The organism is Blastococcus mobilis, from assembly GCF_900188025.1.
In the GTDB taxonomy this organism is placed as follows: domain Bacteria; phylum Actinomycetota; class Actinomycetes; order Mycobacteriales; family Geodermatophilaceae; genus Blastococcus_B; species Blastococcus_B mobilis.
In genome coordinates, this window is the sequence record NZ_FZNO01000006.1 from 1 (window position 1) to 115,343 (window position 115,343).

107 protein-coding genes, 3 tRNA genes and 3 pseudogenes are annotated in these 115,343 nt (G+C 73.0%); 74 read left to right on the forward strand and 39 right to left on the reverse strand.

What is annotated here, in order from left to right; translation table 11 throughout:
- Positions 1–41: 41 nt before the first annotated feature.
- Positions 42–332: an ATP-binding cassette domain-containing protein gene (locus CHB94_RS06760; RefSeq protein ID WP_254920451.1), complete on the reverse strand. Its 291-nt coding sequence runs from the start codon at positions 330–332 to the stop codon at positions 42–44.
- Positions 333–531: 199 nt separating this feature from the next.
- On the opposite strand from CHB94_RS06760, the gene CHB94_RS06765 reads away from it, so the two are divergent.
- Positions 532–1,338 (forward strand): TrmH family RNA methyltransferase, encoded by an 807-nt coding sequence (locus CHB94_RS06765; RefSeq protein WP_254920452.1) that lies wholly within the window; start codon positions 532–534, stop codon positions 1,336–1,338.
- 88 nt (positions 1,339–1,426) lie between these two features.
- On the opposite strand, the gene CHB94_RS06770 is transcribed toward CHB94_RS06765, so the two are convergent.
- Positions 1,427–1,900 (reverse strand): YflT domain-containing protein, encoded by a 474-nt coding sequence (locus CHB94_RS06770; protein ID WP_089335834.1) that lies wholly within the window; start codon positions 1,898–1,900, stop codon positions 1,427–1,429.
- A 103-nt stretch (positions 1,901–2,003) separates the two neighbouring features.
- Positions 2,004–2,945, reverse strand: coding sequence for a septation protein SepH (gene sepH, locus CHB94_RS06775; protein ID WP_089335835.1), 942 nt, complete (start codon positions 2,943–2,945; stop codon positions 2,004–2,006).
- A 250-nt stretch (positions 2,946–3,195) separates the two neighbouring features.
- Between sepH and CHB94_RS06780 the strand changes: the two genes are divergently transcribed.
- Positions 3,196–5,094: a S9 family peptidase gene (locus CHB94_RS06780; protein ID WP_089335836.1), complete on the forward strand. Its 1,899-nt coding sequence runs from the start codon at positions 3,196–3,198 to the stop codon at positions 5,092–5,094.
- Positions 5,091–6,578, forward strand: a complete 1,488-nt coding sequence (locus CHB94_RS06785) for a circularly permuted type 2 ATP-grasp protein (RefSeq protein WP_089335837.1) — start codon at positions 5,091–5,093, stop codon at positions 6,576–6,578. The genes CHB94_RS06780 and CHB94_RS06785 overlap by 4 nt, the downstream gene beginning before the upstream one ends.
- Positions 6,579–6,599: 21 nt before the next feature.
- Here the strand turns inward: CHB94_RS06785 and CHB94_RS06790 are convergent, their stop codons facing one another.
- The 3 genes from CHB94_RS06790 to CHB94_RS06800 form a co-directional block, all read right to left on the reverse strand.
- The gene (locus CHB94_RS06790) at positions 6,600–9,332 is read right to left on the reverse strand and encodes an ATP-binding protein (protein ID WP_254920453.1); all 2,733 of its coding nucleotides are present in this window, start codon (positions 9,330–9,332) and stop codon (positions 6,600–6,602) included.
- A gap of 178 nt (positions 9,333–9,510) precedes the next feature.
- Positions 9,511–10,626, reverse strand: a complete 1,116-nt coding sequence (gene serC, locus CHB94_RS06795) for a phosphoserine transaminase (protein ID WP_089335838.1) — start codon at positions 10,624–10,626, stop codon at positions 9,511–9,513.
- Positions 10,627–10,708: 82 nt separating this feature from the next.
- Positions 10,709–11,839, reverse strand: a complete 1,131-nt coding sequence (locus CHB94_RS06800; protein WP_089335839.1) for a citrate synthase 2 — start codon at positions 11,837–11,839, stop codon at positions 10,709–10,711.
- A 294-nt stretch (positions 11,840–12,133) separates the two neighbouring features.
- On the opposite strand from CHB94_RS06800, the gene pdxH reads away from it, so the two are divergent.
- Together pdxH and CHB94_RS06810 are read left to right on the forward strand one after the other, a co-directional pair.
- Positions 12,134–12,781 carry a pyridoxamine 5'-phosphate oxidase gene (pdxH, locus tag CHB94_RS06805; RefSeq protein ID WP_217899198.1) on the forward strand — a complete coding sequence of 216 codons (648 nt, stop codon included), beginning with the start codon at positions 12,134–12,136 and terminating at the stop codon, positions 12,779–12,781.
- Between the two features lie 103 nt (positions 12,782–12,884).
- The gene (locus CHB94_RS06810; RefSeq protein WP_254920454.1) at positions 12,885–14,225 is read left to right on the forward strand and encodes an MFS transporter; all 1,341 of its coding nucleotides are present in this window, start codon (positions 12,885–12,887) and stop codon (positions 14,223–14,225) included.
- Between the two features lie 105 nt (positions 14,226–14,330).
- On the opposite strand, the gene CHB94_RS06815 is transcribed toward CHB94_RS06810, so the two are convergent.
- The gene (locus CHB94_RS06815; RefSeq protein WP_089335842.1) at positions 14,331–15,017 is read right to left on the reverse strand and encodes a UdgX family uracil-DNA binding protein; all 687 of its coding nucleotides are present in this window, start codon (positions 15,015–15,017) and stop codon (positions 14,331–14,333) included.
- 90 nt (positions 15,018–15,107) lie between these two features.
- On the opposite strand from CHB94_RS06815, the gene CHB94_RS06820 reads away from it, so the two are divergent.
- From CHB94_RS06820 to ppc, 11 genes and pseudogenes are all read left to right on the forward strand, one after another.
- Positions 15,108–15,506 (forward strand): ABC transporter ATP-binding protein, encoded by a 399-nt coding sequence (locus tag CHB94_RS06820; protein ID WP_254920455.1) that lies wholly within the window; start codon positions 15,108–15,110, stop codon positions 15,504–15,506.
- Positions 15,485–15,949: an ABC transporter permease gene (locus CHB94_RS06825; protein WP_176445446.1), complete on the forward strand. Its 465-nt coding sequence runs from the start codon at positions 15,485–15,487 to the stop codon at positions 15,947–15,949. Before CHB94_RS06820 ends, CHB94_RS06825 begins: the two co-directional genes overlap by 22 nt.
- Positions 15,950–16,054: 105 nt before the next feature.
- The gene (locus CHB94_RS24445) at positions 16,055–16,192 is read left to right on the forward strand and encodes a hypothetical protein (protein WP_217899199.1); all 138 of its coding nucleotides are present in this window, start codon (positions 16,055–16,057) and stop codon (positions 16,190–16,192) included.
- 335 nt (positions 16,193–16,527) lie between these two features.
- Positions 16,528–17,009, forward strand: a pseudogene (locus CHB94_RS26045) (DUF6308 family protein).
- A 506-nt stretch (positions 17,010–17,515) separates the two neighbouring features.
- Positions 17,516–18,784: a glycosyltransferase family 2 protein gene (locus tag CHB94_RS06840; protein ID WP_089335845.1), complete on the forward strand. Its 1,269-nt coding sequence runs from the start codon at positions 17,516–17,518 to the stop codon at positions 18,782–18,784.
- Between the two features lie 73 nt (positions 18,785–18,857).
- A complete protein-coding gene (locus CHB94_RS06845) occupies positions 18,858–19,436 on the forward strand; it encodes a hypothetical protein (RefSeq protein WP_089335846.1) in 579 nt (192 codons plus the stop codon).
- Positions 19,433–20,596, forward strand: coding sequence for a glycosyl hydrolase (locus tag CHB94_RS06850; protein WP_089335847.1), 1,164 nt, complete (start codon positions 19,433–19,435; stop codon positions 20,594–20,596). Before CHB94_RS06845 ends, CHB94_RS06850 begins: the two co-directional genes overlap by 4 nt.
- A gap of 445 nt (positions 20,597–21,041) precedes the next feature.
- On the forward strand, positions 21,042–21,404 hold the full coding sequence (locus tag CHB94_RS26690; protein ID WP_368073852.1) for a GNAT family N-acetyltransferase: 363 nt from the start codon (positions 21,042–21,044) through the stop codon (positions 21,402–21,404).
- 51 nt (positions 21,405–21,455) lie between these two features.
- A complete protein-coding gene (locus CHB94_RS06860; RefSeq protein WP_217899200.1) occupies positions 21,456–21,638 on the forward strand; it encodes a hypothetical protein in 183 nt (60 codons plus the stop codon).
- Between the two features lie 77 nt (positions 21,639–21,715).
- Positions 21,716–22,576, forward strand: a complete 861-nt coding sequence (locus CHB94_RS06865; RefSeq protein WP_089335849.1) for a tetratricopeptide repeat protein — start codon at positions 21,716–21,718, stop codon at positions 22,574–22,576.
- Positions 22,577–22,654: 78 nt separating this feature from the next.
- Positions 22,655–25,474 (forward strand): phosphoenolpyruvate carboxylase, encoded by a 2,820-nt coding sequence (gene ppc / locus CHB94_RS06870; RefSeq protein ID WP_089335850.1) that lies wholly within the window; start codon positions 22,655–22,657, stop codon positions 25,472–25,474.
- 82 nt (positions 25,475–25,556) lie between these two features.
- Here the strand turns inward: ppc and CHB94_RS06875 are convergent, their stop codons facing one another.
- The 5 genes from CHB94_RS06875 to CHB94_RS06895 all read right to left on the reverse strand — a co-directional run bounded on the left by CHB94_RS06875 (position 25,557) and on the right by CHB94_RS06895 (position 30,580).
- Complete coding sequence (locus CHB94_RS06875) at positions 25,557–26,963, reverse strand: FAD-dependent oxidoreductase (protein WP_254920456.1); 1,407 nt, start codon at positions 26,961–26,963, stop codon at positions 25,557–25,559.
- A gap of 131 nt (positions 26,964–27,094) precedes the next feature.
- A complete protein-coding gene (locus CHB94_RS06880; protein ID WP_089335852.1) occupies positions 27,095–27,907 on the reverse strand; it encodes a glycoside hydrolase family 25 domain-containing protein in 813 nt (270 codons plus the stop codon).
- Between the two features lie 108 nt (positions 27,908–28,015).
- Positions 28,016–28,825 (reverse strand): Fpg/Nei family DNA glycosylase, encoded by an 810-nt coding sequence (locus CHB94_RS06885; protein ID WP_089335853.1) that lies wholly within the window; start codon positions 28,823–28,825, stop codon positions 28,016–28,018.
- A gap of 27 nt (positions 28,826–28,852) precedes the next feature.
- A complete protein-coding gene (locus tag CHB94_RS06890) occupies positions 28,853–30,223 on the reverse strand; it encodes a cryptochrome/photolyase family protein (RefSeq protein ID WP_089335854.1) in 1,371 nt (456 codons plus the stop codon).
- A gap of 36 nt (positions 30,224–30,259) precedes the next feature.
- A complete protein-coding gene (locus tag CHB94_RS06895; RefSeq protein WP_089335855.1) occupies positions 30,260–30,580 on the reverse strand; it encodes a GNAT family N-acetyltransferase in 321 nt (106 codons plus the stop codon).
- A 177-nt stretch (positions 30,581–30,757) separates the two neighbouring features.
- Here CHB94_RS06895 and CHB94_RS06900 point away from each other — a divergent pair.
- Together CHB94_RS06900 and CHB94_RS24450 are read left to right on the forward strand one after the other, a co-directional pair.
- Positions 30,758–30,833: transfer RNA gene (locus tag CHB94_RS06900), tRNA-Arg, on the forward strand.
- A 132-nt stretch (positions 30,834–30,965) separates the two neighbouring features.
- Positions 30,966–31,139 (forward strand): annotated as a pseudogene (locus CHB94_RS24450) (IS5/IS1182 family transposase); the annotation flags it as partial.
- A gap of 173 nt (positions 31,140–31,312) precedes the next feature.
- Here the strand turns inward: CHB94_RS24450 and CHB94_RS06910 are convergent.
- On the reverse strand, positions 31,313–32,308 hold the full coding sequence (locus CHB94_RS06910; protein WP_089335857.1) for a DsbA family protein: 996 nt from the start codon (positions 32,306–32,308) through the stop codon (positions 31,313–31,315).
- A gap of 107 nt (positions 32,309–32,415) precedes the next feature.
- Positions 32,416–33,186, reverse strand: coding sequence for a DsbA family protein (locus tag CHB94_RS06915; protein ID WP_089335994.1), 771 nt, complete (start codon positions 33,184–33,186; stop codon positions 32,416–32,418).
- 110 nt (positions 33,187–33,296) lie between these two features.
- Between CHB94_RS06915 and CHB94_RS06920 the strand changes: the two genes are divergently transcribed.
- From CHB94_RS06920 to CHB94_RS06950, 8 genes and pseudogenes are all read left to right on the forward strand, one after another.
- On the forward strand, positions 33,297–33,944 hold the full coding sequence (locus CHB94_RS06920) for a GntR family transcriptional regulator (protein WP_141137445.1): 648 nt from the start codon (positions 33,297–33,299) through the stop codon (positions 33,942–33,944).
- Positions 33,945–34,008: 64 nt separating this feature from the next.
- Positions 34,009–34,316 (forward strand): annotated as a pseudogene (locus CHB94_RS25620) (alcohol dehydrogenase catalytic domain-containing protein); the annotation flags it as partial.
- 9 nt (positions 34,317–34,325) lie between these two features.
- Positions 34,326–35,015, forward strand: a complete 690-nt coding sequence (locus CHB94_RS06925; protein WP_217899201.1) for a zinc-binding dehydrogenase — start codon at positions 34,326–34,328, stop codon at positions 35,013–35,015.
- A complete protein-coding gene (locus CHB94_RS06930; RefSeq protein WP_089335859.1) occupies positions 35,012–36,166 on the forward strand; it encodes a flavin monoamine oxidase family protein in 1,155 nt (384 codons plus the stop codon). Before CHB94_RS06925 ends, CHB94_RS06930 begins: the two co-directional genes overlap by 4 nt.
- Entirely contained in the window at positions 36,154–36,690 is a 537-nt protein-coding gene (locus tag CHB94_RS06935; RefSeq protein ID WP_089335860.1) for a DinB family protein, read from the forward strand. Before CHB94_RS06930 ends, CHB94_RS06935 begins: the two co-directional genes overlap by 13 nt.
- A 40-nt stretch (positions 36,691–36,730) precedes the next feature.
- Complete coding sequence (locus CHB94_RS06940; protein WP_089335861.1) at positions 36,731–37,429, forward strand: GNAT family N-acetyltransferase; 699 nt, start codon at positions 36,731–36,733, stop codon at positions 37,427–37,429.
- A gap of 1,126 nt (positions 37,430–38,555) precedes the next feature.
- Positions 38,556–38,768 carry a hypothetical protein gene (locus CHB94_RS06945; RefSeq protein WP_089335862.1) on the forward strand — a complete coding sequence of 71 codons (213 nt, stop codon included), beginning with the start codon at positions 38,556–38,558 and terminating at the stop codon, positions 38,766–38,768.
- Between the two features lie 48 nt (positions 38,769–38,816).
- A complete protein-coding gene (locus CHB94_RS06950; RefSeq protein ID WP_254920457.1) occupies positions 38,817–39,251 on the forward strand; it encodes a VOC family protein in 435 nt (144 codons plus the stop codon).
- Between the two features lie 367 nt (positions 39,252–39,618).
- Here CHB94_RS06950 and CHB94_RS26050 read toward each other — a convergent pair whose 3' ends face one another.
- Both CHB94_RS26050 and CHB94_RS06955 read right to left on the reverse strand, forming a co-directional pair.
- A complete protein-coding gene (locus CHB94_RS26050; protein WP_254920458.1) occupies positions 39,619–39,747 on the reverse strand; it encodes a hypothetical protein in 129 nt (42 codons plus the stop codon).
- Between the two features lie 89 nt (positions 39,748–39,836).
- Entirely contained in the window at positions 39,837–40,628 is a 792-nt protein-coding gene (locus tag CHB94_RS06955; RefSeq protein WP_089335864.1) for a hypothetical protein, read from the reverse strand.
- A 212-nt stretch (positions 40,629–40,840) separates the two neighbouring features.
- Here CHB94_RS06955 and CHB94_RS06960 point away from each other — a divergent pair, with 212 nt between their 5' ends.
- The 4 genes from CHB94_RS06960 to CHB94_RS06975 all read left to right on the forward strand — a co-directional run bounded on the left by CHB94_RS06960 (position 40,841) and on the right by CHB94_RS06975 (position 43,360).
- Positions 40,841–41,233 (forward strand): ArsR/SmtB family transcription factor, encoded by a 393-nt coding sequence (locus CHB94_RS06960; protein ID WP_089335865.1) that lies wholly within the window; start codon positions 40,841–40,843, stop codon positions 41,231–41,233.
- Positions 41,230–41,997 (forward strand): cation diffusion facilitator family transporter, encoded by a 768-nt coding sequence (locus tag CHB94_RS06965; RefSeq protein ID WP_089335866.1) that lies wholly within the window; start codon positions 41,230–41,232, stop codon positions 41,995–41,997. The genes CHB94_RS06960 and CHB94_RS06965 overlap by 4 nt, the downstream gene beginning before the upstream one ends.
- A gap of 259 nt (positions 41,998–42,256) precedes the next feature.
- On the forward strand, positions 42,257–42,775 hold the full coding sequence (locus CHB94_RS06970) for a MarR family winged helix-turn-helix transcriptional regulator (protein WP_217899202.1): 519 nt from the start codon (positions 42,257–42,259) through the stop codon (positions 42,773–42,775).
- A 129-nt stretch (positions 42,776–42,904) separates the two neighbouring features.
- Positions 42,905–43,360, forward strand: coding sequence for a DUF5313 family protein (locus CHB94_RS06975; protein ID WP_089335867.1), 456 nt, complete (start codon positions 42,905–42,907; stop codon positions 43,358–43,360).
- A gap of 184 nt (positions 43,361–43,544) precedes the next feature.
- On the opposite strand, the gene CHB94_RS06980 is transcribed toward CHB94_RS06975, so the two are convergent.
- On the reverse strand, positions 43,545–43,979 hold the full coding sequence (locus CHB94_RS06980) for a DoxX family protein (RefSeq protein WP_089335868.1): 435 nt from the start codon (positions 43,977–43,979) through the stop codon (positions 43,545–43,547).
- A 218-nt stretch (positions 43,980–44,197) separates the two neighbouring features.
- On the opposite strand from CHB94_RS06980, the gene CHB94_RS06985 reads away from it, so the two are divergent.
- Positions 44,198–44,779, forward strand: coding sequence for a mycothiol transferase (locus CHB94_RS06985; protein WP_089335869.1), 582 nt, complete (start codon positions 44,198–44,200; stop codon positions 44,777–44,779).
- A 75-nt stretch (positions 44,780–44,854) separates the two neighbouring features.
- Entirely contained in the window at positions 44,855–45,226 is a 372-nt protein-coding gene (locus CHB94_RS06990; RefSeq protein WP_089335870.1) for a hypothetical protein, read from the forward strand.
- Here CHB94_RS06990 and CHB94_RS06995 read toward each other — a convergent pair whose 3' ends face one another.
- Positions 45,227–46,090 carry an alpha/beta fold hydrolase gene (locus CHB94_RS06995; protein WP_176445447.1) on the reverse strand — a complete coding sequence of 288 codons (864 nt, stop codon included), beginning with the start codon at positions 46,088–46,090 and terminating at the stop codon, positions 45,227–45,229.
- Between the two features lie 102 nt (positions 46,091–46,192).
- Between CHB94_RS06995 and CHB94_RS07000 the strand changes: the two genes are divergently transcribed.
- The 3 genes from CHB94_RS07000 to CHB94_RS07010 are packed head-to-tail and all read left to right on the forward strand — an operon-like array spanning position 46,193 to position 48,508.
- Positions 46,193–46,639: an SRPBCC family protein gene (locus tag CHB94_RS07000; RefSeq protein ID WP_089335871.1), complete on the forward strand. Its 447-nt coding sequence runs from the start codon at positions 46,193–46,195 to the stop codon at positions 46,637–46,639.
- Positions 46,640–46,694: 55 nt separating this feature from the next.
- A complete protein-coding gene (locus CHB94_RS07005) occupies positions 46,695–47,546 on the forward strand; it encodes an NAD-dependent protein deacetylase (protein WP_254920459.1) in 852 nt (283 codons plus the stop codon).
- A 44-nt stretch (positions 47,547–47,590) separates the two neighbouring features.
- Entirely contained in the window at positions 47,591–48,508 is a 918-nt protein-coding gene (locus CHB94_RS07010) for an MSMEG_6728 family protein (RefSeq protein ID WP_089335872.1), read from the forward strand.
- A gap of 74 nt (positions 48,509–48,582) precedes the next feature.
- Here CHB94_RS07010 and CHB94_RS07015 read toward each other — a convergent pair whose 3' ends face one another.
- Together CHB94_RS07015 and CHB94_RS07020 are read right to left on the reverse strand one after the other, a co-directional pair.
- Positions 48,583–49,002, reverse strand: coding sequence for a PaaI family thioesterase (locus tag CHB94_RS07015; RefSeq protein WP_089335873.1), 420 nt, complete (start codon positions 49,000–49,002; stop codon positions 48,583–48,585).
- Complete coding sequence (locus CHB94_RS07020) at positions 48,999–49,355, reverse strand: VOC family protein (protein WP_089335874.1); 357 nt, start codon at positions 49,353–49,355, stop codon at positions 48,999–49,001. The genes CHB94_RS07015 and CHB94_RS07020 overlap by 4 nt, the downstream gene beginning before the upstream one ends.
- Before the next feature lie 117 nt (positions 49,356–49,472).
- Between CHB94_RS07020 and CHB94_RS07025 the strand changes: the two genes are divergently transcribed.
- Positions 49,473–50,174: a YbaK/EbsC family protein gene (locus CHB94_RS07025; RefSeq protein WP_089335998.1), complete on the forward strand. Its 702-nt coding sequence runs from the start codon at positions 49,473–49,475 to the stop codon at positions 50,172–50,174.
- Positions 50,175–50,178: 4 nt separating this feature from the next.
- On the opposite strand, the gene mscL is transcribed toward CHB94_RS07025, so the two are convergent.
- From mscL to CHB94_RS07050, 5 genes are all read right to left on the reverse strand, one after another.
- The gene (gene mscL, locus CHB94_RS07030) at positions 50,179–50,652 is read right to left on the reverse strand and encodes a large conductance mechanosensitive channel protein MscL (protein ID WP_254920460.1); all 474 of its coding nucleotides are present in this window, start codon (positions 50,650–50,652) and stop codon (positions 50,179–50,181) included.
- A 15-nt stretch (positions 50,653–50,667) separates the two neighbouring features.
- Entirely contained in the window at positions 50,668–51,255 is a 588-nt protein-coding gene (cpaB, locus tag CHB94_RS07035) for a Flp pilus assembly protein CpaB (protein ID WP_254920461.1), read from the reverse strand.
- Positions 51,256–51,391: 136 nt separating this feature from the next.
- On the reverse strand, positions 51,392–51,721 hold the full coding sequence (locus tag CHB94_RS07040; protein WP_089335876.1) for an FmdB family zinc ribbon protein: 330 nt from the start codon (positions 51,719–51,721) through the stop codon (positions 51,392–51,394).
- A 294-nt stretch (positions 51,722–52,015) separates the two neighbouring features.
- Entirely contained in the window at positions 52,016–53,689 is a 1,674-nt protein-coding gene (locus CHB94_RS07045; protein WP_089335877.1) for an acyl-CoA dehydrogenase family protein, read from the reverse strand.
- A gap of 73 nt (positions 53,690–53,762) precedes the next feature.
- Positions 53,763–54,416: a TetR/AcrR family transcriptional regulator gene (locus CHB94_RS07050; RefSeq protein WP_176445448.1), complete on the reverse strand. Its 654-nt coding sequence runs from the start codon at positions 54,414–54,416 to the stop codon at positions 53,763–53,765.
- A gap of 384 nt (positions 54,417–54,800) precedes the next feature.
- Here CHB94_RS07050 and CHB94_RS07055 point away from each other — a divergent pair, with 384 nt between their 5' ends.
- The gene (locus CHB94_RS07055; protein ID WP_176445449.1) at positions 54,801–57,194 is read left to right on the forward strand and encodes an ATP-binding cassette domain-containing protein; all 2,394 of its coding nucleotides are present in this window, start codon (positions 54,801–54,803) and stop codon (positions 57,192–57,194) included.
- Positions 57,195–57,214: 20 nt separating this feature from the next.
- Complete coding sequence (locus CHB94_RS26055; protein WP_254920462.1) at positions 57,215–58,069, forward strand: MarR family transcriptional regulator; 855 nt, start codon at positions 57,215–57,217, stop codon at positions 58,067–58,069.
- 157 nt (positions 58,070–58,226) lie between these two features.
- Here CHB94_RS26055 and CHB94_RS07065 read toward each other — a convergent pair whose 3' ends face one another.
- From CHB94_RS07065 to CHB94_RS07080, 4 genes are all read right to left on the reverse strand, one after another.
- A complete protein-coding gene (locus tag CHB94_RS07065) occupies positions 58,227–59,756 on the reverse strand; it encodes a carboxyl transferase domain-containing protein (RefSeq protein WP_089335879.1) in 1,530 nt (509 codons plus the stop codon).
- Entirely contained in the window at positions 59,753–60,997 is a 1,245-nt protein-coding gene (locus tag CHB94_RS07070; RefSeq protein ID WP_089335880.1) for a CaiB/BaiF CoA transferase family protein, read from the reverse strand. The genes CHB94_RS07065 and CHB94_RS07070 overlap by 4 nt, the downstream gene beginning before the upstream one ends.
- Positions 60,998–61,027: 30 nt before the next feature.
- Positions 61,028–62,383, reverse strand: coding sequence for an SLC13 family permease (locus CHB94_RS07075; RefSeq protein ID WP_089336002.1), 1,356 nt, complete (start codon positions 62,381–62,383; stop codon positions 61,028–61,030).
- A gap of 78 nt (positions 62,384–62,461) precedes the next feature.
- The gene (locus CHB94_RS07080; protein WP_089335881.1) at positions 62,462–63,052 is read right to left on the reverse strand and encodes a 5-formyltetrahydrofolate cyclo-ligase; all 591 of its coding nucleotides are present in this window, start codon (positions 63,050–63,052) and stop codon (positions 62,462–62,464) included.
- 26 nt (positions 63,053–63,078) lie between these two features.
- On the opposite strand from CHB94_RS07080, the gene CHB94_RS07085 reads away from it, so the two are divergent.
- The 6 genes from CHB94_RS07085 (at position 63,079) to CHB94_RS07110 (ending at position 67,575) form a co-directional block, all read left to right on the forward strand.
- Positions 63,079–64,011 (forward strand): UTP--glucose-1-phosphate uridylyltransferase, encoded by a 933-nt coding sequence (locus CHB94_RS07085; RefSeq protein WP_089335882.1) that lies wholly within the window; start codon positions 63,079–63,081, stop codon positions 64,009–64,011.
- 120 nt (positions 64,012–64,131) lie between these two features.
- Complete coding sequence (gene glp, locus CHB94_RS07090; protein ID WP_176445450.1) at positions 64,132–65,601, forward strand: molybdotransferase-like divisome protein Glp; 1,470 nt, start codon at positions 64,132–64,134, stop codon at positions 65,599–65,601.
- Between the two features lie 52 nt (positions 65,602–65,653).
- Positions 65,654–66,220 carry a GNAT family N-acetyltransferase gene (locus tag CHB94_RS07095; protein ID WP_254920463.1) on the forward strand — a complete coding sequence of 189 codons (567 nt, stop codon included), beginning with the start codon at positions 65,654–65,656 and terminating at the stop codon, positions 66,218–66,220.
- Positions 66,221–66,386: 166 nt separating this feature from the next.
- Positions 66,387–67,067 carry a SepX/GlpR family protein gene (locus tag CHB94_RS07100; RefSeq protein WP_254920464.1) on the forward strand — a complete coding sequence of 227 codons (681 nt, stop codon included), beginning with the start codon at positions 66,387–66,389 and terminating at the stop codon, positions 67,065–67,067.
- Positions 67,068–67,174: 107 nt separating this feature from the next.
- A tRNA-Ala gene (locus CHB94_RS07105) sits at positions 67,175–67,248 on the forward strand.
- Between the two features lie 81 nt (positions 67,249–67,329).
- Positions 67,330–67,575 (forward strand): hypothetical protein, encoded by a 246-nt coding sequence (locus CHB94_RS07110; protein WP_089335885.1) that lies wholly within the window; start codon positions 67,330–67,332, stop codon positions 67,573–67,575.
- 3 nt (positions 67,576–67,578) lie between these two features.
- On the opposite strand, the gene CHB94_RS07115 is transcribed toward CHB94_RS07110, so the two are convergent.
- Positions 67,579–68,376: an enoyl-CoA hydratase/isomerase family protein gene (locus tag CHB94_RS07115; protein WP_089335886.1), complete on the reverse strand. Its 798-nt coding sequence runs from the start codon at positions 68,374–68,376 to the stop codon at positions 67,579–67,581.
- Positions 68,377–68,435: 59 nt separating this feature from the next.
- Complete coding sequence (locus tag CHB94_RS07120; RefSeq protein ID WP_089335887.1) at positions 68,436–69,956, reverse strand: dolichyl-phosphate-mannose--protein mannosyltransferase; 1,521 nt, start codon at positions 69,954–69,956, stop codon at positions 68,436–68,438.
- 182 nt (positions 69,957–70,138) lie between these two features.
- On the opposite strand from CHB94_RS07120, the gene rsmI reads away from it, so the two are divergent.
- Positions 70,139–70,978: a 16S rRNA (cytidine(1402)-2'-O)-methyltransferase gene (gene rsmI / locus CHB94_RS07125; RefSeq protein ID WP_089335888.1), complete on the forward strand. Its 840-nt coding sequence runs from the start codon at positions 70,139–70,141 to the stop codon at positions 70,976–70,978.
- Between the two features lie 93 nt (positions 70,979–71,071).
- Here rsmI and corA read toward each other — a convergent pair whose 3' ends face one another.
- Positions 71,072–72,184: a magnesium/cobalt transporter CorA gene (gene corA, locus CHB94_RS07130; RefSeq protein ID WP_089335889.1), complete on the reverse strand. Its 1,113-nt coding sequence runs from the start codon at positions 72,182–72,184 to the stop codon at positions 71,072–71,074.
- Positions 72,185–72,318: 134 nt separating this feature from the next.
- Between corA and CHB94_RS07135 the strand changes: the two genes are divergently transcribed.
- The 8 genes from CHB94_RS07135 to CHB94_RS07170 all read left to right on the forward strand — a co-directional run bounded on the left by CHB94_RS07135 (position 72,319) and on the right by CHB94_RS07170 (position 81,638).
- Positions 72,319–73,827: an amino acid permease gene (locus CHB94_RS07135; RefSeq protein ID WP_089335890.1), complete on the forward strand. Its 1,509-nt coding sequence runs from the start codon at positions 72,319–72,321 to the stop codon at positions 73,825–73,827.
- Between the two features lie 103 nt (positions 73,828–73,930).
- Positions 73,931–74,599, forward strand: a complete 669-nt coding sequence (locus tag CHB94_RS07140) for a hypothetical protein (protein ID WP_089335891.1) — start codon at positions 73,931–73,933, stop codon at positions 74,597–74,599.
- A gap of 162 nt (positions 74,600–74,761) precedes the next feature.
- Positions 74,762–76,561 carry a methionine--tRNA ligase gene (metG, locus tag CHB94_RS07145; protein ID WP_089335892.1) on the forward strand — a complete coding sequence of 600 codons (1,800 nt, stop codon included), beginning with the start codon at positions 74,762–74,764 and terminating at the stop codon, positions 76,559–76,561.
- Positions 76,558–77,451, forward strand: coding sequence for a TatD family hydrolase (locus tag CHB94_RS07150; protein WP_089335893.1), 894 nt, complete (start codon positions 76,558–76,560; stop codon positions 77,449–77,451). Before metG ends, CHB94_RS07150 begins: the two co-directional genes overlap by 4 nt.
- 105 nt (positions 77,452–77,556) lie before the next feature.
- On the forward strand, positions 77,557–78,393 hold the full coding sequence (locus CHB94_RS07155) for a hypothetical protein (RefSeq protein ID WP_089335894.1): 837 nt from the start codon (positions 77,557–77,559) through the stop codon (positions 78,391–78,393).
- A gap of 359 nt (positions 78,394–78,752) precedes the next feature.
- Entirely contained in the window at positions 78,753–79,838 is a 1,086-nt protein-coding gene (locus CHB94_RS07160; protein WP_089335895.1) for a resuscitation-promoting factor, read from the forward strand.
- On the forward strand, positions 79,822–80,715 hold the full coding sequence (gene rsmA / locus CHB94_RS07165; RefSeq protein ID WP_217899203.1) for a 16S rRNA (adenine(1518)-N(6)/adenine(1519)-N(6))-dimethyltransferase RsmA: 894 nt from the start codon (positions 79,822–79,824) through the stop codon (positions 80,713–80,715). Before CHB94_RS07160 ends, rsmA begins: the two co-directional genes overlap by 17 nt.
- Entirely contained in the window at positions 80,712–81,638 is a 927-nt protein-coding gene (locus CHB94_RS07170; RefSeq protein WP_089335896.1) for a 4-(cytidine 5'-diphospho)-2-C-methyl-D-erythritol kinase, read from the forward strand. Before rsmA ends, CHB94_RS07170 begins: the two co-directional genes overlap by 4 nt.
- Before the next feature lie 16 nt (positions 81,639–81,654).
- Here the strand turns inward: CHB94_RS07170 and CHB94_RS07175 are convergent, their stop codons facing one another.
- Together CHB94_RS07175 and CHB94_RS07180 are read right to left on the reverse strand one after the other, a co-directional pair.
- The gene (locus CHB94_RS07175) at positions 81,655–82,308 is read right to left on the reverse strand and encodes a TetR/AcrR family transcriptional regulator (protein ID WP_254920465.1); all 654 of its coding nucleotides are present in this window, start codon (positions 82,306–82,308) and stop codon (positions 81,655–81,657) included.
- 107 nt (positions 82,309–82,415) lie between these two features.
- A complete protein-coding gene (locus CHB94_RS07180) occupies positions 82,416–83,402 on the reverse strand; it encodes an acyl-CoA desaturase (RefSeq protein WP_089335898.1) in 987 nt (328 codons plus the stop codon).
- Positions 83,403–83,612: 210 nt separating this feature from the next.
- Here CHB94_RS07180 and CHB94_RS07185 point away from each other — a divergent pair.
- The 13 genes from CHB94_RS07185 (at position 83,613) to CHB94_RS07245 (ending at position 100,856) form a co-directional block, all read left to right on the forward strand.
- Positions 83,613–83,685, forward strand: a tRNA-Gln gene (locus tag CHB94_RS07185).
- A gap of 31 nt (positions 83,686–83,716) precedes the next feature.
- Positions 83,717–85,234 carry a bifunctional UDP-N-acetylglucosamine diphosphorylase/glucosamine-1-phosphate N-acetyltransferase GlmU gene (gene glmU, locus CHB94_RS07190; protein WP_141137446.1) on the forward strand — a complete coding sequence of 506 codons (1,518 nt, stop codon included), beginning with the start codon at positions 83,717–83,719 and terminating at the stop codon, positions 85,232–85,234.
- A gap of 14 nt (positions 85,235–85,248) precedes the next feature.
- Entirely contained in the window at positions 85,249–86,229 is a 981-nt protein-coding gene (locus CHB94_RS07195; RefSeq protein ID WP_089335899.1) for a ribose-phosphate diphosphokinase, read from the forward strand.
- Between the two features lie 310 nt (positions 86,230–86,539).
- Complete coding sequence (locus tag CHB94_RS07200) at positions 86,540–87,256, forward strand: 50S ribosomal protein L25/general stress protein Ctc (RefSeq protein ID WP_089335900.1); 717 nt, start codon at positions 86,540–86,542, stop codon at positions 87,254–87,256.
- A 65-nt stretch (positions 87,257–87,321) separates the two neighbouring features.
- Positions 87,322–87,909, forward strand: coding sequence for an aminoacyl-tRNA hydrolase (gene pth / locus CHB94_RS07205; protein ID WP_089335901.1), 588 nt, complete (start codon positions 87,322–87,324; stop codon positions 87,907–87,909).
- Between the two features lie 320 nt (positions 87,910–88,229).
- A complete protein-coding gene (locus CHB94_RS07210; RefSeq protein WP_217899204.1) occupies positions 88,230–89,612 on the forward strand; it encodes a sugar transferase in 1,383 nt (460 codons plus the stop codon).
- A gap of 165 nt (positions 89,613–89,777) precedes the next feature.
- Positions 89,778–91,016, forward strand: a complete 1,239-nt coding sequence (locus tag CHB94_RS07215; protein WP_089335903.1) for a DUF1972 domain-containing protein — start codon at positions 89,778–89,780, stop codon at positions 91,014–91,016.
- Positions 91,013–91,777, forward strand: coding sequence for a CDP-alcohol phosphatidyltransferase family protein (locus CHB94_RS07220; RefSeq protein ID WP_089335904.1), 765 nt, complete (start codon positions 91,013–91,015; stop codon positions 91,775–91,777). The genes CHB94_RS07215 and CHB94_RS07220 overlap by 4 nt, the downstream gene beginning before the upstream one ends.
- Positions 91,774–92,436: a hypothetical protein gene (locus CHB94_RS07225; RefSeq protein ID WP_089335905.1), complete on the forward strand. Its 663-nt coding sequence runs from the start codon at positions 91,774–91,776 to the stop codon at positions 92,434–92,436. The genes CHB94_RS07220 and CHB94_RS07225 overlap by 4 nt, the downstream gene beginning before the upstream one ends.
- 236 nt (positions 92,437–92,672) lie before the next feature.
- Entirely contained in the window at positions 92,673–96,251 is a 3,579-nt protein-coding gene (locus CHB94_RS07230; protein ID WP_089335906.1) for a PKD domain-containing protein, read from the forward strand.
- A 161-nt stretch (positions 96,252–96,412) separates the two neighbouring features.
- Positions 96,413–97,771 (forward strand): lipopolysaccharide biosynthesis protein, encoded by a 1,359-nt coding sequence (locus CHB94_RS07235; protein WP_089335907.1) that lies wholly within the window; start codon positions 96,413–96,415, stop codon positions 97,769–97,771.
- Positions 97,768–99,888 carry a glycosyltransferase gene (locus CHB94_RS07240; RefSeq protein WP_089335908.1) on the forward strand — a complete coding sequence of 707 codons (2,121 nt, stop codon included), beginning with the start codon at positions 97,768–97,770 and terminating at the stop codon, positions 99,886–99,888. The genes CHB94_RS07235 and CHB94_RS07240 overlap by 4 nt, the downstream gene beginning before the upstream one ends.
- Positions 99,885–100,856, forward strand: a complete 972-nt coding sequence (locus tag CHB94_RS07245; RefSeq protein WP_089335909.1) for a glycosyltransferase family 2 protein — start codon at positions 99,885–99,887, stop codon at positions 100,854–100,856. The genes CHB94_RS07240 and CHB94_RS07245 overlap by 4 nt, the downstream gene beginning before the upstream one ends.
- 31 nt (positions 100,857–100,887) lie before the next feature.
- Here the strand turns inward: CHB94_RS07245 and CHB94_RS07250 are convergent, their stop codons facing one another.
- Entirely contained in the window at positions 100,888–101,919 is a 1,032-nt protein-coding gene (locus CHB94_RS07250; RefSeq protein WP_089335910.1) for a glycosyltransferase, read from the reverse strand.
- Positions 101,916–103,220, reverse strand: a complete 1,305-nt coding sequence (locus tag CHB94_RS07255) for an O-antigen ligase family protein (protein WP_141137447.1) — start codon at positions 103,218–103,220, stop codon at positions 101,916–101,918. Before CHB94_RS07255 ends, CHB94_RS07250 begins: the two co-directional genes overlap by 4 nt.
- Positions 103,221–103,471: 251 nt before the next feature.
- On the opposite strand from CHB94_RS07255, the gene CHB94_RS07260 reads away from it, so the two are divergent.
- From CHB94_RS07260 to CHB94_RS07270, 3 genes are all read left to right on the forward strand, one after another.
- The gene (locus CHB94_RS07260) at positions 103,472–104,920 is read left to right on the forward strand and encodes a tyrosine-protein kinase domain-containing protein (RefSeq protein WP_089335912.1); all 1,449 of its coding nucleotides are present in this window, start codon (positions 103,472–103,474) and stop codon (positions 104,918–104,920) included.
- A complete protein-coding gene (locus tag CHB94_RS07265; RefSeq protein WP_217899205.1) occupies positions 104,917–105,513 on the forward strand; it encodes an arsenate reductase/protein-tyrosine-phosphatase family protein in 597 nt (198 codons plus the stop codon). Before CHB94_RS07260 ends, CHB94_RS07265 begins: the two co-directional genes overlap by 4 nt.
- A 170-nt stretch (positions 105,514–105,683) precedes the next feature.
- On the forward strand, positions 105,684–106,160 hold the full coding sequence (locus tag CHB94_RS07270) for an FAD synthase family protein (protein WP_089335913.1): 477 nt from the start codon (positions 105,684–105,686) through the stop codon (positions 106,158–106,160).
- Between the two features lie 13 nt (positions 106,161–106,173).
- Here the strand turns inward: CHB94_RS07270 and CHB94_RS07275 are convergent, their stop codons facing one another.
- A complete protein-coding gene (locus CHB94_RS07275; RefSeq protein WP_089335914.1) occupies positions 106,174–107,322 on the reverse strand; it encodes a glycosyltransferase in 1,149 nt (382 codons plus the stop codon).
- 220 nt (positions 107,323–107,542) lie between these two features.
- Here CHB94_RS07275 and CHB94_RS07280 point away from each other — a divergent pair, with 220 nt between their 5' ends.
- The 5 genes from CHB94_RS07280 to CHB94_RS07300 all read left to right on the forward strand — a co-directional run bounded on the left by CHB94_RS07280 (position 107,543) and on the right by CHB94_RS07300 (position 114,993).
- Positions 107,543–108,526, forward strand: a complete 984-nt coding sequence (locus tag CHB94_RS07280) for a glycosyltransferase family 4 protein (RefSeq protein ID WP_176445451.1) — start codon at positions 107,543–107,545, stop codon at positions 108,524–108,526.
- A 114-nt stretch (positions 108,527–108,640) separates the two neighbouring features.
- The gene (gene mfd / locus CHB94_RS07285) at positions 108,641–112,183 is read left to right on the forward strand and encodes a transcription-repair coupling factor (protein WP_089335916.1); all 3,543 of its coding nucleotides are present in this window, start codon (positions 108,641–108,643) and stop codon (positions 112,181–112,183) included.
- 79 nt (positions 112,184–112,262) lie between these two features.
- Positions 112,263–112,949, forward strand: coding sequence for a class I SAM-dependent methyltransferase (locus CHB94_RS07290; protein ID WP_089335917.1), 687 nt, complete (start codon positions 112,263–112,265; stop codon positions 112,947–112,949).
- A 92-nt stretch (positions 112,950–113,041) separates the two neighbouring features.
- Complete coding sequence (locus CHB94_RS07295) at positions 113,042–114,037, forward strand: SurA N-terminal domain-containing protein (protein ID WP_141137448.1); 996 nt, start codon at positions 113,042–113,044, stop codon at positions 114,035–114,037.
- A gap of 32 nt (positions 114,038–114,069) precedes the next feature.
- Positions 114,070–114,993 carry a nucleoside triphosphate pyrophosphohydrolase gene (locus CHB94_RS07300; protein WP_089335919.1) on the forward strand — a complete coding sequence of 308 codons (924 nt, stop codon included), beginning with the start codon at positions 114,070–114,072 and terminating at the stop codon, positions 114,991–114,993.
- A gap of 24 nt (positions 114,994–115,017) precedes the next feature.
- Here CHB94_RS07300 and CHB94_RS25630 read toward each other — a convergent pair whose 3' ends face one another.
- Positions 115,018–115,176: a GNAT family N-acetyltransferase gene (locus CHB94_RS25630; RefSeq protein ID WP_217899206.1), complete on the reverse strand. Its 159-nt coding sequence runs from the start codon at positions 115,174–115,176 to the stop codon at positions 115,018–115,020.
- A complete protein-coding gene (locus CHB94_RS25635) occupies positions 115,161–115,304 on the reverse strand; it encodes a hypothetical protein (protein WP_217899207.1) in 144 nt (47 codons plus the stop codon). The genes CHB94_RS25630 and CHB94_RS25635 overlap by 16 nt, the downstream gene beginning before the upstream one ends.
- Between the last annotated feature and the right edge of the window lie 39 nt (positions 115,305–115,343).

Consider the following 115,343-nt stretch of genomic DNA (forward strand, 5'->3'; position numbering starts at 1 on the left):
TCGTCTGGATCAGATGACAAGAGCCGTGTGACGGGAGACTGTCACGCACGGTTCTGTGGGAGCCCGGGGGTGCAATTCCCCCGGGCTACCCGACTGACGTAGCCGACCCGGCTGCGCAGGGCGGGAGAGCCGGCCCGTTCCCCGAGTACGGTCACCTCGCCGGACCGGACCTGCTGGACGCCGACCAGGGCCCGCATCAGGGTGGTCTTCCCGCTGCCGCTGGGGCCGAGCAGGCCGGTCACCTGCCCCGCGGGGACGGCGAAGCTCAGACCGGGCAGCACACGACGGCGTCCGCGGTCGACGACGAGATCGGTGACGGTGACGGCATCCATGGCCGGCCTCCGAGAACTCAACGGCTGATGAACTCAACGCCTGATGAATTCAACGCTAGATGAATTCCTCGGCGCTCGTCAACGGAGTCGAAGGTCCTCGCCCCACGCGGTGCCGCGGTGTGGCAGGCGGTACCGCGCTACCGGGCGGTCCCCGCCACCGCAGCGCGGTACGCGCCCGGGCGGCTGGAAGGATCGGAGCGTGTCAGCGCCCGTTGTGATCACCGATCCGCAGGACCCGCGGGTAGCCGACTTCCGCGACCTGAAAGCCGGTGACCGCCCGGCCGGAACGCCGCGTGGTTCGGGCCCGGTGATCGTCGAGGGTGTGCCCGCCGTCGAGCGGCTGCTCGCCTCCCCCTACCGGGTGCGCGCGGTCTTCGGGGTCCCGGGGCGAGTGGCGGCCCTCGACCTGCCCGACGGGATCTCGGCGTTCGAGGCCGACAAGTGGGTGCTGTCGGAGGTCATCGGGTTCCGGCTCACGCGCGGGGTGCTCGCCTCGGCCGACCGCCGCCCACCGGCGGACCTCGGCGAGCTGCTCGCCGGCCCCGACCTCGCGGCGCCGCGCCGGCTCGCCGTCCTCGAGGCGCTCAACGACGCCGAGAACCTGGGCTCGATCGCGAGGTCGGCGGTCGCCCTCGGCGTCGACGGGCTGCTGCTGGACCCGAGGTGCGCCGACCCGCTCTACCGGCGCTCGGTGCGGGTCTCGATGGGCCACGTGCTCGGGTTGCCGTTCGCCGTGCTGCCGGAGTGGCCGGCCGGTCTCGACCGGCTGCACGAGGCCGGCTACACGACGGTGGCGCTGACTCCTGCCGCGGACGCCGTCGACCTCGACGACCTGGACCCGGTCCGGCACCCGCGGACGGCGGTGCTGCTCGGGGCGGAGGGCCCCGGACTCACGCCGGAGGCGCAGGCGGCGGCCACCGTGCGAGCGCGGATCCGGATGCGCCCGGGGGTGGACTCCCTGGGGGTCGCGGCCGCGGCGGCGATCGCCTTCGCCACTCTTCGGTAGAAAGAGGACCCCGTCCTCCCCACCCTTCGCACGCTCAGGGCGGGACCCGGGACGGGGCCGCGGTGGGTCTCCTTGCAGCGGGGCCGTTTCAGTTTCGGAGGGAGAAGCGCGCCAGGTGGGCGCGGGCCTCCTCGGCGCGCGCCGGGTTGCACATGACGTCGTAGCGACCGGCGACGATCTTGTTCGTGCTGGTGAAGTCACGCCGTCCCTGCGTGGCGGCGTAGCCGATCGCGCCGAAGATGGCCCCGAAGACGACGCCGGCCAGCAGACCGCTGAGCACCGAGCCGATCCACAGGCTGCCGTCGGTGGAGAAGATCCCGAGCAGCAGCCCCACGAACAGACCCCACCAGGCGCCACCCGCGGCGCCCGCCGCGACGGCGCGGCCCACGGTCAGCCGGCCGGTCACCGTCTCCACCATCCTCAGGTCGGAGCCGATGATCGTGACGTTCTCGACCGGGAACTTCTGGTCCGACAGGAAGTCGACCGCGGCCTGGGCCTGCTCGTAACTGTCGTAGGAGCCGACCTGGACCCCGCCCATGGGCATGGACACCGACGCTGACATGCTCGCTCCTGATCCTCGAGGACGAGGGGGATCTACCCGGTCGGGTAGGGGGGACACGTCGGCCCGCCCCGGAGCATCGGCGTGGTGGGCCGAGACCGGTGGGTCAGCGGTGGCGGCGGACCCCGAAGACGATGTCCTCCCAGGCCGGGATGCGGGCCCGCGGGTCTTCGTCGTCCTCGCTGCCGCTGCGGCCCAGGACGACGGTGTCGTGCTCGGCGATCTCGTCCAGGAGGGCGTCGTAGGAGCGCTCGTCGGCCGGTGAGCCGCTGGCCGGGTGGACGTCCCGGACCTGCTCGTCGTCCGTGGGCGCCGGGGAGTCGCGGACCTCCTGCGCGAGCAGCTCGTGGGTCAGGTCGTCGTCGGCCCGCTCGGGGGTCTCGGTCCGGACGACGCTGACCGTGCGCGGGCGGTGCGCGGTCACCGGAACGCCGGCGGGGACGTCGGGGACGACGCGCACCAGTCGCGTGCCCTCGGCGAAGTCCATCGTCGCCGCGTCGAACGGCGTGACGGTCCGCGAGGGAAGGTCGAAGGTCCAGCGGGTCAGGCCGGACTTCGCGCCGGCCCGCCAGGCGCCGGTGACCTGCCAGGTGCCGTCGTCGGTGCGGTGGGCGTCCCAGGCCACGGCCTCGATGTCGGAGTCGATCAGCCGCAGGCGGTCGGTCACGAACTGCTGCAGGGCCCCGCCGGGGGAGCCCTCGCTGAGCCGCACGCGCGCATCACGGGCCTGCTCGGCGATGCGGGCCCGCTCCTGGATCACCGGGTGGGCGAACCGCATGATCCGCTCGACACGGGTGCCGGACGCGGCGGCCACCTGCTCGGGGGTCTCCCCGGCACGGATGCGGGCCTGGATGACCCGCGGGGGCAGCTCGACCCCGGCGTCGACGTCGATCTGGGTGAGTCGGCGGGCATCCCCGCGGGCCGCGGCACGCACCCGGTCGTCCACGGGGAGCTCGAACCGCTCGCCCTCGGTGCCGTCGCTGCCTTCGGCGGCCAGGATGAAGCTCTTCCCGTCGTCGGAGAGCGCCACGAGGCGCAGCGTGCGCATGGGCGGACCTCCTGACAGCGTGACCGGGCCATCGGAGAGACGGACCGGAGCCCGAGGCTATCCGCGCACCGGGGACGGCGCCCGTAGGCGGCGCGGCGTGGCGCGTCCGGAGCCGTTCGGGTCGTCCCCCCGGCCGGGGGGTGCGGAAGAGGCCGCCGTCCGCCGATACGAGCGATGTCACGTGTTCGCAACATGCGGTGTGCACAGTGGCCGCGTGGCGTGAATCCAGAGCGAGAAGGAGCAGGTGTCCATGGTCAGTCCCCTGACCGACCGGAGGGATGTCACGCCCGTCGGCATGCCGGCCACCCCCGCCACCACGGCGCCGGACCTCCTGCCCCCCGAGGTCCACCGCGCCATCACCGAGATCGCCGCGGCGTCGAGTGCCTGGTGTCCGGCGCTGTCGCCGGACGGAGACCTCGTCGCCTACGTCTGCGACCGCTCCGGGCTCCCGCGGCTGGAGGTGGTCGGCCTCCACGGGGAGCGGCTGCCGGCGGTGGTCTCGGGACCGAGCGAGGAGGTCGTCTCCGTCGCCTGGTCGCCGGACGGCGCCTGGCTGGCCTATCTGGTCAGCCCCGGTGGCTCCATCTGCGCCGAACTGCACGTGGTCCGTCCCGACGGGAGCGATCACCGGGTGGTCGCGGGTGAGGACCCGCGCGCCACCGTCTTCGCCGGAGGCTGGACGGGACCCGGCCACTACGCCTGCTCGATCGCGCCCGGCGACGGTCCCGACGCGGACGTCGTCCTGATCGACGTCGTCACCGGGGATCACCGGACACTGGCCCGCGGCGGCTTCCTGTCGGTCACCTCCGTGTCGGCCGACGGGCGCCTGGTGCTGGCCCGCCGTGGTCCCCGCGCCTACCGCCACATCGTGGTGATCGACGTCGCCACGGGGGCGCAGCGCCGGCTGATCAGGCTGGACGCGCCGGGCGGCATCGCCTCGGAGGACGGGCGGTTCGCGCCCGACGGCCGGTCGATGTTCGTGCGGGCGTCCCTGCCCGGGGAACCGTTCACCGACCGGGCCGGCCTCGTGCAGGTCCGGCTGTCCGAGGACGGCGTCCCGGGGGAGGGGCGGATCGTCCTCTCCCGCCCGGACGCCGACCTCGACGGCTATGCCCTGCGAACCGACGGCACCGTCCTCGCCGTCTGGAGCCGGGACGGAGTGACCCAGCTGCAGGTGCACGCGCTGTCCGACGGCGCCCTCCTACGGGAGATCCCGCTGCCCGAGCCGGTGATGCCGGGGTGGTCGCTGTCGGCCGACGGGGCCACGATGATCGCCGAGCTCACCGGCCCCCGGGCCCCGCGCGGGCTGTTCCGGATCCCCCTCGACGACGGCACGCCGACGCCCCTGCCGTCGGCACCCCGTCGTCCCGGTCCCGGGACGCTCGTGACGCCGGTCCGGTACGACTACGCCGCCGCGGACGGTCTGCCGCTCTCCGGCTGGCTCTACACCCCGCGCGGCGCGCGGGGGCCGAACCGGACGGTCGTGAGCTTCCACGGCGGCCCCGAGGGCCAGGAGCGACCGGACTGGTCGCCGGTCGCCCAGGCGCTGGTCGCCGCCGGCTTCACCGTGTTCGCGCCCAACGTGCGCGGTTCCGGCGGCTTCGGCCGGGCCTTCCTGACCGCCGACGACGGCCCCGCTCGGGAGGCATCCTTCGAGGACGTCCGCTCGACGGTCGACCAGCTCGTGATGGCCGGGATCGCCGAACCCGGCCGCATCGGCGCGCACGGCTGGTCCTACGGCGGCTACCTCGCGCTGGTGGCGCTGACCCGCTGGCCGGACCTGTTCGCCGCCGGGGTCACCGGCGCCGGGATGAGCGATCTGCGCACGTTCTTCGCCGGCACCGAGCCGTGGATGGCGTCGGCGTCGGTCACGGAGTACGGCGACCCGGTCGCCGACCGGGACATGCTCGCGGCGATCTCCCCGATGACGGCCCTGGAACGGCTGACCTCGCCGGTGCTGTTCGTGCACGGGGACCGGGACACCAACGTCCCGGCTGCCGAGTCGGTGCAGGCGCACCAGGCGCTGCAGGCCATGGGGGTGCCCAGCGACCTGCTGCTGCTCCCCGGTGAGGGCCACACGATCGTGGGACGCGACCACCTGGTGGAACTCGGCGAGCGGGTCGCCGCCTGGTTCGCTTGCTGGCTGTGAGCAGCGAGTCCAGGAACGCCGACCCTCTCGCCGGCTACCCCGCATCGCTCGCCGACGAGGCGGTCGGCCCGGACGGCCGGCTGCAGGAGTGCTACGCCCTCCTCCGGCCGGCGCTGAGCCGGCTGGGGACCGCAGGGCTGACCGCCGCGGCCGCCGCGCTGGCCGCGGACCGGGCGGCCCGAGGGATCGCGGTGGCGGCGTGGGCGGACGGCCGGCAGATCGTCCGGCCGTTCCCCCTCGACCCGGTTCCGCGGACCGTCGCCGTGGGGGAGTGGACAAGGATCGCGGCCGGGGTGGAGCAGCGTCACCGGGCGCTCAACGCCTTCCTCGCCGACGCCTACCGCGCGGCGGGACGGCGGCGCGGCGACGTCGACCGGGCGCCCGAGGTCGTGCGGGCCGGCGTCCTGCCGGAGTGGGCGGTCACCCACAGCCCGGGCCGGGACCCCGACGCCGTCGGGCAGGCGTGGCCGGGGCAGCCGCGCGCCATCGTCGCCGGAGCGGACGTGCTGCGCACGAGCTCGGGGAAGTGGGTGGTGACCGCGGACCATCTGAGGGTGCCGGCCGGCCTCGGGTACGCGCTGGCCGCGCGGGACACCGTCGGGGCAGCTGTTCCGGGACTGGGCCCCGCCGCCGTGGGCGTCGCGGACCCGTACGCGGCCGTGCCGCTGCTGCGCAGCGGGCTGACGACCGCCGCGCCGCCGGCGTGCACGGGGCCGCCGCAGATCGCCGTCCTCACGGCCGGCGCGAGCGACGACGCCTGGTTCGAGCACCGCCTGCTCGCGGACGCGCTCGACGTTCCGCTGGTGCGGGCGGAAGACCTCTGGCCACGGGTGGACGGCGGTGTGGAGGCCGCGGTCGACGGTGACCGGACGCCGGTCGACATCCTCTACCGGCGCTTCGACGACGGGCTGCTGGCTGCGTTCCGCACCCCGATGGGGCAGTCGCTGGATGCGCTGCTCACCCAGGCCGTCCGGGCCGGCCGGCTCGGGCTGGCCAACGTCCCGGGCAACGAGCTGGCCGACGCCGCGGCCACCTACGCCTGGGTGCCGGCCCTGATCCGCTTCTACCTCGGGGAGGAGCCGCTGCTGGGCACGGTGCCCACCTGGGTGCTGGCGGACGAGACCCAGTGGGCGCAGGTGCGCGACCGGCTGCACGAGCTCGTCGTCATCCCGGTCGCCGGGTACGGCGGGCGGGGGGCGGTCGTGGGGCCGTCCTGCTCGGCCGCGGAGCTCGCCTTCCTCCAGGCCGAGGTCTCGGCGGCGCCCTACCGGTTCATCGCCCGGGAACCCGTCGTGCCGACGACTGTGCCGACCCTCGTGGAGAACCGCCTGCAGCCGCGGCACGTCGACCTGCGCGTGCTGTCGGTGGCAGCTCCCGGCGGCGGGGCGACGGCGCTGCCGGCTCCGCTGACCCGGGTGGCGGACGAGCCGGAGCCCACCAGCTGGTGGGCGGGCAGCAGCAAGGACACCTGGATCGTCGGCTAGCCGCTCCGCTGCGCCGGGCGGTCAGCCGGCGGACGTCGCCGATCGGCGGCCGGTCCGCGGGCTCGTGATGATCACGGTCGTGCCCTCGGCGCTGGGCGTGGCGGTGATCTCGCCGGTGACGCTCATCAGCGTGGAGCCGCGGCCGCGGTCCATGCTCGGGATGCGCTCGCGCCACTGCCCGTAGTCCCGCACCGAGATGCAGACCTGGTGTTCGTCGATGGACGCGGTGACGTCGAAGTAGGGCTGGGTGGGGTCCTGAGCGTGCTCGAACGCGTTGGTGGCCGCCTCGCACGCGGCCAGCAGCACGTCGTAGGTGTGCTCCTCGTCGAGGCCGGCCGCCTCGAGCCAGGCGCGCAGCCGTCGTCGCAACGCCGGGATCGAGGAGGCCGTCGACGGCAGCCGCCACTTCGTGGTCGGCCCGGGGCGACTGCGCTGGGGCACGCGCGGTTCCGGCGGCCGGGGGCGAGTTCCGGGAGCCGCCGGGACGGGAACGCCCGCCGGTGCCGCGGCCGGGGACCCCTCGACGACGGGATGACCGACCGCGCGAGCGGCAGCGGGCGAGGCCCCGTTCGCCGGGGCCGCCGAGCGGCCCGTCGCGCGCTCCAGCGCCACCCGGACGCGGGCGATCAGCTCGTCGGCCCCGAAGGGCTTGGCCAGGTAGTCGTCGGCACCGGCCTCGAGGCCCTCGACGGACGCCTCCTGACCGGCCCGCGCGGTCAGCATGATCACCGGGATGTGCCGGGTCTCGGCCCGGCCGCGCAGCCGGCGCAGGAGCTCGAACCCGTCGGTCCGCGGCATCATCACGTCGGTCAGGACGACGTCGGGCGCGCGCTCGGCGACCGCCTCCAGGGCCTCGCCGCCGTTCGCCGTTGTCCGGACGGTCCAGTGCCGTCCGAGCAGCCGCGTCAGGTAGGCGCGCATGTCGGCGTTGTCGTCCACGACGAGGACCTCGGCGTTCCGCGCCCCGGGAGCGGGCTCCGCGGGCCGTGAGGTGTCCTCCTCCCAGATGGCGGCCTCACCCCGAGCGGCCTCCGACGGGGCGATCGCACCGCGCTCGCCCGCTACGTCCGCCGCGCCGAAGGGCAGCGCCACGGTGAAGGTGCTTCCCGTGCCCGGCTCGCTCGCCACCGAGACGGTCCCGCCGTGCAGCCCGGCCAGCTCGTGCACCAGGGCCAGGCCGATGCCGGTGCCCTCCCGCGTGCGGGCGGTGGCACCCGGAACGCGGTGGAAGCGCTGGAACAGCCGCGGCAGTTCCTCGGGGACGATCCCGACGCCGGTGTCGGTCACGGTGAGCACGAAACGCTCCCCGTCGGCGCGCAGCGCCACGTCGATGCCGCCGACGAACGTGTACTTCACCGCGTTGGCGAGCAGGTTGACGACCACCTTCTCCCACATCTGCGGGTCCACGTAGGCCGGCCGCCCCAGCGGCGGGCAGTCGACGGTCAGCCGCAGTCCCGCGCGCTCGGCCGCCGCCCGGAAGATGCCGGCGAGGTCTGCGGTGAACGTGGCGATGTCGGTCTCCACCCGCACGGGTTGGGACCGGCCCGCCTCGATGCTGGCGAAGTCGAGCAGGTCGTTGACCAGCCGCTGGAGGCGCTGCCCGTTGCGGAGGGCCAGGCTGAGCTGTTCGTGGACACCGTCGGGCAGCGGCGCGGCCGGATCGTCGAGCACGTCGCGGATCGGGCCGAGCAGCAGTGTCAGGGGGGTCCGCAGCTCGTGGCTGACGTCGGAGAAGAACGTCGTCTTCGCGCGGTCCAGCTCGGCGAGTGACTCGGCCCGCCGCCGCTCGGCCTCGAAGGCGCGGGCCGTGGCCACCGCACCGGCGAACTGCGCACCCATGAGCTCGTGGAAGGCACGGTGCTCCTCGTCGAGCGCCAGGTTCGGGCTCTTGCCCACCACGAGCACGCCGAGGGGCCCCCCATCCCGGCCGATGCCCAGCGGGAGGACGACCGCCTCGGTGACGGGGTCGTCCCACGGGCCGCCGGTCACGCCCAGCCGGTCGATCCCGGCGAGAACCTCTGCAGCGCCGGTACCGGTGACCTCCGGCAGCAGACCGAGGTCGCACCCGACAGCGGCGACCCGGCGCAGCTGCGCGTCCTCACCCGCGAGGTAGACGGCCGCGAAGGGCACGTCGAGCCGGTCGTCGTCCAGCGCCCGGCACATCGAGGCGACGGTCTCCGCCTCGTCGCTGACACGGCCACCTGCGGCGGCGAGCTCGTGCAGCAGACGCTGCCGTCGGGCGCCGATGATCTGCCCGGTGACCTCGTGACAGACGGCGTTCATGCCGGCCACGGTGCCGTCGTCGCCGAAGGCGGGGGCGTGGGTGACGGTGAAGTAGGTCTCCTCGCGGTAGCCGGCGCGCTCGAGCAGCAGCTGCAGCGCCGGGAACCACGACGACTCGAGCGTGGTCATCGCATGCGCGATGGGCGGCCCGAGGGCGTCCCAGGCCGCGGAGAGGGTCGTACGGATGTCCTCGCCGATCGCGGGGTGCTGCGCGCCGATCATGGGGGCGTAGCCGTCGTTGTAGAACTGGGTGAACTCCGGGCCCCAGGTCAGCACCATGGGGAACCGCGACACGAGCACGGTGCGAACGGCGTAGCGCAGGCTGGCCGGCCACGACTCCACCGGCCCGATCGGGCTGCTCGACCAGTCGTACGCGGCCATCAGCCGGCCGGCCTCGCCGCCCGCCGCGAAGATCCCGCCGTCGCCGGCGTCCGGGCGTTCGGCGGGTCCGGAGGAGGCAGAGGAGACCACGCTCACCTCCAGCGGAGACACCGGGCAGAACTGCGGGTCCCGACGACGTGTCCGGTCGGCAGCCGATCCAGCCCCGACGCCCCGCCCCGGCAACCTACCCCGCCGTTCCTGGGAGCCGCTGGCCCCGTCCCGGGTCCCGCCCTGAGCTCGCGAAGGGTGGGGAGGACGGGGTCCTTCCTCACAACCGCTCGACCACGTGGTCGATGCAGGCGGTCAGCGCGCTGACGTCGTCGGGGTCGACGGCGGGGAACATGCCCACGCGCAACTGGTTGCGGCCCAGCTTGCGGTAGGGCTCGGTGTCCACGACGCCGTTCTCCCGCAGGACCGAGGCGATCCGCGCGGCGTCCACCGACTCGTCGAAGTCGATCGTGCCGACGACGAGGGAGCGCTGGTCGGGGTCGGACACGAACGGCGTGGCGAACGAGGACTTCTCGGCCCAGCGGTAGAGCCGGTCGGAGGACTCGGTCGTCCGGGCGACCGCGCCGGACAGCCCGCCCAGCGACAGCAGCCACTGGATCTGGTCGGCCAGGAGGAAGAGGGTCGCGACGGCCGGGGTGTTGTAGGTCTGGTCCTTCGTGGAGTTGTCGACGGCGATCGACAGGTCCAGGAACCCGGGGATCCAGCGGCCCGACGCCTTGATCTCGGCCACCCGGGCGAGCGCGTCGCCGGACATGAGGGCCACCCACAGCCCGCCGTCGGCGGCAAAGGCCTTCTGCGGGGCGAAGTAGTAGACGTCGGTCTGCCCGATGTCCACCGGGAGGCCGCCGGCGCCGCTGGTCGCGTCGATGAGCACCAGCGCGTCGTCGTCACCGCCGGAGGGGCGGACGACCGGGGCCATGACGCCGGTGGAGGTCTCGTTGTGCGCCCAGGCGTACGCGTCGATCCCCGGCTGGCCCTTCGGCAGGGCCAGCGAGCCGGGCTCACCCTTGGCGATCACGGGCTCGTCCAGGAACGGCGCCTCGGCCACGCCGGAGGCGAACTTGGCGGAGAACTCGCCGTAGGTGCCGTGCGCGCTGCGCGAGCGGATGAGGCCGATCAGCGCGGCATCCCAGAAGGCCGTCGTCCCCCCGTTGCCCAGCACCACCTCGTAGCCGTCGGGCAGGTCGAACAGCTGGGCCAGACCCTCGCGGATCTGCCGCACCAGGCCCTTGACCGGTGCCTGGCGGTGCGAGGTGCCCATGATCGCGGCTCCGTCACCGGCCAGGGCCTGCAGCGCCTCGGGGCGGACCTTGGACGGCCCGCAGCCGAACCGGCCGTCGGCGGGCAGGAGCTCTGCGGGGATGGTGATGCTCATCCGGGCGTGCCTCTCAATGAGTAAGGACCCCGTCCTCCCCGCCCTTCGCACGCTCAGGGCGGGACCCGCGACGGGGCCGGGTTCAGGCCGGCGCGACCTGGGTCGTGGTCTTGGTGGTGATGGTGTCGAACCCCTCGACCTCTTCCGGCCTGCGCGGCTCCGGCCCGATGTAGCGGGCCGACGGGCGCACGAGCCGGCCGGTGTTCTTCTGCTCGAGGATGTGCGCGCACCAGCCGGCGGTGCGGGCGCAGGTGAACATCGAGGTGAACATGTGGCTGGGCACCTCGGCGAAGTCCAGCACGATCGCCGCCCAGAACTCCACGTTGGTCTCGATCGGCCGGTCGGGGCGGCGCTCGCGCAGCTCCTTGAGGGCGGCGTTCTCCAGGGCCAGCGCGGCCTCGAACCGCGGGGCACCGAGCTCCTCGGCGGCCCGGCGGAGCACGCGGGCGCGCGGGTCCTCGGCGCGGTAGACGCGGTGGCCGAAGCCCATCAGCCGGTCACCGCGGTCGAGCAGGTCCTTGACGTACTTCTCGGCGTTCCCGCTCTGCTCGACGCCGTCGAGCATGTGCAGCACGCGGGAGGGGGCGCCGCCGTGCAGCGGACCCGACATGGCCCCGATCGCACCGGACAGCGAGGCCGCGACGTCGGCGCCGGTGGAGGCGATGACGCGTGCGGTGAAGGTGGAGGCGTTCATGCCGTGCTCGGCGGCCGACGTCCAGTAGGCGTCGACGGCGGCGACGTGGCGGGGGTCGGGCTCGCCGCGCCAGCGGACCATGAAGCGCTCGACGATCGTGGCGGCCTCGTCGATCCGCCGCTGCGGAATGGCGGGGATGCCGATGCCGCGGGCGGACTGCGCCACGTAGGACAGCGCCATGACGGCGGCCCGCGCGAGCTCCTCGCGGGCCTCCTCGGCGTCGATGTCCAGGAGAGGGCGGTAGCCCCAGATCGGGGTCAGCATCGCGAGGGCGGCCTGGACGTCGACGCGCACGTCACCGGTGTGCACCGGGATGGGGAACGGCTCGGCCGGGGGCAGTCCGGGGCCGAACTTGCCGTCGACCAGGAGGGCCCAGACATTGCCGAAGGTGACCTTGCCGACCAGGTCCTCGATGTCGACACCGCGATAGCGGAGAGCACCGCCGTCCTTGTCGGGTTCAGCGATCTCGGTCTCGAAGGCGATGACGCCTTCCAGGCCGGGTACGAAGTCGTCGGCCATCTCGCATGCTCCTCTGCGCGCGGACCCGTGCGCGCCGGGGACATGGCACGCACGATTGCCCTGCGACCCTAGGCGGTGCGAACACGCACGCAGACATGGGGGGCGCAGGGAGCCGCCGTCCGCTTCGTGCGGCGGTCCACCCGCTCGTCGGCCGGCGGGGTCGGGCGATACCCGCGCCGATGCGCACGAGGGCCGTCGCCGCGGGCCGGCAGATCGCGCGCATGCGCGGGAGAGCGGTTCCGTGGCGGGGAGCCTGTGCGAGCCGGCGTCCCCGTCCGGTGTCAGCATGACGGCGTGCCAGACCTCTCCCGCATGCGCAGGGACTACACCTCCGGCCGGCTCACCGAGGAGGACCTCGCACCCACCTGGGTGGAGCAGTTCGACCGCTGGTTCGCCGACGTCGTCGCCGCGGAGCTCCCCGAGCCCAACGCCGTCGTCGTCGCCACGGCCGACGCCGACGGGGCGCCCGACGCCCGCATCGTCCTCATGAAGGGCTACGACGAGGCCGGCTTCATCTTCGGCACCAGCTACGCCTCGGCGAAGGGTGCCCAGCTCGCGGCCAACCCCCGGGCGGCGCTGGTCTTCCCCTGGCACGCGATCCAGCGCCAAGTGCGGGTGACCGGCTCCGTGGAGCGGATCGGGGACGCGGCCTCCGACGGGCTGTGGGACCCCCGGCCGCGGGGCGCCCAGCTGGCGGCCGTGGCGTCGGTGCAGTCGACCGTCGTCGACTCGCGCGAGGAGCTGACCGACCGGCTGCGGCTGCTCGACGAGCAGACCCCCGACGGCCCGGTGCCGCGGCCGGCGGTCTGGGGCGGGTACCGGGTCGTCCCCGAGCGCGTGGAGTTCTGGCAGGGCGGCAAGGACCGGCTGCACGACCGGCTGCGCTTCGTGCGTGATGACGCGGAAGGTGGCGGCTGGATCGTGCAGCGCCTGGCCCCGTGACCGACCACGCCGTCCTGCCGGCTCTGCCGGGCGAGAGTCACTCGGTGGCACCGTGACCTCGCCGGTCGATCCTGTGGAGGGGGGCCGGGCGGTCGAGGAACCCGTGCCGGTCGACCGTCGCCGCGGCTGGGCGATCGACACGACGCCGCTGCGCAACCCGCACTACCGCCGGCTGTTCTGGGGCGTGGCCGCCACGATGCTGGGCCAGCAGATGACGCTGGTCGCCGTCCCATTCCAGGTCTACGCGCTGACCGGCTCGTCGCTGCTCGTCGGCGTCACCTCGATCGTGGCGCTGGTTCCCCTGATCGTCTTCGGCCTGCTGGGCGGGGCCATCGCCGATGCCATGGACCGGCGGAAGCTGATGCTCATCACCTCGGCCGGGGCGGCGGTGACCAGCGCGCTGCTGGCTCTCCAGGCGCTGCTGCCCGGCGGCGGCAACCTGGCCCTCCTGTGGGTCCTGACGGCATTCGTCTCCGGTTTCGCGGCGGTCAACCAGCCCACCCGCAGTGCGGTGATCCCTGCGATCGTCGGCCCGGCCGGGGTGCCGGCCGCCAACGCGCTGGCGATGACGGTGCGGCAGGCCGGAGTGATCGTCGGGCCGCTGCTCGCCGGCGTCCTCATCGGGATGGGGGAGCTGTTCCTCGCCTACGCCGTCGACGCGCTGGGCTTCCTGGTCGCCGCGCTGCTGCTGCGCGGGCTGCCGCCGCTGCCGCCGGCCGGCGTCACCGGCCCGCTGCGGCTGGGCGCCGCCGTCCGCGGGGTGGGAGAGGGCTTCGCGTTCCTGCGCACCCAGCCGGTGCTGCTGATGACGTTCGTCGTCGACGTCATCGCGATGATGTTCGCCTGGCCGCAGGCGGTCTTCCCCGAGCTCTCCGAGACGCGGTACGCGGAGTCGCCCAACAGCCTCGGGTGGCTGTTCGCCGGCATTTCGATCGGCGCACTGGTCATGGGACTGACGTCGGGATGGGTCTCGCGGGTCGACCGGCAGGGCGCGGTGGTGCTCGCCGCGATCGCCGTCTGGGGGGTGGCGATCATCGGGTTCGGGGTGGCGCCGACCCTGTGGCTCGCTGTTCTGTGCCTGGCGGTGGCCGGCGCGGGCGACATGGTCAGCGCGGTGCTGCGCTCGTCGATGCTGCAGCTGGCGGCCCCCGACGACATGCGCGGGCGGATGCAGGGCGTGTTCATCGTCGTGGTCGCGGGTGGCCCCCGGTTGGGGGACCTGCGCGCCGGGGCGATCGCCAGCACCGCGTCGGTGAGCGTGGCGATGGTGTCCGGCGGGGTGGTCGTCGTGGTGGCGATGGCGGTCGTGGCTCTGCTCGTGCCCTCGTTCTGGCTGTTCCGCGCCTCCCGGTCGGCAGCGGGGAGCGTCACCGCGGGGGAGGCCCGGCCGGGCTCGCCCGCCCCCGAGAGTGGCGAGGACCGGCCGGGCTCCGTGACAGCCTGACATATCTTCGGTACGTAGCGGTACCGGTATGCGACCTGTGCACGTGTGAGCGTGTGGCCCCGCTGCGGGGATCTCCCGCGAGCTCGCGAGCGGGTGGGGGCTCTTTCACGCCAGGGCGCGGGCGACCACCCTCAGGTCGGTGACCAGTGCGTCGTAGGCGGTGGTGCGGGCCTCGTCCGGTGTCCGCAGGATGGCCGACGGGTGGGTCGTCGCGAGCATCCACGTCTGCGCCGGCGCACCCTCGTCCGGTTCGTCGTCGTCCGCCTCGTCGCCCACCACGGCGGCCGGGCCCGGCGGCGTCCACGGGATGAGCTGCCCGCGGTCCTTCGTGATCCGGAAGGAAGGCGAGATCAGCGCCTTGGCCGCCGTCGCCCCGAGGCAGACCACGACCTCCGGCTGGAGGACGGCGAACTCCGATTCCAGCCAAGGGCGGCATGCACGCAGGTGCTCGGGGCCGGGCGTCTGGTGGATCCGCCGTTTGCCCTTCGGGGTGAACCGGAAGTGCTTGACGGCGTTGGTGATGTAGGCGTCGCGGCGGTCGATCCCCGCGTCGTCCAGGGCCTTGTCGAGCAGCCGCCCCGCCGGTCCGACGAACGGCTCGCCCTTCCGGTCCTCCTGGTCTCCGGGCTGCTCCCCGACGAACACGATCCGGGCGGTCTCCGGGCCCTCCCCGAACACTGTCTGCGTCGCCGGCTCCCACAGCTCGCACGCCCGGCAGCCGGCGGCCGCCGACCGCAGTCCGTCGAGCCCCACGCCGGTGGGTGGCTGGGCCAGCCCGTTGCGATCGCTCATGTGTCGATGACACCGCAGTGGTGGCCCGGCCGCGAGACGAGCGGCCGATACGGTCCGGGGCAGGAAAGCCACCGACGGTCTGGGGGACAGGTGCTCGAGTTCGACGGGCTCCACAAGAGCTTCGGTGACAACCGCGTGCTCGACGGGGTTGGTTTCACCGTCGCCCCCGGATCGATGTTCGGCTTCTGTGGGTCCAACGGCGCGGGTAAGACGACGACGATGCGCATCGCGATGGGTCTGGTGCGACCCGACGCCGGTGAGGTCCGCTGGCGGGGCAGGGCGCTGGACCAGGGCCTCCGCCGGGGGATCGGCTACATGCCGGAGGAGCGGGGTCTCTACCCGAAGATGAAGGTGGGGGAGCAGGTCACCTACTTCCCCCGCCTGCACGGACTCGACGCCGCCGCCGCGACGAGAGAAGCAGCAGTCTGGGTCGAGCGGCTGGGCCTCGGCGCCCGGCGTGGGGATGGGTGGGCGTCGTCGGCGCACTGACCTTCGACCTCGTGGACATCCCCGGGGAACTGATCGGGAGCGCGGTCTCGGTCGTGCTCTGGTTCGTCCTCGGCTACGCCCTACGCGGCGATCTCCGCCGTGGCGGCGTCGCTGGTCAGCCGGCAGGAGGACCTCAACACCGTCGTGATGCCCACGATGCTGGTCTCATCGCCGCCTTCGTCGTCGGCTTCCAGGCCGCGGCGGCTCCCCAGGGCACCCTCGCGGTCGTCACCTCGTACGTGCCGGGCCTCTCCCCGCTGGTGATGCCGGTGCGGCAGGCCGCGGGTGAGGTGGCGGCGTGGGAGGTGGGGCTCGCCGTGGTGATCATGCTCGTCGCGATCGCCGCTGTCGTACGCATCGGCGGCCGGGTGTACGCGGGAGCCCTCCTGCGCACGGGGAGCAGGACGAAGATCCGCGAGGCGCTGAGGGCCGAGCGCGCCTGAGAAACGACCCCCTGTCCCCCGCCACTCGCACGCTCGCGGCGGGACCCTGCAGGGGGCCGTGGCCGGTGCCGGTTGCCTCGCGATGACGACGGGTAGCGCAGCCGCATGGCGATGCAGTTGAGCTACACGATGATGACCGAACAGGCCGGTCCCAAGGACCTCGTGTCCTACGTCGACGGCGCCGAGGAGGCCGGCATCGACTTCGCCGTCAGCAGCTTCGTTTGTGCGAAGCGGCATATGTAGCTGCGCGGATCCACGTCCGAGGCAGCAGGACCATGTTGGAGACCGCGCGACGTGACATGTCTGGGCGGCGGCTAGGCGTCCCACCCCGGCTCCGTCAGCCGGGCCCACCGTCGTCGTAACGTCCGGGACCATGGACGGGGGATCAGCGACCCTGCGCGTCGGGGACCGGGATGTTGCCATCGAGCAGGCCGAGGCCTGGGTACGCGAGTACACCAAGGATGACAGGACCCTGCAGAGACCGTACGCATTCCCGGCCTACGATCACTACCAGCGAGGTTCGGATGAGGCCAACTGTCGGACGCCGACTGCTAGCGCCCCTGCTGCTCAACGTCAGCATGTCCGTCCGCGCGTTCTACGACCTGCAGGCCATCACTGACCGGCTTGAGGCTGGTCTGGCCGCGATCGACCACGACCCCACCCTCGATGCAGCAACCGAAGACAAGATTCAGGACAGGGTGGCGGATCTGTACGGGGTGATTGACAACCATCGCGAGAAGCCCCGAGACGTTGGAGTGACGCGGCTGTCGAAGGTCCTTCACGGAAGAGGCCGCACTTCCTTGTTCTGCACGACCGTCGAGTGCGGACCTGCTACCAGGAGCGGATCGAATACCCGAAGAAGGACCGCACATGGGCGCAGTACATGGTCGACCTATCCCTGGCGATCCGGCACGACCTGCGCTCGCAGCGAGCGGCCTTGGACCGACTGGCCGCCGTCGTGAGTACGGAAGGGTCGATCAGCCAAGTTCGCTTCCTGGACATCGTCGCCTGGCACCGGGGAAAAGAGGACGAGGCCGCACCTGCGCCCGCAGACAAGTGACGAGCAGCCAGCTACTGGTCACCCGACCCTGCCAGCGCTAGCTTCCCTATCCGTCCCCGGCCCTATAGGCCATCCCTCGGCCTACTTCAAGTAGGGCCGTCACCATGGCGGCGCGTGCAGTCCCTGCCGTGGCCTGCCGAACACCCAACGCCACCAGGGGCCCCAGGCGTATTGTGACTTACGCCACAGTTGTGTGACACCCGTTGCATGGCCCTCGGGCGGGGGCCACCGTTGTGTACACCGACGCGGCGCAATGATCCCCCGGCAGTATCTGGTCGCCTTGCCGGGCGAGGAGCGAGTGGCGAACCCAACGCAGAGCCTCTTCACCCTCCGGACCCTTGCCGAGGTTGCCCGTGTACGAGGATGCGTTTCGCTTTGCAGGGCCATTCCTTGTAGTCGCGATCAGCTTGATCGCCTTGCGTCTGCTCGCGTACTGGTGGAGTTTCACCTTTCACTGGGGCCGGTACCGGCGCCGCGACGAGGTGAGCACCGCTCGACTGCGTGACATGGCTGTGCCCCACGCCAAGATTCAGGTCACGACCCGGGGATCTGCGGGCAGTACGGAGGTCATCCTGCGCGGCATCCGCCAGGTCGTGACGCTTGCGGAGGAGGACCCCGAGTTCTACGGCCACGTTCTCTCGGTCGAGGTCGTCACCGAGTCGGAGGTGCAGGCGCGCCTGCTCGAGCGGACGTTCGCCGCAGCGCCGATCCCGGTCCACGGGCTAGTCGTTCCAGGCGATTACGTCACCGAGAACGGGACCGAACTCAAGGCCCGTGGCCTGCACTACGCCGTGGAGCGACGGCGTGCCGGGTGGAACAGCAAGCCGGGACGCACCTTCGTCGTCCACTACGACGAGGAGAGCGTCATGGTCCCCGGGGAGCTGCGCAAGCTGCTCGCCGTGCTGGCCACCACGGAGAAGAAGATCCTCGAAGGGCCGATCTACTACCCCTTGGAGTACACGAACGCATCGGCGCTGTGTCGCGCCATGGAAGCCAACCGCCCGGTCGGTTGCTTCGAGTGCCGCCACGTGATGGAGAAGGGCGTCCCCCTGCACCTGCACGGGTCCAACCTCGTCATCGAGGAGAAGTTCGAGAACACCCTCGGTTGGGACATCGGCAACCACGACGGCCGGCCGTTCATCGCCGAGGACTACGTGTTCGGGATGAACGCCTTCCTGCTCGGCGGTAGCCAGGTCTTCGGGTGGCACGGGTGCGTGATGCTCGAGCAGCCGCCATTCTCGGTGAAGAGCGCCTTCAAGCAGCGGCACCGGTGGATCTTCGGGGTGCTGCAGGGCTTGGCCATGGCCCGTCGCAGTGACCAGTTCGGTCGACTCCCTGCCGGCCTCCGCCGCAACCTGGTCTGGGGAACCCGGTTCCGCATCGCCACCTTCGCCATGGGCGTGGTGGCCGGTGGTTTCGCGCTCCTGTTCCTTCCGCTGGTGCTGGTGCGGGGCGTCGGCGCGCTGGCTACCGGCGGGAGCCCGCCCACTCATCCCGGACTGGTGCTGTGGATGGCGGGTGTGGGCGCCTTGTGGCTCGGCTCGGTACTGATCGGTGCCTGGTGCAACGTGGCGGACGCCGGGTTGTCGTCGCTGGGACGTTGGACGGAGATCGCCCGAGCCGTCGCCATCGCGCCGATCGCAGGGCTGATCGAGAGCAGTGCCGCGCTCCGAGCGGTCGTCCAGTGGGGGATGGGCCGCCGCGAGGTCCTCTGGCAGCCCACCCCGAAGACCAAGGCCGCCGACGCTTCCGTCGACTGGCGGAACGTCGCGTAAGAGAGCAGGACCCCACCTCCGAGTCGATCGATTCGCCCCGAGCCTCTTCCCCTGAGCCCAAGGGAACTCCCTGATGATCAAGCCTGCGCGGATTCCCACGGCCGGCGCCACGGCAAGCGTCGGCGGCTGGCCGACCACTCGCCCCGTGAACGGCTTCTCCCCGCCCACGCCCCTGGAACACAATAGCGGCACCGATCTCCTCGACCGGGCGGCGGGACGGAGGCAAGCGGATGACCACGCCAACGCCCTGGCAGCGGACGAGGGGCTGACGGCGATCGAGGCGCGGATGCCCTCGGCATCGCCCGCGTCGACCATGCGTAACGCTGCGGTGGGCAGTGCCCTCGTGGTTGCAGCGTCGATGGTGGTAGGGGCCTACATCGCTCTGCCACTCGTCCTGGCGGCGCGTGAGCTTCTCAGCGCGGTCCCGAACGCGATAGCGCTGTCCGTGGCGCTGATCGTGCTGGCTGTGCTCGGTGTGCTGTCGGTGCTGCAGCAGACGGCCACCGCGCCGAACGTCAAGCCTCCTGGCGTCAAGCGCCGCTCCCGGCGGCGCGGTCGTCACGCCACCACGGACCGCTCGACTGCGGTTCTCGCCCTTCCTGTGCGCCGGTCGCCTGACAGCGGACGTCGGACGGGGCAGCACCGGGCGTGATCAGGAAGCAGTTCAGATCGATACTGGCCACCATCTGCCTCGTGGTCGCGGGCTGCGCGGTGGGGACGGCTCCGCGCCTCGCCGACCCGCTGGACCGGGCCCGGGATCAGCTCGCCGCGCTGGAGCAGCACGAGGGCGGGCACCGGCAGGTCGGGTTCGGTGTGCAGCTGCAGTGGGACCAGGACAGCCCCGCCGGCTACGAGGAGCGCACCGGACGACAGCCGGTTCTCTACGGCGAGTTCGTGGAGTTCCCCTTTGGCTATGAGGTCGCGACCTGGCTCGGTGAGAAAGTCGCACAGGTGGAGGCGGAGGACGCGATCCTCATGCTGACCCTCGAACCGCGCGACGGGCTGCACTCGATCACCGATGCCGTCCTCGCCGATCTCACCCAGCAGCTCACCGACTGGAACGAGGCAGGCACTCCCGTGCTGGTGCGGTTCGCTCATGAGATGAACGGATCCTGGTACCCGTGGGGGCAGCAACCGAGCCAGTACATCGCAACCTTCCGGGCCGTTGCGGACGCGGTGCGGGCGGCGCCCGCCAGCCGCATCCTCTGGTCACCCAACGAGGGCGGCGGCTATCCGTTCGATGGTCCCTATGCCGCCCGACCCGGCACGCTCGACTACTCCATGCTGGACACCAACGAGGACGGGGAGATCACGCCGGCCGACGACCCCTACGCGCCCTACTACCCGGGGGATGCCCACGTCAACTGGGTCGGCCTCTCGCTCTATCACTTCGGCGAGGCTTATCCGTGGGGGGAGAACGCCGTCCCCGAGCCGGACAAGTTCGTCGGGAAACTGACCGGAACTTTCCACAGTGCAGCGGTCGACGAGACCTCCGTCCCCGACTTCTACGCCGAGTACGCGGATAGCAGCGGCAAGCCGTTGGCCATCTCGGAGACCTCCGCGCTGTACAACACGGGTCGGGACGACGGCGCCAGCAACCTCGAGATCAAGTCAACCTGGTGGGACCAGGTGTTCGCTCCGGATCTTCCAAAGCGCTTCCCACAGCTACGACTGATCAACTGGTTCGAGCAGGACAAGTCGGAGAACGACGTCCATGACGGCGAGGTCCGCTGGGCTGCCACCCGAGAGCCAGCGCTGCGCGACGCCCTCCTCGCGCGTGTGCCCGAGTGGCTGGTCTTCGCGCCCGAGTGAGCACCTGGGCGGCGACGGACCGGCCGGAGTTGTGGATGCAGGCGAACAGGACGCTGGGCGTGCGGCTCATCGGGCCTCTCCCGTCGTGGTGTTCTCGTGCGGGACGACGGCCGGCGTCCGTGTGCGGTGATCTGCGGGTGGAGCAGGACCTGATCGCGCCGACCGCTTGGCTGAGCGGCAGCGCTCTACGTATACCGCTCGGCTGGCGAGGCTGGCCGAGTGCTCCCAGCCCAGCACCTGAACACGGATCGCACGCCGCGCCAACGAGCTGGTCGCCCGGCACCGTTCCCTCCTCAGCCGAGGCCGCCTCGACACCACGCCATGTTGCGCGCCGGCATGACCTCCACTCGACCCGAGGTTCCGCCGGTGTCGTCCGAGACGCAGCACCGGCGGCCCCCCCGCCGTCCGCGACCTGGACGCCACCGCCGGCCTACCGCTGGACGGGCTGGCCGACGCCGCGGCCGTCGTCGTCGCCGACAACGCGGGCACCATGGTGGGCACTATCGCACTGGAGCGGCATGGCACCAGTTCAGACACCGTGTCCTTGCTGCGGTCGGCCGCCATCGACCCCGCTCGGCGGGGTCACGGCGTCGGAGCCGTCCTCACGGCAGCCGTCCTTCGGCGCGTGGACGCGGCCGACGCCTTGGTCGCGCTACTGACCGAGACTGCCACGGAGTGCTTCTCACGGTCCGACTTCACCCTCGTCGACCGGGCCCAGCTACCCCCGGCGCAGGAGGAGTCGCAGGAGCTCCGCGGTGCCTGCCCATCGTCGGCACGAGCGCTGCTGCGCCCGCCAACCGAAGCCTGACCCCGGCCTGCGGCCTTCGATGCGGCGAGCCAGTTCGTGCGCGAGGAGGACGTGGCCGAGAGCATCCCGTGCGGTGACGACGTCGGCGCCGTCATCGAGGCCGCAAAGGCCTACGCCGACGCGGGTTTCACGCACCTGGCGCTGGTGCAGATCGGCGGCGACCGGCAGACGCCGTTCATCGAGTGGAGCCGCCAGGAGCTGATGCCGGCCTGGCGGGAGGCCTTCGGGGACTGACCGGCACGCACACCTTGGGGTGAGGTCACCCCGCCGGGAGGCGCGAGGACACGTCAGCGCCCGCGATCATCAGCGGCATGACCGAGGACCTGGACGCCCGCCTCCGGCGGCTGCAGGCCTCCGACGACGTCTACGCGCTGATCGACCTCGGCTGCGACCTGGCCGACGTCGGGAGGCAGACCGACGCCGAGTGGTGCTTCCGCCGCGCCGCCGACCTGGGCGACACGGTCGGCTCGTTCAACCTCGGCAACGCCCTGGCCGCCCAGCATCGCTGGGCGGAGGCGGTCGATGCCTACGAGGTCGCGCTGGCCGGCGGCGAGGCCGACGCCTGGCGCAACCTCGGCAAGGTCCTCGAGGACCTCGGTGACCTGGCCGGGGCCATGCGCGCCTACCGCGGCGCGGTGGAGGCCGGTGACCTCGAGGGCGGACTGCAGCTGGCGTTCCTCCTGCGGGAGCAGGGCGAGCGGCACGCGGCCATGGACGTCGCGATGGAGATCGCGGCCATGGGGGACCAGGAGGCCGCCGCGGTCGTCGCCTGCTGGCGGTGGTGCGCCACCCTCGACCCGGCGCTGGAACCCGACCTGCGCATGGGCGCCGACTACTTCCCGGCGGCCCGCGCCGACCTCGCACACCTGCTGCGCGAGACCGGGCGGATGGACGAGGCCCGGTTCGTGCTGGAGAAGGGCGCCAAGCTGGGCGAGGCGGTGGCCTGGCTGCCGCTGGGCAACTTCTACGCCGACGAGATGGGCGACGACGAGGCGGCCGAGGAGGCCTACCGCGGTGGCATCGCCGCGGGCGAGGCCTACTGCCACCACAACCTGGCCGTGCTGCTGGCCGAGCGCGGCGACTTCGACGGCGCCGTCGAGCAGTTCCGCCTCGGTGCCGCGGCCGGCGACCAGCTGGCCGCCGACGCGTTGCGGGAGCTCGAGCGCGGCTGACGGGCGCGTCGGGGGCCCAGCCGGGACCCCACTCACGTGCGACATGAGCCCGACACATGCGAGCCGGATACTCGACTCGTGTCCGAAGCAACTGTCGACGTCGCCGATCTCCGCCACTCTCGAACGCCCGGACCCGGCGATCGTGCCGACGACGCCCCGCTCCGCGACGACATCCGGCTACTGGGTCGGGTCCTCGGCGAGGTGATCGGCTCGCAGGCGGGGCAGGACGTCCTCGACCTGGTCGAGTCCACCCGCGTGGAGGCGTTCAAGATCCGCCGGTCCGAGATGGACCGGGCCGAGCTGGCGCAGCGGTTGTCCAGCCTCGACATCCGGTCGTCCAACCACGTGATCCGGGCCTTCAGCCACTTCTCGGTGCTGGCCAACCTCGCCGAGGACATCCACCACGAGCGTCGCCGCCGGTTCCACCGCCGCGAGGGCTCGCCGCCGCAGGCCGGCAGCCTGGCCGCCACCATGGCCCTGCTGGACCAGGCCGACCTCGAGGCCGACGTCGTGGCCCGCGAGCTGACCGGCGCCCTGGTCTGCCCGGTCGTGACCGCGCACCCCACGGAGGTGCGCCGCCGGACGATCTCGCAGGTCCAGGGGCACATCACCGACCTGATCCGGCAGCGGGACCGCGCGGCCCGCGGGGAGATCGACGAGTCGCAGTGGTCCGCGCAGCTGTGGCGCTCGGTGCTCACCCTCTGGCAGACGGCGCTGCTGCGACTGTCCCGGCTGCGGCTGACCGACGAGATCGACGAGGCGCTGCGCTACTACGACCTGTCCCTCTTCGAGGTCGTCCCGGCGATCAACGCCGAGCTGCGGCGCGCGCTGGACGAGCGCTGGCCCGACGCCGGCCTGCTGCCCCGGCCCATGCTGCTGACCGGCTCATGGATCGGCGGCGACCGCGACGGCAACCCGTTCGTCGACGCCGACGCGCTGCGGCGGGCGACCAGCCGGCAGGCCGAGACCGCGCTGGCCCACCACCTCGACGAGCTCGAGGCCCTGCGCGGCGAGCTGTCGATGTCCGACCGGCTGGTCACCCCGACGCCGGAGCTCTACCACCTGGCCGAGGCCTCCCGGGACGACTCACCGTTCCGGGCGGACGAGCCGTACCGACGGGCACTGAACGGCATCTCCGCCCGACTGGCCGCCACCGCGCGCTCGGTGCTCGGACGGGTGCCGGGTCCGGCGCCCGAGACGCCGCTCCCGGCCTACGGGTCGCCCGACGAGCTGCGCGCCGACCTCGACGTCATCGACGTCTCGCTGCGCAGGCACGGCGCCGGCGCGCTGGCCGACGACCGGCTGCTGCGCCTGCGGGAGGCCGTCGAGGTGTTCGGGTTCCACCTGTGCGGCCTGGACATGCGGCAGAACTCCGCCGTCCACGAGGAGGTCGTTGCGGAACTGCTGGCCTGGGCCGGCGTGTGCGAGGACTACGCCTCCCTCGACGAGCCGGCCAGGGTGGAGCTCCTGACCGGTGAGCTGACGCTGCGCCGTCCCCTGGTGCGGCCGGACGCCGAGCTGTCCGACACCGCCAGGGGGGAGCTCGACGTCCTCCTCGCCGCCGCCGACCAGGTCGCGCTGCTGGGCCCGCGGGCGATCCCGAACTACGTCATCAGCATGTGCGAGTCGGTCAGCGACGTCCTCGAGGTCGCCGTCCTGCTGAAGGAGGTCGGCCTCCTCGACCCGGGCGCTCCGTCGCCGACCCACCAGCCCATGCCCTCCTGCTCGGTCGGCATCTCACCGCTGTTCGAGACCATCGACGACCTCCAGGCCGCGGGCAGCACGCTCAGCGCCGTCCTCGCCCAGCCGCTGTACCGCTCGCTGCTGGCCTTCCGGGGCGACGTGCAGGAGGTCATGCTCGGCTACTCCGACAGCAACAAGGACGGCGGCTACCTGGCCGCCAACTGGGCGCTGTACCGGGCCGAGCTGGACCTGGTCGAGGTGGCACGTGCCGAGGGGATCCGGCTGCGCCTCTTCCACGGCCGAGGGGGCACCGTCGGCCGGGGTGGCGGGCCCAGCTACGAGGCGATCCGCGCGCAGCCGCCCGGTGCGGTCGCCGGGGCGCTGCGGATCACCGAACAGGGCGAGGTCATCGCCGCCAAGTACGGCGACCCCGACCGCGCCCGACGCAATCTCGAGGCCCTCGTCGCCGCCACCCTGGAGTCCACGCTGCTCGACATCGAGGGGCTGGGGACCGATGCGGAGCCGGTGTACGCGCTGCTGGACGACCTCGCCGCCCGAGCGCAGCGGGCCTATCGAACGCTCGTGCACGAGACGCCGGGATTCGTCGAATGGTTCCGCGCCGCGACGCCGATCAGCGAGCTGGGCGAGCTGAACATCGGCAGCCGCCCGCCGTCGCGCAAGGCCGGGAACTCCATCGCCGACCTGCGCGCGATCCCGTGGGTCTTCAGCTGGTCGCAGGCGCGGATCATGCTGCCCGGGTGGTACGGCACCGGCTCTGCCCTCGAGAGCTGGGTGGGCGGGGACGACCGGAAGCTGGCCCGTCTCCAGGAGCTGCACCGCACCTGGCCGTTCTTCCGCACGGTGCTGTCCAACATGGGCATGGTGCTGGCCAAGACCGACCTCGGGCTCGCCGCCCGCTACGCCGGACTCGTCCCCGACGAGGACCTGCGCGCCCGGGTGTTCGACCAGATCACCGCCGAGCACGAGCGGACCTGCCGGATGCTGCTGGCCATCACCGGCGACGACGAGCTGCTCGCCGACAACCCGTCCCTGGCCCGCTCGATCCGCAACCGGTTCCCCTACCTGGAGCCGCTGCACCACCTGCAGGTGGAGATGCTGCGCCGCCGCCGCGGGGGTGACGACGACGAGCTGACCCGCCGCAACATCCAGCTGACCATCAACGGCATCGCCACCGCCCTGCGCAACAGCGGCTGAAGAAGGACCCCGAGAAGGACCCCGAGAAGGACCCCGTCCTCCCCACCACTCGCAGGCTCGCGGCGGTGCCCAGGACGGGGCCTCAGCGGGGCCGGGTCGCCGCGGCCCGGACGGCCGCCATGAGGGACTCCCGCTCGTGCAGCGTCGTCCGTACCCGCCCGCGGGTGGCGCCGAGCGCGGCCTCCGCGGCGTCGATGGCCCGCCAGTCGTCGAGCAGCACCGGCTCCGCGCCGCGGGCGACCAGCTCGTCGACCAGGTCGTCCACGGGGCCGGACGGGGCGAGCACGCCGGCGGCGGCGTCGGCGAGGAGTGCGGCGACGGTCTCCCGGGCGTCGTGCTTGTTGTGTCCGACGACGCCGCTGGGCCCGCGCTTGATCCACCCGGCCACGTACTCGCCGGGTGCGGGCCGCCCCTCCCGCAGCACCCGTCCGGCGTCGTTGGGCACCGTGCCCGAGCGTTCGTCGACCGGCAGCCCCGGCAGCGGGATGCCGCGGTAGCCCACCGAGCGCACCACGAGGTCGGCCGGCAGCACCTCCAGCTCGCCCGTGCCCATGGCGCGGCCGTCGCCGTCCACGGCGGTGCGCTCCACCTCCACGCCGGTCACCCGCTCGTCCCCGAGCAGCCGCACCGGCCGCCGGAAGAACCGCAGGCGCAGCCGCACCCGGTCGGGCGCAGGGGCGTGACCGGCCCAGCCACGCAGGACCGCGAGGTTCCGGCTGACGTTCCGGTCCGTGGCCGCGCGCTCCTCGCTGCCCGGGTCCAGCTCCAGGTCGGCGGGATCCACCAGGACGGTCGCCTCGGCCAGCCCGTCCAGCTCGCGCAGCTCCTGGGTGGTGAAGGTCGCCTGCGCCGGCCCCCGCCGCCCCAGCACGGTGACCTCCTCGACCGGCGCGGCGGCGAGCACGTCGAGCACGTGCTGCGGCATGTCGGTCGGCTCCAGTTCCTCGGGCGTCCGGGCCAGCACCCGTGCGACGTCCAGGGCCACGTTGCCCACGCCCACGACGACGACCGACCGCACCCCGGTCAGCGCCGCCTCGACGCGGGCCCGGTCGACGTCGGGGTGGCCGGTGTACCAGGCGACGAGGTCGGTGGCGGCCAGGCTGCCCGGCAGCTCCTCGCCCTCGATGCCCAGCTGCCGGTCCAACGAGGCGCCGTAGGTGTAGATGACCGCGTCGACGTGCCGCCGCAGCTCCTCCAGCGAGATGTCCACGCCGACGTCGACGTTGCCCACGAACCGCACCAGCGGATGCTCGAGGCTGCGGTGGAGGGTGTCCCGGATGGCCCGCATCTTGGGGTGGTCGGGGGCGATCCCGTGCCGCACCAGGCCGAACGGCGTCGGTAGCCGGTCCAGCAGGTCCACGGCGACCGGGACGGCGTCCTGCCGGGTGAGGGCGTCGGCGGCGTAGATGCCAGCCGGTCCCGCGCCGACCACCGCGACCCGGAGCGGGCGCAGCGGCAACGGGGGAGGAGGTGATCCGTCGGCGGGCACGACTGGCATCCTGACCCGGCGCGGGCCCTTCGCACCAGAGCAGGAGCCCGATCCGCCGTGCGCCTGTGTCCCGGAGGTGCTCGCCGCCGTCCCCCAGGTGCCCGCGGGCCCCCCGCAGCCCCCGTGCGGGCTCAGCGGCAGGACCGGTTGCGGTCCAGCTCGTCGCGGACGTACTGGCTCAGCGCCACCTGCCCGCCTGGGACGAGCGGGTCCTCCGCGCACGCCGCCGCCGCCTGGCGGGAGGTGACCGAGCCGGCGAGCCAGCTGTCCAGCCCCGCGAGGACGCTGTCGTCCCCGACCTCACCGACGATCTGCGACCACTGCTCGTGGGTGGAGTAGATCCCCACCTCGGCACCCCGGTCGAGCAGGTACTCGGTCATTCCCTCGAGCGTCGCGCGATTGTTCTCGCGGGCCTCGGCGGAGCCGAACTGCCAGGTGTTCACGGTCTCGACGTCCAGCCACCAGACGTAGCGGGAGGGCCGGCTGTCGACCCGGGCCGCACGGGCGGCCGGCGTGAAGAACGACACGACGCTGTTCTCCGCCCGCTCCCAGCCGTACTGCCACGAGCAGGCGGCGGTGTTCCTGCCGTCGCAGTTGCCGTACGGCGTCGAACCACCCTCCGGCCAGGTGGTGACCTGGTCGAGGACCTGGCCCGGGTTGGCGGTGTTCAGGTAGAGCTGGGCGCGGGGCTGTTCCTCCACGGCGCCCGAGGAGTTCCACGCCCACACGAGCTGCTCGCGCAGGCAGGGATTGGCTCGGGTCGAGAGCCCGCCGTTGACCCCGACGACGGCGAACGCACGCTCGCGCGGCAGGTCGGTGCGGCACTGCGGATAGGAGACGTCGTAACCGACGCCGGAGGGTGCCGCCGCGGCCGTCCCTGGCACGGCGAGGGCCGCCACCGCCGCGAGGGCGATGACGGCGACCCTCCACACCGACAGTGCCATCGGCGGCAACGTACACGCGTCCGGGCCCGGCGTCCGCGTGTCGCGACGGATGCTGCTGGAGCGACGAGTGGCGACGGAATCGCTGGTGGGGGACGAGGCGACCGGCCGTCAGACGGCCTGGCAGACCGGGCACCAGTAGAGGTTGCGCCCCACCATGGCCTCGGTCCGGATCTCGGACCCGCAGATGCGGCAGGGCAGTCCGGTGCGCCGGTAGACGTAGTGCGCGTCCTCGCGCTGTACCGCACCGCGGCGCCGGATCCGGTCCTCCGGGCGGGTGGTGACGATCCGGCCCATGCGCACGCCGGCCCGCATGAGGGTCACCAGGTCGGCCCACATGTCCCGCCACGTCGCCGCGTCCACGGCGCGGCCGGGGCGGAACGGGGACACCCGATGCCGGAAGAGCAGCTCGGCCCGGTAGACGTTGCCGACGCCGGCGAGCACCGACTGGTCCATCAGCAGCGCACCGATAGCCGTCCGGCTGCCCGCGATGCGGCGGTGCGCCACAGTGCCGTCCGCCCGTGGCCGCAGCGGATCGGGCCCCAGGCGTGCCAGGATCGCGGCGACCTCGGGGGCGGCCAGCACCTCGCACGCGGTCGGTCCCCGCAGGTCGGCCCACACGCCGGACCCGTCCGGACCGTCGGCCACCCACCGCATGCGCAGCGCACCCTTCGCCGGTGGCGGGTCGCCGGTGCCGCCTGCGAAGGTGCCGTACAGGCCGAGGTGCACGTGCAGGATGTCGCCGCCGAAGTCGGCGAACAGGTGCTTGCCGTACGAGAAGACCTCCCGCAGGACCCGCCCGTCGAGCAGCGCGGCGCCGGCGGCGAACCGTCCTTGCGGGCTGGTGACGTGCACCGGGCGGCCGGCGAAGGTCTGCTGCTGCCCACGCGCCAGGCGGTACAGGGTGTGCCCCTCAGGCACGGGGGGTCCTCCGGGTGTCCTCGACCGTCACTCCGACCGGATCTGTTGGTAGCGGGCCAGGGCGACCTTGCGCTCGGCGGCGTGCTCGACGACCGGCTCGGGATAGCCGGCCGGTGCTCCGCCGGGCGCGAGCCACGGCTCGTGCACGTAGGCGGTGGGGACGTCGCGCAGCTCCGGGACCCACCGCCGGACGTACTCGCCCTCGGGGTCGAACTGCCGTCCCTGCTTGGTGGGGTTGAACACCCGGTAGTACGGCGAGGCGTCGGTGCCGGTGCCGGCGACCCACTGCCATCCGTGGTTGTTGCTGGCCAGGTCGCCGTCGACGAGGTGCTGGAGGAAGTGCCGCGAACCGCGACGCCAGTCGAGGTGCAGGTCCTTCACCAGGAAGGAGGCCACGATCATCCGCACCCGGTTGTGCACGTAGGCCTCGCCGAGGAGCTGGCGCATGCCGGCGTCCACGATCGGATAGCCGGTGCGCCCCTCGGCCCAGGCGGCGAAGAGCGCGTCGGCCTGCGGGCCGGTGTCGTACTCGATGGCGCCGGTCTGGGGGTCGAGCGGCTCCCGGACCGATTCGGGGCGGTGCCACACCACGTCGGCGTAGAACTCCCGCCAGGCGAGCTCATCGGTGAAGCGGCGCACCGCCTCCGTCGTCTCGCCGTCGGCGGCGAGCTCGGCCAGCAGCGTCCGCGGATGCAGGCAGCCGTACTTGAGGTAGGCCGAGAGCCGGCTGGTGCCGTCGGTGGCCGGGAGGTTGCGGGTCTCGGGGTAGCCGGACAGCAGCGTGTCGCGGAACCGCTCCCACGCGGCCACCGCTGCGGCCTCCCCGGCGGGCGGGAGCCGCACGTCGCCCAGGTCCTGCGCCGAGGGCAGGTCCTCCGACGGGAGCCCCGCGGCCCAGCGCACCGCCTCGGGACGGGGCGCGGGCGCCCGCCAGCCGTGCGCCCGCCAGGCACGGGCGAAGGGGGAGAACACCCGGAACGGTTCGCCGTCCTGCTTCAGGACCCGTCCCGGGGTGACGGCGTACGGGGAGCCGGTGCGCACGAGGGGGACGTCGCCGAGCGCCTCCTCGACGGCCGTGTCGCGGCGGCGGCCGTAGGGTCCGGCGTCGGCCGACACGTGCACGGAGTCCGCGTCGACCTCGCTGACCAGGGCCGGCAGGACGACGGCCGGATCACCCGAGCGGAGCACGAGGGCGCCGTCGAGCGACTCCTGCAGCGCGGCCAGGCAGTTCCGCAGGAATTGGCGGCGCGCTGCACCCGCCGGACGCCAGAGCGCCGGATCGACGACGAAGACCGCGAGGACGTCGCCCTGGCCCCCCGCGGCGTCGACGGCCGCCAGGAGTGCCGGATGGTCGGCGAGTCGGAGATCGCGCCGGAACCAGAGCAGCGATGTCGGCACCTGTGGAGCGTAGGCAGGCGCGGCAGCAGTCGCAGGTCAGTGGGCGGCGGTCTCCAGGCCGAAGTGCGGCCGGTCGGCGGGCGCGACGAGGTCCACGCACTCGGGATGCTGCTGGATGTAGTGGCGGATGAACGAGCAGTAGGGGAGCACGGTCAGCCCGCGCTCGCGGGCGGCGGCGAGGACGCCTGCGACCAGCGCGCTACCGATGCCCCGACCGCCGACACCCGGATCGACCTCGGTGTGCGGAAGGGTCATCGTGCTGCCGTCGACGTGGTAACTGGCCAGCCCCACGACGCGGTCGTCGAGCCGGACCTCGAAGCGTCCCTTCTCTGGGACGTCCACCACCTGCATGTCCATGGTCCGTGTCCTTCCGTCCCTCCGGCGCCGTTGCCGGATCTGACGTGTACCCGGAACGGTAGCCCCAGGATGCCTCCGTCCGGTTCACTTCTCGTGACGAGTCGGGTGTGCGGGGTGTTCCCGGAGGCACCGGATAGCCTCTCCACATCGGCATGGCGACGCACGTCGCCATGCCACGGCCCCGTAGCTCAGGGGATAGAGCAACGGTTTCCTAAACCGTGTGTCGGAGGTTCGAATCCTCTCGGGGCCACCACCCGGTGCTGACCGTTGGTCAGGCAACTGGCCGACCGTTGGGCACCGATAAGGCGCGGTGAGGCCAAGCCGGACCGGAAAACGGGTCCGGCTTGGCCTTTCTCGTGGATCGAGGGGCCGCAGCGGGCGCCGCCTGCTGCGTTCGAAGCGCCTGGGCGGCGATCGCGGGCACGCCGAAGCCATGATCAAGGTGGCGATGATCCGGCTGATGGCCGCCCGGCTGACCGGCCGGCACATCGAACCGCACGGCCCCATCGAGACCGAGGCCGCTCGACGGCTGGCCGAAGACCTCGACAGCGACAAGTAGCCGATCAGTTACCCCACACGCTCTCAGGCGGGAGTGCCTGTGGTCAGCGGCAGTGCCGCGCCAGCGCCGTCGATGAGTTCGGCCATGCCGCTGATGCCGCTACCGGGGCACACGGCAGCCGTCTGGCAGGCGCCCGAACCCACGCGGAGTGAGGAGCGGGCGGTCCTGGAGTTCTACGCCTCGGCGAGCCGAAGGTGTACGCGCGCTTGGTCCTCCTCGCCGAGGCGCTGCAGCGTTCGGCCCAGGAGCAGCCGGAGCTGTGTATCGCCCGGCTTTTCCCGCGCGAGGGGTTCGAGCAGGGTCCGTGCGCGGCCGAGCTGTGCACTGGCGTAGTAGGCCCGGGCGGTGAGGATGTCGAGGTTCGGCTCCCCCGCGTGCGTGGCGCGCAGCGGCTCGAGGAGCTGGAGAGCCCCCAGTGCATCCCCCATCGCCAGCAGCGACTCGCCGAGGCGGAGCCGCTCGATCTCCTCGGGCAGCGCTCCCCCCTCGCTGGTGGAGTCGCTGAGCAGGTGCACGAGCACCTCGGGGGGTTGTGCACCGGCCACCGCCCGCCCTGCCACGACGAAGGTCGGCGAGGAGGCCACGCCCAGCGCCTTGCCGCGCAGCAGCTGCTCGCGAGTGGCTCGCTCCAGGGGATCCGCCGCGGCGGCCGGGCCGCCGCGCAGGTAGCCGGCGTGGGCCCCGGGACCCGTGTCGGGGGTCAGCCGGTTGGCAGTGGCGATCTCGGCCAGCACGGCAGGGTCGTTGAGATCGCGGCCCTCGAGGAAGTGCGTGTGCAGCAGGTCCTCGACCACCGCGCCCTGCACCGTCGGCCCGCCCGAGTCGAGGGCGCGCTGCAGCAGCCGGTGCGCCGCCCAGGAACTTGCCCGCCAACGCGGGCGCCACGGCGTCAGGCCCTCGTCCCGGGCGATCTCGCGCACCCGCACGCGGTGGTCGGCCGGCTCCGCATCGACCGCGCACTGCGCCAGCGCGGCATCGGCCACCGGATCGCGCAACGCCTCCTCCAGTGGCTCCGACGGCACCGGCGCCGTCGGGTCGATGAGATAGGGCCGCCAGATGACCTCGACGGGGTCGGCCTGGCCGCCGAGCAGGTCCAGCGCAGCCTCCAGGCGGCGCTTGCCGATGTAGGCCCAGGCGCAGACGACGTCCGCGTACACCTCGATCTTCACGTTCTCCTCCGTTCCGCCGTGATCGGGGCGGCGCTGTGCCGAGCAGGTCTGGCAGGTGAGCGATGGAACCCGGCGTGACGTTCCGGCCCGGGCTCGCCGTCGAGGTCTCAGGCGGCTGCGGCGGCGCGGACGGCGTCCTGCAGGCCCTGCGGGGTCCGCTCGGCGAGTGGTTCTCCGTTGATGAGGATGGTGGGGGTGCTGGTGACGCCGTCGCGGCCGGCGTTGTCGGTGACCCGCCGGGTCCAGTCCTGGAACGCCCGTTCGCGGATGCCCGCCTCGACCTGCGGACCGGTCGCGCCGGCGCGCTCGGCGAGGGCGATCAGCTGCGCGTCGGACAGGCCTGCGCCGCCCTCGGCCGGCTGGTGTGCGAACAGCAGGTCGTGGAAGGCGAGGAACGCCTCCGGACCGGCGGTGTCAGTGACGACGGCGGCGGCGTTGAGGGCCCGGGTGGGGTACGCGTCGGGCGAGGCGTGGTCGAGGATGGCGATCGGCCGGTACTCGGCCGCCGCGGTGCCGTCGGCGACGAGCTCGGCGAGGGTGGGGCCGAGGACGTCTTCGAAGGACCGGCAGGCCGGGCAGAGGAAGTCCTCGTAGACGGTGAGGGTGACTGGTGCGTCGGGGTCGCCGATCCGCACCGCGGCGCCGTCGGCGGTGGTGTTCGCCGGCGCGGCGGCGGAGGCGTCGGCGGTCCACTGGTCCTGCCTGACGCCGAGGATGATCAGTGCCACGAGCGCGGCGAGCACGGCGACGGTGCCGCCGATGAAGGTGCGGCTGTGGCGTGGGGCCTGCGCGCGGGCGGCGGCCTCGGCCGCGCGTCGGGCCGCGGCGCGCTGGCGGTCGGTGGCCTTCGAGCGGCCGCGGCGGGGGTCAGCGGGCATGAGGGAGCTCCGATCGGGTGCGGCCGCAGGGCCGGTGGCGGCGGTCGGGTCGGCGGTGGTCCGGACGACCGGTCCGAGGCTAGGATACAAGCGGCATCCATTTGGGGGGCGTGTTGGACACCATCACCGAGACCGCTGCGCAGCGCGCGCACCGGGTCATCCGCGACCACATCGTCGACGGCACCCATCCCGGCGGGTCGATGCTCAGCGAGAACACCCTGGCCGCGGCACTCGGCATGAGCCGGACGCCGGTGCGCGCCGCGCTGCTGCGCCTGGAGGAGGAGGGCTGGGTCACCATCTACCCCAAGCGGGGAGCGCTCGTGCGTGCGTTCACCGATCAGGACGGGCGGGAGATGGCCGGAGCCCGGCACCTGCTGGAGACCGGTGGGGTGCGCGCCGCATCGCCGGCCGCGCTGGCGGGGCTGTGCACCCGGCTGGAGGCGCTGATCGACGCCCAGGAGGCGGCGGTGCGTGCGCAGGACCGCGACGAGCTGGTCGAGCTGTGCATGTCCTTCCACCGCGCCTTCATCGAGGTCGGCGGCAACAGCCTGTTGCTGGACTTCGGCGACCGGCTGCGCAGTCGGCAGGCGGTGATGCTGCACCTGAGCCTGCCGACCGTCGAGGCCCAGGCGCAGGAGCTGGTCGCCGAGCACCGCGCGCTGCTCGACGCCTGCCGCCGCGGCGACCACGACGCCTGCGCCGCCCTGCTGCAGGACCACATGAGCGACAAGCTCGCGCCCCGCTTCGGGCTGGCCTGAGATGCCGGACCTGCCCGCGACGGAGTTGGGCGCCGACCGGGACGTCTCGGGTGCCGCGCTCGCGATGACCGTCACCGAACCCGGTGCGCCCCTGGCTTCCCGGCCGGTCGAGATCACCCGGCCGCCGTGCGGCTGGGTCCGGGTGACGGTGGTGGCCAGCGGCGTCTGCTACGCCGACATCGGCACGGCCGCCGCACCGGAGGCCTCCACTTCGGCGCCGGTGACGCCCGGCCACGAGGTCGCCGGGGTCATCGCCGAGGTCGGCGACGACGTCGCAGGGTGGGCTGTCGGTGACCGGGTCGTCGTCGCTGGTTCGGCGGCAGCTGCGGCCACTGCGACTTCTGCCGCAGCGGCGACGTCGTCCACTGCCCGCAGCGCCAGGTGCCGGGCCTGTCCTACCCAGGCGGCTGGGCCGAGACGATCACCGTCCCCGCGAGCGCACTGGCCCACATCCCCGACGGGCTGGACGACTTCGACGCCGCCCCGATGGGCTGCGCCGGGGTCACCACCTTCAACGCCGTCCGCCACGCCCACCTCACTCCTGACGCTACGGTCGCCGTGTTCGGCCTCGGCGGCCTCGGCCACCTCGCCGTCCAGTTCGCCGCCGCGATGGGATACCGCACGATCGCCATCGCCCGCGGCCCCGAGCGTGCCCACCTCGCCCGCGAGCTGGGGGCGCACGACTACCTCGACAGCGCCGAGCGCCCCGCCGGCGCCGCGCTGGCCGACCTCGGCGGCGCGGACCTCATCGTCAGCACCGCGCCGACCACCGAGCCGGTCGCCGAGCTGCTCACCGGCCTGCGCGTCGGCGGCCGCCTCACGCTGATCGGCGTCGACGGCGGATCGGTCCAGGTCCCGGCCGCGCAGCTGGTCATGAACGGCCAAACCCTCACCGGTCACCTCACCGGCAGCCCGCGGGACACCGAGGAAGCCATGCAGTTCGCCGTCACCACCGGCGTCCGCCCGCACGTCGAGCGAATGCCGCTGGCGCGGGCGAACGAGGCCGTCGCCCGCATCCGCGCCGGCGCCCCGCGGTTCCGCATCGTCCTCGACCCGGCGGGCCGGCAGTGACCGGCAGCCACCGCCGCGACGTCGTCATCGTCGGCGCGGGCATCGCCGGGCTGACCGCCGCCCACGCCCTGACCGCAGCGGGCTTGAGCGTCACGGTCTACGAGGCGCGCAACCGGGTCGGCGGGCGGCTGTTGAGCAGCACCCACGACGACGGGGCCGTCGATCTGGGCGCCACCTGGTTCTGGCCGAACGAGCCGCTGGTGCGTGCGCTCGCCGACGACCTCGGACTGGCAACCCACCCGCAGGCGCTGACCGGCGATGCGCTGTTCGAGGCCGACCAGCGCGGGCCGCAGCGACTCGCCGGCAACCCCCTCGACGTCCCGTCCGCGCGGTTCGCCGACGGCGCCCAGGCGCTGGCGGTCAGCCTCGGCGACCTGCTTCCGCCCGGCACCCTCCACCTGGTTGACCCGGTCTTCGGCGTCCGCTTCGACGAGGACGACACGGTGGTCGTCGAGGCCGCCAGCGGGACGGTGACGGCCGACCACGTCGTCCTCGCGCTCCCGCCCGCCCTGGCCGTCGAGGCCATCACCTTCACCCCTGCCCTGCCGGCGCCGATCCGCGACCTCGCCGCCGGTACCGCGGTGTGGATGGGTGGCGTGGTCAAGGCCGTCGCGATCTATGACCGGTCGTTCTGGCGCGACGCCGGCCTGGCCGGGTCCGCGATGAGCCACCTAGGCCCCTTCCGGGAGCTCCACGACCACAGCGGCCCCGGCGGCAGCCCCGCCGCCCTGTTCGGCTTCGCCCTCGCCGCCCACTTCGATGGCGCCCCACCCGAGCAGATCGCCGCCGCCTTCGGACGCCAGCTCACCCGGCTGTTCGGCCCGGACGCCGGCGATCCCCGGTCCATCCACGTCCTCGACTGGAGCCGGGAGCTGCACACCAGCCCCCGCGCCCCCTCACCGGACGCCTCCACCGCCACCTACGGGCACCCGCTGTTCCACCAGCCCGTCGCCGGGCGGATCCACTGGGCCGCCACCGAGACCGCCCCCGACTACGCCGGCCACATCGAAGGCGCCATCCGTGCCGGAACCCAGGCCGCCCGCAGCATCACCCACCTGACCGCCACCGGCGCCACCGGCACGCAGCCGCCGTCAACGCCGAGGGCACGGAGCACGACAGACGATGGACAGGAGACGTCATGCACGAACTGACGGGGCTGCTGCGCGAGTACGACCGCGCCCGCGCCTACACCGACCAGCTGTGGAAGGACCTCACCCCCGACGAGGTGACCTGGCGCCCGCACGAGAACTCCAGCGCCATCGGCTGGCACCTGGGCCACCAGGCCCACGTCGCCCACTTCATGATCCGCAACCTCACCGCTGCCGAACCCAGCCCCGACCCGGAGCTGGACGACCTGATGGACTCGGCGCAGCCGGAGAAGTTCCGCGGCGCGCTGCCGACCGTGCGGCGACTCACCACGTTCCGCGACACCGTCGCCGAGCGTGTCCACGCCCGCATGGGAGCCATCGCCGCCGGCGAGGTCGGCGCTCCCACCCAGATGACGATCGTCGCGACGCACCTGCTGACCGCACTGGTCAACCACGAGTACCAGCACGACCAGTGGATCGGCGAGGTCCGTGCCCAAAACCTCGGCCACGCACTCCCGCCCGACCCCGAAGGCGACGGGCTGGCCCGCATCGACGGCTACCTCTGCCTCAACCCCTACGCCTGCTGACCCGGTGTGCAGCCGCCCGGTTACCGGTGAGGACGCGTCCGTGACCGACATCGACGCCGTCGTCCTCGACGACCCCGTGGGTCAGTCACTGCGTGGTCACCACGCACACCTGGCCCGGCGGCTTGGCCGTGTCACGACCTACCTCCCCGAGGTCGCCACGTTCGCGGCTGTGCCGAGCGAGCCGACCAACGCCGACTGGGAAGACCTCGCCCGGTTGCTCGGCCCGCGGGAGCTGGCCGACCTCTTCAGCGCGACCGCGACGCCACCCGAGACCTGGGCGCCGGTGTTCAGCATGAACGGCGTCCAGATGGTCGCCGGTCCCGAGCCCATCGTCGGCAGCGCGCCGGCGGGGGCGGCCATCGTCGAGCTTGGCGACGCCGACGTCCCGGACATGCTCGCGCTGGCGAACCTGACGCGCCCGGGCCCGTTCTGGCGCGGCACCGTCGTGCTCGGCGCCTACGTCGGCATCCGCCAGAACGGCGCGCTGGTGGCGATGGCCGGCGAACGGCTGCGACCGCCGGGCTGGACGGAGATCAGCGCCGTGTGCACGGCCCCTCACGCCCGTGGACGTGGCTTCGCCTCCGCCCTGGTGCGGAGTGTGATCCGGCGCATCGTCGACCGCAGTGAGCGCCCGTTCCTGCATGTGGCAGCAGACAACGCCGCCGCCATCAGCATGTACGAGCGACTTGGCTTCGAGACTCGTCGGCGGGTGCGCTTCCATGGCTACCGGACGCCGTAGAGAGGCTTCCGCGTCGACGCGGGGCCTGCATCGGAGAGCCGGTAGCAGTCAGGGGGCACGCACCGCAGGTCAGGAAAGGGCCGGCACGCGACGCAGCGTCCGCGGTGAGCGAGCGACACAGGGAGACTGTCCGTCGGCGACAGTACTGCTTCCCGGCTGGCGCGGACGGCGCGGCGGTGCACGACCTCCGGGGGAGGGGCGAGTCGGCCGGGAGCCGTCGGACGTCGGCCCATAGAGTGCGACCGTCGTCCTGGAGCAGCAGCTCAGCTTCTGGGAACGCAGCCTCCAGCAGGAACCGCATCTGCACGGTGAGCCTCGTCAGGGCCGCAGGCCCCAGCCTGAACGATGGCCACGGCGTCACGACGGTGACGTGTTCGAGCATCCCAACCACCTCCACTGGTGTCGCCGGGAGTGTCAGAACGTGGGCAGCGATCCCCGCTACTGGAGGAACTGTGGACAGGCAGTCGGCCACCGTGCGCGATCTGGATCCGCCCGAGTGGCAGCCACAGGACGTCGCACTGAACGCGGTGGACGACGGGCTGAAGGTCTGCCTGAGCTGGAGCGAGCGCACGACGGGGCCTTCACCTGGCAGCTCGTCCGGACGGGGACGAGGTTCTCCGTGACATCCTCGGCCGTCGGCCGTCCTTCGAGGCGGCCCGGCAGGTCGTCGACGCGGTGGGGATCCCGTCGACGGGCGGCGTGGAGACGACGCCTCTCTGGCAGGTCGCTCGTGACTGCGGTGTTCATCGCAACGACGCACTCCTCGCCTGCGGCCGCCTCGGCAGCCCTGCCACCCGCGTTGGCGCCTTCTCCGGCCAGATCAGGTCAAGCGCCTGCGGGACCACTTCGACTCGCCCCCGTACTCCCAGCAGCAGTCCGTACGACGATCCGGACTTCCCGCTCCTGTTGGAGATCGGGTCCGACGACGAGGCTTTCGCGGCGTCCTTTCCTGACGGCGAGCCGTCGCCGGACAGCCGGCTCGGGGCCGCCTTCATGTGGCCGGCCATCGTGCTCAATCCCGGTCCGAGTGACCCCGAGGCCCGAAGCGCCTCGGACAAGCTCGTGGTCGACGCGCGCGGATGGCACGGCTATCACGAAATCGCCGACGAAATGCAGCACTGGGGACATGAGCGAGGTCATCGCGTCCGACGAGCGGCCCGGTGGGCTCGCCTACATCAAGTTCTTCCCCGACGCGGGGCACACGATGATGGCCTTCGAAGAAGCCCCACTCCGGGACGTCATGATTGCCACGTCGGTCCGGTTCCCCGACGGCTGGTGGCGGGTCTCCGCCATCTCGCGCAACCGCATAATGATGGCGTTCGAGGTGTTCTACTCCTAGGGCGTTTATCAAAAGTGCTGCCATGTGCCTGAGCGGTGTGCGCCAAAGATGAGCGCGACTCGCTGGCGTCTGGAGCGGAAGTCAGGAAGGCTGGCGCGCATGGCTTCGGTAGTGCAGAACGTGGCGATTGACTGTGCGGATGCCTACGAGCTGGCCCGGTTCTGGGGCAGGGTGACTGGCCATCCACTGCATCCGGAGGACAAACCGGGTGATCGGGAGACTCAGGTGCTGCTGGCGGAGGGCCCCGTGCTGCACTTCAACCAGGTGCCCGAGTTCAAGAAGATAAAGAACCGGATCCATCTGTGTTTGCGCCCTGAGACCTCGCGTGAGCAGGAGGTGGAACGGCTGCTGGGGATCGGTGCCACCTTTGTCGCCGATCACCGGAATGCCGATGGCTATGGCTGGGCAGTCCTTGCCGACCCCGAAGGCAACGAATTCTGCGTTCTTCGCAGCGAGTCCGACCGAGCCGCGATGAATTCCTGAAGCTTATTCGTCATCCTGGCCGGTTTCGTATGACAGCTGGTCCAACCGCTCGTTGATCGTGACCCCGGCCCGGTGCCTCTCGAGGCGGTTGATGCCGCACTCGACCGCGTGACGCTGGCGGCAGGGAAGCACCTATTCAGCCAGCCTGCGAAAAGTCGATCACCTTCCCGTCGTACGAGCGGCGCAGGCCATCGACCGCAGCACCGAGCGCGCGGTTGGCGGCACGAGCAGAAGACGCCCCGCGTCCACGAGGACGTCCATGGTCGACACCAGGAAGCCACGCCGAGCCTGGGCACACTCGCGCGGCACCCGATTACGCCATGCCGAAGGCATGGGACAGGCGTTCCTGCGGGAACGCCGTCAAGGGTCAGAAGTTGACCGCGTTCCCGCGGGAACGCAGTGACCCCGTGGAACGGGTCATCCAGTCACCGGCGGCCAGCGCTCTGTCGGCCAGCGCGGGGGTGGCCCCGGCGAGCGAGTCGGCGGACGCGAACATCACGTACGGCTAGCTGGACCAGTGGTCGACGGCCGTGCACGTGGAGGCGTGACCTCCAGGCGTTCGGCGGGGATCGGCACGGGGAACCGCTACTCGGCCGGGCGCGAGACCTGAGCCGCGAGGCCGGCGAACCAGCGCGCCAGGTAGGGCGTCTGTCCGCGAGCGAGGGCCCGGTCGATGCCGTCCCGGACGAAGTCGGCCGTCCAGTGGCCGCGGTGGATCAGCTCCGGGATGACGAAGTCGTCCATGCGTCGTCCCTCGGCTATGGCCTGGTCCCGCTGGGCGAGCGAGGCTCCCGGGATGCCGTCCACGTCGAAGATGCGGCGCAGTGTGACGTCGATGAGCACGGGCCGGGCTTCGAGGTAGCGGAGCAGGTCCGGCCCGTCGAGGGTGCCCTGCGCCCGGGTGATCAGGAAGAGCACGGCACCGGGGTCGACCGGAGCCGGGATCAGACCCTCGTGCGCCCAGTCGAACTGAGCCTCGATGCCGCGGAGACGGTCCCACGCCTTCGGGTTGCGCAGGAAGCGGGCGGACCACTCCCGTGTGAACGCCTCGAGGTGTCCAGGAAAGAGCGCCTTCGGGAGGTCCCGGGCGTCCGGAAGGTCCAGCGGGGCGTAGGTCACCGCCTGGTCCACCGTCGAGCCGCCCAGGACGGCAGCCGTGGCGGCGGAGTGATGCCAGGGGCGCAGCTCGCCGTCCCACTCGCCAGTGGGTGCGTGTGCCCCGATCGGCTCGCTCGACACCAGCCGGTCGTGCCGCCGGACGTGCGGGCGCAGCCGCCGGCGCCGGTCCTGGGGCAGGGCCAGGACTGCGTGGACGACGTCGTCGCGTCGCCCTGCGCGCAGGGCAGCCCACAGTCGCGCCTCAGCTGTGTCGAGCACGGCGCTGAGAGTGCCGCATGAGCGCGGCCAGGGGCACCGAGGACGCGGACAACGGCCCACCGGGCCCGGAAACGGATGCCGGCGGGGCCGTCCTCGTCCGTGGAGGAGCGTCATGCTCGTCGCCTGCCGCGCGGTCGTCGATCCGACAGTCGCGATATACCAACATGCATTGGTACGTTGGTTCGGACTGGACCGGCGCGTGGAGGGCACCGATGGACCGCGACACCTGTGACCTGCTGTGCCTGGACCTGCCGCATGCGGAGGCCGTCCGGGCGCAGCTGACCGGCGAGGAACGGGCTCGCGTGCTGGCCGTGCAGGCGAAGGCGCTGGGTGATCCCACCCGGTTGCGGATCGCTGCGGCCATGCGGCTGGGCGAGGAGCTGTGCGTCTGCGACCTGGCCTGGATCACCGAGCTGTCGCAGAAGCTGGTGTCCCACCACTGCGGCGTTCTGCGCACGGCCGGCTTGGCGGCCTCGCGGCGGGACGGCAGGCTGGTCATGTACCGGCTCACCGACGCCGGTCACCGGCTGCTGGCGGCGGTGGCCGGACCGCTGACGCCGCCGACCGCGGGTGCCGCGGTGACCACCGACGCGGCAGCCCGATGAGCGCGACCCATGCCCACATCCACGCGGACCTCACCGCGGCGGAGCGGGCCCGGCTGGGACGCCGCGCCCGGCTGCTCGCCGGCGGCTCGGCGGCCTACAACGTGCTGGAGGCCGTCGTCGCGATCACTGCGGGGCTCGTCGCCGGCTCCGTGGCGCTGGTCGGGTTCGGGCTCGACTCGGTCGTCGAGGTGTCCAGCGCCGTCATCATCCTGTGGCAGTTCAGCCACCGGCTGCCTGAGACCCGGGAACGGCGGGCGCAGCGGGCGATGGCGATCGCGTTCGGCGCGCTGAGCCTGTTCGTCCTCGTCGAGTCGGTGCGGGCGCTGGTCACCGGCGCCGAGCCCGAGGCCTCACCGGTCGGCATCGGCCTGACCCTGGCCTCGCTGCTGGTCATGCCGTTCCTGTCTCGGGCGCAGCGGCGCACCGGCCGGGCGTTGGGCAGTGCGGCGGTGACGGCCGACGGCACACAGACCGGTCTCTGTGCGGCACTGAGCGCGACGACCGCTGTCGGCCTGATCCTCAACGCGGCGTTCGGCTGGAGCTTCGCTGACCCGGTGGCGGCGTTGGTCATCAGCGTCGTTGCGGCCCGCGAGGCGGTGCTGGCCTGGCGCGGCGAGGGCTGCTGCGCCCCGGTCGGCGCTGGCGGCCACGCCCCGGAGGACGCCGCCGGAGGCTGCGGCGACGGGTGCACCGACGGGTGCTGCGGTCATGCTCCAGCCGCAATGAAGATCCTGACGATCGCGCCCCGGGAACAGCCCCGATGATCACCGCTGCACTCGTTCCGTACGCCGTCGCACTCCCGACGTGGGTCACTGGCGCGGCGCTGGTCAGACGCGGTGATTCGGGACGGGGGGCCCGGCGGTAGGTGCTCGGCGCCGGCCGTGATGGGCCCTGCCGGCCGCCGACGACCACGCATTGCTGTGCGCCGAGCTCGGGCTTCCCGCCCGGCGCCGGGGACGCTATCCCGGGACCCAACTGTTGGCGGGTGAACGCTTGGTGCGCCACGCCTTCTAGCCTGGAGCGGTGACGACCGGCGGATCCTCCCAGCCCCCTCCCGACTCCGGGGACATGCTCGCCCTGGAGCGGCAGGTGTGCTTCGCCCTGTCGGTGGCAGCTCGCAACGTCGTGGCGGTGTACCGGCCGGTACTCGAGCCGCTGGGGCTGACTCATCCGCAGTACCTGGTGATGCTGGCGCTGTGGCAGCACGGGCCGCTATCGGTCAAGGAGCTGTCCGGCCTGCTGCAGCTGGACCCGGGCACGCTGTCGCCGCTGCTCAAGCGGCTGGAGTCGGCCGGTCTGCTGCGCCGCGAACGGGATCCGAAGGACCAGCGCAACCTGGCGCTGGCGCTGACCGACGAGGGCAGGGCGCTGCGTGCCGAGGCGGAGAAGATTCCGGCCGGCATCGTGGAGCGCCTCGGCATGCCGGTCGAGGAGCTGATGGCGCTGCACGGGGCGCTGGGCCAGGTGATCGCCGCGTCCCAGCGGGCGCTCGCCGCCCCCGCTGCGGTGGACGGAGCGGAGTCGGAGGCGACGGTGGCCTGACCGCAGCGGTGGCGGGGGCGCCCATGCGCCACTGTGAGCCTGCTGACACTTGGTAGGCCAACCCTTGGTGCACTTAGCATTCACGGGGACCATGAACGTGTGGGCCTCATCGACCAGGAAAGAGTCGTCATGGCAGTCCCCGAAGGGCGTGGCGCGTCGGCTGAGTCGGTCGTCCGACCGGCTCCGCACCGGTGGGTCTGGTACGCCTTCGGCGGCCGGCTGCCCGAGCGCAACAGGGGCTGGGTGCTGCACGACACCACCACCCGGACGTGGTGGTTGCGCCACGTCGCCCGCATGCTGGTCCAGCTCGCTGTGCCGATCGCCCTGATCATGCTGCTGCTGCCGGCATCGTGGGGGCTGCGCGCCGCCTGCGCGGGCGGTGGTCTGGCTCTCGCGCTGTTCTACTCCATCGCCTACATGCCCGAGGCCACGGAGAACCGGGTGATGAAGGCCGGCTACCCGGCGGGGACCGCCACCGAGCACCGGGATCGCGCTGGCCTCGTGCGTCAGCAGCAGGAGAGCGAGCGCAAGCGCGCCGCGTCGGCCAAGCGGGCCGCTCGCTATCGCGACCGCTTGGGCCGCTGACCGAGCCTGACGCAGCGCCTCCGCGCGGTCGGACCGCCGCCGCCTCCGGGCGGCATGGCCCCGCCGCGCGGCGGCGTCTCGACCGCCGACGCGGTGACCCCGTACGGCCGCACGAACGACTGGTTCGCCGCCTACACCCGACTCTCGCGCCGGCGTGCTGAGCGGAGCGCCGTGCGTGGCGAACTCAGTGGGCGAGCACGCGCCGTCCGCGCTCGAGTGCCCCGTCGACGCTGAACCGGCCGGCGCCGGTGGCGGCGAGCGCCAGGGCTGCGGCGCCGATCGCCCCGACGAGCTCCCAGCCGCCCGCGGTGGCGAAGATGCCCGCGCCGACGTGCACGAACAGGGCGGCACCGAGCATCATCAGCGCGACCAGGACGCCGACCACCGCGGTCGCCGCGCCGGCCACGAGCAGGACGCCACCGAGCAGTTCGATGACGATCGCGATCGCCGCGGCGACGGGGGCCGCCGGGACGCCCATTGCCTCGAAGCCCTCGGCGGTGCCGGCCACGCCGTTGGTGACGAGTTTCTGCCAGCCGTGGGCGATGAGGACCACGCCGGTCACGACGCGGGCGAGCAGGAGCGCGATGTCCTGGGCGGGTGCCGGCAGACGGCGGATCATGGGGACTCCAGATCGTTGAAACTTCATGGATCGTGTCGTCCCCACGCTACGGACCCCCGTGGCCGACCGCCCCGGCATCGCGGGAACTGCGATCCTTCTCACCGGCGGCGGCGGCGGTGGCGACAGCCGGGTTCGCTGAGGCGCGCTCTGCCGGAACTCCGCCGTCAGCGTCCGGCCGGGGCCCTCGTCGGGCGAGAGTCAGGGCCTACGGTGCTGCCATGATTAGCAGCGATCCGCCGTGGGAACCGCCCCTCGCGGGTACCGAGGCCGAGCACCTCGTCGGCTCCCTCGAGCGCCTGCGCGCCACCTTCCGCTGGAAAGCCGACGGCCTCGACTCCGCCGGGCTGCAGACGCGCATCGGCGCCTCCTCACTGACCCTCGGCGGGCTGCTCAAGCACCTCGCCAGCGTGGGGGACGACGTCTTCACCCGCCGGCTGAGCGGTCGGCGGATCGGCGGACCGTGGGAGTCGGAGTGGGCCGGCGACGGCGACTGGGCGTTCACCTCCGCCGCGGACGACACCCCGAGCGGCTCTACGCGCTCTGGGCGGACGCCGTCGAACGGTCCCGCGCGAGGCTCGCGGCGGCCCCTGACCGAGGGGGGACTGGGCCAGTGGGTCCACGTCTCCACGCCGGACGGCCGGCACGCCAGCCTGCGCCGGCTCCTCTGTGACCTGATCGAGGAGTACGGCCGGCACGCCGGACACGCCGACCTGCTCCGCGAGGCCGTGGACGGTCTGGTCGGTGAGGACCCTCCGGCCGACTGGCGCGCCTCGACCGGCTGGTCCTCCTGGAGCAGCTGACCCGCATCGGTGGACGGCCGTGCCGGCGGAGTGACGGCGTCCGCCAACGCCGCCGCCGGGAACTAGCGTTGCGTCATGGTGCTGGGGCTGATCGAGCTGGCGCTGGTCCTCGCGGTGCTGGGGCTCTTCGTCGTGATCGGCCGGGCGCTCTGGACCGCACTTCAGCAGGGCACCCCCGCAGGACCGTTGCCCCCGCGGCAGCGCGCAGAGCTGGCGGCGGCGATCGCGCAGGCGCGGTGGGTGCCGGGCCACGACGAGGTCGACGGCACGACCCGCGTGCTGGTGCGGCGGGCCTACACCGGCCTGGACGGTCGGCCGGTAGTCCTCGAGGAGCGGGTGCTGGAGACCTTCCCGGCACACGACCCGGCGTGGGAGGCGCGGTTCACCGAGGCGATGTCGACCGCCCGGTTCCGATGCGCCTACCTGAACGCCGAGGAGGCGCAGTAGCTAGGCGGCCGGTCGCTCCGGAGTGACCGTCACGGCCGGCGCCGCCTCCCGCGGGAGGGTGCCGACGGCATCGATCTGTCCTGCCTGCTTCGCCGTCCGCTCGACCAGCCGCACGATCGTGTCCGGCCGGTCGGACTGCGGCGCGTGGCCGGCCGCCAGCAGCGGCCGGAAGCGCGACCCGGGGATCAGCGGCAGGTACCGGACGGTCTGTCCCATCGCGATCCAGTCCGCGGTGCCCTGCACGAGCAACACCGGGCAGTCGATGTGCCCCATGCCCCGCGGGACGTCGAGGAGCAGCGCCCACAGGAGGGTGCGCCACCAGTCGCGGGAGTCGGCGAAGCCTTCACGGGCCCCGATGGCCTCCTCGCGACTCGTCGACCACGGGCGGGTCTTCAGCGTGAGCAGCAGCGCCGTACGGCCTGGCGCGGACCGTGACAGGGCACTGATCAGCGGTGCGGCAGTACGGCCGACGAGCCGGGCAAGCGCCATCCCGGTCCCCTGGAAGACCCGCTCCGGCCAGATGTTCAGCCCGGACGGCGCGATGGACACCACGGACCGGGCGCGACCGCGCCGGGCCAGCTCGAGCGCCACGCGGGCGCCCAGGGAGTTGCCGAGCACGTGCACCCGGCCGACGTCCTCGGCGTCCAGCGTGCGCTCGACGGCGTCGGTGATCGCGGCGACCGTCGGACGCTCGTCCAGATGCCGGGACCGGCCGGCGCCTGGCAGGTCGACGTTGATCACGTCGAACCGCTCGGACAGGGCGGGGAGGACGGCGGTGAAGTCCCGGCGCGAGCTGCCCCAGCCGTGCAGCAGGAGAAGGGGCTCGCCCTTTCCGGAGCGGGTGCGGGACAGCGGTGCGATCACCGGCCACGGCTACCCGTGGGCCCGGACGGCGACGCCGTGAGCTCGCTCACGGGGCGGCGCCGGAGGCGAGGTGCGGCGCTCGCGGGCGGCAGGATGGCGGTCATGAGTCAGGTCGTCGCCACCGCAGAACGAGTCGTCCGGGCCCCCGCCGCGCAAGTCCGTGCCGCGCTCGCCGATTACGAGGGGGCTCGCCGCCGGGCCCTGCCCGAGCAGTTCAGCGACTACCGCGTCGAGTCGGGCGGGCAGGGTGCGGGCACGCGCGTCCACTGGCGCTTCGCAGCGACGTCGAAGCGCGTGCGTGATCAGCTGATGGTCGTCACCCAGCCCACGTCGGACACGCTCGTCGAGTCCGACGCCAACTCCTCCATGGTCACCACCTGGACGGTCCAGCCGGCCGACGAGGGGGTCTCGACGGTGCGGGTCCGGACGACCTGGAACGGTGCCGGCGGCATCGGCGGGTTCTTCGAGCGGACCTTCGCCCCCAAGGGCCTGCGGCGGGTGTACGACCAGCTCATCGAACGGTTGGACGCCGAGCTCGCCGCACGCTGACTCCCCGGCCGCCCGACTCCCGGCACGAGCGGCGATCGGAGGGGACGATGGCCCGGTGACCGCCGTGCCCACCGCGCGCCAGGACGCCGGGATCGACGCGCTGGCCGAACTGCTGGCCGACGGCGACGTCGTCGTCCTCTCGGGCGCCGGCCTGTCGACCGACTCCGGCATCCCCGACTACCGGGGCGCCACCGGCAGCCTGCGCCGGCACACGCCCATGACGTACCAGACCTTCACCCGCGACCCACGCGGACGGCACCGCTACTGGGCCCGCAGCTTCGTCGGGTGGCGGCAGATCCGCGGAGCCCGGCCGAACGACGGCCACCGGGCGGTGGGAGAGCTGCAGTCCGCCGGCCTGGTGGGCGGCGTCATCACCCAGAACGTCGACGGGCTGCACCAGGCCGGGGGCGCGACCGGCGTCGTCGAACTGCACGGCGGTCTGGACCGCACGGTCTGCCTCAACTGCGGCGACGTCGCCGGACGGGCAGAACTGGACGAGCGGCTGCAGGCGGCGAACCCGCACTTCGGGCCGCGCACCGACGAGATCAACCCCGACGGCGACGCCGAGCTGCCCGACGAGGTGCTCGACGGGTTCGTCATGGTCGGCTGCCTCGCCTGCGGGGAGGGCCCGCTCAAGCCGGACGTGGTCTTCTTCGGCGAGACCGTGCCCCGCGACCGGGTCGAGCACTGCTTCGGGCTGGTGGAGAAGGCCGGCAGCCTGCTGGTCCTCGGCTCCTCGCTGACGGTCATGAGCGGCTACCGGTTCGTGCTGCGCGCGGCGAAGCTCGGGATCCCGGTGGGGATCGTGAACGTCGGCCCCACCCGCGGCGACGCGAAGGCCGACGTCCGCGTCGACGCCCCGCTGGGGGAGGTCCTCCCCGCGCTCGCCGCCCGCCTCGCCGGATGAGCTGATCCGGCGCCGCCTCCCGGTCTGCCCGAGACTGGCGGGCGATGCAGACCTTCCTGCCCGTCGCCGACTTCGCCGCGAGCGCCCGGCTGCTGGACTCACCGCGCCTCGGGAAGCAGCGGGTGGAGACCCTCCAGGTGCTGCGCGCCCTCGAACTGCCCGACTACGGCTGGGCCTCGCACCCGGTGGTCCGGATGTGGCGCGGCCGCACCCCGGGCCTGGTGGCGTACGGCCTGGCGATGGTCCGGGTCTGGCGGGAGCGGGGTTTCGCCGACACCACGGAGACGCTGATCGGGGAGTTCGCGCCGGACGTCGTCGGCCTCCCGCAGGAGGCGCTCGCCGGTGCCGGGCTGTTGCCGTCCTGGCTCGGGGACGAGCAGCTGCACCGGTCGCACCGGTCCAACCTCATCGCGAAGGACCCCGGCTTCTACCGGCACCGGTTCGCCGAGCTGTTCGGTCCCGAGCCCGACGACCTGCCCTACGTCTGGCCCGAGTCCGACGACGTCCCGCCCGCGCCGGAGCCTGACGGCGTCCGGGTGTGGGTGGTCCGGCCGCGGGCCCACGGCGAGCTCGGCGCCTGCCTGGCCGCCGGGGTCGTCGGCCTCGGCACCCAGTCCGGGATCGACGTCGACGCGACCGGACTGGCCCCTGCCGAGCTCCGGGCCCTGTCCAAGGAGCTGTCCGGACGTCGCCCGGCCAAGGACCTCCGCCAGCTGTCGGCCTTCCTCGACGAGATCGCACCTGGCGACCCCGTCGCGCTGCCGATCGAGCGCGGTGCCGGTCTGCTGCTCGGGGAGATCGTCGGCGGCTACCTGTTCCAGGGGCGCGAGCTGCTCCCGCATCGGCGCCCGGCCCGCTGGGACCGGGTGGTCCCGCGGTCCGCCGCATTGCCGCCGGCCATCCTGCAGGACCCTCGCGCCCTCTTCCGGGTCACGCTGGATCCGGGCGTCCTCGCCGCCTGACCCTCAGCCGGCCAGCGCCGCGGCCAGCGCCACCGCCCGGACGGCGGCGATGGCGTCGGTGACCCTGGTTTCTCTCACGCGCCGGGCAGTGGGACGTTTTGCAGCCGCACCTGTCCGCGGGCGACGAGCCTGCCGTCGTCGGCGCGTGTGAGCAGCACCTGCCACAGCTGGAGAGTGCGTCCCTGCTGGATCGGTTCGGCGACGACGTCGAGGCGTCCGGCGGTCATCGGACGGAGGAAGTCGCTGTTGTTGTTCACGCCGACGGCGAACTGGCCGCGCTCCTGGACTGCAGCGCTCGCCCCGATGCTGGCTGCCGACTCCACGACCGAGCAGTACAGGCCGCCGTGGACGACCCCCCAAGGCGTGTGCTGGTCGGCCCCCACGTCGACGTGGCCCCTCACCCGGGAGCCGCCGGCTTCGGTCACCTCAAACTTCATCGCTGCCACGAACGGGCTGGCGGCGGCCAGATCGACCGACGGCAGTTCAGCGCTCATGCGTCCCACACCAGGCAGAAGGGGTGACCGACGGGGTCCGCGTACACGCGGAAGTCACCGCCCCCACCGGGCAGTCTGCGGGCGCCCAGCGCCAGGACCTTCGGTTCGGCCTCATCGACGTCGGCGACGCGGATGTCGAGGTGGAACTGCTGGGGGCGCGCCGGGTCCGGCCAGTCGGGAGGCTGCAGGTCGGGCGCCTGCTGGAAGGCGATCCGGTACCCGGCGCCGGTGACGACGACCCAGTCGTCGCCGGGCGATCCCTTCACGTCCATACCCAGGAGCTGGGCGTAGAAGCCGGCGAGCGCGTGGGCGTCGGGCGCGTCGATGACGACGGAGTGCAGCTGTCCGATCATGAGACCATCCTGGCTGGGCGGTCCGGCCGCCGACAGCCGGCATGCGGCCGAGGTCCGCCGCGTTCCGGTCAGTCGGGCGGTGTGGTCGGCTCCGGGGCGGTACCGGAGGATCGGGACGTGCCCTCCGCGACCACACCCCAGCTCGGCTCCCTGACCTGGCTGCCCGCCGGCGACCGGCCCGAACTGCTGGCAGCGCCCGTCGCGGCAGCGCTGGCGCAGCTGGACGGGGCGGCCTGGGTGGCCGAGATCGACGACGACCTCGCCGACACCGCCGCGTTCAGCGAGGCCTACGGGGTGCCGCTGGAGGCGTCGGCCAACTGCGTGGTCGTCGCCGCCCGGCGGGCCGGGCAGACCACCCTCGCCGCATGCGTCGTCCTCGCCACCACCCGCGCCGACGTCAACGGGCTGGTGCGGCGGCACCTCGACGCCCGGAAGGCTTCCTTCGCCCCCCAGGACGTCGCGGTCGCCGAGTCCGGGATGGCCTTCGGGGGCATCACACCGGTCGGGTTGCCCGCGGGCTGGCCGGTGCTCGTCGACCCGGCGGTGGCGGCCGCGGACCTCGTCGTCATCGGCTCGGGCACGCGGGGCAGCAAGCTGGCCGTGCCGGGCGTGGCCCTGGCGGCGCTGCCCGCCGCGGAGGTGCTCGAGGGGCTGGGCCGGCCGCTGGCTCCGCAGCCGGGCGCGCCCGTGGTCCCAGCGGCCCGCTCGCTGCGGGCGCCGGACGACAGCGACGTCGGCTGGGGCGAACGGCCGGGTGACCCGTCCGACGACGATCGCCGTTACCTGGAGGACCGGCCGCCGCACTGGGGCAGCGACTGACCCGTCAGAGCTGCCCGGGCAGCGTCGTCGTGCCCGGCCCGGACGGGTCCTGGCCGGGGCCCCGCCCCTGCTCGGCACGGAGCAGGTCGCGGATCTCCACCAGCAGCTCGACCTGCGTCGGGGCGACCGGGCCCGCTTCTTCACCCCGCTTGCGCCGCTCGAGGATCAGCTTCATCGGCAGGACGACCACGAAGTACACGACCGTCGCGGTCAGCACGAAGGTCAGCAGGGAGTTCAGGAAATCGCCCCACGCGAAGGTCTGACCGTCGACCACGAAGGACCCACCGGTCCGCCCGCCGCCACCGACCAGCCCGATCAGCGGCCGGAGGAACGACTCCGTGAACGACGTGACGACTCCTGTGAACGCGGCGCCGATGACCACGGCGACGGCCAGGTCGACCACGTTGCCGCGGAGCAGGAAGTCCTTGAAGCCCTTGATCATGGATTCATCCAGCCACACCACGGCTGCGGCGGTCACAGGGCGGGCGGCGTGTCACGGCGGTGGCAGGCTGAGCGTCAGCGTCGCGGTGGTGGACGTCGCGGCGAGCCGGGCCGCGGTCGCTCCGTCGACGGCGAGGAGGAGCAGCCCGCCGGCTGGTTCCTCACCCCCGGGCGTGGCCAGGACGAGCGCCGCGTCGGCGACCACGTCGGCGGTGGCGGCGTCTGGCGGCGTGGCCAGCACATCCACGCGGTCGCCGGCGCGGACCAGCGCGGCCACCGCGAGGTCGGCCAGCCGGACGGGTGCCGCGACCTGACCGTCGGGCAGCAGCGCGGTCAGGCCGGCCCCCACCAGCCGGACGTCGGTGACCGGCTCGCCGGCGCGCAGGCCGCCGGCCAGCACCCGTCCGATGAGTGCAGCCGGCTCCGCGGCGACGCCCGCCGGGACCAGCCCGGAGGGGAAGCGGGCGAGGGACAGGTCGGCCGCGGTCAGGACCGCGCCGGGAGGGAGATGGGTGGCGGCCACGGTCACCGGCACATCAGCGGGCTCCTCGGCGGCGGCCGTCCGAGGGGCCGGACGCAGGGCGAGGACGAGGGCCACCGCCGCCAGCAGCGCGGCGGCGGCCCGACGGGCGGTGTGCACGGGCGAACGGGGACGGCGGAAGCGGGGCACCACCCGAGCCTGACGGCCCGGCCCGCCGGCCCGGGGCGAACGCGTCAGGTTGTGGACGGGAGCGCAGGGTGTGGACGGCGGGGACGGGCCCCGGTGGGGGAAGTCGTCAGTTCGCGGCCTTCGACCCACCCGAGGCCGACGAGGTCGTGGCGGCGGGGGTGGCGGAGGAGCTCTCCTTCGACGACGACGAGGAGGACCCGTTGGACGAGGACGACCCGTTGGACGAGGAGGTGCTCTCGGCGGCCGAGGAGGACTTGCGGCTGTCGGTCCGGTAGAAGCCCGAGCCCTTGAAGACCACGCCGACCGAGCCGTAAACCTTGCGCACGGGCGCGCCGCACTCCGGGCACTGGCTCACGGGAGCGTCGCTGAAGGACTGCACGACCTCGAACTCGTGCTTGTCCTCAGGATTGGTGCAGGCGTACTGGTACGTGGGCACGGCGATGGCTCCTGGTGCTGCGGGGGTCAATGCCGGGCTGGCACTCTCGCCCGACGACTGCCAATGATGCGCCATCGAGCCACCGGGCGTCCACGTCTGTGTGCGAGTGGCCCCCTTGCGCGCTCGATGAGGGTGACCGCGAAGCCCGCGTCGGCCTGGACTGCGGGCGCGAGGGCCGGAGTGCGCCGGGGCGAGGGCGAGTACCTGAAGGTGCCGGCCGTTCGCAGAGTCAGACCGGGCGGTCGCCTTCACGCTCATCGCCATCCCCGCCCCCATCGGGGCGGGCAGTGCGTCTCAGTCGAGCCGGGCGTAGTCGATGATCGCCTGGTAGTCCACGCCGCGCAGGGTGCCGTAGCCAGGACCCCACCCGGCGCCCAGGCGCGAGGCGATGAACGCGTCCGCCACCACGGTCGGGGCGCGCTGCACCAGCAGGCTGGCCTGCACGGCGAGCGCGATCTTGGTGACCAGGTAGCGGGTGGTGTCCTCGGGGGCGGTGATGAGCTCGTCGATCTCGGTCAGCGCGGCGGCCAGGAGCGGGTGTTCGCCGGCGACCGGGCGGATCTCGTCGAGGACGGGCTCGATGGCCTTCGGCTGGCGGGCCAGGACGCGGCCGACGTCCATGACCATCATGTTCGAGGTGCCCTCCCAGATCGCGTTCAGCGGGGCCTCGCGGTAGTACCGCGGGCAGGGGTGCTCCTCGATGTAGGCATTGCCGCCGATGGACTGGATGACCTCCTCGGTGACGCCGGAGACGCGGCGGCAGTTCCAGAACTTCGCCACCGGGGTGAGCAGGCGGCTGACCAGAGCCTCGGAGACGTCGCCCTGGTGGTCCTCGGCGTGGGCGACGCGGAAGCCGAGGTGGGCCGCGCCGGCCCACTCCAGGGCGAGGTCGGCCAGCACCGGTGCCTGGATCGGCAGATGGGACAGCGGGGCGCCGAAGGCGGTCCGGTAGTCGTTGTAGTGCAGCGCCTGCGACAGCGCGGCGCGCATGAGGCCGGCGGAGCCGACGGCGAAGTCCAGGCGGGTGTGCTCGGCCGAGGACAGGATGGTGCGGATGCCCTTGCCCTCCTCGCCGACGAGGTAGGCGACGGTGTCGTGGTACTCGATCTCGGAGGAGGCGTTGGCCTTGTTGCCGAGCTTGTCCTTGAGGCGGTTGATCTTGATGTTGTTGAGGCGGCCGTCCGGGAGCCGGCGGGGGATCAGCAGGCAGGACACGCCGCCCTCGGTCTGCGCGACGGTGAGGTAGACGTCGGACATCGGGACCGATGCGAACCACTTGTGGCCGTTGACCAGGTAGGTCTCGCCCGGTCCGCGCTTGCCGACGGGACGGGCGACGGTGACGTTCGCGCGCAGGTCGGAGCCGCCCTGCTTCTCGGTCATGAAGTAGCCGATGGTGCCGGAGGACTTCTTCTGGCCGATCGGGACGTCCGCGGGGTCGTACGCCTCCGCGGCGATGGCCTCGGCGAACGGGGCGAACTCCGGCTGGCTGCGCAGCACCGGGATGGAGGCGTAGGCCATGCCGAGCGGGCAGGCGGTGGAGCCGTCGACCTGGTTCCACAGGTAGGACAGGACCGCGCGCGCCGAGTGCGCGCCCGGCTGGTCGGCCGTCCACGCCAGGGAGTGCACGCCGGAGCCGAAGCCGAGGCCCATCAGCTCGTGGTAGGCGGGGTGGAAGTCGACGTCGTAGATCTCGTTGCCCACGCGGTCGAGGGTCCGCAGCTCGGGGGTGTGCCGCTGCGCGTCGCGGGCTGCCTTGAGGACCTTCGGGTCCCACACGCGGGAGCCGAGCGTGCTGGCCCGCTCCCGGGCCCAGGGTGCGTAGCGGGCGATGACGGCGGTGGCGATCTTGTCCCGGTCGAACGCGTTCACGTCGTTGAGGTCCGGCACCAGGTTCTCCGGGACCGGACGCTGACGGGTGAAGTCGTCGGGGCGGACCTCGGCGTGGGTCGCGCTGGTCGTGAGGGTCATCGCGGTTCCTTCCTCGCCCATCGGTGTCGCCCGCCGGGCTCTCAGGGGCCGGATCAGGTGCCGGACATGGGTGTCAGGTGCCAGAGCCGCGGGTGGCTGCGGCACCGGTGACGGCGTTCTGGCAGAAGGCGGCGATCTCGCGGCCGACCTCGTCGCGGCGCGCGGCGTCGACCGGACGTGCGGCGAGCGGTGCGACGACGCCCTCGAGGAACGCGCCGACGATCGCCGCGCCCCGGATGTCCGGGTCCTGGTCACCGAGCTCGCCGGCGGCGATCCCTTCCTTGATGACGCGCGCGAAGGCGGCGGCGAGGCCGGCGCGAGCGTCCAGCCGGACCTGGTCGATGTCGGGATCCATCGGCTCGACGATCACGGCGTAGGACAGGCCCCCGCCGCGCAGTGCGCGGTCCACGAAGGTCGTGACGGCGTCGCCGATCCGCTCGGCCGCACTCCGGCCGTCCTCCTCCAGGATGGCTCGGACCACCTCCAGCTCGCGGCGGCAGACCTGACGGAGCATCTCCGAGAACAGCGATGCCTTCGACGGGAAGTGCCGGTAGATCGACCCGGTCGCCACATCGGCGATCGAGGCAACGACCGCGACCTGGGCCGCGGCGAACCCCTGTTCGCTGACCACGAGCCGCGCCGCCTCCAGGATGCGGCGCCGCGCTTCCGCCTGGCGCGCAGCGACCCGGGGGCTACGGCTCAGGGCCTGACCTTCCCCCTCCACCACAACGCCTCCCGTCAGCTGTGAACGGTGATTCAAATTGGAATACTGGTTCAGTCCCCGGACTCCGTCAACCTCGCCGTGCCCGGGCAACGGCGTGCCCGCAGAGACTGCCGCGGGCGCTCGGTCGCCACCCGCGATCTCACGCTCGCCCGACGCGATGGTGACGCTCGCCGACGCTCGCCGACGTGTGTCGGCGAAGGTCACTCGTGCGTCAGCCGGACGGGCGTCGCGCCGCCCGGCCGACGCCGCCGATCGGGTAGACACCTGACCGTTGCGGAACCGCGCTGACGAGGGAGAACCAGAGGCACTGCTCGAAGCTGGTCAGGGTCGAGCCGGACGACGCCGACGGGGACCGTGACGGCGGCCTGCCCCACGGATGGAGACACGATGAGCATGGCCACGAGAACGGACACGCAGTCGTCCGCGCTGCACGCGGCCGACAGCCACGATCTGATCCGCGTGCAGGGCGCACGCGTGAACAACCTCAAGGACGTCAGCCTCGAGCTCCCGAAGCGCCGGCTGACGGTGTTCACCGGCGTCTCCGGCTCGGGCAAGAGCTCGCTGGTGTTCGGCACGATCGCCGCGGAGTCGCAGCGGCTGATCAACGAGACCTACAGCGCCTTCGTGCAGGGCTTCATGCCGACGCTGTCGCGGCCGGAGGTCGACCTGCTGGAGGGCCTGACGACGGCGATCGTCGTCGACCAGGAGCGGATGGGCGCCAATCCCCGCTCCACGGTCGGCACGGCCACCGACGCCAACGCGATGCTGCGCATCCTGTTCAGCCGGCTGGGCACGCCGCACATCGGTCCCCCCACGGCGTTCTCCTTCAACGTCCCGACGCGGAAGGCGAGCGGGGTGCTGAGCACGGAGAAGGCCGGCGGCCGGGTCGAGAAGAACGTGGTGCGCGACGTCGTCTACATGGGCGGCATGTGTCCGCGCTGCGAGGGCATGGGATCGGTCTCCGATGTCGACCTCACGGCGTTGTACGACGAGAACAAGTCGCTGGGTGAGGGTGCGCTGACGATCCCCGGCTACAGCATGGATGGCTGGTACGGCCGGATCTTCAGCGGCGCCGGCTTCGACATGGACAAGCCGATCGCGAAGTTCACCAAGAAGGAGCTGCACGACCTCCTCTACAAGGAGCCGACCAAGATCAAGGTCGAGGGCGTCAACCTCACCTACGAGGGCGTCATCCCGAAGATCCAGAAGTCGATGCTGTCCAAGGACGTCGACGCGATGCAGCCCCACATCCGGGCCTTCGTGGAGCGTGCGATCACCTTCCAGCCCTGCCCCGAGTGCGACGGCACGCGGCTCAGCCCGGAGGCCAGGTCGTCGAGGATCAGGGGCAAGAACATCGCCGACCTCTGCGAGATGCAGATCAGCGACCTGGCCGACTGGGTCCGGGACCTCCACGAGCCGTCCGTGGCGCCGCTGCTCACCGGGCTGCAGCACCTGCTGGACTCGTTCGCCGAGATCGGGCTGGGCTATCTGTCGCTCGGCCGGCCGGCTGGCACCCTCTCGGGCGGCGAGGCGCAGCGCACCAAGATGATCCGCCACCTGGGCTCGTCGCTCACCGACGTCACCTACGTCTTCGACGAGCCCACGATCGGCCTGCATCCCCACGACATCGAGCGGATGAACAACCTGCTGCTGCAGCTGCGGGACAAGGGGAACACCGTGCTGGTCGTGGAGCACAAGCCCGAGACCATCGCGATCGCCGACCACGTCGTCGACCTCGGCCCCGGAGCGGGCACTGCCGGTGGTGAGGTGGTGTTCACGGGCACCGTCGAGGGGCTGCGGGCCAGCGGCACGCTGACCGGGCGACACCTGGACGACCGGGCCGCCGTGAAGCCGTCCGTGCGGACGCCGGCGGGGGCGATGGAGGTGCGCGGCGCCGGCACCAACAACCTGCAGGACGTCGACGTCGACCTCCCGCTCGGCGTGCTGGTCGTCCTCACCGGGGTGGCGGGCTCGGGCAAGAGCTCGCTCATCCAGGGCTCGGTGGCAGGGCGGGACGGCGTGGTGGTGATCGACCAGGGTGCGATCCGTGGCTCGCGACGGAGCAACCCGGCGACGTACACCGGCCTGCTGGACCCCATCCGCAAGGCCTTCGCGAAGGCCAACGGCGTGAAGCCGGCGCTCTTCAGCTCGAACTCCGAGGGCGCCTGCCCCACGTGCAACGGCGCCGGCGTCATCTACACCGAACTGGGCGTCATGGCCACCGTCGAGTCCACCTGTGAGGAGTGCGAGGGGAGGCGCTTCCAGGCGTCGGTGCTCGGGTACACGCTCGGCGGCCGGAACATCGCCGAGGTGCTGGCGATGCCGGTGACGGAGGCCGAGGCGTTCTTCGGCGCCGGCGAGGCGCGCACGCCGGCGGCACACGCGATCCTCGACCGGCTCACCGACGTCGGCCTCGGCTATCTCACCCTCGGCCAGCCGCTCACCACGCTGTCCGGTGGTGAGCGGCAGCGGCTCAAGCTGGCCGCCCAGATGGCCGAGAAGGGTGACGTCTACGTCCTCGACGAGCCGACCACCGGGCTGCACCTCGCCGACGTCGAGCAGCTGCTCGGTCTGCTGGACCGGCTGGTCGACTCCGGCAAGTCGGTCATCGTCATCGAGCACCACCAGGCGGTCATGGCGCACGCCGACTGGATCATCGACCTCGGCCCCGGCGCCGGCCACGACGGCGGACGGATCGTCTTCGAGGGCACACCTGCCGCCCTCGTCGCCGCCCGCTCCACCCTCACCGGCGACCACCTCGCGGCCTACGTCGGCGCCTGACCGCGGCCCTCGGGGACACCGTGGGACGAGCGCTCTTCCGACTGGTCCCGCTCGACCGGGGCGACCGGATCGACCGGGAGTACGCGCAGCCGCTGGACGTCGAGGCGCTCGCCCGCGGCGCCCACATGTCGGCCGGGCACCCCAGCCGCGAGTTCCGGCTCGCCTACGGCGAATCGCCGTACAGCCACCTGATGACGCGGCGCATCGAGCGCGCGATGGCGCTGCTGCGTCGTGGCGACCTGAGCGTCGACGCGGTCTGCCTGTCGCAGCCATGGCGGGTACGGACGGCGACGTGCGGCGGGGACGCCGCTGTGCCGAGGTGCGCTGTCCACGGTGGGTCCGGCTGCACGGAGGGCAGCCGATGTCAGTACGGTCCTGCCGTGGCCGACCGGTGGCTCGACGACGAGCAGCAACGGACATGGCGCGCCTGGCTCACCGCGTCCGAACTGGTTCCCCGTGCCCTGGACGCCCAGCTCCAACGCGATGTCGGGATCAGCCACGCCGCGTACGTCGTCCTCGCCATGCTGTCGGAGTCGCCCACGCGCAGCCGCCGCATGAGCGACCTCGCGCGCCGGGCGAACCAGTCCCAGAGCCGGCTCTCGCACACCGTCGCGCGGCTCGAGGAGCGCGGCTGGGTCCGCCGTGAGCGGGCCGCCGAGGACGGGCGCGGCAGCCTCGCCGTGCTGACCGACGCCGGCTGGGACGTCGTGGTCGCGGTGGCACCGGGGCACGTGGACGCCGTCCGGGAGACGGTCTTCGGTCCGCTCACCCCGGAGCAGACGCGGGTGCTGGGGGACGCCTTGCGGGCCATCGTCGAGAAGCTCGACCCGGACCACACCCAACGCGTGGCCCACGGCGGCGACATCGCAGACTAGGTGCACCGACCGGAGACGTCGGTCGTGCGAGCCCGCCTGTGCTGGGCGGTGAGCCGCCGACCGGGTAGGGAGGAACTCCTGGCGAAGGGCGGAGCCGTCACGGCAACCGCCCTCCGGCCCAGGAGGTCCTCCTGCTCGACGATCACGCCGGATCGGCTCAGCGGCCCAGGTGGCGGTACCGGTGCAGCCGGCTCCGGTAGCGCTCGGTGTCGTCGCGACCCAGCAGTCCGGCCAGCTCCTCGCCGAGCACCCGCCCCAGCCGGAGGCAGAACTCGGTCGGCTCGTCGGCGGCATCGGGGCGCTCGGGCACCACGCGGTCCACGATCCCGGCCCGCCACAGATCGGTCGCCCGGACGCCCTGTGCGGCAGCCATCTCGTCGGCCCGCTCGGTGGTCCGGTGCACGATCGCGCTCGCACCCTCGGGGGGCAGCGGGCCAAGCCAGCCGTTGGCGGCGGCGAGCACCCGGTCGGCCGGGACCAGAGCCAGCGCCCCACCGCCGGTGCCCTGGCCGAGCAGCACCGCCAGCGTCGGCGCCTTGAGCATCACCAGGTCGTGCAGGCAGCGGGCGATCTCCCCGGCCAGCCCGCCCTCCTCGGCCTCCCGGGACAGCGCCGCGCCCGGGGTGTCGATGAGCGTGACCAGCGGGAGCCGGAGCTCCTCGGCCAGGTGCATCCCGCGTCGGGCCTCGCGCAGCGCCGCCGGGCCGAGAGGTGCGGACATGCTCTGACCGCGCCGGTCCTGACCGAGGACGACGCACGGCGCGCCACCGAAGCGGGCCAGTGCCAGCAGCAGTCCGGGGTCCTTCTCCCCGGCTCCGGTGCCGGACAGGCCGACCACGTCGGTGGCCGCGGTCCGGAGCAGCCGTCGTACGCCGGGCCGGTCCTCCCGCCGCGATGCGGTCACGACGTCCCAGGCACTGCGGTGGTCCTCGGGGTCGTCGGCGTCGGCGCCGTCCTCGGGAGTCGGGCGTTCGGCTCCGCGGACGTCGGTGTGCCAGGTCTGGCGGGCAGCCAGCACCCGCAGCGCCCGGTCGGCGACCTCGGCGACCTCCTCGTGCGGCACGACGGCGTCGATCAGCCCCCGCTCGGCCAGGTGCTCGGCGGTCTGCACGCCCTCGGGGAACGGCTCGCCGTACAGCGCCTCGTAGACCCGCGGGCCCAGGAAGCCGATCGAGGCACCGGGCTCGGCGATGGTCACGTGACCCAGCGAGCCCCACGACGCCAGCACCCCGCCGAAGGTGGGGTTGCGCAGGTAGACCAGGTAGGGGAGCCCCGCCTCCTTGTGTCGGGCGATCGCCGCGGTGATGCCGATCATCTGGAGGAAGGCGACCGTGCCCTCCTGCATGCGGGTGCCGCCCGACACCGGCGCGGCCAGCAGCGGCAACCCCTCCTCGGTGGCGCGCTCCACGGCGGCGATCAGCCGGTCGGCGGCGTCCACCCCGATCGAGCCGGCCAGGAAGCCGAACTCCCCGGCGACGACGGCCACCCGACGGCCCCGCAGCGTGCCCTCACCGGTGATGATCGCCTCGTCCTGCCGCGTCCTCTCCGCGGCCGCGACCAGTTCGCGGGCGTACTCGTCGTCGACCTCGCGGGCGGGCACGGGGCGGTCCCAGGACTTCCAGGAACCGACGTCGAGCACCAGGTCGCGCAGCGCCCGGGCGTCGAGGCGGGCGGGCTTCTGGCTCACGTGGCGTGGCCCTCCTCGACGTCGTCACCGGCGGGCTGGGGCACGCCCGCCGAACTGGACAGCCAGGCGCGGATCGCGTCGCCGTCGGCACCCAGGACCGGGGGAGCGGCGTGGTCGCGCCGGGTGGTCTCGGTCTCGCCGTCCGGACCGGGGGTGAAGAACCGCAGCGGCGGTCCGGGGAGCGACAGCCGGCCCAGGGTGGCGTGCTCGACGTCGACGAGCAGGCCCTGGGAGAGCGTCTGGTCCCAGGTGTAGACCTCGTCGATGGTCCGGACCTTGCCGGCCGGGATGCCCGCGGCGGCGAGGCGGGCGAGCAGGTCCTCGGGGGCGATGTCCGCGAACGCGTCCTCGAGCATCGCGATGACCTGCTCGCGGTTGCCGACCCGCTCGCCGTTGGTCGCCATCCCCGGGGCCTCGGGGTCGAACCCGAACTCGGCGCAGAGCCTGCGCCACAGCCCCTCCGAGCCGCAGGACAGCTGGACGCTGCCACCGGCGCAGTGGAAGAGGCCGTACGGGACGATCGACGGGTGGTGGTTGCCCTGGGCGCGACCGACCCGGCCCGCGACCGTCCAGGCCGTCCCCTGGAAGGCGTGCACCCCGACGATCGCCGCCAGCAGTGAGGTCCGCACGACCTGCCCGCGCCCGGTCCGCTCGCGCTCCATGAGCGCGGCCAGCACCCCGTAGGCGCCGTACATGCCGGCCAGCAGGTCGCCGATCGGGACGCCGACCCGCTGCGGGTCGTCCGGTCCGGAGCCGGTGAGCGACATCAGGCCGCCCTCGCCCTGCGCGATCTGGTCATAGCCGGCGCGGCCGCCCTCCGGACCGTCATGGCCGAAGCCGCTGATCGCCAGGGTGACCAGTCGCGGGTTGAGCTCGGCGAGGACGTCGGTGCCGAACCCCAGCCGGGCGAGGGTGCCCGGCCGGAAGTTCTCCAGCAGCACGTCGGCACGGCGCAGCAGCTCGGTGAGCACCGCCTTGTCCGCGTCGTCCTTGAGGTCGAGGGTGATCGACTCCTTGTTCTTGTTCGTCGACAGGAAGTAGGTGGACTCCCGCGCCTCGGGTTCGGCACGGCCCTCGGGCTGCACGAACGGCGGACCCCAGCCACGGGTGTCGTCCCCGCTGCCCGGGTTCTCCACCTTGATCACCCGCGCGCCGAGGTCGCCGAGCATCATCGCCGCGTGCGGACCGGCGAGGGCCCGCGTCAGGTCGACGACGAGAACGCCGTCGAGTGGTCCGGACATGAAGTTCTCCGTTCGGTCACGGCAGGCAGCTCACAGCCAGCCGGGGACCACGAACACTAGCCACGCCAGGAACGGCCCTATTGCGACGACGATCGCGGCGTAGCCGAGGATCTGCTTGTAGAAGCGGTCACGGTCGACGTCCTGCGCGGCCGCCAGGACGAGGGCGCCGTTGGTCGAGAACGGGCTCACGTCGACGATCGTGGAGGCCACGGACAGCGCCACGATCACGCCGACGGCCGCGATGTTCCCCGCGAGCAGGAACGGCACCGCCAGCGAGATCGCGACGCCGATGATCGCTGTCGACGACGCGAAGGCCGAGACGATCCCGCCGATGTAGCAGAGCAGCAGCGCCACGATCAGCGGCACACCGAGGCCGGTGACCGCCTCGCCGACGTAGTCGATCGTGCCCGCTTCCTGGAGCACGAAGACGAAGGTCAGCACGCCGGCGATGAGCAGGACGGTGGACCAGCTGATCTGGCTGACCGCACCCTTGTGCTTCGCCGCCGAGAACAGCGCCAGGACGACGGCGACGCTGATCGAGACGAAGCCGATGTCGAGGTCGAAGACGAGAGCGAGGACCGCGAGCACCAGCAGCCCGATCAGCGTCATGATCTGCTCGATCGTGATCTTCTGCGGGGCGTCTGGGTGTGCCTCGCCGACCTCGTCGTCGCCGCCTCCCACCGCGGGGCCGGGCGCGGCACCGTGGCCGCGGACCGTCGGACCGGTCCCGTGTTCGGCGTGCACCTCCTCGCGGAGGTCTTCGACCGCCTCGACCTTGCGGCCGATGAGCTTCCGGCCACCGAAGACGAAGAAGAGCACCACGGCGATCGCGATGTTGAAGAACAAGGCGCCGAGGAAGACCGCCAGCGAGCTGTCCGGCAGGCCCTCGGTCTCCACGATCTCGTTGACCGTCACGCCGTAGACGCTGATCGGCGAGAAGCCGCCGCCCTGCGCGCCGTGGATGACCATCATCCCCATCAGCAGCGGGTTGATCCCGTGCCGCGCGGCGAATCCCAGCGCTATGGGCGCGATGATCGCGACGGCGGCGGGGGAGAGCGCGCCGATCGCGGTCAGCAGCGCGGTGACGAAGAACATGATCCAGGGGATGGCCGCGATGTGACCGCCCACCAGCCGCACGGCCCCGCGCACCAGCAGGTCGACCGTGCCATTGTTCTGAGCTATCGCGAACAGGTAGGTGACGCCGATCAGGGTCAGCACCAGCTCCGCGGGGAAGCCGCCCAGGATCTCGTCGGTGGTCATCCCCACCGACAGGGTGCCGACGACAAACGCGGCGACGAAGGCCAGCGCGCCCATGTTGATGGGCAGCACCGTCGCGATCACGAAGATCACGACCAGCGTGATGATGGTGACGATCTCAGGGGACACGGGGCCTCCCACGGCATCGGCGACGCGGTCGGTCACACTCTGGCAGTGACTGGCCGGGATCGCTGGTCAGAGCGCTGATCAGGGCCCCGGCAGCCGTTCCCAGCCGCCAGATGGCGTGACCACCGCGGTGACCTGCCGGTCGTGCGGTTCCACGGGGAGGTCCTCGAGCAGTTCGTCGTCGAAGACGACGGCGACGAGGACGGCGTCGGGCCGGACGTGCCGCAGCGCCCGGTCGTAGTAGCCGCCCCCGCGACCGAGCCGGACGCCGTTCCGCGACACCGCCAGCGCGGGCACCACCACCACGTCGACCGTCCCGACGGCAGCCGGCCCGAGCCGGGGGCCGACCGGCTCGTACAGGCCGTACCGGCCCGGCGCCAGGCGGCCGGTGTCGACCGCCCAGCGGAGTTCGGCACCCTCGGCCGGCACCACGGGCAGCAGGACCCGCGCACCGAGCTCGGCGAAGGCCGCCGGCAGCCGTCCGTGCCCTGGCTCCTCGGGCGCGGGGACGTACGCGGCCAGCGTGCGGGTGCCGGCCAGCCCGCGCACCAGCGCCGCCGACACCGCGGCCGCGGCGGTGTCGCGATCGGCCTGCGGTCGCGCGTGGCGCCGGGCGAGGTGGCGGGCGCGCACCGCGGACTTGGCGGCGCCGACCTCGGGCACGCTGGTCATCCCGGCAGGCTAGCTAGGCTGCCCGCGTGACCAGCCCCGCCGCACGCCCGGCACGCAAGGCCGTCATCCCCGTCGCCGGGATGGGCACCCGATTCCTGCCGGCGACCAAGGCCGTGCCCAAGGAGCTGCTGCCGGTCGTCGACCGGCCGGCGCTCGAGTACATCGTCGAGGAAGCCGCCCGCGCGGGGCTGCCCGAGGTGCTGATGGTCACGGGGCGCAACAAGGGCGCCATCGAGGACTTCTTCGACCGCACCCCGGAGCTGGAGACGGCCCTGGAGAAGAAGGGCGACGCCGGCCGGCTGGCCGCGGTGCGCGCCTCCACCGAGCTCGCGCACGTCCACTTCGTCCGGCAGGGCGAGGCGAAGGGGCTGGGCCACGCGGTGCTGCAGGCAGCCGCCTTCGTCGGGGACGAGCCGTTCGCGGTGCTGCTCGGCGACGACCTGATCGACGCCCGTGACCACCTGCTCGAGCACATGCTCGCCGTCCAGGCGGAGCACGGCGGCTCGGTCATCGCCCTGCTCGACGTCGGCCGCGAGAACATCGACAAGTACGGCGCCGTCGCCATCGAGCCCGGGAACCTGTCGGTCGTCGAGGGCGACGAGGTCGTGCGGGTGACCGGCCTGGTCGAGAAGCCACCGATCGACGAGGCGCCCAGCAGCCTGGCCATCATCGGTCGGTACGTGCTCGCGTCCACGGTGTTCGACGTGCTCCGCGACACCCCGCCCGGGCGGGGCGGGGAGATCCAGCTGACCGATGCCCTCGCCACGCTGGTCGAGCGCGGGGAGCCGGTCCACGGAGTCGTCTTCAGCGGCCGCCGCTACGACACCGGCGACCGGCTGGACTACCTGAAGGCGGTCGTGCGGCTGGCCAGCGAGCGGGACGACCTCGGCCCGCCGTTCGCCTCTTTCCTGCGCGAGTTCGTGGCTCAGCTGCCCCACGAGGGCGCGTCGCCGTCCTGACCGGGGTCGGCAAGGGCACCATCGGGCCCCGGGGCACCGGCCGGACCGCTCTCCCGGGCCGGCGGTGCCCAGGTCGGAACGGGCGGACGGTGGACGGCATGGTGGAGCGACGGTGGTGAGATGAGCGGTCAGAGCGACGGCGAGGACACGGGCGGGGCGTACCGGGGATACCGGGACACCGCACAGGTCGACATGCCCATGGCGCCACCCCGGCCCACCGGACCCCTCACGATGCGCGGGGCCCGGATCGTGACGCCCAACCCGGCGCACGCTGCCGCAGCCGGGGAGCCGCCCGTGCCCGGACCGCGGACCGTCGCCGAACCGGCCATCCCGCTGCCCGCTGCCGGGTCGATGCCGGTCTCGCAGATCTGGACGGTGGAACGACACCTCGACGAGATCCTCGCCGCGGTTCCGGAGCCGCACCCCATCGAGCTGGCCGTGCTCGACGCCCAGGGCCTCCTCTGCGCCGAGGAGGTCGCGAGCCAGCGCGCGCTGCCCGCCTTCGACCAGGCGGCACTGGACGGGTATGCCGTCCGCGCCGAGGACGTCGTCGGTGCGAGCCCGCACGTGCCGGTCGAGCTGGCGGTCGTGGGGGAGAGCGTCGCAGGCGCGGGCGCCCCCTCCTCCATCGGGCCGGGGCTGGCGCTCAAGGTGGCTGCCGGCTCGATGCTCCCGGCCGGTGCCGACGCCGTCGTCCCGACGGTGTGGACCGACCAGGGGGCGGCCCGGGTCGCCGTCCAGGCCGGGCCCCCGGCGGGCAGCTACGTCCGGCGCACCGGGGACGACGTCGCCCCGGGCGATGCCGCGGTGCAGGTCGGCACGCCCATCGGGCCAGCGCAGATCAGCCTGCTGGCCGCCGTCGGCCGCGAGCGCGTGCTGGTCCGCCCACGGCCCCGGATCGCGGTGCTCTGCGCCGGTCCGGAACTGGTGGACGTCGGCACCGTGCCGGCGCCGGGGCAGGTCGTGGACGTCAACAGCTATGCGCTCGCGGCGGCCGCCCGTGACGCCGGGGCCGAGGCCTACCGGTCGGGCATCCTGCCGTCCGACCAGCGCCGGCTCACCGAGGTGCTGGAGAGCCAGCTGCTGCGCAGCGACCTCGTGCTGATCGCCGGCACGTTCGCCAGCGAGGGTTTCGACATGGTTCAGGAGGCGCTGGCCGAACTGGGGGACATGCGCTTCCGCCAGGTGACCATGTACCCGGGGCCGGCCCAGGGCTTCGGCCGGCTGGGCCGCGACGAGGTCCCGGTCATCTGCATCCCGGGTGAGCCGGTTGCCGCGCTGGTGGCCTTCGAGGTGTTCGTGCGACCGGCGATCCGGCTGATGCTGGGGAAGCGCCAGCTGTTCCGCCGGACCGTGCAGGCGATCGCCGCGCAGCAGCTGCTCTCCCCGCTGGGCTACCGCCAGTACCTGCACGGCACCGTCATGCGCCACCCCGACGGCGGCTACGTCGTGGAGCCGGTCGGCGACGGCACCGAGGCACTGCTGGCGCGCATGGCCCGGGCGAACTGCCTGATCGTCATCGACGAGGACGTCACCGAGGTCGCCGCCGGCGGGTTGGTCACCGTGATGCCGCTGCTGCTGGGCGGCTGAGCTGGATCCCGTCGTGCACCCCGGCTGGCCGGCGCGGCTGTCCTGGGGACCGGTGGAGTTGCACCCCCTGCGACGGCGGGACGCGGTCGAGTGGAGCCGGCTGCGGGTGGCCAACGAGGACTGGCTCAGCCGGTGGGAACCGTCCCACGGGCTCCCGTGGCGGGCCCGGCACACGCCGGCGGCCTACCGCGCGATGCGCCGGGTCGTCGCCCGCCGGGCCCGGCTGGGCACCTCCCTTCCCTTCGCGATCCGCGTGGAGGGGCGGCTGGCCGGTCAGGTGACGCTGGACAACATCGTCCGCGGCGCGCTGCGGTCGGGATACCTGGGCTACTGGATCGACCGGTCGGTGGCCGGGCGGGGCATGGCGTCCCTCGCCGTGGCCCTCGTGTGCGACCACGCGTTCGGGCCGGTCGGGCTGCACCGCGTCGAGGCCGACATCCGGCCGGAGAACCTGCCGAGCCGGCGGCTCGTGGAGCGGCTGGCCTTCCGGCGCGAGGGGCTGCTGCGCCGGTATCTCGACATCGACGGCGACTGGCGGGATCACATCTCCTACGCGCTCCTGGCAGAGGATCTTCCCGGTGGCGTGCTCGCGCACTGGCAGCGCCGCGTACCAGGCTGAGCCCGCCGGCCAGGGGAGGGGGCGCGTGACACGCCCCAGTCGTCACATCGGCCACACAACACATCAGCGACACGCCGCGCGCCTCCCTCGTCCGGAGGTCCTACCTGCATAACCTCGCCCTCGCGAGTGACTCATGTGACAGGTGGTGTTCGGGATGGGATCGGGCGTGCTCTTGGCCGCTCTGGTCGTGCTGTGGTTCGTCGTGCTGGTGCCCATGGTGGTGACCCGCGGTGACGCGCAGACCGGCCAGCTGGGGCTGGCTGACTCCGGCCGGACGCTGCAGCGCCGTCGGACGGTGGACCCCGTCGTCCACGCCGACACCGAGCGCGTGTCGATCGACCGCGAGCTGCTGCGCACCAGCGGCGAGCTGCAGGTGGATGTGCACGCTCTCCGGCGTCGCACGCTGGGGGGCCTGGTCGCCCTGGCCGCGCTGACCCTGGTCGGTGCGCTCGTCTACAGCCCCTGGCTGTGGGCGGTCCAGGGGCTGCTCGACGTGGCCGTCGTCGGTTACGTGCTGGTCCTGCGCAAGGTGGCCAAGCGCGAGCGGCTGGCCGCCCGCCGCGCCGCCCGTGCGGCCGCCCGGGCCGCGATGCGCCGCTCGGCGGCACGCCCGGTCCCGGCACAGCGCGACGCATCGGAGTTCCACGAGACCGTGGCTCAGGAAAAGCTGCCGCACCCCAGCGTGCCGCTGGCGCCGGTGCACGCCTTCCCGATCGGCCGCATCGTGGCCGCCCGCACGCCGGCGCCCGCCGGATGGCAGCACAGCGCCGTGGTGGGTCTGGACGATGACGACATCGGTTTCGCCGACATCGACGAGTACCAGCCGCGTCGCGTGGCCAACGGCTGAAAGAGCGCCCTCCTGCCGCCACCACTCGCGGGCTCGCGGCGGGGCCCTGCGGGAGGGCCACCCGGTGGTGGCGTCGGAGAACCGAGACGGTATTCTTGTCGCTCGAAGGGGCTGTGGCGCAGTCCGGTAGCGCACCTCGTTCGCATCGAGGGGGTCAGGGGTTCAACTCCCCTCAGCTCCACACCTTCACAGCACGATCCAGCCGACGCCGTCGGGGCACCCGCCCCGGCGGCGTTCGCGGTTCACCGGAAGGGGCGTTCGCGTGGACTCGGACGAGAGGGCCGGAAGCCGGAGCGCCGACTCGAAGGCTCAGGCGGACACGCGCCGGTGGCTGGCCCGGCTCGTCGTCGTGGCCATCGGGCTCTGGTTCATCGTGGACGGCCTCCGCGGGGCGTGGCCGGGGGCGGGTGTCGCCGCCCGGGGCGCGCTGGTGGCCGCCGTCCTCCTCGGGGTCGCGCTCCTGGTACTGACCCTGCGCCACCTGCTCCGCCGGGGGCGTGGGGGCTGATCCTCAGCGGGCGGTGCGGAAATCCGGCGGCCGCCTCTCCGTGAACGCCCGTACGCCCTCGCGGCCCTCGGGGTCGGCGGCGGACTCGGCGATCAGCTGCGCCTCGTCGTCGAGCTGCTCCTCGAGGGTGCGGATCGCCGCCCGCCGGACCAGCGCCCGGGTGCGGACCATGGCGCGGACCGGTCCGGCGGCGATCTCGTGCGCGACCGCGACGGCGGTCGCCTGCAGGTCCTCGTCCTCGACCAGCCGGGCGACCAGGCCGGTCAGGTGCGCCTCCGCGGCGGTCAGCGAGCCGTCGGTGAGCATGAGGTCCAGGGCGCGTGGGGCGCCGAGTGCCCTGGTGAGCGCCCAGGACGTGCCGCCGTCGGGGGAGAACCCGAGGGCGGCGTAGGCCGGCCGGATCTTCGTCGTCCGGGCACAGACGACGAGGTCGCAGGCACCGACGAGGCCGATCCCTGCTCCGGCGACCGCGCCCTGGGTCCCTGCGACGACCGGGACCGGACAGTGGAGCAACATCCGGATGACCGCGTGCCAGTCGCGGGCGAGCCGCCCGACGAAGGCGCCGGGGTCGTCGGTGGCGGCGGCGAAGGAGCGCACATCGCCGCCGACGCAGAACCGCGGGCCGTTGGCCAGCAGCAGGACGGCGCGGCTCTGCTCCGGGCGGTCGGTCAGTGCGGCGGCGAGTGCTGCGGCCAGCTCCGGCGTGACGGCGTTCCCTGTCTCGGGACGGTCCAGGACGATTCGCCAGACGTCGCCGTCCACCTCGGTGAGCACGTGCGGCCGGTCCTGGGCTTCGGTCATCGTCGTCCTCCCCGTGCGGGCTGGTCCCGCCACCGTAGGCCCCGGCTCGGAGGCGGGGCTCAGAACCAGGAGGGGAACCACATCCGCTGCAGCCACTCCGGGTGCGACAAGGGCTGACCGGTGAGGACGGGATGGAAGAAGGCGAACGTGGTCGCGACCAGAGCCACGTACAGGCACACCGCCCCGAGGCCCACCTGGCGGCGGAGGTCGTCGGCGCGGTCGCGGCCCAGGACGTCCTGCAGCGCGAGGACGACCGCGAGGACGAAGAAGGGCAGCGCGGGCGCCATGTAGAAGATGAACATCGTCCGGTCCAGGTTCATGAACCAGGTGAGCCAACCCGCGGCGATGGCCACGGCGACCGGTACGGCGGCGGGGTCCCTGCGGGCCACGATCCGCCAGGCCAGCCACAGCAGCGCCGGGACGAACGCGAACCACAGCGTCGGCGTGCCGACCATGAGGATGTAGCGGATCACCTGGTCGCCCGCGGAGTCGGTGAGGCCCTGTGGGTTCCACAGCAGGATCGGCCGGCCGGTGACCAGCCACGACCACGGTCCCGATTCCCACGGGTGCGGTGAGGACAGCCCGTTGTGGAACTCCAGCCACTGGGCGTGCTCGTGCCACAGCGACCGGAGCGCGTCCGGGACGAAGGGGAACGCGGTGTCGGGATGCTGCTGGGCCCACGCCTTGCCCTGCGAGGTCTCGCCCAGGAACCAGCCGGTGAACGACGCCAGGTAGGTGAGCACCGGGACGACGCCCAGCGACCACAGCGCACCGGGCAACCCGCGGCGGATCGTCGTCCTGGTGGGGTGGGGGATGCCTGACTCCCGCCAGGCGGCCCGGTCCCAGAACAGCGAGAGGACGGCGAAGAAGGCGAGGAACCAGACGCCGCTCCACTTCACCGCGCAGGCGCAGCCGAACAGGAACCCGGCGGCGATCCGCCAACCACGCGGGCCGATCCGTGCCGGTACGCCGTCCATCGCGCGGACCCGCGCGCGGACCACGTCACGGTCGACCACCAGGCAGGCGACCGCGGAGACGACGAAGACCTGGAGGAAGACGTCGAGCAGTCCGATCCGCGAGAGCGTGAAGGAGAATCCGTCGAGCGCGAGCAGCAGCCCGGCGAGCAGGCCGAGGAGGGTCGACCCGGTGAGACGGCGGGCCAGCCGGACGAGGACGACCACCGCGACGGCGCCGGCCACCGCGGACGGGAATCGCCAGCCGAAGGAGTTGTAGCCGAAGAGCTGCTCACCGGCCGCGATCAGCCACTTGCCCAGCGGCGGGTGGACGATGAACGAGTAGCCGCGGTTGTACTCGAAGCCCCAGGTCAGCAGTTCGTGCGCCTGGGGTGGGTAGTACGCCTCGTCGAAGAGCAGGTCCTTGGGATAGCTGATACCCCAGAGCCGCGACGCCAGGCTGGCCATCCCCAGGAGCGCGGTGAGGATCCACGACAGCCGGGTGTCGCGCGGCAGGGGTGGGGTGGTGTCGCGGCGGGGGCGGGGGAGTGGCCACCGGCGGGCCGACGACGGCGCCGGGAGCGGCTCCGGTGCCGTCTGCACCCGCTCGGGAACCAGCACCGCCATCCCGTCAGGGTAGTGAAAGGACCCGCCTGCCCCCCGACGCTCGCAAGCTCGCGCCGGGCCCCTGCAGGCGGGCCTACGGCAATCGCCGTGACAGGCTCGTCGGCGTGACCGAGCGGGCGAGGTCACGCGGAAGCACAGCGACGGCCGGACATGCGGCTGACGAGCGCCGGCGAGGAGGACGCGTGGGGGGACGGTTGGTGCTCGGTGGTGCGCCCCTCGGGCAGCCGGGCGACGTGGGCCCGCGGCTGCGGGAGGTGATGGCGACGGCGGACGTGCTGGCCGTCGAGGACACCCGGCGCCTGCACCGGCTCGCGTCCGACCTCGGCGTCACGTTCACCGGCCGGGTGGTCACCTTCCACGAGTCGGTCGAGAAGGCGCGGCTGCCCGGACTGATGGCGGCTCTGGCCGAGGGCGCGACGGTGCTGCTGCTCACCGACGCCGGCATGCCGTCGGTGTCCGATCCCGGCTACACGCTGGTGCGGGCGGCGATCGACGCCGGTGTCCCGGTCACCTCCGTCCCCGGACCCTCGGCGGTGACGACGGCGCTCGCGGTCTCCGGGTTGCCGGTCGACCGGTTCTGCTTCGAGGGGTTTCTCCCGCGCAAGGGCGGTGAGCGACGCTCGGCCCTGGCCGCGCTCGCCGACGAGCGGCGGACGATGGTCTTCTTCGAGTCGCCGCACCGGCTGGCCGACGCGCTCACCGACGCCGCGGCCGCGTTCGGGGGAACGCGCGAGGCCGCCGTCTGCCGCGAGCTGACGAAGACCTACGAGGAGATCCGGCGCGGACCGCTGGCCGAGCTCGTCGCGTGGGCAGCCGAGGGCGTCAAGGGTGAGATCACGCTCGTGGTCACCGGCGCGACCGCGGCGCCGGTGGAGCTGGACGCCGCCCAGCTGGCCGCCGCGGTCGCCGAGGAGGAGGCCGCGGGCGCCACGCGCAAGGACGCCATCCGCGCCGTCGTCGTCCGCACCGGCCTGCCGCGCCGGACGGTCTACGACGCCGTCGTCGCCGCCAAGGGTTCCTGACCCGCGCCGTGCCTCCCGCCGTTGTGCACTGATCGTCGGGTCGAAGGGTGCTCACCGATGCGACGGTGGACGCACAACGGCGGCGGGCGGGGGCTAGAGCCAGCCGTTGCGCTTGAAGCCGCGGTACAGCAGGAGGCAGGCGAGGACGATCACGGCCAGCACCGTGAAGTAGCCGTACCGCCACTGCAGCTCCGGCATGAACTCGAAGTTCATCCCGTAGATCCCCGCGATCGCGGTGGGGACGGCGATGATGCCGGCCCACGCCGAGATCTTGCGCATGTCCTCGTTGTCGGCCAGCGTCGTCCGGGCCAGCGAGGCCTGCAGGATCGAGGACAGCAGCTCGTCGAGCCCACCGACCTGCTCGCGCACGCGGATGGCGTGGTCCTGGACGTCGCGGAAGTAGGAGCGCATGGCTTCGGGCACCACGTCCATCTGCCGCTCGGCCAGCTTCTGCAACGGGATCTCGAGGGGGGACACCGCCCTGCGCAGCGACATGAGCTCGCGCTTGAGCTGGTAGAGCCGGCCGATGTCGTCGGTGCGCTCGGGGCTGAACACCGAGGCCTCGAGCTCGTCGACGTCGTCGGTCACCGCCGAGGCCACGTCGACGAACGTGTCGACGACGAGATCAGCCACGGCGTACAGGACGGCGGCCGGCCCGAGGCAGAGCAGGTCGCGCTGCTCCTCCAGGCGGGCGCGCAGGTCGGTGAGCCCGCTGTGCTCGCCGTGCCGCACGGTGATCACGTAGTTCGAGCCGAGGAACACCATGACCTCGCCGGTGTCGACGACCTCGCTGGTGGCGGTCAGCTCCTCGTGCTCGACGTACGTGGCGGTCTTGAGCACCATGAAGAGGGCGTCGTCGTAGTGCTCGAGCTTGGGCCGCTGGTGGGCGTAGACGGCGTCCTCGACCGCCAGCGGGTGCAGGCCGTACTGCCCGCTGATCGCGGTGAGCTCCCTCTCGGTCGGCTCGTAGAGGCCGAGCCACACGAAGCCGCCCTGGGCGGTCGCGGCCTCGAGAGCATCCTCCGGCGCGACCGGCGCCTGCCGACGTCCGTCCACGTAGACCGCGCAGTCGACGACGACGTCCCGGCCCGCCGGGCGGACGGGCGTCGCCCTGGGCGCGCCGGCCGGCCGCGGACGCAGCGTGGGGAGCCCGTCCGCCACGGGTGGCCCCGCGGGGAGCCCTGGCGGCGTGTCGGTGCCGGCCATCCCCTACCTTCCTCACGTCGGGCCCGGTCCGGTGCCCGGGTGGTTGCAGCGTAGGCGTGCGCGGGGTCGCCACCCGTGCGACGCTGCCAGGACGACGACGGGAGCTGGCGGGGGCCGGTGCGGAGGAGGACCCAGTGGCGGCTGGCGCGCGCAGGATCAAGTCCGTCGAGGACTCGATCCGCGACACCGACGAGCCCGAGCACCGGCTCAAGAAGAACCTCTCCGGGCTGGACCTGACGGTGTTCGGCGTCGGTGTGATCATCGGCGCCGGCATCTTCGTGCTCACCGGCGTCGTCGCCCAGGCGCAGGCCGGCCCCGCAGTAGCGATCTCGTTCGTCATCGCCGGGATCACCTGCGGATTGGCGGCGCTCTGCTACGCCGAGTTCGCCTCGACCGTCCCGGTCGCCGGCTCGGCGTACACGTTCTCCTACGCGACCTTCGGCGAACTGGTCGCCTGGATCATCGGCTGGGACCTGCTCCTGGAGTTCGCCATCGGGGCGGCCGCCGTGTCGGTGAGCTGGTCGGGCTATCTGCAGCAGATGCTCAGCGACATCGGCCTGGAACTGCCTGCGTCCGTCGCCGGTGAGACGGCCACCTTCAACATCCCGGCGATCGTCCTCGCGCTGGCCATGACCGGTGTGCTGGTGCTCGGCATCAAGGTCTCGTCCCGGTTCAACGCGATCGTCGTCGCCATCAAGGTGACCGTCGTGCTGCTGGTCGTCGCGGTGGGCGTCTTCTACCTCCAGGCCGACAACTACAGCCCCTTCGTGCCACCGGCGCAGCCGCCCGCCGAGGGGGCGTCGGGCCTGGACGCGCCGCTCGTCCAGTCGCTGTTCGGGTTCGCCCCCACCACCTTCGGCTGGGGCGGGGTCATCGCCGGTGCGGCGATCGTGTTCTTCGCGTTCATCGGGTTCGACATCGTGGCGACCGCGGCCGAGGAGACCCGCGACCCGGCGCGGGCCATGCCGCGCGGCATCCTCGGCTCGCTGGCCATCTGCACCGCGCTCTACGTCGCCGTGTCGCTGGTGGTCGTGGGCATGCAGCACTACACCGAGCTCAACGCCGACGCCCCCCTCGCCGGGGCCTTCTCCGCGGTCGGGCTGCCGGCGTTCGCCACGATCATCGGCCTGGGGGCGCTGATCGGACTGATGTCGGTGGTCATGATCCTGCTGCTCGGTCAGTCGCGGGTGCTGTTCGCCATGAGCCGCGACCGGCTGATGCCGTCCTGGTTCGCCAAGGTCCACCCGCGGTACGGCACGCCCTACCGGATCACCATCGCCACCGGCCTCGTCGTCGCCGTCCTCGCCGGGCTGGTCCCGCTCGGTGAGTTGGCCGAGCTGGTGAACATCGGGACGCTGTTCGCCTTCCTGCTCGTCTCGATCGGCGTCATCGTGTTGCGCCGCAGCCGCCCGGACCTGCCGCGTGCGTTCCGGGTCCCGCTGATGCCGGTCCTGCCGATCGTGTCGGCGTTGGCCTGCCTGTGGCTGATGCTCAACCTGCCCGGCGACACGTGGCTGCGCTTCCTCGGCTGGATGGCGCTCGGCTTCGTCATCTACTTCCTCTACGGCCGCCGGAGGAGCCGCTTCAACACCCCGGGCGACCGGGAGGACGCCGCGGCGGCCAATGCGGCGCGGAATGCCTGAGCGGCCTCACCCGCGCGGGTGAGAACCGCCATCGGGTTCTTCAGCGACGGCCCGGACGGGTCGAGCTGACCGGTGACAGCACTCACCGGTCAGGGAGAGCCCAGTGGCGATCAGCGTCCTCGATGTCCGCGACTCGTTCGCGCCGCAGCACGTCCGCGTGCCCGCGGCCGCGGCCGTCGCGACGTCGGCCGCGGCCGCCACCCGTCGGATCCCGATGACGGTCGTCGCCGCCGGACTCGTCGGCGTCGTCGAGGCGGTGGGCCTGCTGGCCGTCGCGCTCACCGGCCTGGACGGCGTCCTCTCGGCCACGGGTCGCCCCGCCGGCTGGCTGGTGGCCGGCGGACTCGTCCTGCTCTCGGCGTGGATCGTGCTCTGTGCCGGCAGCGGTGCCGCTCTGCTCGACGGAACGGGCCGCACACTCCTCATGGCTGTCGCCTACGCCGAGATGTTGCTGATCACCTGCCTGGTGGTCCTCGCCACGACCGAGGGCGTCCAGAACCCCACGTCGCTGCCGTTGCCCGCCCTCGTTCTCCTCGCGCTCGCCGTCCCCGTCGGCAAGCTGCTGCTGGCCGGCGCCCCCTCGGCCGCTTGCTGGGCGGGGCAGGGACCACGGACCCGTGCCCGTCGTCCCGACCCGGTCCAGGCGCACCGCCTGCTGGCCACCCTCACGCTGTGCACCATCGGCGCCGCGCTCTGTGCCGTCACGATCCTCGCGCCGGTCAAGGACGGCGGGGCGACCGGTCCGTCCTCCGCCGTCTTCACCCAGGACTGATCCCCGCCGGCTGGACGCCCATCACTGCGGCTCGCTCGGCGCCTTCGCCCCTCCGCTCCTCGGTCGCTGTGCGGCCACTCGCCTCCGCGCTCGCTCCGCTCCTCGCTCGCTGGCGCTCGCTGCGATGCTCAGGGCTCCGCGCGCCTTCACTAGTCTCGGGACGTGACAGATCGGCACATCCTGACCGCAGTCGCCTGGCCCTACGCGAACGGGCCGCGGCACATCGGCCACGTCTCCGGGTTCGGCGTCCCCTCCGACGTCTTCAGCCGTTACCACCGGATGGCCGGGGACAAGGTCCTCATGGTCAGCGGCACCGACGAGCACGGCACCCCGATCACCGTCGCGGCCGACGCCGAGGGGATCACGCCGCGCGAGATCGCCGACCGCAACAACCGGATCATCGTGGGCGACCTGCAGTCGCTCGGGCTCAGCTACGACCTCTTCACGCGGACGACGACGGCCAACCACGCCGCGGTCAGCCAGGAGATCTTCCTCGGCCTGCTCAAGAACGGCTACGTCTTCCCGCAGACGACGCTCGGCGCGATCAGCCCCTCCACCGGGCGCACGCTGCCCGACCGCTACATCGAGGGCACCTGTCCGATCTGCGGCTACGACGGCGCCCGCGGTGACCAGTGCGACAACTGCGGCAACCAGCTCGACCCGACCGACCTCATCAACCCGGTCAGCAAGATCAACGGCGAGACGCCGAAGTTCGTCGAGAGCGAGCACTACTTCCTCGACCTGCCCGCCTTCACGAAGGCGCTGGGCGACTGGCTGGCCACTCGGAAGAGCTGGCGGCCCAACGTCCTGAACTTCAGCGTCAACCTGCTCGAGGACCTCAAGCCGCGCAGCTACACCCGCGACATCGACTGGGGCGTCCCGGTGCCGCTGGACGGCTGGCGCGACCGCCCCGACAAGCGGATCTACGTCTGGTTCGACGCCGTCGTCGGGTACCTGTCCGCCTCCATCGAGTGGGCCCGTCGCTCCGGCGACCCCGAGGCGTGGCGGCAGTGGTGGCAGACGCCGGACTCCGACGCCTACTACTTCATGGGCAAGGACAACATCGTCTTCCACTCCGAGATCTGGCCTGCCCAGCTGCTCGGCTACAACGGCGAGGGCGACAAGGGTGGCACCCCGGGCTCGCTCGGCCGGCTCAACCTGCCGACCGAGGTGGTCTCCAGCGAGTTCCTCACGATGGAGGGGCGGAAGTTCTCGAGCAGCCGCCAGGTCGTCATCTACGTGCGCGACTTCCTGGCCCGGTACGACGCCGACGCGCTGCGCTACTTCATCGCCGTGGCCGGCCCCGAGAACCAGGACACCGACTTCACCTGGGCGGAGTTCCGGCGCCGCAACAACGACGAGCTCGTCGCCGGCTGGGGCAACCTGGTCAACCGCTCCGTGTCCATGGCGGCCAAGAACGTCGGCGCCGTACCCACGCCGGGGGAGTTGACCGACGCCGACCGCGCACTGCTCGCCACCACCTCCGGCGCCTTCCGACCGATCGGCGAGCTGCTCTCGCGCAACCGGCAGAAGGCCGCGATCGGCGAGACGATGCGGGTGGTCGGCGAGGCGAACAAGTACCTGTCGGACCAGGCGCCGTGGAAGCTCAAGGAGGACCCGGCCCGCCGCGACACCGTCCTGCACACCGCGCTGCAGGCGATCAAGGACTGCAACGCCCTGCTGACGCCGTTCCTCCCGCACTCCGCGCAGCAGGTGCACGAACTCCTCGGCGGCACGGGGGTGTGGTCGGTCGCGCCGGAGGTCCACGACGTCACCGACCTCGACGACGGCTCTCCCTACCCGATCATCACCGGCCCCTACGAGCAGGGTCAGGCGGTCTGGGGTTCCACGCCGCTCGCCGCGCCGGGGACGCCGCTCACCCCCCCGAAGCCCATCTTCACCAAGCTCGACGAGTCCGTCGTCGAGGAGGAGCTCCGCCGCCTGGAGGAGGGCGGGGCATGAGTCGGTCGGCGTCCTCCCGCGCCAACCGTCGGGGCGAGCCGCCGCCGTCCCCGGAGCCGCTCCCGTCCCCGGCGCTGGACAGCCACACCCACCTCGACATCGTGCTGGGGGAGCGGCCGGCAGGGGACGAGCACGGGGAGTGGGCGTCCGACGACGACGTCGACGCCGAGATCGCCGCCGCGGTCGCGGTGAACGTGCCCCGGCTCGTGCAGGTCGGCGTGGACGTCCCCTCGTCGCGGTGGTCGGCCCAGCTGGCTGCGCGGCACCCGAACGTGCTGGCCGCCGTCGCGGTGCACCCCAACGAGGCGGGCTCCGGCGGGGCCGACGAGGCAGCGCTCGCCGAGATCGACCGGCTGGCCGCACTGCCCCGCGTGCGGGCGGTGGGGGAGACCGGACTGGACCGCTTCCGTACCGGCCCCGAGGGCTGGGCCGCCCAGGAGGCCTCGTTCCGGGCGCACATCCGGATCGCCAAGCGCCACGGGATCGCGCTGGTCATCCACGACCGGGACGCACACGAAGAGATCCTGCGGGTGCTCGAGGACGAGGGGGCGCCCGAGCAGACGGTCTTCCACTGCTTCTCCGGCGACGCCGTCTTCGCGAAGGCCTGCGTCGAGCGGGGCTACGTGCTGTCGTTCGCGGGCACGCTCACCTTCGGCAACGCCGGCTCTCTCCGGGAGGCCGCGGCGATCACGCCGGTCGACCAGCTGCTGGTGGAGACCGACTCGCCGTTCCTCACCCCGATGCCGCACCGCGGTCGGCCGAACTCCTCCCGCCTGGTCCCGCACACCGTGCGCGCGCTCGCCGACGTCACGGGCGTGGAACTCGACCAGCTCTGCGCCACCCTGACCGCGACGGCCGAGCGCATCTTCGGGAGCTGGGAAGACAGCTGACGACGGTCCCGCCGAGTGGGTCCCGCGAGCCGGGACGGGAGGGCTCCGCGCAAATAGGGAACGGCACGTGGCCGCGGTGTCATCCGGAGGACGACAATCAGCACCGTGGGCCGTCTGATCGCCGTACTCCTGTTCATCGCAGTGTTGGTCCCCGGCGTACTGCTGGGCCGGGCGTGGTGGTTGGCCGGGGGCCGCCGGACCGTCGCCGCGGGTGCGGTGGAGCTCGTCGAGCCGACCCCGGAGGGTGCCCGCACGCTGCAGCGCCAGGCGCAGCACGGCCGGCGCATCCGCCTCCTGGGCCTTCTGCTGGGCGCGGCCGGCGTGATCGGCAGTGTCGTCGTCCTGGCCGAGGCCTCGGTGTTCCTCTGGGTACCCGTTCTCCTCCTGGGCCTGCTGTCGGGCGTGCTGCTCGCCGAGGCGACCCGGCCGCGGCCACGGTGGTCGACGACCGTGCCGCCCCGGCGGCCGCGGCGCTCGGACCAGATCTCCGGCTGGCTGGTCTGGACCATGCGGGCGGTCGTCGCGGCTCAGGTGGCCGTGACCGTGCCGCAGTGGCGGTCCGGCGAGCTCTCCGACGGTGTGGGCTGGGCCGCGCTCGTGGCCCCGGTCGTGGCCTGGGTCCTGGCGGAGATCGCCCTGCTGCGGGCGCTGCTCCGCCCGCTGCCCGCCCAGGGCGCCGACGTGCCGGTCGACGAGGCGCTGCGCACGTGGACAGCGCACCTCGTCACCGCTGCGGCGACCGTGCTCGCGCTGCTGCCGCTCGGCACCCTGCTGCTGCGGGCGGGCATCGATCCCGACGGCGCGAGCGAAGGCTTCGACGTCCTGCCGGTCGCACTGGTGGCGGGCGGGTTCTCGGCGCTGGCCGCGGGAGTCGCCGTCGCCGGTTTCCTGCTGACGTGGCTGCGACCGGTCCGTTCGGATGCGCGTGCCTTGACCCGCTGACGGCCGCCCCGCACGTCGGTGACTACCCGCTCCTGTGACGTTGATCGCAGGATCGGGTCGTAGCGCTCGTCACATCCCACCCGTCACTCCCGGCACGGCTGTCACGAAGCGTGTCGGCGTGCCGACTCTGTGGTCATGTCGACTTCTGGTCTACTCGGTTCGCACCATCACCACTCGTTCCGTGTTCGTTAACGTGTCGTGACCGACAGCCGGGGTGGAGACGGACCCGGGCAGTGTGCCAGGCCAGGAGTCCCACTCCGGGCTGGATGCCGCCCAGGGACGCCGACCGCGACGGGCAGGCCTTCCTCGGACGGCGGGCCCGTTCTCCTGCCCGGGCTCTGTGACCCCTGGAAGTGTCCGTGCGCCGCTCGCTCCAGCTCAGTCTGTTCGCCGTCGTCCTCCTGGGACTGGTCGGCGGCACGCTGGCATACCTGGCCGCCCAGAAGTCCGTGACGCTGACCGTCGACGGGCAGGTTCGTACCGTCGGCACGTATGCCGCGACGGTCGGCGAGGTCCTGGACGAGGAGGGGCTCGAGCCCGCCGAGCACGACGTGCTCCTGCCGGCCACCGAGCAGGTGCTGGCCGACGGCGACACCGTGATCCTCAACCGGGCCCGGCCCCTCGAGCTCACCGTCGACGGGGTCTCCCGCGAGGTCTACGTCACCGCCCTGTCCGTGGACGAGGCGCTGGCGCAGCTCGGTTACCGGGCCGACGGGCTGGTCCTGTCCGCCAGCCGCAGCGAGCGCCTCCCGCTCCGCGGCATGGAGCTGACGATCACCACGCCCAAGGACATCGTCCTGGTCAGCGACGGCCAGGAGCGTGTGGTCACCACGACTGCGGCCACCGCCGGCGACCTGTTGGCCGAGCAGGGCATCACGCTCGGCGCGACCGACCGCACGAGCCTCTACCTGGGGCAGGGCCTGCTGAACCGGATGCGCCTGCAGGTCTTCCGGGTGCAGGTCTCCGAGGTCACCGAGACCACGCAGATCCCGCACGAGCGGGTCGAGACCTCCGACCCCGAGGTCCTCGAGGGCGAGAAGACCGTCACCCAGCGCGGCGTGGCCGGTGAGCAGGTCGCGACGGTCCGGGTCACCGTGGTCGACGGCGTCCAGACCTCGCGCGAGACCCTCCGCACCACCATCAGCCGGGAGCCGGTGCCCGAGCTCGTCACCGTCGGCACCAAGCCGCGCCCGGCCAACTCCCCGGCCGCCGACGGGCTGAACTGGGCGGCGCTGGCCAGGTGCGAGTCGGGCGGGCGGGCCGGCGCCGTCAGCCCCAACGGCAGGTACCACGGGCTCTACCAGTTCTCCGTCGCCACGTGGCAGTCGGTGGGCGGCTCCGGCCTGCCCTCCGACGCGTCGGCCGACGAGCAGACCTACCGGGCCCAGTTGCTCTACAACAAGGCCGGTGCCGGTCAGTGGCCGCACTGTGGCCGTCACCTCTGAACGGACGCTCCTGAGCACGCACCCCGAGCAGCCGGAGGGACTGCTGGGCCCGGCCGCGATCCGTGAGCTGGCCCAGCAGCTCGGCCTCCGACCGACGAAGACGCTCGGGCAGAACTTCCTGCACGATGCCAACACCATCCGGCGCATCGTGCGCACCGCGGGCCTGCGGCCCGACGACGTGGTCCTCGAGGTCGGGCCGGGGCTGGGGTCCCTGACCCTCGGGCTGCTGCCGGCCACCGCGCGGGTCCTGGCGGTGGAGATCGACCCTCGCCTGGCCGACCTCCTGCCCCGGACGGTGGCCGACCGCCGACCCGACGTGGCAGACCGCCTGACGGTCGTGACCGCCGACGCCCTGCGCATCCAGGAGCTCCCCGGTCCGTCGCCGACGGCGCTGGTCGCGAACCTCCCGTACAACGTGGCCGTGCCCGTACTGCTTCACCTGCTGGAGCTGCTGCCCACGCTCGACCGCGCCCTGATCCTGGTCCAGGCCGAGGTGGCCGAGCGGCTCGCGGCGCCTCCGGGCGGCTCCGCCTACGGCGTGCCCTCGGTCAAGGCCGCCTGGTACGGCGAGGTGCGCCGGGCCGGCTCCGTCGGGCGGAAGGTCTTCTGGCCCGAACCGAACGTCGACTCCGGCCTCGTCGCCCTCGTCCGTCGTCCTCCGCCGCCCGGGGACCGGGTGGCCACGTTCGCGGTCGTGGATGCCGCCTTCGCCATGCGCCGCAAGAGCCTTCGCGCCGCCCTCGCCCGGTGGGCCGGCAGCCCCGCGGCCGCCGAGGCGCGGCTGCGGGCCGCCGGCATCGATCCGGCCCTGCGGGGGGAACAGCTCTCCGTGACCGACTTCGCCCGGCTGGCCGCCACCGATCCGGTGGAGACGTGACCGCCGTCCTCGCCCGAGCGCCCGCGAAGGTCAACGTGCACCTCGCGGTCGGCCCCCTGCGGTCCGACGGGTTCCACGAGCTGCGCACGGTCTACCTGGCTGTCTCGTTGTTCGACACGGTCACGGTCCGGCACGGGGAGGGTCTCGAGCTGTCCGTCACCGGCGAGGGAGCGGGAGCTGGCCGCGGCGCCGATCGGGTACCGACCGACCGGCGCAATCTCGTCTGGCGGGCCGCCGAGCTCCTCGCCGCGGCCGCCGGGATCACCGCCGACGCCACCATCGAGATCGCCAAGTCGATCCCGGCCGCCGCAGGGCTGGCCGGTGGCAGCGCCGATGCCGCGGCTGCCCTCGTCGCCCTGGACGCCCTGTGGAGGACGGGGGCCGGGCGGGAGGACCTCGTGGCGCTGGCTGCCCAGCTGGGCAGCGACGTCCCCTTCAGCCTGCTGGGTGGCGTGGCCCTCGGTACCGGCCGCGGCGAGCAGCTGACTCCCGTGCTCTCACGCACCCGCCGGCACTGGGTGCTCGGGATCGCAGGCGAGGGGCTGTCGACCCCCGACGTCTACGGCGAGCTGGACCGGTTGCGGGCTGCCGGCAAGGTGCCGGACGGGCGGGTCCTCGCCGCCGCCGAACCCGTCGTCGCCGCGCTCCGCGGTGGGCCCACCGCGTCGTTGGCGGCGTCGCTGAGCAACGACCTGCAGGCGCCCGCCCTCGCGTTGCGTCCCGAACTGGCGCGCGCTCTGCGCGCTGCCACCGAGGCCGGGGCGGCCGCGGCGCTGGTCAGCGGTTCGGGCCCCACCGTGGCCGCTCTGGCCGAGGACGAGCAGCAGGCCGTCCGGCTCGCAGCCGAGCTGGCCGGTGCCGGGGTCTTCCGAACCGTCCGAGCCGTGCACGGCCCGGTGCCGGGCGCGCGCCTGGTGGGCTGACTCCGGATCCGCCGGCTCAGCGGGGCGGCGACGGGGTGTCGGGTGCGCCGGAGAGTTTGGGCCGGGGTTCCAGGTGGGCCAGGCCGTTGTAGGACAGGTTGACCAGGTGGCCGGCCACCTCGTGCTTGCCGGGGGACCGGGTGTCCAGCCACCACTGACCGACGAGCGCGACCATGCCCACCAGCGCCTGGCTGTAGAGCTCGGCGAGCCCCGGGTCGTAGCCCCGGTCGTCGAACTGGCGAGCGAGGATGTGCTCGACCTTGCGCGCCACCTCGCCGATCAACGAGGAGAACGACCCCGCGCCGCTGGCCACCGGCGCGTCGCGAGTCAGCACCCGGAAGCCGTCGGTCTCCTCCTCGATGTAGTCGAGGAGGACCAGCGCGGCCCGCTCGAGCATCTCCCGCGGATGACCGGGAGCCGACAGCGCCGAGGTGAAGCGGCCGAGAAGGGCCTCCATCTCGCGGTCGACGACGACCGCGTACAGGCCCTCCTTGCCGCCGAAGTGCTCGTAGACGACCGGCTTGCTGACGTCGGCGCGGGCCGCGACCTCCTCGATCGAGGTGGCTTCGAAGCCCTTCTGGGCGAACAGCTCCCGCCCGATGTCCAGCAGCTGCCGACGCCGCTGCACCCCCGTCATCCGCACGCGGGGACGCGCTGCACTGCTGCTCATGCCGCTCCCTTCCTTTCCCGACATCGTGCCCTGGGAAGGGCTCCGCCCGGGTGACCTGCGGGGAGCAGGTCGCCCGGGCGGAGGAGGAGCCGGCGTCCCGGAGTCGGTCAGCTCGTCGCCGAGACGGGTTGACGGCGCTTGGCCGCGAGCCGGACCGGGTCGGGCCACTTGACGTCCTTGGCCCAGCCCAGCTTCTCGAAGACCCAGATGATCCGGGCGCTGATGTCGATCTGACCGCGGAGGACGCCGTGCCGGGCGCAGGTCGGGTCGGCGTGGTGCAGGTTGTGCCACGACTCGCCGCCGCTGAGGATCGCCAGGGGCCAGAAGTTGGTCGCCCGGTCGCGCGAGGTGAAGGGGCGGTTGCCCACGACGTGGCAGACCGAGTTGATCGACCAGGTCACGTGGTGGAGCAGGGCGACCCGCACGAGCCCCGCCCAGAAGAACGCCGACCAGGCGCCGGTCCAGCTGCCGGTGACCATTCCGCCGATCAGGCCAGGCAAGGCCAGGCTGAGGAGCGCCCAGACGACGAACAGCCGGCTCGTGCGGCGCACGGCCGTGTCCTTGACCAGGTCGGGCGCGTAGCGGTCCGCATTGGTCTGACGGCGATCGAAGAGCCAGCCGAGGTGTGCATGGAACATGCCCCGGGCGAGGTTCCAGGCGCCGGAGCCGTACCGCCAGGGGGAGTGTGGGTCGCCCTCGCGGTCGGCGAAGGCATGGTGCCGGCGGTGGTCGGCCACCCACTGCACGACCGGACCCTGGATCGCCATGCCGCCGACGGCAGCCAGGGCGACCCTCAGGGGCTTGCCGGCCTTGAAGGAGCCGTGCGTGAAGTGCCGGTGGTACCCGACCGTGACGCCGAGGAGCGTCAGGAAGTAGAACCCGACGAACAGCGAGACGTCGGTCCAGGAGAGCCCCCAGCCCCAGACGGCGGGGACGACGGCCGCGAGAGCCAGGAAGGGCACGATCACGAAGACGTACAGCGTGATCTGCTCCAGCGCGCCCTTCTCGGCGCCGAGTGCGTTCGCGGGGAGCCCGGCATTCGGGTCCGCCGTGCGGGGCGGGGCTGAGGGCCGAGTGAGAGCGGGAGCGGACACATGGACTCCTGGGCGTGAGAAGCGCCGCGGGCGCGGGCGGTGACCGCCGGCCTTTCCGCGGCTGAGTTCCCGTAACCTACGGCACCGTAGGTCGCCCGGCGACTCCAGCGGCCCCTCCCCGTGGATGCCTGTGCCGACCCCCGGGCCCTAGGCTCCCCTCGGGTGCCGGACGTGCGGCGCCCCCGCGGGCGGGAATCGCCGCGCCGCGGGTGGGGGATGGGGTAATCGGCAGCCCGCCGGCCTTTGGAGCCGTGCAGTCTCGGTTCGAGTCCGAGTCCCCCAGCGCAGAACATGCCGCCCGTCTGAGGAGATCCGTGACCGCGCAGCAGTCGTCCCCCGCCGCACCGCCGGCCTCGCCACCGGCAGTGGCCGCCGTCGTCGTCCTCGCGGCAGGTCAAGGCACGCGGATGCGCTCGGCGACGCCCAAGGTGCTGCACTCCCTCGGGGGGCGCAGTCTCCTCGGTCACGTGCTCGCGGCAGCCGAGCCGCTGAACGCCGGCGCCACGGTCGTCGTGGTGGGGGCCGGCCGCGAGTACGTCGAGGAGCACCTGGCGCAGGTGGCGCCCGGCGCGGTGTCGGTCGTCCAGGAGGAGCAGCGGGGCTCGGGGCATGCGGCCGCCGTGGCGCTCGACGCGGTGCCGGGGCTCGAGGGGCCGGTCCTGCTGGTGAACGGCGACGCTCCGCTGCTGCGAGCCAGCACGGTGGCTGCACTGGTCGAGGCCCACCGTTCCACCGGCAGTGTCGTGACGGTGCTCACCGCCGAGGTCGACGACCCGACCGGGCTCGGTCGCATCGTGCGTGACGGCGACGGCGGGGTCCGCGCGATCGTCGAGGAGCGCGACGCCACGCCGGCGCAGCGGGCGATCCGCGAGATCAACGCCGGCGTCTACGTCGGCGACGCCGCGGCGCTCCGGCGGACGCTCGCCCGGATCGGAGCCGACAACGACCAGGGTGAGCAGTACGTCACCGACGTGGTCGGGCTCCTGGTGGCGGAGGGCGCCGCCGTCGGCGGCCACGTCGCCGAGGACCCCGACGACGTCCTGGGCTGCAACGACCGGCGGGAGCTCGCCGCCCGGCGCCGCACCCTCAACGACCGGGTGCTCGACGAGCTGATGCGCAGCGGGGTCACCGTCGTGGATCCGCAGACCACGTGGGTCGACGTCACCTGTTCGGTCGGGGCCGACGCCGTCCTGGAGCCGGGCACGCAGTTGCGCGGGACGACCTCCGTCGCGGCCGGCGCCCTGGTGGGCCCGGACAGCACCCTGATCGACACCGAGGTGGGGGAGGGGGCCAGCGTCGTCCGCGCCCACTGCCTGCAGGCGGTGATCGGCCCGAAGGTGTCCGTGGGCCCCTTCGCCTATCTGCGACCGGGTACCCGCCTGCGCGCCGGCGCCAAGGTGGGCACGTTCGTCGAGACGAAGAACGCCGAGATCGGCGAGGGCTCCAAGGTGCCGCACCTGTCCTACGTCGGCGATGCCACGATCGGCGAGGGCACCAACATCGGTGCCGCGACGGTGTTCGTGAACTACGACGGCGTGGCCAAGCACCACACGACGATCGGGGCGCACGCCCGCACGGGGGCCGACAACATGTTCGTGGCGCCGGTCACCGTGGGCGACGGCGCCTACACCGCGGCCGGGTCGGTGATCACGACGGACGTCCCCCCGGGGGCCATGGCCGTCGCGCGGGCACCCCAGCGGAATGTGGGAGGCTGGGTGAGTCGCCGTCGCCCAGGGACGCCCGCGGCGCAGGCTGCGGAAGCAGCCGAGAGCCGGGCGGTGGCACCCGACGGAGACCGGTCCGACGTCTCCCGGGCGGACACCGACCAGTAGGGACAGCGAAGTAGATGAGCGCGATCCGGCAGGCGAACAGCAAGAGCCTGATGCTCTTCTCGGGACGGGCATACCCGGAGCTCGCCACGGAGATCGCCGGGCACCTCGGCGTCACCCCAACCCCCACCGCGTCCTACGAGTTCGCCAACGGCGAGCTGTTCGTGCGGTTCGAGGAGTCGGTGCGCGGCTGCGACGCCTTCGTGGTGCAGAGCCACACCGCGCCCATCAACACCTGGCTCATGGAGCAGCTGATCATGGTCGACGCGCTCAAGCGCGCCTCGGCCAAGCGGATCACCGTCGTCGCCCCGTTCTTCCCCTACGCCCGGCAGGACAAGAAGCACCGCGGCCGCGAGCCGATCTCGGCCCGCCTGGTTGCCGACATGTTCGCGACCGCCGGCGCCGACCGGCTGATGACCGTCGACCTGCACACCGCGCAGATCCAGGGCTTCTTCGACGGCCCGGTCGACCACCTCTTCGCCCTCGACCTCCTGGTCGACCACGTGACGCAGCGCTGGGGCGACCGTGACATCACCGTCGTCTCGCCCGACTCTGGGCGGGTCCGCGTGGCCGAGCGGTGGACCGACAAGCTCGGCGGCACCCCGCTGGCCTTCATCCACAAGACTCGCGACCCGATGCGCCCCAACGAGGTCAAGGCCAACCGCGTCGTCGGTGAGGTCGAGGGCCGGGTCTGCATCCTGGTCGACGACATGATCGACACCGGCGGCACGATCGTGAAGGCCGCCGAGACGCTCTTCGAGGCCGGCGCCGCCGACGTCATCGTCACCGCGACCCACGGCGTCCTCTCCGGGCCCGCCGTCGACCGGCTCAAGAACAGCAAGGTCAGCGAGGTCATCATCACCAACACGCTGCCGATCGAGCCGGAGCGCCAGTTCGACAAGCTCACCGTCCTGTCGATCGCGCCGCTGCTGGCTCGCGCGATCAAGGAGGTCTTCGAGGACGGCTCGGTCACGAGCCTCTTCGACGGGGCTAGTTAGATCGCGATCCTCCGGATCGCACCGCGGCCATGACTCCGTCGTCCTACCGGACGACACCGCGGCCACGTGCCGTGCCCCTCGTGCGCTGAGCAGCTCTCGTCCGTCCTCGGGGGACCCTCCGGGCCCCGTCGTCGGGACCGCTTCGCTGGGGGCTCGACAGCAGCTGCCGCGGCGCTTCGGGTAGCCTGGGCCCGTTGCCCGGCGAGGGAGCGGTTCGTCTGCTCCGTGATCGACGTGCGTGTGCCCTCTTGGGGCGTGCCGCGCGTGCGCCGGCACGTAGACCGCCCCACCTCTTGAGGAGCACACCACCGTGGCTGACTTCCGCCTCGAAGCCGAGATCCGCACCGAGTTCGGCAAGGGCAGTGCTCGCCGCACCCGCCGCGCCGGCCGCGTCCCTGCCGTCCTGTACGGGCACGGCCAGGACGTCGTCCACCTGTCGCTGCCCGCTCGCGAGTTCGCCGCGGCGCTGCGCAACGGCGGCAGCAACGTCCTGCTGACCATCGCGCTCGACGGCAAGGAGCAGCTGGCCCTGACCAAGGCCGTCCAGCGCGACCCGCTGAAGCGCACCCACGAGCACGTCGACCTGCTGCTGGTCCGTCGCGGCGAGAAGACCACGGTCGAGGTGCCGATCACGATGGTCGGCGACGTGGCTCCGGACACCATCCCGAACCACCAGCTGAGCACCGTCCAGATCGAGGCCGACGCCACCCAGCTGCCCGAGAGCATCGAGGTCGACGTCACCGGCCGGTCTGCCGGGCAGAACATCACTGCCGGCGACCTCGTCCTGCCCAAGGGCTCGGTGCTGATCACCGACGCAGAGGCGCTCGTCATCGGCTTCCTCGGTGCACCCACCACCGAGGCGCTGGAGGCCGAGCTGGCCGAGGCCGAGGCCGAGGCGGGCATCGAGCGCGAGGAGTCCGACGAGGCTGCCGAGGGCGCCGGCCAGGGCGACGTCGTTCCCGAGCCGCAGGACCAGGGCAGCGGCGAGTCGATGGGCTCCGCCGAGAAGTCCGCCCAGGACAGCTGAGGCATCCGCTGAGCGAGAGCACGACCCCCGGGGGCGCCGGCACTGCCGGCGCCCCCGGTTCGCGCGTGTCCGAGGGGCCCTTTCTGGTCATCGGGCTGGGCAATCCCGGCCCGGGCTACGCCGGGAACCGGCACAACGTCGGCGCCATGGTGCTCGACGAGCTTGCTGCCCGGGCCGGCATCCGTCTCTCGGCAGGCAAGGGTGCCCGTTCCCGCGCCCTGGCCGGCGAGGGTCGCCTCGCCGGCCGCCGGGTGGTGCTGGCCCGCCCGCTCACCTACATGAACGAGTCCGGGGGACCCGTCCGTGGGCTCCTGGACTACCACCACCTCGCCACCGAGGACCTCGTCGTCGTCCACGACGAGCTCGACCTGCCGTTCACGACGGTCCGCCTCAAGCGCGGCGGGGGCGAGGGCGGGCACAACGGGCTCCGGTCGATCTCGCGCTCGACCGGCACCAAGGAGTACCTCCGGGTGCGCGTCGGCATCGGCCGTCCGCCCGGCCGCCAGGATCCGGCCGACTTCGTACTGAAGGACTTCTCCGCCGTGGAGCGGAAGGAACTCGAGCTCCTGATCAACGAGGCCGCGGACGCCGCCGAGGCGCTCCTGGTGCGAGGGCTCGAGGCCGCGCAGAACGAGGTCCACCCCAGGAGCTGACGCCCGTCACACCTCCGGCAGCCTGGCGTCCCTAATGGGTGAATACCCGCCCCCCAGATTGACCTGCTCGTAACGCTCTGTAAGGGTTTGTGAGGCGTCAGGCAACCGTCACCCCGTAAGCGCTGCTCACAGTCGCGCCGGGGGTTCGACGGCGGCTGCCTGATTACACAGCGTCAACGGGGGGTCAGGTGCTGTTGGATCCGACGGGTGTGCGAGGTGGTCTCCCCCCCGTTCCGGTGCCGCGGACCAGCGCAGGCGGGGCGTCGGCGCACGCGCTGCCGAAGTGGTCTCGGGCGGCGGGCCCGCGGACCGCCGACTGGGTGCGCCGCTACGCAGCCGGTCTCATCGCCTTCGAGGTTCTCGCTGCGGCGGGAGCCGGGGCGAGCGTCGTGCTGACGCGCGCCGGCGGGGTCCAGCTCTCCAGCTCCTTGTTCTGGGCGGCCATCGGTCTCGTACCCGCGTGGCCCCTGGTCCTTCTCGCGGTCGGCGCGTACTCCGAGCGGGTCTTCGGCACCGGCAGCGACGAGTACCGCCGCGTGGGCCGGGCCGGCTTCATCCTCCTGGCCTTCGCAGGCTTCATCTCGTACGCGGCCGCTCTCGACCTCAGCCGCGCGCTGGTGGTCGTGGCCGTCCCCGCGCTCACCCTCGTCACGCTCGTCGGGCGGTACGCCGCCCGGAGTCAGCTGCGTCGGCTGCGCGCCCGTGGCCGCTGCACCCGGCGGGTCGTCGTCGTGGGCCGGGGGGGCGCGGTCCTCGAGCTGGCCGCGCGGGTGCGGCGCGAGCACTACGCCGGCCTCGACGTCGTGGCGCTCTGCGTCACGCCTGGCGATCGCGCCCGGGTGGCCGAGGTCGCGGGCGTACCGGTGGGCGGACTGGACGACGTCGTCTCGCTGGCGACTCGTCTCGGAGCGGACACGATCGCGGTCACCTCGGCGAGCGAGACCGCGGCCCAGTACCTGAGACAGCTGTCGTGGCAGCTCGAAGGGACTGGCATGGAACTGCTGGTGGCGCCCGGTCTGATCGAAGTGGCCGGCCCGCGGCTGCACATCCGGCCGTTCGAGGGGCTGCCGCTCCTGTCGGTCGAACAGCCCCGATTCGAGGGCTGGCGTCGGGTGGTGAAGGGCGGCATCGACCGCATCGCGGCGGCCCTGGCGCTGCTCCTCCTGGCGCCGCTCCTGCTCGGCATCGCACTGGCGGTGCGCACCTCCAGCCCGGGTCCGGCCCTCTACCGCCAGGAGCGCGTGGGCCTGAACGGCCGCACCTTCACCATGCTGAAGTTCCGAAGCATGGTGGTCGACGCCGACCGCCAGCTGGGTCTGCTGCGGGACGCCAACATCTCCGACGGGCTGCTGTTCAAGCTGCGGGAGGACCCGCGCGTCACGCCCGTCGGACGCTGGCTGCGGCGGCTGTCCCTCGACGAGCTGCCGCAGCTGCTCAACGTGCTCGGCGGATCGATGTCCCTCGTCGGACCCCGCCCACCGCTTCCGGTCGAGGTGGCCCAGTACGACTCCTCGGTCAGTCGGCGGTTGCTGGTCAAGCCGGGACTGACGGGTCTCTGGCAGGTCTCCGGCCGCAGCGATCTGCCGTGGGAGGAGGCTGTCCGGCTCGACCTGCGCTACGTCGAGAACTGGTCCCTGGCCGTGGACCTCCTCATCCTCTGGAAGACCGGCCGGGCCGTGCTCAGCCGGTCCGGGGCCTACTGAGCCGACGCGCGGTCCGGCGGCTCACCCCGACGGGGGACGGGTGACCCGCGGAAGGCATCACCGGCGCCTACGGAGCGCAATCCTGTCCGTACGACACGAAGCCGGCCCTGCCGGTTGCGTGCGGGGACGGGCCCCGCAGCTCCCTGACGGAACGGACGTGCAGCGATGCGGATCGCCATGGTGGGTACGCGCGGCGTACCTGCCCGCTACGGCGGCTTCGAGACCGCGGTGGAGGAGGTCGGTCGCCGGCTGGCCGACCGAGGGCACCGGGTCGTCGTCTACTGCCGGTCGGCCGGCCGGCCGGGGGACCGTCCACGTCGCCACCTCGGCATGGACCTGGTGCACCTCCCGGCCGCGCGCAGGCGCGCACTGGAGACCCTCAGCCACTCAGCGCTCTCCGTCGGGCACGTGCTGGGCCATCGCCCCGATGCCGCGATCGTGTTCAACGCCGCGAACGCGCCGCTGCTGCCCGCGTTCCGGGCCGCTCGGATCCCGGTGGCCACGCACGTCGACGGCCTGGAGTGGAAGCGGGCCAAGTGGGGCCCGATCGGGCAGCGCTACTACCGGATGGCCGAGAGCATGGCCGTGCGCTGGTCCGACGCCCTCATCGCCGACGCGCAGGGCATGTCCGACTACTACCGCTCCGAGTTCGGCGCCCCCACCACGCTTCTCACCTACGGTGCTCCGCTGATAGCCCCCGGGACCGACCGACTGGCCGAGCTCGAGCTCGAGCCGGGGGGCTTCCACCTCGCCGTCGCCCGCTTCGAGCCGGAGAACCACGTCGACCTCATCGTGGACGGCTACCGCCGGAGCGCGGCGACGAAGCCCCTGGTCGTCGTCGGTTCGGCCCCGTACGCCGACGCCTACACCCGGACGGTCCACGGGCTCGCCGACGCGCGGGTCCGTTTCCTGGGCGGGGTGTGGGACCAGGAGCAGCTCGACCAGCTCTACGCCCACTCCTACACCTACCTGCACGGGCACTCGGTCGGCGGCACGAACCCGTCGTTGCTGCGCGCCATCGGTGCCGGCGCCGCCGTGCTGGCCTTCGACGTCGACTTCAACCGCGAGGTCGTCGCCGAGGCCGGCCGCTACTTCTCCAGCCCCGCCGACGTCGCCGGCCTGCTGGAGGCCGCGGAGTCCGACCCCGCGGGCGTCCGGCGGGCCGGACGGCGTTCCCGCGAGCTCGCCGCGCAGTACGACTGGGACAGCGTGGCCGCCGGCTACGAGCAGCTGGCCCTGGACCTCGCCGGCCGGCAGTACCCCGCCCGGCGTCCCACCGGCCGCCGGTCACCGGCCACCCTGCCGGCGCCCACGCTCCTTCCGGTGCCCCGGAGCGCGGACCCGGAACGGGTCGTCGACATCGCGACCGCTGCCGTACGGCGCGCCGGCGGAGGGCAGCGGTGACGAGCGCCGCGGAGGTCCGCCCACGGGGACCCGGTGGCGAGACGCTGGCCACGACCCTGCGGCGGCTGTCGGGCGCGCAGAAGGGCGCTGCCGGCGCGCCCGCGTACTCCCGCTTCGTCAACCGGAAGCTGGGCCGCCTCCTCGCCGCACTGGCCTTCCACGCCGGCCTGACGCCGAACGCGGTGACCGCGATCAGTGCGCTGTTCACCGCGAGCGCGATCGCCCTGCTCGCCCTCGTCTCGCCGTCCTGGGGACTCGGGCTCGTGGTCACCGGCTGTCTCGTCGTCGGGTACGCCTTCGACGCCGCCGACGGACAGCTCGCCCGTCTGCGAGGTGGCGGCTCACCGGCGGGGGAGTGGCTCGACCACATGGCCGATGCGGTCAAGATCTCGTCGCTGCACCTCGCGGTCGTCGTGGGGCTGTACCGCTCCGAGGCGGTCGAGCGCGGGCCGCTGTTGCTGGTTCCGCTCGGCTACTGCGTCGTGGCCGCGGTGCTGTTCTTCGCGACGATGCTGAACGAGGCCCTGCGTGCCCAGCACAACGCGGCGACGCGGGCGCAGCCGTCGTCGGCCCGGCCCAGCGTGCTCCGTTCCCTGCTCGTCGTGCCCACCGACTACGGCCTGCTGTGCCTCGTCTTCCTCACCTGGGGCCTTCCGGCCGTGTTCTTCCCCGCCTACACCGCGCTGTTCCTCGCGACGGGGGCCTACCTCGGCCTCGCGTCGGTCAAGTGGTTCTCCGAGATGGACGGATTGGCCCGATGAGCGTCACCAGCCCTCCTCCTGACGGTGCGGCGCACGCGCGGCGTCGCCGACTGCAGCTGTCCGCGGCGGTCGTGGCGCTCCTCGCACTGTGCGCCGCCGTCCTGATGTGGAACCGCGGGCAGGATGGCGACAGTGGGACCGCGCGGGCGGCGGGGACCGCCACCGTCGAGGCGACCGTCTCGCCGACAGCGACGCCCTCGTGGACACCGCCTCCGGCTCCGGTCACCCCCGAAGCCACCGGGGACGTCGACCAGCCGCCGCCGGACCTACCCGCCGTCGCACTGCGGAAGACGGCGTCCGTCGGCGACGGGATCACCGGTTCGGTCACCCGCATGTCGGCGATCGAGGGCACGGCCGTCGGTCCCGGCAACGTGAGCGGGCCGGCCTTGCGGATCACGGTGCGTATCCACAACGGAACGGCCGAGCCGGTCTCCCTGGACGGGGTGACCGTCGCCCTCGCCTACGGCGACGAGCTGACGCCGGCCTCCCCGCTCGACGACCCGTCGCAGGCGCCGTTCTCCGGTACCGTCGCGGCCGGGGAGTCCGCCGACGGCGTCTACGTCTTCAGCATCCCGTCGGACGCCCGTCACTCGATCACCCTGTCGGTCGGTTACCAGGCCGGCGCGCCCGTCATGGTGTTCACCGGGCCGGCCGGCTGAGCTTCTCCGTCCACAGCGCCAACCCCGCGGAGCCCCGGCCGATGGCCGGGGCTTCGCGGCATCCCACCCCATGCTCATGCAACATCACTGATAGTCACGATTGGCGCCTCGCGCGAGCGATGACCTGGCCGCTGTCACCGCATCGGGGGATGACGGCGCCCGCTTCGTCACGCTTAGTGTTCATCCGCCGGCTTCATTGGTCTGCCGGCGTCAGCTGCACGAGCGGGGGAACACACATGTTTGCACGGGTCACGGCGCTGCCGAGATCGCTCGTGGCGGGGCTGCTCAGCCTTCTTCTGATCGCGGGGGTGTTCGGCGGGTTGGTCCCGGGGGTCGCCCGAGCCGACTCCGCGCCGGCGAATCCGGCCGACCCGGCGACGCCGACCACGGTCACCGCCGACCCGCTGCCGACCGTGCAGATCAACGGGGTGGCCTGGGCGCAGGCCGTCGTCGGCACCACCGTCTACGTGGCCGGCCAGTTCACCAGCGCACGGCCCGCCGGCGCCCCCGCCGGCACGCAGGAGACGCCGCGCAACCACCTGCTCGCCTACGACATCCGTACCGGCGAGCTGATCACCTCTTTCGCTCCCCGCCTCAATGCCCAGGCGCTGGCGATCACGGCGTCACCGGACGGTTCCCGGATCTACGTCGGCGGCGACTTCACCCAGGTGGACGGCCAGGCCCGCTCGCGGATCGCGGCTTTCGACACGGCCACGGGGGCATTGGTCGCCGGCTTCCGTCCAGCGGTGAGCGGCCGGGTGCGCGCCGTCGCCGCCACGAACACGACCGTCTACCTCGGCGGGGGGATCACTGCTGTCGGATCCGCCAGCCGCACCCGGTTGGCCGCCGTGTCGGCCGCCAACGGTGCCCTGCTGCCGTGGGCTCCCGTTCCGGGCACCGGGCCGACGGACGGCAACCGCTACCCCTACGACCCCGCGCGCAACAAGCTCACGAGCAACGAGGTGCTGGCGCTGGTGGTGACCGGTGGTGGCTCCCAGGTCGTGGCGGCCGGCCGGTTCTACACACTCAACGGGACCAAGGCCTCCGGTGTCGGGGCGCTCGACGCGGTCACCGGTGCCGTCCGGCCGTTCGCCGCCAACCAGCGGATCACGAACCAGGGGGCCCACTCCGCCATCTACAGCCTCAGCCTCAGCGCCGACGGCGCGACCGTCTACGGCACCGGTTACGACTACTGGGGGCCAGGCAACATCGAGGGCGCCTTCGCGGCCGACGCAGCCGGCGGGCGGCTGCAGTGGATGGCCGACTGTCGCGGTGACACCTACGCCAGCTTCGCCTCGGGCGGGGCCCTCTACCTGGCCTCGCACGCCCACAACTGCAGCAACATCAGGTCGTTCCCCGAGCATGATCCGCAGATCTTCAAGTACGCCACTGCCGTGAGCCTGGCCGCGACGGGGACGGTCGGCCCGTTCACCGTGCGCGCCAACAACGGCCCGATGGCCGGGCAGCCCGCACCCTCGGTGCTGCCCTGGTACCCCGACATGGCCAAGGGTGGCTACACGAAGCAGTATCAGGCCGGCTGGACCGTCACCGGGAACGGCCAGTACGTCGTCTACGGCGGTGAGTTCCCGGCGGTCAACGGCGTTCCGCAACAGGGGCTGGTCCGGTACGCGATGCCGTCCCTCGCGCCCAACGCCGTCGGTCCCCGTGCGGCGGGGCTGACACCGTCGGTGACGGCCCTCGGTCCCGCGTCGGTGCGGGTCAGCTGGCGGTCCGCCCATGACGCGGACAACGAGAACCTGACCTACCGCGTCTACCGGGACGGTGACACGACCACGCCGGTCCACACGGTGACCGCGCCCTCGGCCTGGTGGAACACTCCGATGCTGGCGTTCACCGACACCGGACTGACCGCCGGTTCCCACCGGTACCGGGTCGCGGTCAGCGACCCGTCGGGCAACCGGGTCGTCTCGGCCTGGACGTCGGTCGACGTCGCGGCCGGCACGGCACCGCCGCGGCGGCCCTACCTGGAGACCGTGCGGGCCGACGGCGCCGTGGCCCTCTGGTCGCTGGGCGAGGCGTCCGGCGCGACCGCTTACGACCGGATCGGCGCCGCTGACATGACGATCAACTCAGGGGTGACCCGCGGCCGGGCCGGGGCGCTCGCCCGTGACCCCGACACGGCCTTCCAGTTCAACGGCAGCAGCACGGGCTTCCTCGCCACCGCGCAGCCGGTGCCGGCCCCTCAGACGTTCAGCGTCGAGGCCTGGTTCAACACCACCTCTACCGCCGGGGGCAAGATCATCGGCTTCGGCAACGCGAACACGGGCACCAGCACCAGCTACGACCGGCACGTCTACCTCGACGGCGCGGGTCGCGTGTACTTCGGCGTGTGGCCGGCCGAGACCCGCAGCATCAGCAGCGGTGCGGGACACAACGACGGTCGGTGGCACCACGTCGTCGCCTCGCTGAGCGCAGAGGGCATGGCGCTGTACGTCGACGGTCGATTGGTCGCCAGCCGGGCCGACACGCGCTGGGGTCAGCCCATGACGGGCTACTGGCGGATCGGCGGGGACAGCCCCTGGACCGGCGCCGCCTTCCTGGCCGGCCGGATCGACGAGGTCGCCCTCTACCCCCAGGCGCTCTCGGCCGCCCGGGTCGCCGCCCACAACGAGCTGGGGCGGACCGGCAACGCGGCCAACATCGCGCCGACCGCGACGTTCTCGTCAACGCCGGACGACCTGACCGTGGCCTTCGACGCCACCGGCTCCACGGATCCGGACGGGACCATCCAGGGCTACGCCTGGGACTTCGGCGACGGGTCCACCGGATCAGGCGCGACGGCCAGCCACACCTACGAGGCTGCGGGGACCTATCCCGTGACGCTCACGGTCACCGACGACAAGGGAGCCACCGCCCGCCACGGGGCGTCCGTGGTGGTCACCGCGCCGGTCAACCAGGCGCCCGCAGCGGCGTTCGAGGCGTCGGGGTCCGGGCTGTCGGTGACCTTCGACGGGTCGGGTTCCGCGGATCCGGACGGGACCATCCAGGGCTACGCCTGGGACTTCGGGGACGGGGCCACCGGTGAGGGCGCGACGGTGACGCACACCTACGGCACGGCCGGGACCTACCCGGTGCGGCTGACGGTGACCGATGACGCCGGTGCCAGCGGCACGGTGACGCGGTCGGTGATGATCAGCGACTCGTCCGCGCCGCCGGCGGCGGCTGCCGACTCGTTCGGCCGGTCGGTGGCCGAGGGCTGGGGTACCGCCGACGTCGGGGGTGCCTGGTCGATGGCGGGACCGGCGTCGGTCTCCGACGGGGTCGGGCACCTGCAGCTGGGCGTCGGGAGGTCCTCGTCGGGCTATCTGACCGGGGTCTCGGTGGCCGACGTGGCGGTGCAGACGGCGGTGTCGCTGGACGCGCTGCCCACCGGCGGCGGTGGGTACGTGTACCTGGTCGGCCGGCGGGTAGAGGCGGCTGACTACCGGGCGTCGCTGAAGGTGACCGCCACCGGCAAGGTGGTGCTGGGCCTGTCCCGGCTGGAGGCCGGGCGGGAGACCAAGCTGACCGCGGCCGAGCTGCCGGGGGTGGTCTACACCCCGGGCATGGTGCTGCTGGTGCGGCTCGACGTCAGTGGCAGCGGCACCTCGGTGCTGGGTGCCAAGGCCTGGCCGGCCGGCACGGCGGAGCCCGCCGCCTGGCAGGTGTCGGCCAGCGACTCCACGGCGGCCCTGCAGGGCCCCGGTGGTGTCGGGGTGGCGGCGTTCCTCTCCGGCTCGGCGACCAAGCCGCTGCGGGTCGACGTCGACGATCTGTGGGCAGGCCCCTCCGGCACCGCGCCCACCACGGCCTGAGGCAGCCGTGGACGAGGCGGCCCTCACCCCCCGGGGTGAGGGCCGCCTCGTCCGCGGTCCCCGCGGAGGCGTCGGCTGACACGCTGGTCCAGTGGTCCGTGCGGACGGGGCGGGGCTGCTCGACGCGTGACGCAGGCTTGGCTGGACGGGGGAGAAGAGCCATGAGCGCAGGCGCGGTCCGCACGGCCGATCCTGCCGTCGAGGCCGGCCGGAGCACCGTCTGGCGCGGAATGGCCCGCGGTGCCGGAAGCCGCCTCGTCGTCCTCCCGGTGTCCGCGCTGCTGGGCATCGTGCTGACCCGGCTGGTGATCGAGAACTACGGTCGCGACGCCTTCGCCCAGTACGGCCTGCTGGTGGGGATCGGCGCCCTGCTGCCCTTCGCCGACCTGGGGATCTCTGCGGCTGTGATGAACGCCGTCGGAGCGGCGCCTCGGCCGGGGCAGGACGACCACGTCTGGCGGGTCCTGGTCACCGCGTTCCGGGTACTGCTCGGCTCGGCCGCCGTCCTCGCGCTCGTGGCGGTGACCCTGACGGTCTCCGGGCTGTGGCCGACTCTGCTGGGTGCCGGGCTGCTGCCGGGCTCCGGGCCACCGGTGGCGATGACGTGCCTGCTGCTCATCGCCGCGGCCATGCCCGTCGGCATCGGTCAGCGCGTCCTCGCCGGGCTCGGGCGCAACCACGTCTCCATCCTGGTGCTCGGAGCGCAGACGCCGTTGGTGCTGGGAACCGTGCTGGTGCTCATGTGGTGGGACGTGCCAATCGGTCCGGCCGTCGCCGTGGTCGCCTACGCTGCGACGCTGCTGCTCAGCGTCCTGCTCACGGTGCTCGCCGGCCGGGAGCTGCGCCCGGCCCTCGGGCGGGCGCTCCGGGACGTGCCGCGCTGGCGGACCGTCCGCGGCGCACGGGTGTTCGACGTCGCGTGGCCGATGCTCGTGCAGATGATCGCGCTGCCCATCGCGATGCAGACCGATCGGATCGTGCTGAGTCACCGCGCCGACGCAGGGGCGCTGGCCGAGTACACCTTGGCCGCGCAGATGTTCACGCCGATCTGGGCCGTCGTGAGCGCGGCCGGGGTCACCCTCTGGCCGGTCTACGCGCGGGCGCGGGCGCGCGGGAGGCAGAGTTCGCCGGTGCCCATGGCCGGCTTGTTCGGCGGCCTGGCGGCCCTCATGGCGGGCGGCGTGGCGCTGGCGTCCTCCTGGCTCGCCGAGCTCGCCTCGGGAGGCCGCATCCTGCTGGGGTGTCCGCTGGTCGCCGCCTTTGCGCTGCTGATGGTCCTGCAGGGGGTCAAGTACCCCCTCGGCATGTTCATGACCGACTCGGCCGGGCTCCGGTTCCAGGCGCTGATGATCGTGCTGATGCTCCCGGTCAACGTCGGGCTGTCCTGGTACCTCGCGGGATCGCTGGGTGCGGTGGGACCCGTCATCGGCTCCGTGATCGGGGTCGCCGGATCGCAGGTGCTGGCCAACCTCCTCTACGTGCGCCGGAAGCTGCGGCGGACCGATGGGCCGGCCCGATGAGCGCGGCCGGCGCATCTCCGATCCGGGACGGCGACGGGCTGCTGGGCGTCGTCGTGGTCAACTACGCCTCCTCCCACCTGCTGGCGACCCACCTCGCGGCGACGGACCTCGCGGGACAGCCGGTCGTCGTGGTGGTCGTGGACAACTGGTCCTCCGCCGCGGAGCGGGCCGCGATCGAGACGCTCGCCGCCGAACAGGGATGGCACCTCGTCGCGATGCCCGACAACCCTGGCTTCGGCGCCGGGGTCAACGCCGGTATCCGCGCCGCGCGCGCGGCCGGCTGCGTGTGCTTCCTGCTGCTCAACCCGGACGCCGCGGTGCCGGGCGAGGTGGTGGCGGAGCTGCGCCGGCACGTGCTCCGTGAGCCGATGGCGCTGGTCAGCCCCCGCATCCGGACCTCGGACGGCGCGGACTTCTTCTCCGGCTCCCGGCTCTTCCTCGACAGCGGCCGGATCCGCGGCCGGCAGACGGCCGGCGGCCGAATCTCGTCCGGGCCCGCGGTCGAGTGGGTGACCGCGGCATGTCTGGCGCTGCACGACGATCTGCTGCGCCGGGCCGGGGACTTCGACGAGTCCTACTTCCTGTACTGGGAGGACGTCGAGTTCAGCTACCGGTGCCGGTCGGTGGGTGGGTTCCCCGTCGTCCGGAACGACCTCGAGGCCGTGCACGACGCGGGCGGCACGCAGGGTCCCACTCCCGGCCGGGCCAAGTCGGCGCTCTACTACCGCTACAACTGCCTGAACCGGCTGCGCTTCGCCGCCCGGCACCTCCCGCGCGGACGGTTGCTGCGCTGGGTCCTCACCACCCCCGCCGTGAGCCGCGAGATCCTCCTCCGCGGTGGACGGCGACAGCTGCTGCGCCAGCCGGCACTGGTGTTCGCGGCCGTGCGTGGGGCCTGTGCCGGACTCCTCCTGGCGGGCGCCGCCCTACTCCGCGGAACCACCCCCGACCGGCGCGGCAGCGACCGGAGGGAGCCTGGCGGATCGGTCCTCGTGGTGCATCCGGGCGCCGAGCTCTACGGCTCCGACCGCATGCTGGCCGAGTCCGTCAGCGGCCTGGTAGCGGACGGCCACCGGGTGGTCGTCGCGCTCCCAGGGCGCGGGCCGCTCGTGCCGGAGCTGGAAGGCCGGGGCGCCCGGATCGTCTTCTGCCGGATGCCGGTCCTGCGCAAGAGCGCCCTGACCCCGCGGGGGCTGGTCGATCTGCTCGCGGACTTCCTGCGCGGACTGGTTCCCGCCTGCCGGCTGATCCGTGCCGTCGGGACGACCGCCGTCTACGTCAGCACCGTCACCGTGCCCACCTGGTCGCTCGTGGCGCGCCTGCTGAGGCGCCGGGTCGTGCTGCACGTCCACGAGGCCGAGAGCGGCGCACCCGGACTGCTGCGCCGGCTCCTTGCCCTGCCGGCCGTCCTGGCGCACCGGGTGGTGGTGAACAGCCGCTACAGCCGGTCGGTCCTGCTGGCGTCCGTGCCCTGGGTCGAGGCCCGGTCGGTGGTCGTCTACAACGGCGTCGCCGGGCCGCCCGAGGTCTGCCCGCCCCGCCCGCGGCTGACCGGCCCGGTCCGGCTCCTCTACGTCGGCCGGCTCTCCCCGCGGAAGGGCCCACAGGTCGCCGTCGCCACGCTGGCCGAGCTGCGCCGGCGGGGCATCGACGCTCGTCTCGCGCTCGCCGGCTCCGTCTTCCCCGGCTACGAGTGGTTCGAGACCGGGCTCCGGGCGCAGGTCCGGGACGCGGGGCTGGCGGACCGGGTCGAGTTCCTGGGGTTCGTGCCGGACGTCTGGGCGGCGCTGCGGGACGCGGACGTCGTCCTCATCCCCTCGGTCCTCGACGAGCCGTTCGGGAACACGGCCGTGGAAGCGGTCCTGGCGGCGCGGCCGGTCCTGGTCAGCGCGAGCAGCGGCCTGCTCGAGGCCGCCGCGGGCTACACGACGGCGCAGGCCGTTCCGCCCGGCGACGCCGGAGCGTGGGCCGACGCGGTCCAGCGGGCGGTCGCCGACTGGCCGGCCCTGGCCCGGGCCGCCGTCCGCGACGCCGACGAGGCCAGACGGCGCCACGACCCCCTGCGGTACCGCACGCAGATCTCACGCCTCACCACCGCGGCAGGAGAACCATCGTGACGGAGGCGGCACGGGCACCGGGCGAGCGGAGGAGCGCCGCCGTCACCATCGGCGTGATCACCTTTCGGCGCGCCACCGACCTGCGCGAGATCCTGCCCCTGCTGCTCCAGCAGGCGGCCGAGGTGACGGGGCCGGAGTACCGGGTCGACGTCCTGGTCGTCGACAACGACGCCGAGGGGAGCGCGCGCCCGGTGGTGGAGGCCCTCGGCTCCCCCCGGGTGCGGTACGTCGTGGAGCCGACCCCGGGAATCGCCGCGGCGCGCAACCGGGTGCTGGACGAAGGAGATTCGGCGGACCTGCTCGTGTTCATCGACGACGACGAACGGCCCCGTCCGCAGTGGCTACGCTCCCTGCTGGAGACCCGCGCCCGCTCGGGTGCAGCGGCTGTTGCCGGCGCCGTGATCTCGGCGTTCGACGGGCCGCTGGACCCGTGGGTGCAGGCCGGTGACTTCTTCCGCCGGAGGCGGCTGCCCACGGGCACGCCGATCCGGGTCGCCGCCACCAACAACCTGCTGCTGGACATGGCGGTGCTGCGCCGCACCGGGCTGCGGTTCGATCCCGCGTTCGGGATCACCGGCGGCAGCGACACGCTGTTCACCCGACGGCTGGTGGCGGCCGGCGAGACCATGGTGTGGTGCGACGAGGCAGTCGTCATCGACCGGGTGCCGGTGTCCCGGATGACGCGGCAGTGGGTGCTGCGGCGGGCTTTCCGCTCCGGGAACTCGACCAGCCGGGTCGACCTCGTCCTGGCCGGGACGGCGGCGGCCCGGGTGGGGGCCCGGGTGCGTGCGGTCGCGCGGGGGGTGCCACGGGTGGTCGCCGGCGCTGCGCGCTGGAGCCTCGGGAAGGTCACGCGCTCGGCCCGGCACGAGGCGGCCGGCCTGCGCACCGCCGCGCGGGGCGCCGGCATGCTGGCCGGGACGGTCGGGGTCGCCTACCAGGAGTACCGGCGGCCGGCCGCCGCGTGAGCCGCGACCAGGACGCGCCCGGCGGCCTCGCTCAGGCCCCGGGCACGCGCCGGCCGGGGACCTGCAGCGCCAGCCGGTAGGCCGCCGTGTGGTCGGCCCCCGTACGGTCCCATTCCCGGCGGCTGAGGTCGGGTCGAGCCTCCGGCGGGATGTGCCCGGCTTCCTCGAGCGCGGCGAGGAGCACCTGCCCGGTCAGCTCGCCGTCGTACCGGATCACCCAGTCGGCACCGACCTCGGCCGCCAGCCGGGCGTTCACCTCGTTGTCGGGGAGCAGGACCGGCCGGTCCAGCGACAGGGCCATCAGCGCGGCTCCGGAGTTGTGCATCTCGCGGTAGGGCAGCACGACGAGCTCGGCGCGGGACACCGCCTCGACCAGTCGCTCGTCGCTGAGGAACTCCAGGGACAGGGCCACCCGCGGCTCGCCCGCCGCGGCGATGCGGAGGGTGTCCGCGAGCTTCGGGCTCGCCGGCTCGCCGGCGATCTGCAGTCGGACCCGCGGTGCGCGGTCCGCCGTCGTGCGGAAGGCCCGGATCAGCCCGTCGACGTTCTTGTACGGTCGGATCAGGCCGACGAAGACCGCACGGTGCCGCTCGCGAGGCGGAGCCTGATGCGCGGCGAACCAGTCGCGGTAGTGGCCGTGCGGGATGGTGACGTGCGGGCTGCGCTCGTCGACCGGCGTGGTCTCGTTCAGCCGCACCGACAGGGACGTCCAGCGCTCGGCCAGCCGCAGTAGGAGCGCCGCCGGGCGGGGAACCCCCTCCTGGGGTCGGAGGTTGTGCAGCGTGCGGACCATCGGGGTGCCGGTCAGTCGCAGCCGGAGGAGCAACGCCAGGAACAGCGCCCGCCGCACCCATGCCTTCGCCGAGCTCCGGCCCGACACCAGGATCTCGGGCCAGTGCACGTGGAAGAGGTCGTAGCGGCCGAGCAGCGCCTGCCGCCAGGTGAAGGTCAGCACGCGCAGGGCCGGCTCGTCCTCGAGGCTGCGCCGCAGCATCACCACGTACGGGTTCGTGGTCGGCCGCGGCTCGGGGAACGACTGCAGCACCGTGATCTCGTCGCTCACCGGGCGAGGTTCCCGCGTCGGTCGTCGTGCCCCCACCCGCCGTGCGGGTCCTCCCCGACATCGGCGCTCGTCGGACGGGCGGTCCCGAGTGGGATCAGGACGGCGAGGAGCACGGCCGCGGCGGTCCACTGCAGGACGTCGAAGGAGAGGAACATCAGCACGACCACCAGCGCGGCGGGTCGGCTGGCCCGGTCGCCACGGAGCAGACCGGTGCCCACCGCGGCGAGCAGGGCCGCCACGCCGACCAGACCGGCGAGGGCGAAGGTGGTCACCACTTGGTTGTCCACGGCCCGGAAGCCGTCCTGCTGGAGGAGGCCGTCGGCGAAGAGCGCCGGCAACGACCCGGCCCCGCTGCCGAGCAGCAGTTCCCCGGCCGGACGCCCGAGAAGCCGGAAGCCCGCGTCCACGGCGCCCAGGCGGTGGGTGAGCGACCCGCTCTCGGCCAGCGACGACACCGCGGTCAGCCCGGCGAGGTCGACGCGGAACAGCGCGGCGGCCACCCCGCCGACCAGGACCAGCCGGGCGGGCGCGCCCACCCGGGCCACCCCGGGCCAGAACCAGCCGAGGACGAGACACACCGCCAGCACCAGGGCCGCGCTGCGGCTGCCGGAGAGCAGGACCCCGGCCGCGAAGCCCGCCGACGCGGCCACCCGGACGGACCGGCCGTACCGCGGGAGCGCGAAGAGGGCCAGGACCGAGGCGACGGCCATGAGGGTGCCGAAGGGGATCGGATGGGCCATCGTTCCCGTGGCCCGACCCCCGACCGCGGGCAGCAGCTCGTTGACCCCGAACAGGGCGCCCGGCTCTCCCAGGTAGCCCCACGGGGCCGGGGTGCCGAGAACGGCGCTCGCCGCCGCGACGGCCAGCTCGGCGAGCGCGACGAGCAGCACGAGGACGATCAGGCGGTCGGTCCGCCGGCGGTCACAGTGGGCGGCCAACAGAGCGCAGCCCACCAGGAGGAGGGTCGTCGCCGCCGTCTGCAGAAGATCGGCGAGCGAGCCATATCGGGGCGCCGACAGCACCGCGCACAGACCGGGCAGCAGCAGCAGGGTGGCGGGGGCCGACCAGCGGAGCCGATCGGCATACCGGCCCAGCGCGACCAGCACCAGGGCGAGGCTCAGTGCCAGCAGCGCCCAGCCGATCTTGGGCGGCACCCTCGAGGCCGGGAAGAGGATCCAGGTCGCGAGCACCGCTCCGAGGACGACGTCCGGGTCCGTGATCGCCACCAGGGACCGCCGGGACGGGCCGGGCCGGAGGACCAGGCCGCCCACGGGCGCGGCGCCGCCCCCCTGGGTCATCACGGACCGAGTCTGCGGGGGCCTGCCGGACCGGCCAAGCCGGTCTCCTCCGGATGGGGGGCAGCGGCGGCCGACCGGGGACCAGGAGCTGGCGGCGTGTGGGGATCCAGCGGGTCCCTCGACGCCGGACAGGGCCGCTCGTCGCGCCTGCCGACGGCTCACTCGTTCGGAGGGGACAGGTCCGCCGGACCGTCGCGCCTGGGTAGCGTCCCCCCGCGTCGTCGGCTGCCCGGCGCCGTCCTGAGGAGGAGATCGTGAGCGTTGGGGCCTTCGTCGCCGTCATCCGTCGTCGGTGGACCTGGGTGACCGCGGCGGTTCTCTTCGCCGTCGTCGTCGCCGGTATCGGCTCGGCCGCCGCCACCCGCTCGTACTCGGCGACGGCCAGTGTCTTCTTCTCCCTGCAGTTCGGGAACTCGGCCAACGAGCTGGCGCAGGGCTCCAACTACACCCAGCAGGCGGTGACGTCCTACGCCCTCCTGGCCCGGACGCCCACCGTCCTGCAGCCGGTCATCGACGCCCAGGGATCGGACACCAGCGTCCGGGCCCTGGCCGGCCAGGTGTCCACCTCGGTGGTTCCCGACACGGTGGTCGTGGACGTGACCGTCAGCGATCCCTCCCCGGCGCGTGCGGTGGAACTGGCCGACGCGGTCGCCGAGCAGCTCGGGACGACGGTCGAGGAGCTCGCACCCGCCACCCAGGACGGCAAGCCGACGGTCGAGGCCACGACCGTCGCTCCCGCCGTGGAGCCGCGGTCCCCGGACTCCCCGCGCACGGCGCTCAACCTGGCGGCAGCCCTCGTCGCCGGGCTCTTCGTCGGTGTGCTGGCCGCGCTGGCCCGCGACGCCACCGACACCCGGGTGCGCTCTCCGGAGGACGTGTCCACGGTCACCCCGCTGCCGGTCCTCGCGTCCCTCGACGCCGGTCCGGCCGTCGACGGCCGCCGCAGCCTGGTCGTGAGCGCTGCTCCGTACAGCATCGAGGCCGAGGGCTACCGCGCGCTGCGGACCGCCGTCCAGTTCGTAGTCGAGCCGGGCCGGACGCTGTCCCTCCAGATCACCTCGGCGCGGCCGGGGGAGGGCAAGTCGACGGTCGCGGCGAATTTGGCCATCGCGCTCGCCGAAGCGGGCCTGACGGTGGCTCTGGTCGACGCCGACCTCCGCCGTCCCTCGGTTGCCGACACGTTCGGACTGGAGCACGGCGCCGGCCTGACCTCGGTGCTCATCGGGCAGGCCGACGTCGAGGACGTCCTGCAGCCCTGGGGGCCGTCGGGCCTGCGCCTCCTCACGACCGGCCCACTGCCGCCGAATCCCAGCGAGCTGCTGGCGGCCCCGGCGATGACCGACCTGGTGGCCACCCTCGAGCGGACCCATGACGTGGTCATCTTCGACACGGCGCCGTTGCTGGCCGTCACCGACGCCGTCGTGCTGTCGCGGGCGGTCTCGGGAACGTTGCTGGTCGGGGACTCGACCAAGCTGCGCCGAAAGGAACTGCGGGCGGGACTGAGCCTGCTGGAACGCGCCGGGGCCCGCGTGGTCGGCATGGTGCTGAGCCACGTGCGCCAGCGGGCCGACGTCTACGGCTACGCCAGCAGCATGGAGGCGGACCAGGAGACGGCCGCCCTGGCGTTGACGGCCGTCCGCCGGGGTGGCGCAGGGGTGAACGGGGCCGGCCGCACGGCACGTCCCGGCGCCGACGTGCGGTGACGACGCCGCAGGCGCCCGCCGAGGACGAGCGATGGTCGGTCCTCACCGTCTGCACCGGCAACGTCTGTCGCTCGCCCGCGATGGAGTACCTGCTGCGGGCCGCGCTCGGCCCCGGGGCCGGCGTGGAGGTCCGCAGCGCCGGGACGCGGGCGCTCGTCGGCCGGCCGGTCGAGCCGCCCATGGCCCGACTGCTGACGGCCGCCGGCGCGGACCCGACCGGGTTCGCCGCCCGCGGGCTCACCCCGGCAGACGTGGCCCGCGCGGACCTGGTGCTCACCGCGGAGAAGGCGCACCGGTCCGCCGTCGTCGCACTCCAGCCACGGGCGCTGCGGCGGACCTTCACCCTCCTGGAGTTCGTCGACCTGGTCGTGCTGGCGCGGGCGGCAGCGGGCCACGACTGGCCGACGCAGGGAGTGCCCGAACGGCTGGTCTGGCTCGTGGCCCGGGCGCCGGCGCTGCGGCCGCAGCGGCCCTGGCCGGCCGAGGACGACGTCCCCGACCCGTACGGGCGGGACGACGCCTGCTTCGCGGCGACGGCCGGCCGGGTCGGGGCGGCGGTCGCCACGCTGAGGGCCGTCCTCCTCGACAGCTGAGCCGGCGCTCCCGTCGGTGACCCAAAGTGACCGGTGCACCGAGGGGCGGCGGGCCACCGGGGCGTAGAGCCCCTACGTTCGGGTGAACCTGCTCCGTGGGTGATGACGCAGCGTCAGCTCGACTGTTCGACTCGACGTACACGATCGCGCGGCACCACGGGGGAAACGACATGGCGGGACGAAGCGGATCCGAGGTGGTCGGCTATGCGCCCGGCGCATACGACCTGTTCCACATCGGGCACCTCAACATCCTCCGGCACGCCGCCGAGCACTGCGACCGCCTGATCGCCGGCGTCGTCTCCGACGAGATGCTGCTGCAGAGCAAGGGCCGGCTGCCGGTCGTGCCGCTCGCCGAGCGGATGGAGATCGTCCGCAGCCTGCGCTTCGTCGACGAGGTGCACGCCGAGACCGTCCCCGACAAGATCGACACCTGGCGGGAGGTCCGGTTCCACGTGCTCTTCAAGGGCGACGACTGGCGCGGGACGCCGAAGGGCATCGCGTTGGAACGGGACTTCGCCGCCGTCGGGGTGGAGGTCCGGTACTTCCCGTACACGGTGCACACCTCCTCGACGATCCTGCGCCGAGCACTGGCCGCGATCGACGCCGAGGAGCCGGTGGGCCGCGTCGCCCGCGCGCTCACCTCCTGACCTGCTGCGCGGCTCAGCCGGCGCGCCGCTCCTCCGCCGCGGGGACGTCGGGCCGGCCGCCCAGGAGCCAGTGATCGGCGTCGATGCGGGTGTCCGTGCGCGGCAGCGCCGCGCGGACCTCGTCGGCCGAGCGTGACGCAGCGGCGGCGACCCCGATGGCTTCCGCGACCTGACGCGCCGGGGCATGCGCCGGCACGACGGTGTGGCCGTGCTCGGCCAGCCAGCCGGCGATGCCCGTCTCGTCGGTGGTGACGACCTCACACCCGTGCGCCAGCCCCTCGAGGAGCGGCAGCCCGACCTGCTCACGCCACCAGCCGCTGCGCTGCGACAGCAGCACCAGCACGTGGGCCCGGCGCAGGAGTGCGTGGATCTCGGCACGCGGCGGGTCCACCACCAGCTCGACGTCGTCCCGGCCGGCCGCCCAGGCATGCACGTCGGGCAGCAGCTCGCCCTTGCCGACCAGCCGCAGCCGCAGCCCGTGCCCGGGCGGCAACTCGTCCCACGCCGCCAGGAGCTGACGGATGCCCTTGCGCTCCTTGAAGGCGCCGACGAAGAGGACGGTCGTCGGGTCCGGGCCCGGGCCGGGCGGGCAGTCGCAGGGCTGCGGCAGGGCGGGGAACATTCGCGCGCGGGCGGCCACCGTGGCGGGGTCGACGTACTCCTCGAGCAGACGGCGGGAGCCCTCGGTGCCGAAAGCCAGCCGATCCATCCCGCCGACCACGAAGGACAGCACCCGCCGCGACAACCACCGGGCCAGCGGGTGAGGGAGCCGGCGATCGAGGGCGAGCCGGTCGGCCGGGTCGGTGATGTCGATGCAGTAGGCACCGACCGTCGGACGACGTCGGGTCAGCACGGCGCGGAGGCGGACGGCCGCGACCTGGGCCGCGACGGAGCCCCAGCGGTGGACCATCAGTGGCTCGTTCAGCTCCACCGCGTCGTAGGGCGTCCGCAGCAGATGCAGGACCGTGGCGAGCCGGCCCAGCTGCCGGACCGGTGATGGCCCGTCGGCCAGCGCCGCGTCGAAGTCGTACCGCCGCTCCCGGTGCAGCACCAGGGCCGGCGTCATCGTGCGGAAGCGCTCCAGCTGGGCCGAGCGCACCGAGCCGTAGACGCGCACCCGTCGCGTCGCACCCCCGTGCGCGGAGCCGGACGTCGCCGTCACGTGACCTCCAGTCGGCGGGGCGGGTTCCCGGAACGGCCGGGGTGCTCGCGCACGAATGTAGGTGTCCGGTTCCGCCCACCCGGGCTGACACGGCCGCCGTCTCACCCCGACGGTGGAGGAACGGTGCGATCCGTCGTGCCGGGAGGGCGGCGCGGGCGACAATCTCTCGCCTTCGCCGTCACGGCGCGGGGTCTTCAGGCGGCGGACAGGCGGCGCGGGCGTGGTGCGAACGCGGACGGCGGGCGAGACCTGGACACCCGTAGGGGACGGTACGGCGACGATCGCCGTTGCCTTCCCGGCCGACGGGCGGAGGGTCACCGACGTCGAGCTTCCGCCGGTCACCCGGCTGCAGCGGCTCGTGCGGAACGCCGGCCTGCCCACCGGCCGGTCGCGGCGGCGGGCCGCCGCGGACGTGGCGTTGTGCTGGGACGAGGGGACCGTCGAGCGGCTCGTGGCCTCCGCTCCTGGACGGCGCCTGTTCAGCGGCGCCATATGGGTCACCGACCGTCTCGGCATCGAGGACTCGGAGCGGCTCGCGGCGCACCGCGAGGTGCTCGCGTCGCTGGACGGCCTGTGGTGCCTCAGCCGTCCCCAGGTCGATGCTGTGCGCGCATGGCTGGGTCCGGAGGGGCCGCCGGTCTCCTACCTGCAGTTCGGCATCGACGAGCAGTTCTACCGCTTCGCGCCGGAGTACCCGGAGCGGCCGAAGGTGGTCAGCCTGGGCGGCGACCGCGACCGCGACCCGGCGACGCTGTTCGCAGCGCTCGAGCTCGTGCGGCAGGAGCGCCCGGACGTCGAGTGCTTCGTGGCGACGACGTCCTCGCTCCCGGCGCCGGACGGCGTCCGGACCGTCGAGTTCGTGCCGCACGCCCGGGCCAGGGACCTCTATGCGTCGGCCAGCGTCGTCGCCCTGGCCACCCGGCCGAATCTGCACGCCTCGGGGATGACCGTGGGGCTGGAGGCGCTGTCCGTCGGCCGTCCGGTGGTCGCCTGCGCGACCCCGGGGATGGACGACTACTTCCGCGACGGCGAGACCGGTTTCCTGGTGACGCCCGAAGACCCCGCCGCCATGGCAGCCCGGATCCTGGAGCTGCTCGCCGACCGGCACATGGCCGCAGCCATGGGGCGGCACGGGCGCGAGCAGGTCGAGCGCGGCCACACCACCGCGGCGATGTGCCGGGGACTGCTCGAGATCGTGGCGTGAGCAGGCGCTCGCCCCCGCGGGACGGCGGTGCCGGCCGTCGCCGACTAACCTGGGCGGTCGGCCCCCGCGCATCGGGCGCGACGTGTGGCCACCGGCCTCAGGAGTGACCCACCCGTGACCCTGCGCGGCGTGCTCGACGTCGTCCTCACCGATCCCGGCATGGCGCACGTGGTGGCCTCGGCCGGTCAGGCCTCGCTCGCCGTCACGGCCCCGCCGCCCGTCCAGCCGCTGGTGGCCGCGGCTCTCGCTGCGCAGCGGCCGGGCGCCGGCGTGCCGGTCCTGGTGGTCACCGCGGGCGAGCGGGACGCCGACCAGGTCGCCGACCAGTTGCGGTGCTTCGTCCCGGGTCGCCGCGTCGAGGTCTTCCCCGCCTGGGAGACGCTGCCGCACGAGCGGCTCAGCCCGCGCGCGGACACCGTCGGCCGCCGGCTGGCCGTCCTGCGCGACCTGACCCACCCCGGCGAGAACGGCACCATCGACGTCCTCGTCGCCCCGGTGCGGAGCGTGCTGCAGCCGCTCGCCCCCGGGCTGGGCGACCTGGTCCCGGTGGAGCTGAAGCCTGGGGACGCCGCCGACCTCGACGACGTCGCGCGGGCCTTGTCCGACGCCGCGTACACCCGCGTCGAACTCGTCGAGAAGCGCGGCGAGTTCGCCGTCCGCGGTGGCCTCCTCGACGTGTTCCCCCCGACCGAGCCGCACCCGGTGCGGGTCGAGTTCTGGGGCGACGAGGTCGACGAGCTGCGCTACTTCTCGGCCGCCGACCAGCGCTCCCTCGACGAGCGGCCCGAGCGGCTGTGGGCCCCGCCCTGCCGCGAGCTGCTGCTCTCGCCGGAGGTCCGCGAGCGCGCGGCCGCACTCGCGACCGAGCACCCCGAGCTCGCCGAGATCCTGGGCAAGTTGGCCGAGGGCATCGCGGTCGAGGGGATGGAGTCGCTCATTCCGGCCCTGGTGACCGGCGAGATGCAGCTGCTCACCGACCTGATCGCCCGCGGCACGCACGTGCTGGTCTGCGACCCCGAGCGGGTCCGCAGCCGGGCCGCGGACCTGGTCCGCACCGCCGAGGAGTTCCTCGCCGCCTCCTGGTCGACGGCCGCCGAGGCCGGGCAGGCGCCGATCGACCTCGGCGCGTCGTCCTTCCGGGACCTCGCCGAGGTCGAGACCGCGGCGCGGATCCGGGGGCTGCCCTGGTGGACCACCGGTGCCTTCACCCTGCAGTCCGAGGACGACGACGAGCAGGTCACCCTCGACGCGTCGACCGTCGAGCGGTTCCACGGTGACCAGGCCGCGGCGATCGACCGGATGCGCGGGTGGCACCGCGAGGGCTGGCGGGTGGTCGTCACCTTCGCCGGTCCCGGGCCCGCGCAGCGTGCGGCCGACCAGTTCACCGAGGCCGACCTCGGCGTGCGGCTGGTGCCCGACATCGCGAACGCACCGGACACCGGGCTGACCCACGTCACCCAGGGCAACCTCGAGTCCGGCTTCGCGTTCCCCGGCGTCGGCCTCGCGCTCCTGACCGAGCACGACCTCACCGGTCAGCGCGGCACCTCCATGCGGGACGCCACGAAGATGCCGGCCCGCAGGCGCAACGCCGTCGACCTGGCGCAGCTCCAGCCCGGCGACCTCGTCGTGCACGAGCAGCACGGCATCGGCCGCTACATCGAGATGATCAGCCGCACCGTCAACGGCGGGCAGCGCGACTACCTGATCGTCGAGTACGCACCATCGCGGCGGAACCAGCCGCCGGACCGGCTCTTCGTCCCCACCGACTCCCTCGACCAGCTCACCCGCTACGTCGGCGGCGAGGCGCCCGCGCTGTCCAAGCTCGGGGGCGCCGACTGGCAGAAGACCAAGAACCAGGCCCGCAAGGCGGTCAAGCAGATCGCCGCCGAGCTGATCCGGCTGTACTCGGCCCGGATGGCCACCAAGGGGCACGCGTTCGGCCCCGACACCGTCTGGCAGCGCGAACTCGAGGACGCCTTCCCGTTCCAGGAGACCCCCGACCAGCTCGGCGCGATCGACGAGGTCAAGGCCGACATGATGCAGCCGGTCCCGATGGACCGGATCATCTGCGGCGACGTCGGCTACGGAAAGACGGAGATCGCCGTCCGCGCGGCGTTCAAGGCGGTGCAGGACGGCAAGCAGGTCGCCGTCCTGGTGCCGACGACGCTGCTGGCCAACCAGCACTACAAGACCTTCGCCGAGCGGTTCGCCCAGTTCCCGGTGACCGTCGCCGTGCTCTCCCGCTTCCAGTCGAAGGCGGAGAGCGACGAGGTCGTCCGGAAGCTGGCCGACGGCGAGATCGACGTGCTCGTCGGCACCCACCGGCTGCTGCAGCCGACCACCCGGTTCAAGGACCTCGGCCTGGTGATCGTGGACGAGGAGCAGCGCTTCGGCGTCGAGCACAAGGAGTACCTGAAGTCGATGCGGACGGCGGTCGACGTCCTGTCGATGTCAGCCACCCCGATCCCGCGCACGCTGGAGATGAGCCTCACCGGCATCCGCGAGATGTCGACGATCCTCACGCCCCCGGAGGAGCGGCACCCAGTGCTGACCTACGTCGGCGCCTGGGACGACAAGCAGATGGCAGCGGCGATCCGCCGCGAGCTGCTGCGCGACGGCCAGGTCTTCGTGATCCACAACCGGGTGCAGTCGATCGACAAAGCCGCGGCCAAGATCCGCAACCTCGTGCCCGAGGCGCGGGTCGCCGTCGGCCACGGGCAGATGAAGGAGCACGAGCTCGAGCGGATCATGGTCGGCTTCTGGGAGAAGGAGTACGACGTCCTGGTCGCGACGACGATCGTCGAGTCGGGCCTCGACATCCCCAACGCCAACACCCTGATCGTCGACCGCGCCGACACCTTCGGCCTCTCCCAGCTGCACCAGATCCGCGGTCGCGTCGGCCGCGGCCGCGAGCGGGCCTACGCCTACTTCACCTACGACCCGACGCGGCCGCTGACCGAGACCTCGGTCGACCGGCTGACCACGATCGCGCACAACACCGACCTGGGCGCCGGCATGGCCGTGGCGATGAAGGACCTGGAGATCCGCGGCTCGGGCAACCTGCTCGGCGGCGAGCAGTCCGGGCACATCGCCGGCGTCGGGTTCGACCTCTACGTCCGGCTGGTCGGGGAGGCGGTGGCCGACTACCGCGCCCAGATCGGCGGCGAGGCCGCCCCGGTCGAGCCGGTCGAGGTCCGGGTCGACCTGCCGGTGGACGCGCACCTGCCGCACGACTACGTGCCGGGGGAGCGGCTGCGCATGGAGGCCTACCGCAAGGTCGCCTCGATCCAGGACGACGAGCAGGCGCAGGCCGTCCTCGACGAGCTCACCGACCGCTACGGGGCGCCGCCCGCACCGGTGCTCAACCTGCTGGCCGTCGCCCGCTTCCGGACGGCGATGCGCGCGCTGGGCATCACCGAGGTGTCGCTGCAGGGCCGCGCCATCCGGATCTCACCCGTCCCACTGCGGGAGTCCCAGCAGATGCGGCTGGCCCGGCTGGCCGACGGCGCCTCCTACAAGGCCGCCGTCGAAACCATCTCGCTCAAGGTGCCGGTGGGCCCCGACCGCAGGACCCCGCTGCGCGACGTCGCCCTGCTGGAGAACCTGCACTCGGTGCTGCGTGCGGTTCTCGAGCAGCCGTCCGTGACCGTCGCCTGACCCCCAGGCACCACCCCGGACGGGTGGGGCCGGCCCGGTGCGCGGGTCCGTACGAGCCGCGGCGTTCTACGTTTTCCCGATGTCGGTGAAGCAGGCTGTGTCCCCGTACGTCCACGCGGGGCTCTCCCGCGCCCTGCGGCCGGCCCGGAAGCGGGCGTTCCGCGAACAGTTCGAGGCCGCCCGCCGGTCCGGGCCCGTGCGGGTGAACATCGGCTGCGGGCGCAAGCCGATCGAGGGCTGGATCAACACCGACGTCGTCTGGCAGGCCGACGCCTACCTCGACGTCACCCAGCCGTGGCCGGTGCCCGCGGGCTCCGTGGACTACATCTACGCGGACAACGTCATCGAGCACATCCCCCTCGAGATCGGCCGCGCCGTCTTCCGTCACGCTTACGAGGCGCTGAAGCCCGGCGGCGTGTTCCGGCTGGCCACGCCCGACGTCGAGGCCGTCGCCCGGCAGTACCTGGAGAACGGTGAGCTCGCCCGGGCCGGGATGGAACGCAACCGCGAGCGCGGAAAGGACTTCGTCCACCCCGTCCAGCTGATCCGGGAGACGTTCGTCGGGGCGAAGCACTACCTCGGGTTCTGTTACGACCTGGCCTCCATCCGCGCGGAGATGGCGCCCTTCGGCTTCGTCGTCGAACGGGTGCCCGCCGGCACCAGTGAGCACGCGGCTCTGTCCGGCCTCGAGGTGCGCATGCACCCCGCCGAGCAGGCGACCGCGCTGATCGTCGAGGGGCGCAAGCCGGTCGATCGCGCCGCCTGACCGGCGGGACGCGGACGGGCGCCCCGCCCGGCCGCGGAGCTCGGCGGAGTGCCCTGCGTCGCCGGTCACATCCGGTGTGGGAGTCTCCCGACGTGCTGAAGCGTCGAGCTCCCCGGGTGATCACGACCGGGTTCCTCCTGGCCGTCACGGTGTCGGGGCTGGCCGCCTGCCGGACCTCCCCGAACGTCGCCGCCTACGTGGGCGACAGCCAGGTGACGGTCACCGAGCTCCGGTCCGCCGTCGACGAGCGGTTGACCGACGAGGCCGTCGCGGCCTTCGCCGAGACCGACGAGGAGACGTTCACCCGCCGCGTGCTCTCCCTGCTGGTGCAGGAGGAGGTCTACGCCGAGGCCGCGGAGCGCTATGACGTCCGCGTCGACGACGACGACGTCCGGGCGCGGATCGACGAGCTGCTCGGCGACGACGACCCCGCCGAGGTCTTCGGCCAGCTGGCCCAGCAGGGCATCGGCCGCGAGGACGTGTTCGAGAACGTGCGCCAGCAGCTGGTGCGCCGCCAGATCGCCGAGGCCGAGGGGGAGGCCGAGGGGCTGACCGACGAGGCGCTCCGGGCCCGCTACGGGGAGGTCCGCGAGGACCTCGCCCAGGTCTCCTTCGGCTACATCACCGTGCCCGACCAGGCCACCGCCGACGCCGTGCTCGCCCAGCTCACCGCCGCCCCGGACTCCTATCCCGCCGTCGCCGCGCAGTACCCGGGGGCGACGACGCTGCCCGCGCTGGAGCCGCGCGGTCCCGAGGAGCTGCCGGGCGTGCTCGCCGAGGGCATTGCCGCAGCGGCGCCCAACACGGGATTCACCACTGCCGTCCCCGAGGCGGGCGGCGTCGTCGTCACGTTCGTCGAGGGGCCCGTCTACCCGTCGTTCGAGGAGGTCCGTCCCCAGTTGGAGAACGAGGCCTCCGAAGCGGTGCAGGAGGCCGGCAACCGGCGGGTGGAGGCCGTGCGGGAGGACCTCGGTGTGACTGTCAACCCACGGTTCGGCGTGCTCGAGGACGGGCGGCTCGTGGCGGCGGACGGCGGCGTGGTCGACATCCTCGGCGACGAGGACCCTGTGGCCGCACCGGCCGAGTAGGGCGCGGCGCGACCGTCCCGGAGACTGACCGGGTGCCCGTCGCCCTCGTCGTCACCGTCAGCTCCCGCCTCCCCGCGCTCCTCGCGCCCGCCGGCTGGCGGGCGGTCACCGGGAACCGGTCGGTCATCGCCCTGCCCGGGGCGGCCGCTGCCGCTGATGCACTGCGTGCGGCGGACGTGCCCGTGCAGGACGTCGCGGACGCCGCAGCAGCCGCCGCACACGGCGAGGACGTGGTCTGCCTGGTCGCCCACGAGGAGGCCGCGCTGTTCCCCGAGGTGCCGGTCGTCGCGGGGGCACCGGAGCCGCCCGGTGCCCGGCTGCTCGACGTGGTCGGGGTGATGGACCGGCTCCGGTCGCCGGGCGGGTGCCCCTGGGACGCCGAGCAGACTCACGCGTCGCTGCGCGGCTACCTGCTGGAGGAGGCGCACGAGGCCTACGACGCGATCGTCGACGACGACCTGGTCGCCATGCGCGAGGAATTGGGCGACGTCCTGCTCCAGGTCGTCTTCCACGCCCGGGTGGCGGCCGAGGCCGGCCCGTCCCGGCGGTTCGACGTCGACGCCGTCGCCGGGGACCTGGTCGACAAGCTGGTCCGGCGGCACCCGCACGTCTTCGGGAACGCCGGACCCCGGGACGTCGCGCAGGTCGAGGCGGGCTGGGAGGAGATCAAGCAGGCGGAGAAGCAGCGGCGCTCCCCGACCGAGGGCGTCTCCCGGTCGCAGCCGGCGGCCGCCTGGGGGGCGGCGCTGGTCCGGCGGGCGGCGCGCGCCGGCCTGAGCACGCCGGAAGCCGCCGAGCTGCAGGCGACCAGCCCGGAGGAGCTGGGGGAGCGGCTGCTCACCGTCGTCACCGCTGCGGAGCAGCGAGGCTGGGACGTCGAGGACGCCCTGCGCGAGGCCGTCCGCCGCTACGCCGGTGAGCTCGACGTGGAGGCTGCCGCGCGCCCCTCGAGGTGAGGGCGGGGGACTGCCCGCGCCCCCTCAGAAGCTGCGCAGCATGACGTCGGAGTCGCCGCCCCGGCCGACCATCCGGAAACCGGCGCGCTCGTACAGGACCCTGGCTCGATTGCCGTCCTCGACGCTCAGCGAGATGGCGCGGAGCCCACGGGTCTGCGCGCGAACGATCAGCGCGTCGAGCAACGCCGTGCCGAGGCCCTGCCCCCGCCACGCACGGCGCCCTGCCAGTTGATCGCCTGGAACAGGGCGTCGGTCAGAGCTGGCACGTCCTCGGCCGTCGCATCCCGGACCAGAACGCGGTCGAAGCGCACCGGTGGACCGTAGCCAGCCGATGCCGCAGGCAGGCCACC

Coding starts and splice junctions, on each gene's coding strand:
- CHB94_RS06760 (WP_254920451.1), bottom strand. CDS start 332: ATGGATGCCGTCACCGTCACCGATCTCGTCGTCGACCGCGGACGCCGT.
- CHB94_RS06770 (WP_089335834.1), bottom strand. CDS start 1,900: ATGTCAGCGTCGGTGTCCATGCCCATGGGCGGGGTCCAGGTCGGCTCC.
- sepH (WP_089335835.1), bottom strand. CDS start 2,945: ATGCGCACGCTGCGCCTCGTGGCGCTCTCCGACGACGGGAAGAGCTTC.
- CHB94_RS06780 (WP_089335836.1), top strand. CDS start 3,196: ATGGTCAGTCCCCTGACCGACCGGAGGGATGTCACGCCCGTCGGCATG.
- serC (WP_089335838.1), bottom strand. CDS start 10,626: ATGAGCATCACCATCCCCGCAGAGCTCCTGCCCGCCGACGGCCGGTTC.
- CHB94_RS06800 (WP_089335839.1), bottom strand. CDS start 11,839: ATGGCCGACGACTTCGTACCCGGCCTGGAAGGCGTCATCGCCTTCGAG.
- CHB94_RS06815 (WP_089335842.1), bottom strand. CDS start 15,017: ATGAGCGATCGCAACGGGCTGGCCCAGCCACCCACCGGCGTGGGGCTC.
- CHB94_RS24445 (WP_217899199.1), top strand. CDS start 16,055: ATGGCGATGCAGTTGAGCTACACGATGATGACCGAACAGGCCGGTCCC.
- CHB94_RS06840 (WP_089335845.1), top strand. CDS start 17,516: ATGGCTGTGCCCCACGCCAAGATTCAGGTCACGACCCGGGGATCTGCG.
- CHB94_RS06845 (WP_089335846.1), top strand. CDS start 18,858: ATGATCAAGCCTGCGCGGATTCCCACGGCCGGCGCCACGGCAAGCGTC.
- CHB94_RS06865 (WP_089335849.1), top strand. CDS start 21,716: ATGACCGAGGACCTGGACGCCCGCCTCCGGCGGCTGCAGGCCTCCGAC.
- CHB94_RS06880 (WP_089335852.1), bottom strand. CDS start 27,907: ATGGCACTGTCGGTGTGGAGGGTCGCCGTCATCGCCCTCGCGGCGGTG.
- CHB94_RS06895 (WP_089335855.1), bottom strand. CDS start 30,580: ATGGACATGCAGGTGGTGGACGTCCCAGAGAAGGGACGCTTCGAGGTC.
- CHB94_RS06915 (WP_089335994.1), bottom strand. CDS start 33,186: ATGCCCGCTGACCCCCGCCGCGGCCGCTCGAAGGCCACCGACCGCCAG.
- CHB94_RS06935 (WP_089335860.1), top strand. CDS start 36,154: ATGCACGAACTGACGGGGCTGCTGCGCGAGTACGACCGCGCCCGCGCC.
- CHB94_RS06945 (WP_089335862.1), top strand. CDS start 38,556: ATGAGCGAGGTCATCGCGTCCGACGAGCGGCCCGGTGGGCTCGCCTAC.
- CHB94_RS06950 (WP_254920457.1), top strand. CDS start 38,817: ATGAGCGCGACTCGCTGGCGTCTGGAGCGGAAGTCAGGAAGGCTGGCG.
- CHB94_RS26050 (WP_254920458.1), bottom strand. CDS start 39,747: ATGTTCGCGTCCGCCGACTCGCTCGCCGGGGCCACCCCCGCGCTGGCC.
- CHB94_RS06960 (WP_089335865.1), top strand. CDS start 40,841: ATGGACCGCGACACCTGTGACCTGCTGTGCCTGGACCTGCCGCATGCG.
- CHB94_RS06965 (WP_089335866.1), top strand. CDS start 41,230: ATGAGCGCGACCCATGCCCACATCCACGCGGACCTCACCGCGGCGGAG.
- CHB94_RS06975 (WP_089335867.1), top strand. CDS start 42,905: ATGGCAGTCCCCGAAGGGCGTGGCGCGTCGGCTGAGTCGGTCGTCCGA.
- CHB94_RS06980 (WP_089335868.1), bottom strand. CDS start 43,979: ATGATCCGCCGTCTGCCGGCACCCGCCCAGGACATCGCGCTCCTGCTC.
- CHB94_RS06985 (WP_089335869.1), top strand. CDS start 44,198: ATGATTAGCAGCGATCCGCCGTGGGAACCGCCCCTCGCGGGTACCGAG.
- CHB94_RS06990 (WP_089335870.1), top strand. CDS start 44,855: ATGGTGCTGGGGCTGATCGAGCTGGCGCTGGTCCTCGCGGTGCTGGGG.
- CHB94_RS07000 (WP_089335871.1), top strand. CDS start 46,193: ATGAGTCAGGTCGTCGCCACCGCAGAACGAGTCGTCCGGGCCCCCGCC.
- CHB94_RS07010 (WP_089335872.1), top strand. CDS start 47,591: ATGCAGACCTTCCTGCCCGTCGCCGACTTCGCCGCGAGCGCCCGGCTG.
- CHB94_RS07015 (WP_089335873.1), bottom strand. CDS start 49,002: ATGAGCGCTGAACTGCCGTCGGTCGATCTGGCCGCCGCCAGCCCGTTC.
- CHB94_RS07020 (WP_089335874.1), bottom strand. CDS start 49,355: ATGATCGGACAGCTGCACTCCGTCGTCATCGACGCGCCCGACGCCCAC.
- CHB94_RS07045 (WP_089335877.1), bottom strand. CDS start 53,689: ATGACCCTCACGACCAGCGCGACCCACGCCGAGGTCCGCCCCGACGAC.
- CHB94_RS07055 (WP_176445449.1), top strand. CDS start 54,801: ATGAGCATGGCCACGAGAACGGACACGCAGTCGTCCGCGCTGCACGCG.
- CHB94_RS07070 (WP_089335880.1), bottom strand. CDS start 60,997: ATGTCCGGACCACTCGACGGCGTTCTCGTCGTCGACCTGACGCGGGCC.
- CHB94_RS07080 (WP_089335881.1), bottom strand. CDS start 63,052: ATGACCAGCGTGCCCGAGGTCGGCGCCGCCAAGTCCGCGGTGCGCGCC.
- glp (WP_176445450.1), top strand. CDS start 64,132: ATGAGCGGTCAGAGCGACGGCGAGGACACGGGCGGGGCGTACCGGGGA.
- CHB94_RS07115 (WP_089335886.1), bottom strand. CDS start 68,376: ATGACCGAAGCCCAGGACCGGCCGCACGTGCTCACCGAGGTGGACGGC.
- CHB94_RS07120 (WP_089335887.1), bottom strand. CDS start 69,956: ATGGCGGTGCTGGTTCCCGAGCGGGTGCAGACGGCACCGGAGCCGCTC.
- corA (WP_089335889.1), bottom strand. CDS start 72,184: ATGGCCGGCACCGACACGCCGCCAGGGCTCCCCGCGGGGCCACCCGTG.
- CHB94_RS07150 (WP_089335893.1), top strand. CDS start 76,558: ATGAGTCGGTCGGCGTCCTCCCGCGCCAACCGTCGGGGCGAGCCGCCG.
- CHB94_RS07175 (WP_254920465.1), bottom strand. CDS start 82,308: ATGAGCAGCAGTGCAGCGCGTCCCCGCGTGCGGATGACGGGGGTGCAG.
- CHB94_RS07195 (WP_089335899.1), top strand. CDS start 85,249: ATGAGCGCGATCCGGCAGGCGAACAGCAAGAGCCTGATGCTCTTCTCG.
- CHB94_RS07215 (WP_089335903.1), top strand. CDS start 89,778: ATGCGGATCGCCATGGTGGGTACGCGCGGCGTACCTGCCCGCTACGGC.
- CHB94_RS07225 (WP_089335905.1), top strand. CDS start 91,774: ATGAGCGTCACCAGCCCTCCTCCTGACGGTGCGGCGCACGCGCGGCGT.
- CHB94_RS07230 (WP_089335906.1), top strand. CDS start 92,673: ATGTTTGCACGGGTCACGGCGCTGCCGAGATCGCTCGTGGCGGGGCTG.
- CHB94_RS07235 (WP_089335907.1), top strand. CDS start 96,413: ATGAGCGCAGGCGCGGTCCGCACGGCCGATCCTGCCGTCGAGGCCGGC.
- CHB94_RS07240 (WP_089335908.1), top strand. CDS start 97,768: ATGAGCGCGGCCGGCGCATCTCCGATCCGGGACGGCGACGGGCTGCTG.
- CHB94_RS07270 (WP_089335913.1), top strand. CDS start 105,684: ATGGCGGGACGAAGCGGATCCGAGGTGGTCGGCTATGCGCCCGGCGCA.
- CHB94_RS07290 (WP_089335917.1), top strand. CDS start 112,263: ATGTCGGTGAAGCAGGCTGTGTCCCCGTACGTCCACGCGGGGCTCTCC.